This is a genomic window from Litchfieldella anticariensis FP35 = DSM 16096, from assembly GCF_000409775.1.
GTDB lineage: Bacteria > Pseudomonadota > Gammaproteobacteria > Pseudomonadales > Halomonadaceae > Litchfieldella > Litchfieldella anticariensis.
Map to the genome: position 1 here is coordinate 215885 of NZ_KE332392.1, position 114432 is coordinate 330316.

A 114432-nucleotide genomic window follows, 5' to 3' on the forward strand; every position below is an offset into this window, starting at 1 on the left:
GGGTCACCGAAGGGCCCACATGGAGGGTTCTGGCATTCGACCATGGGGATCGTCTGCCTGGTACTCATGAGCGGTGCTGTCGCACTGCTGATGTGGCGAAGTCATACGTCGCTCACCAATAGTTGGTGGCTGCTGCTGCCATTGGTATTGTGTGTCGGCATGCATCTATTGATGCACCGTGGGCATGGCCATCGCAAGGAGGATTGAGGCTCATGCAACGGTAGGATCGATGCCGTGCAGCTCAATGTTTTGCCAAGTTCGGGGGAGACGCGGTGGGCTTGAGACCTAACACCCGAGCCTCTTGGCGCCGCCGTCGATATAGGTCCCAGCCGGTGGCGGCGACCAGCAGCAGGAAGCCGACCAGTTCGATCAGAATGTGGTAGTCGACGAACAAGGTATATAGCAGGATGCCCGTGGCAATGACGCCCACCACGGTCGGGCCAAGGCTTCGGTGGCGGCGCATGCCGGCGGTGATCGCTGCCAGCGTAAGCAGCACGAAAAGCGCAATGGCAGTGGCCCAGGCACCTTCGTTCAGGCTCAAGCCGAGACCCAGCAAGGGCAGCAGCGCCACCACGGCCAAGGTGCCATAGCAGGTCAGCAGAGCCATGAGCAAGGCGGCCATACCCGCCAGGCTACGACGATGGATAGCTGCCAGCCAGCGTCGCGGGTCGAGGTGTCGCAACCAGCGCTTTAGCGGTGGTGGTGCTACCGGGCTGCGGCGCATGCTGAGTTCGATGGAGTGAGCGCCGAAGCTAGCGGCAATTTCCTGGGTTTGCGCGCTGGGGCTGTGGGCGAAATAGTCGAGTGTGCGCAGTATCCGGATGTCCTCGAATCCAGCGTCATGGAACAGCGTTAGCAGATCCTCTTTTACCGTGGCGCCGACCACGCATTCGACCCATAGGCGTGGGTCGTCATGGCAGTCCACCGAGACTGGGCGATGGATGACCACATCGGCGAGTTGCAGCCGTCCCTTAGGGCGCAGTACCCGGAACATCTCGGCCACCGCACGGCGCTTGTCCGGCACCAGGTTCAAGGCGCCGTTGCTAGTGATGCTGTCCACGCTGGCGTCGGCCAGCGGCAAGCGCTCCGCTGAAGCCTGGATAACACTGATGTTGTCGATGCTGTGCTCATCGATGCTGGCCTTTAACTTGCGGGCCATGGCATGTGTCAGATCCAGGGCAATCACATGCCCCTTAGGGCCGACTAGCCGACTGGCGATCAGGCTATCGATGCCGGCGCCGGACCCGATATCCAGGACCCTGTCGCCCTGCTGTATCGCTTCGGCACGAAAGGGATAGCCGACCCCGGCGAAGGATTCCACGAGCGACTTGGGAAGGTCGTCGATACGTTCCGGCGGATAGCCCAGCAAGCGACACGCCGAACCACCGACGGGAAAGTGGAAGGGCGAGGTGGGCGAGTCGGCCACGGCGGTGTACATTCCTTGGACCGCCGCGAAGATCTGCTGCCGGGAATAGCCGAGTATGGCGACCATGCACGTCTCCTCGTCGGTCAGTTCGTGGAATTCGTTTCGTCGGTGTCGAATCGGTCGAGCAGATCCTTGACCCGCCGACGTAAACGCTGCGGGGCTTGCACACTGACGGATTTCTCGACCTTGGCCCGCAAGCGCTTTTCGAACTCCGCACGGGAGAAGCAGTCACGGCAGCGCTCGAGGTGGCGCTCGATATCGGCCCTATGCTGGCTGCTCACTTCTCGATCGAGGTAATCGAAAAGCTGCTCGATGACTTCCTCGCAGGTCAGTTCTCTTCTGGTCATGATGGCTTTCCCTCCGTGCCACGGCAGTCGACCGTGAAGCCGGCTTCCCTGGCCTGCTTCCAGAGCACCTTCTGCAGCATCGCTCGGCCCCGGCTCAAGCGGGAACGTACCGTACCCAGCGGTATCCCGAGCAATTCGGCCACTTCACCGTACGTACAGCCCTGCACCTCCACGAACACAACGATCACTCGATACGGATCCGGCAGGGCATCCAGTGCCTGCTGCAAGTCATCTTGCAGGAGTTCGTTGAGAAAACGGTCTTCGGTGCTGCCCCACCACAACAGAAACGGTTGGTGAAGTTGCTGGAATAGCGAGAAATGGGTCGCATCGAGATCGTCCGGCTCGCAGTTATCAGGGTCGTCTGCCAGCTTCGGCCTACATTGCCGACGGCGCCATTCGTTGATGAACGTATTGTTCAGGATATGGAACAGCCAGCCCTCGAAGCGCTCGGGATCGCGCAGTTCGTCCAACTTTGTCCAGGCCTTGCCGATCGACTCGGCAACGATGTCCTCGGCATCGTCGGGGTGGCGTGTCAGGCGCAGTGCCGTGCCGTAGAGGCGATCCATCAGGCGTTCGATCTCATGCTCGAACCACTGACGCCGGCGTTGCCGGGATAGGCCATCGCCCGAAGAAGAAGATGCAGACATCGTCGCCCTCGAATCGCCTGGCTGAGGATCCCGGTCTGTGCCGGGTGAAGACAGCCTATGGTTCCTGAAAGAAACCAACGCTTCCTTATTGAGCATGGGTCATCCCCGTGTGGTGGGCAATTCGGGACATGTAGACGTCCTGGCCCGAAGAAGCCGCCCTCCATCGCCAGGACGCAGCCGGGAGCGAAATGGTTCCCGGTGCGCCCGCGAAAAAATCGGGAACATTTGTGACTCGCCGCGCGTCCTGGCGGCACACGGTTCCGGTACACCGTGAAAAACCACGAACAAGCAGAGAAGGAGGACAGACCCATGGCTATTGCAGCACGTGAACAGGATTCGGCGCTGGACCGTTTGGACCTCGAGCGTCAGGTCAAGGAGATGTATCGGCAGGTCGCGGAGCAGCCGAGAGGAGAATTTCATTTCGAGATGGGGCGTGGCCTGGCCGAGCGGCTAGGGTATTCGCCCAAGGACCTGGACCGGATTCCCGCCGAGGCGATCGACTCTTTCGCCGGAGTGGGGAATTTCTTCGACCTGGCGGCCATTGTCCCAGGCGAAGTGGTGTTGGACCTGGGCAGTGGCTCAGGAATGGATACTTTCCTCGCCGCGCTCAAGGTGGGCCCCGAAGGACATGTTTTGGGCTTGGACATGACCGAAGCCCAACGCCTCAAGGCCCAGCGCCTGGCCAGGGAGTCGGGATTCGAGACGGCCGAGTTCCATGCCGGCTACATCGAAGAGTTGCCTTTCAAGGATGCCAGCGTCGATGTGGTGATCAGCAACGGCGTGATCAATCTCTCGGCAGACAAGCCGCGTGTCTTCCACGAGGTGGCTCGGGTGTTGCGCGCCGGTGGGAGGCTAGCAATCGCCGATATCGTCACCGAATCACCCTTGCCCGAGCAGGTAAAGTGCAATGCTACCCTGTGGGCGGCCTGCATCGGTGGTGCCATCCAGCAGGACGACTATCGCGCGGCGATCGAAAGCGCGGGGTTGCGTGTCCAGACCGTTCGCGAACACCCGGAATACCGCTTCCTGACCGAGTCGGCCCAAGGGGCCAGCCGCACCTACGGCGTCAAGAGCATTTCCCTGCTGGCGATTAAGTCTTAGACCCCCAACGATCCAGGTCACTGAAAGGAGCATGAACGACAACGGCGGCCCCTGTCAGGGCCGCCGTCGTATTTGAGGATCATAGCGCTTGAATCAGGAAGGTGTGCCGAGTGCTTCCGCTTCGCCAATGGAGCCGGGCATGGCATGCACCGCGCCGTTCTGGGTGCTTAGTGCCAGGAAGTGAATGTGGCGTTCGTACTCGGCTAGTACGTCACTGATCACCTGGCCACGGGTGTAGCCGTTGAGATCCTGACCGAGTCCGCCCTCGGTGAGATAGACATCCAAGCGCAAGTAGTAATCGTCGTTCATCGGCAAGAAGCTCGGTGCACGCATGCGATGCGGGCGCACCTGGTAAACGAAGTTCTGGGCATTGTCGAACTCCACCTGCAGCGTCAGGCGTGGCAGCGGCTCGCCTTCGACCTGCTCCTCGCTGACGTTGGCCGTCTGGCCACGGCTTTCGAGTTCCTCGGCGAACTGGGTCAGGGCCGGACGAATCGAGTGCTCAATGACGGCGGCAGCCCCGGCACGGCTGGAGGTATCCAGTGCGCGGTCGAGGCGTTCGCGCCAGTCGCCACCCGGTGCGGTGCCAGTGATCCGGCGACGGGCGTTGGCCTTATCGTCTTCCATACGCAAGGCACGATAGGTGCCGGCCATGATAGCGAAGATCACCACTGAGAACGGCAGTGCAGTGATGACCACCGCACTTTGCAAGGCGGATAGGCCGCCGGCCATCAGCAGCGCGATGGTGACCAAGCCGATCACTGCCGACCAGAAGATACGCAGCCTGATCGGTGCGTCATGATTGACGTCGGAAAGGATCGAAGTGAAGTTGGCCAGTACCAGCGCGCCAGAATCCGCCGACGTCACGAAGAACACGATACCCAGGATGGTAACCACGCCTGCAGTGGCGATGGCCCAGGGGTAGTGTTCGAGCAGGGTGTACATGGTGGTCTGGGGCGTGTTCAGGGCCTGTTGACCGAGTTCGATGACACCCTGGTTGGCGACCAGTTCGATGCCGCTGTTACCGAACACCGACATCCAGATCATCATGAAAGCCAACGGGATGCCCAAGGCACCAGCGACGAATTCGCGGATGGTACGGCCACGTGAAATACGTGCCAGGAACAGGCCGACGAACGGGGTCCAGGCGATCCACCAGCCCCAGAAGAAGATGGTCCACCACCCCTTCCATTCATTGGCTTCGGCGCCGGCATAGGCATAGGTGTCGAAGCTCTTGGCGATGAAGCCCGAGAAATAGTCGCCGATGTTATTGACCGCCATGTCGAGCAGCTTCAGGGTCTGGCCCTGGAACAGCACGAACAGCAGCAATGCCACAGCCAGCAGCATGTTGAATTCCGACAGGCGACGAATGCCTTTGTCGACACCACTGACCACCGAGATGGTGGCGATTACCATGACCAGAGCGATAAGGATGATCTGGACCGACAAGCTCTCAGGCACGTCGAACATGTAGTTCAGCCCGTAGTTGAGCTGCATGACCCCGATGCCCAAGCTGGTGGCGATACCGAACACGGTGGAGACAACCGCGGTGATGTCCACGGTGTGCCCGATCGGGCCGTAGATGCGCTTACCCAGCAGTGGATAGAGTGCACTGCGGATCGACAGTGGCAGGCGATGGCGATAGCTGAAGTAGGCCAGTGCCATACCCATCAGCACATAGAGCCCCCAGCCGGACAGCCCCCAGTGAAAGAACGTTTGAACCACTGCAGCGCGCATTGCTGCCTGGCTTTCCGGCACGAGGTCCGGCGGTGCCAGATAGTGAGAGAGTGGCTCGGCGACACTGAAAAATAGCAGGTCGATGCCGATACCTGCGGCGAACAGCATCGCCGACCATGAGAGCAAGGAGAACTCTGGCCGTGAATGATCCGGGCCGAGGCGGATACTACCGAAACGTGACATGCCAATGGCGATGACGAAGACCAGGTATGCCACCACCGCCAGCATGTAATACCAGCCAAAGGTTTCGCTGACCCAAGCCAGGGCGGCATCGAAGAAGGCGCCGGCCTGCTCGGTGAAGGTCATGGTGATTACGAGAAAAACGAGAATGCCGGCAACCGAGCCGTGGAATACGGCAGGATTGAGTCGATCTCGTCTTGTAGGCACAGCATTGTCATGCGCCATGGGGTTGACTCCCTTGTGTTGTTGATATTCGTTTCGCGCCTCGGGGCGGTGCGACATATCGGGCTGCCCGCATGAGACGGGGAGCGCCGAGAAGTGAGGGCGTCCTGAGTGTCACTCGTTAGTTGCTGTTATTTTGATTGAATGAGCAATCAAAATAACGTCAACGGCAACCCTTGCCTAGGCCCTGGTGAAGGGATGTCGCAATAAGACACGAAACACGGATTCGATACCTGGGGTATCTTGATGACGGTGGCATCATACTGGTCAGGCTTGCCTGGGAGCGGCATTGCCATGGAGTGTATTGTCACCGTATAAGTAATTTTTATTAATTAATCGTTCAAGTAAAATACGCACTTCTTGATCGAAGTTCAACTGTGGCTTGCCAACGAACCGTCGAGGCATGAAAAAGCCCGGCTTCCAGAGCCGGGCAAACAGGGTGCGACAGGGACGAGCTCGGCAGCGTATTTCACTGCCGAAGCCAACTATCAGGCGTCGTCGTCATGCTGGCTGGGGCCATGCTTGTCATGCGGCATTCCATGGTGGCCCACGCGAGGATGGCCGTGGTGCGGCCGCATGGTGTCGCGAAGCTCGGCCATCTGCTCGTCGCTGAGGATCTCGGACAGGGCGGCGCGGTGCTCGTCACGCAGCTCCAGCCAAGCGGCGCGCTTGTCTTCACGGTTGTCGAATTCCTGTTCGTGGAGTTCGCGAGCGTCGACCAACATCGCTTCACGGGCGTCATGCAGTGCCTGCCGTTCGGCTTCATCGAGCCCCCAATTATCAACCAAAGCATCCAAGCGTTCCTGCATCGCCTGACGACGTTCGGCATGGCGCTCCTCGTGCATCTCGCGCTTGGCGGTGTGCAGGGCCTGTTGCTGCTCTTCGCTAAGGATATCGTTCATTCGTTCGCGATGCTGTTCGCGCAACTGGTGCTGGGCTTCACGATGCTCGACATGGGCCTCTTCCAGAGCGGTGCGAGTGGCGTCATCGAGACCCGCACGATCATAGAGTGCCTGGCGTTGTTCCTGATGGCGTTCACTCCATGGATGACGCGGGCCTTCGTCGGGGGCGGCAATGGCGGCAAGGGTCAGTGGTGCGATAGCAACCGCCAGCAGGGCCGGCATCAGCAATTTGCGTGTACTCAGTCGGATCATGGCAAGACGCTCCTTGTGGTCTCTGTGTCGAGGCTTGCAGTCTCGCCAAGTCTTGTGCATCGAGGATGCATAGAGCGTGCAACCACTAGGTAAACGTGTGCACGTTCCCTGCACGTTCGAGTTCACTCCTCCGGCTGGTACTTGTAGCCCACGCCGTAGACCGAGCGGATGATCTCTCGCTCAGGCCAAACATCGCTGATCTTTCTGCGCAGTTTCTTGATATGGCTGTCGACGGTGCGCTCGGAGACGATGCGGTGATCGCGATACATATGATCCATCAACTGGTCGCGCGAGAAAATGCGCCCTGGTGCACTCATCATCACCTTGAGGAGTTGGAATTCCACAGCCGTTAGCCCTAGGTCGTGGCCGTCGGCCAGCGCTCGCCAACCGTCCTCATCTAGCACCAGGGGAGCCCCGGCATCAGGAACACTCTCACCGTTGAGGGCACGGCTGCGGCGTAACACCGTCTTGACCCGGGCGACGACTTCACGGGGGCTGAATGGTTTGCAGATGTAGTCATCGGCCCCCAGTTCCAGACCCAACAGACGGTCTACCTCCTCGACCCGTGCAGTGAGCATGATCACCGGCAGTCGTGGCCAACGCTCGCGAATCAGACGGCAGAGTGTCAGGCCATCGGTACCGGGCAGCATCAAGTCGAGTAGCACCAGCTCGGGACGTTGCTCGTCCAACCAGGGCATGACGTCGTCGCCATGCTCCAGATGGTGGGATCGAAAGCCGCTGCCGGTCAGATAATCGGCCACCAGTCGGGCTATCTTGGGCTCGTCCTCGACGATCAGGATGATGCCATCGGTATCGTTGCCGCTCATGCCATATTCTCCCTGGCCAATGGAAACTCGAGTGTCCAGCATAACCCGCCCAGCGACGAGTGTGACGGTCGCATACGCCCGCTATGGGCCTTGACCAGTGCAGTGGCAATGGAAAGCCCCAAGCCGCTGCCGCCGCTTCTGCGATTGCGTGAGCCTTCGACTCGGTATAGTCGTTCAGTGAGATGAGGGAGTCCTCTGCTGGGAACGCCGGGCGCGCTGTCCTCCCAGATGATTCGAACATGCTGGTTATCGAGTTCAAGACGGACCTTCAGATAGCCTGGAGCATCGGTGTAGGCGCAGGTATTGTCGAGCAGGATATTCCATAGCTGGCGTAGGCGCTGGGTATCGCCGCGTATCGGTGCCGATGGCGGGATATCCATCTCCAATGCGATATCGCTGTCGCGCAACCAACCTTTGGCATCATCCAGTCGCCCGCGCAGCGACTCGGCCAGGTTCAGCGGGGCCAGCGACACTTCCAGGGCGCCAGCATCGCTCTGTGCCAGCAGCCGCAGGTCGGCGACCAAGCGTTCAAGCTGGCCGACCTCTTGAGATAGCGAATGCAAGTTATCTTCGTTCATGGGGCGAATGCCATCTTGCATGGCTTCGATCTCACCACGTAGCACCGCCAATGGCGTGCGCAGTTCGTGTGCGATATCCGATACCCAGCGTTGGCGTGCCTCGCGATTGGCTTCCAGGGTCGCGGCCAGCACATTGAAATCGTAGGACAACCGCGACAGTTCATCCTGTCCATGCTCGGCCAGGCGAATGCTGTAATCACCTTCGGTAAGGCGTCGGGTGGCCAATGCCATACTCTGGGTACGACGGCCCAACCACCAGGACAGTCCGCCGGCGAGCAGCAACGATGCCAGTGCTAGCGAGCCGACGATGATGGAGAGGTTGCGCTGTTGACGGGCCAGGAAGATACGATCCATACGTGCCATCAACTGTTGAGGGGGGCGGTAGCCCAAGGCACCGACCTGCTGGCCGTTACTGATGATGGGTAGCCAATTCAACTCAGGCGGCTCCTGGCCATCCTCGGGCAGTATCGGTGGTGGCAGCCCGATCACCGGCAGGCCATCGGCATCGTGCAGCACAAAGTCGCTGGGGTCGCCGAGACGACGATCGATGCCTTCGGGGGGAGGCCCCTCTCCTGGCCACAGTTGTTGGCGTACCAGCCGATGCCACTCCCGCCTTGATTCACGCAACCACTGCCAGTCGCCGCGCCGCTGCCATTCCTCGCCGAGCCCCTCGGCCAGCGTCTTGGCGCGGTTGATCTGAGTCGTTTCAAGATAGTCGATGAAACCCTGGTCGAGACTACGCGACACCCCCAGGAACACCAATCCCGAGATCACGACATTAACCACCAGAATGATCAGGAACAGCTTGATGCCCAAGCGGGATATGGCCAGGTGAGACAAGTGCTTCATGGTGTCTCCATGGTAAGGGAAATATCGCTAGCCGGGACAGGCGCAGAGACTCCTGCACAGCTTCCTCCTTGGGGATGCAGGCATTGGTCATGAAACGTGCAAGAACGGTGCAACTCAGAGGTCGGAGAAACACGGGCAAGTGCAGTCAGTTTTCAGTCAGAACCTAAGGACAGCTTTCGCCGATTAACAACTCAGTAGTCAACAGTTTCTGCTCACGAGACGCCAGACCAAGAATCATCTTGGCGGCGAGACGTCCCTTTTCCACGCTGTCCTGGCGCACCGTGGTCAGGCGGGGGGCACGGTACTGGCCTTCGGCAATGCCGTCGAAACCCGTCAGACGGAGATCCCCGGGGACACGCAGTCCTCGCTGCTCGGCCAGGGTGAGGGCAGTCAAGGCAATACGATCAGACATGCACAACAGCAAGTCAGGTCGTTCGTCGTCGGGCAGGTCGAGAATCTCCTCGATGACTGGGGCACATACCTCATGGGTATTCTCTTCGACATTCCATATCGGCACCTGGGCGGGGTCAATGCCGTGCTCCTCGAAGGCTCGATAAAAGCCAGCCAGTCGTGAGCGGGTGATGGAACGCTCGGCCGGCAACAGTTCATATTTTTCGGTGATGGGCCCGTTACACGGTTGTTTGGTAAGACGCAGGCTGATCACCGCCGGACGTTGGGGTGGGGTCTTGAGGGCATGGCAGGCAATGGCATAACTAGCCGGTTCATTGTCGATATGCACCGTAGGGTAGCCTTCGGGAGTGAAGTCCACCGCCACCAAAGGACGCTGGGCAGGCAGGTCGGCGAGCAACATCATGTTCGGTGGCATCAGACCGTAGGCAATGAAACCGTCGGCCATACTCGAAGAACCGGGTGCCTGAGAGATGTGCTGTCGGCCCGACAGCAACAGCAAGGTATGGCCGTGGACGTCGAGTACTTCGGCGATGCCGGAAAGCAGCTCGCTGGCCACTGCATCATTCAAGCTGTAGGTCAGGCTTTCGGCGAGCACCACGGCAATGATTCGCGAACGCCCGGTGCGCAGACTGCGAGCCTTGGCGTCGGGGCCGGTATAACCCAGACGCCTGGCTTCGCTGAGAATACGCTCGCGCAGTTTGGGCGAGAGCTGGTCAGGCCGATTGAAGGCGTTGGAGATGCTGGCGGTGGATACACCAAGCTCGGCAGCCAGATCCTTGAGCGTGATGCGGCGTGGCGGTGGGGTCACGTTCGTTTCCATGCTAAGCAATCCAGCATCAAGCATACCGCTCCGGCTGCCGGGGCGATAGGGCGATTTACCAACCGCGACGGCCGAGACGCTTGAGTTCCGAATCCAGTTGCCGAACTGCACTGGCAGCATCGATGTCGCCAGAGAGGACTTGGTGGGTGCGGTTGAAGAAGGCGTTGGAGACCCGCGCATAGGCGTCTCCGGTAACCGAAGCGGGGCGCGGCACGCCATTAGCCAGGGTTTCGTAGAGGCCTCTCATGGAGGGGTTGCTGGCTAGCACTTCCTCGTCTTGGTAGAGCGATTCAATGGTCGGGTTCATGCCCATAACGATGGCATGTGCCTTCTGCTGCGGCTTGGCAGTCATGTAGGCGACCAGGTCGGCGGCCAGTTCAGGATGCTCGGAATAGCGCGACACGGCAAAGTTCCAGCCGCCCAGGGTCGAGCGCGATTCGCCGTCGGGGCCGTGCGGCAGTGTCGCCATGCCGACCTTGCCACGCACCGAGCTGCCTTCACTCTGGGCCAACGACCAGACATAGGGCCAGTTACGCAGGAACAGGGCATTGCCGGACTGGAAGACGCCACGGGTCTCTTCCTCGGTGTGGTTGAGAGTGCCTTCCGGCGAGATGTCGCCGATCCACGAGGCGGCAAGCTCCAAGGCGGCGATGGCCTTGGGATTGTCGATGGTGACTTCCCCCTCGGCATCGACGAGGGTGCCGCCGCCATGACTTGCCACCCATTCCAAGGCATTGCAGGTCAGGCCTTCATAGGCACGACCTTGGAATATATAACCCCAGAAGTCGTTGTTGCCTGCTGCGCGTTCAGCGGCCTGGATCTCGCGGGCAACCTCGGTCAGCTGCTGCCAGGTTTCGGGCACCTCATGGCCGTACTTCTCGAGTAGGTCCTTACGGTAATAAAGCAATCCGGCATCAGTGTACCAGGGCATGGCCACCAGACGTCCGTCGATGGTGTTGTTGTCGACCAATGCTGGGAAGAAACCGTCGGTGGCATCCTCGGGTAGGTAGTCGCCCAGATCCACCAAGTGGTCGTCGAGCAGGCCGGGCCAGACGATATCGATCATCAGCACATCGACGTCGCTGGATTGACTGCTGAGCAGTTGCTGATAGAGCGACAGCTTCTCGGTGGTGGCGTTGGGGGTGGAGATGACGTTGACCTGATGGCCGGTCTGTTCGGCCCATTGTCGGGCGAGCACCGGGCAGTAGTCGGCTGCATCACCGGATCCGCAGGCGATGGAGATTTCTTCAGCCTGAACCCCATGGACCATGAGCACCGAGCTAGTTAGAAGAAACGTGCTGGCGCCACCCTTGAGCAGACGGCGAGTGGCCGATAAGGAGCGAGTCGATACAAGAGGCATTGGCGAATTCCCTCTATTGTGATTGTTGGAGAGCTGGGTGCTTTTAGGCGGCCTGGCTTTGCTTGGCGAGCGCTAGGGCCTTGTCGTTGCCATCGAACAGATGAACGTGTTCGAGCTCCGGCACCAGGGCTACGCGCTGGCCGACCTTCCAGCGACTCGGTGCCTCACTGCGGTGGATCAACAGGGTGTCGCCTGCCTTGGGCTCGAGATAGACGTATACCTCGTTGCCCAGATACTCGACGTTGACGATCTCGAAGCTATTATTGCCCTCCGCTTCGGCCAGGCGCAGATGCTCGGGACGCACACCCAGGGTCAAACCGGCGCCAGGACGTTGATCGTCACCGCTTTGGGGCAGGGCCAATTCACCGAGGCCCGGCGCGCGCACCTGGCAGCCGCTGGCTGAGCCTTCCATCAACTCAGCCGGCATGAAATTCATGGTCGGTGAGCCGATGAAACCGGCAACGAATTTGGTCGCAGGCTGCTGATAGAGCGTATGAGGGCTGCCGACTTGCTCGACGCGACCGTCGCGCAGCACCACGATCTTGTCGGCCAGTGTCATGGCCTCGACCTGGTCGTGGGTGACATAGACCATGGTGGAGCCCAGGCGATGGTGCAGGCGGGCGATCTCGTTGCGCATTTGTACACGCAGTGAGGCGTCAAGGTTGGAAAGGGGCTCGTCGAACAGCAGGATACGTGGTTCACGGGCCATGGCGCGGCCCATGGCGACACGTTGACGCTGGCCACCGGAGAGTTCCTTGGGCTTGCGATGCAACAGTTCCTCTAGCTGCAGGATACGCGCCGTTGCCATCACCCGTTCATCGATGGTTTCCTTGGCGGTCTTGGCCAGTTTGAGGCCGAAGGCCATGTTCTCGTAGACCGTCATGTGCGGGTAGAGAGCATAGGACTGGAACACCATGCCCACGCCGCGTTCACGCGGTGGCAGGTCATTGACCACCTGCTCGCCGATCCTGAGTTCTCCGCCGCTGATCGATTCCAGGCCGGCGATCAAGCGCAGCAGGGTCGACTTGCCGCAGCCCGAGGGCCCAACGAAGACTACGAATTCGCCTTCGCCGACGCTGAGGTCGACATCTTTGATGATATGGGTGCTGCCGAATACCTTGTTAATCTTTTCCAGGGTCACGCTTGCCATCTTGCGACTCCTTGCCGGCCTTTCCAGGCCGGCCTCGTTGTGTGTTGTGTCATCGCCCGAGCTGGAAGTAGGCGGCTTGATAAGGTGGCAGTGTCAGTGTTCCGTCAACGAGTTCGGTCTGGAATCCGTGTCCGTCGAGCGGCTGACCATGCTCCGGTAGCCGGGTGCGCCGGGTCTCACTGCCGAGGTTGAATATGCACAGCAGACGCTCGCCATGGCCCTCGCGAATGAAGCCGAGCAACTCCTCGCCGACATCGACCAGGGTCAGATCGCCGTCGAACAAAGCGGGATGGGTTTGGCGGAAGGCCAGCAGGCGACGAGTGGTGTTGAGCATGGAGGCAGCGTCGTCCTGCTGGGCCTCGACCGCCAGTGACAGATGGCGTTTCTCCACCGGCAGCCAGGGCGCTACGCTGGAGAAGCCTCCATGCTCATCACGGGTCCAAGGCATAGGCGTACGGCAGCCATCGCGGCCCTTGAACTCCGGCCACAGTACCTTGCCGTAGGGATCCTGAATGCGCTCATAGGGAACATTGGCTTCGGGTAGGCCCAGTTCCTCCCCCTGATAGAGACACACGCTGCCACGCAGTGACAGCAACAGGGCCAGTGCTACCTTGGGGTAGGCGATCGGGTCCTCGTCCACGCCCCAGCGGGTGGCGCTTCTGACCACGTCATGGTTGGACAGTGCCCAGCATGGCCAGGCATCGCCGGCCAGGCGTTGGAAACGCTCTAGCACCTCGCGGATATAGCTGGGCGAGTGCGGCTCGTTGAGCAGGTCGAAGGTGTAGGCCATGTGCAGCTTGTCGCCACCGGCGGTGTACTCGGCCATACGTTCGAGCGGGTTGTCGTCGCCGATCTCGCCCACCGTGGTGGTGCCGGGGAATTCGTCCATCAGTGCGCGCAGGTGCTGGAGGAAGTCGAGGTTCTCCGGGCGGCTCAAATCATAGATATGACGCTGCCAGGTATAGGGATTGGCATCCGGCGCACCGAGTGTCTTGGCTTCGCCCTTGGGAACTGGTGGATTGTCGCGCAACTCCTGATCATGGAAGTAGAAGTTGACGGTATCCAGGCGGAAGCCATCGACACCCAGTTCCAGCCAGAAGCGCATGTTGTCGAGCTGCGCGGCCCTTACCTGAGGATTGTGGAAGTTGAGGTCCGGTTGGCTGGTCAGGAAGTTATGCAAGTAGTACTGACGGCGCCGCGAGTCGAAGGTCCATGCCGAGCCGCCGAAGATCGACAGCCAGTTGTTGGGCGGTGTGCCATCGGGCTTGGGGTCGGCCCACACGTACCAGTCGGCCTTGGAGTTGTAGCGATCGGTGCGGCTTTCCTGGAACCAGGGATGCTGGTCCGAGGTGTGACTGATCACTTGGTCGATGATCACCTTCAGCCCTAAAGCATGGGCACGGTCAAGCAGCGTCTTGAAGTCCTCAAGGGTACCGAACATCGGATCGACGTCACGGTAGTTGCTGATGTCGTAGCCGAAGTCGAGCATCGGTGAGGTGAAGAACGGCGATAGCCAGATGCCATCCACGCCCAAGCTAGCGACGTAGTCCAGCTTCTCGGTGACCCCGGGCAGGTCGCCGATGCCATCGTTGTTAGCGTCCATGAAGCTGCGTGGATAGATCTGATAGATGATGCCGCCGCGCCACCAGAAGGTACTGTCTTGCATTGAAAGGATCCTTGAGTCAATTAAACGCTACCGGAGTCTCGGTGTCGGGGCTTGTCAGGAGGTTGTCAGCCCTTGACCGCACCAGCGGTAAGGCCGGAAACGATGCGCCGCTGGAAGATCATCACCAGCACCACCAACGGCACGGTGACAGTGACAGAAGCGGCCATGATCGGCCCCCAGGGCAACTCGTGCTGGCTGCCACCGGAGATCAGGGCGATGGCCACCGGCACGGTGCGTTGGCTGTCAGTGAGGGTGAAGGTCAGGGCGAACAGGAATTCGTTCCAGGCGGCGATGAAGGCCAGCAGCCCGGTGGTGGCCATTGCCGGCCACATCAGCGGCAGGAACACCTTGGTGATGGTCACCCAAGGGGTGGCGCCATCCATGATCGCCGCCTCCTCGAGTTCCATGGGCAGCTGGCGCATGAAGGTGGTCAGCACCCACACCGTGAAGGGCAGGGTGAAGATGGTGTAGCTGAGGATCAGGCCACCAGGATTGTTGTACAGGTTCAGCGAACGGATCACTTCGAACAGGCCGGAGAGTACCGCTACCTGGGGAAACATCGATACGCCGAGGATCACCAGCATGACCGTGGTGCGGCCACGGAAGCGTACCCGGCCCAGGGCGTAGGAGGCGGTGATGCCAAGCAACAGGGCGATGAACACTACGCTCAGCGAGACCACGATGGAATTGACGATGGCACGCACGAAGCTCTTCTGGGTGAAGATCTGCACGTAGTTGGTGAAGTCCAGCGACGACAGCCAGAAGTCGACGCGGAACAACTCGCTCGAAGGTTTCAGCGAAGTGATCACGGCGTAATAGAAGGGGAAGATGGCATAGACCATCACCACCGCGATCAAGGCATAGAGACCGACACGCTTGGCAAGCTTGATGAGCTGATACTGGTTCATTGGTCGACTCCCAGTTGACGGCGACCCAGATAGAGGTAGATCACGGTGGCCAGGGCGATGATCAGGAATAGCATGGTGGAAGCGGCGCTGCCGTAGCCCACGTCCTGGAACTCGACCAGTTGCTGGCGGGCATAGATCGACATGGTCATGGTGCTGGTGGAGTTGGATGTCAGCACATAGATCACGTCGAATACGCGTAATGCATCGAGCAGGCGGAAGATCACTGCCACCAGCAAGGCTGGGGTGATCAACGGCAGGGTAACGCGGAAGAACACCTTGACCGGGTGAATGCCATCGACCTCGGCGGCTTCGTAGCAGTCCTTGGGCAGCATTTGCAGCGCCGCCAATACCAACAGGGCGACGAAGGGGATGGTCTTCCATACGTCGACCATTATCACTGCCCACATGGAGTAGGTGGCGCTGGCGGTCCAGGGAATGGGCGAGTCGATGATGCCCAGCGCCATCAGCAGGTGGTTGATGATCCCGAACTGGTCGTTGAGCATCCAGGCCCACATCTTGGCCGAAACGATGGTGGGAATGGCCCAGGGAATCAGCACCGCCGCGCGTACCAGCATGCGTCCCTTGAACTCGGCATTGAGCAACAGGGCGACGATGATGCCGAATACCACCTCTAGCGATACCGAGACGACGCTGAAGAACAGCGTATTCCACACTGAGCGCCACCACACCGGATCGGTGAGCAGGCCGTACCAGGCGCCGTCGTCATAGACCAGATAGTTCTCGAAACCGATGAACAGCGCGCCTGTGGTATCCGATAGCGAAGCATCGGTGAAACTGAAGTAGAACGTCCGTAACAGGGGCCAGCCAGCCACCAGGGCCAGGGCGAACAGCATCGGGGCGAGAAATGTCCAGGCGGCACGGACACGCTGACGACGAACCTTGGTACCGCGGTAGCCTGCCTGACGGGGGCGCACCTCTTGGGGTGCGCCTTCAGTTGCTGGGATCGACATGGAAGCCTCCTGGGTTACCAACGACGACGCTTGATCCGTGATAGCTCGCTATTCAGCGCGGCGACAGCCTCGGCTCCGCTCTGGTTGCCAGAGAGCACGTTATGGACGGCGTTGAAGAAGCTGTTGCTGACACGGCCATAGTTGTCGCCGGTGGGGGCGGAAGGGCGTGCCACGGCATTGGTGAAAGTGTCATAGAGAGTGCCGAAGAAGGGCACGGCCTCGAGTACTTCCTGATCCTGATACAGGCTTTCCAGGGTGGGATTGTAGGAGGCTTCGATGGCACGGCGCTTCTGTTCCTCTTCCGAGGTCAAGAAGGCCACCAGGTCGGCGGCGAGATCAGGATTTTCGCTGTACTTGGAGACGGCAAGGTTCCAGCCGCCGAGGGTGGCAGCGCTTTCCCCCTCGCTACCATGTGGCAGCTTGACCACCCCCACCTTGCCACTTACCTCGCTGTCTTCGCTTTGCGCCAGCGACCAGGCATAGGGCCAGTTGCGCATGAATACCGCATTGCCGGATTGGAAAATACCGCGGGCTTCTTCCTCGGTATAGTTGAGTACGCCTTCCGGGGCGATCTTGCCGATCCAGGAGGCAGCCAAGTCAAGGGCCTCGACAGCCTGCTCGTTGTCGATAGTGATCTCGCCTTCGGTGTCGACGATGCTGCCGCCTCCGTGACTTGCTACCCACTCCAGGGCATTACAGGTCAGCCCTTCGTAGGCGCGGCCCTGGAAGACATAGCCCCACATCTTGTCATTGCCGTTCTCACGCTCGGCTGCCTGGATCTCGCGTGCGATGGTGGTCATTTCTTCCCAGGTCTGGGGAACGTCATGGCCATATTTTTCGAGCAGATCCTGGCGGTAATAGAGAACCCCTGCATCGGTGAACCACGGCATGGCCACCAGGCGACCATCGATGGTGTTGTTGGCAACGATGGCCTCGAAGTGGCCGGCAGCGGCATCTGCGCCAAGAGTCTCGCTCAGGTCGAGCAAGTGATTGGCCAAAAGTCCTGGCCATACGACATCGATCTGCATCACATCGATGTCGCTGGATTGGGCGGATAGGATCTGCTGATAGAGCGACAGTCGCTCGGTCGAGGAGTTGGGGGTGGAGACGACATCGACGCGGTGGCCGGTCTGTTCTTCCCAGGCTCGTACACCTTCCTGGCATAGCTTCAGTTCGGCCCCCACGGCACCGCAGGAGATGGTCAGTTCAGCGGCTTGGGCCTGGCCGATGGTGGCGATAGCGGTGCTGGCCAGAGCGATAGAGGGGATCAGTTTCTTGAGCATGGAGTGGCTTCCTCGTCGGCTTGTTGTTATCGGCGGCGGTAAGTGCTGCACAAAATGCATTCTTAAACGATTAAGATCGTGAATACACAGTTAGCCGCTTGATGGGGCTGACTTCAACCTAGACTTTAGGATAATGGCTACGGGCTACGGGCTACGGGCTACGGGCTACGGCAGTGGCAATCGCAAACGAATCGCGCAGCAAGCTGCGCTCCCACGAAGAAGGAGCTGCCACAAGGCTGCTACAGGGAAAGAAAGAATAGGATCAGTGGCGGAGAAAGCAACGAGAGGATGAAGCCGCTGACCACCGCCACCGGAACACAAGCTACGCCGCCGTGCTGCTGGATCACCGGCAACGTGAAGTCCATGGAGGTGGCACCGCCGTAGCCAATGGCCAATGGTGTGGCGCGATGGATCGTTAGTGGGATCAGCAGGAAGGCCAGCAGTTCTCGGGCCAGGTCATTGAAGAAGGCCACCCCCCCGAGCACGGGGCCGAGTTGGTCCCCGATCAGGATCCCCGATAACGAATACCAGCCGAAGCCGGCAGCCATCGCCAGGCCTTGGTTCCAAGAGAGCGACAGGAGCGGAGCGGCTAGCAATCCTGCCAGTAGTGAGCTGATCGCTACCGTGATGGCGATCGCCAGTCCGTGGTGATTGAGCAGGATCTGCTTGAGCGGCATGCCGGAGTTGCGAAGTTGGCAGCCGATCAAGGCCAACAGGGCATACAACACGATTTCAGCCAGTGTCTCGGCGCCAGCATGCCATTCGTTCATGGCCAGCCAGCCGAGCGCTACGCCGACAATCACTCCGAGAGCCACGACGCCGAGTAGCGTCAACGAGCCCAGCATGGCAGCGAGCTTGCTGGTTGGCGCCCCTTCCACTACCGGCGAGGTTCCGGCGCGCAGTGCGCTGCGTCGCGCCAGCCACCATAAGGCCAACAAGTTGCAGGCGGCAGTGATGGCGAACAGCAATGCCGCCTGCCCCCCCATACGTGAGAGTTGCCGGCCGAGATCATCGAGGGCGGCCAGGCTGATCCCCATCAGCAGCAGAATGAGGTAAATCGACCCATTGACCGAACGATTGACAAGATTCATCAGTGAAGCGCGACGTACCGGCACCAGATAGCCGAGAATCAGTGGCAGTAGAACGATCAGGATTCCAGTCAGCATCGTGGCTCCAGTGGCGGGTGGACCGTCATGGCCGCCTCGTGTGGCCACGGTTGCCGACGATAAGCGAAAAACGATATGAGAGGAAATGCTTTTCCCTGATAGGGCATCAGCCAAGCTAATGGCCGACAGGGGTTATTCCGGTAGTGTGAGCTCTGTCAATGTCAGGCGGCTCTTGCGCTTTCCATCGCGACGGTAGTCGAAGGCCAGTAACAGGCCGGGTAGTTCGGGATGAAAGCTGAAGACCAATTGGCGTTCGGGGTGTTCGGGATCCCAGGCCTCGACGGTCACGGCATCGAATTCACCGGCCGGCAATGTCAGTTCGCCACGCTCGACAATGCGATAGCGCAGCACTTCCTCGCGCCCTTTATGATCCTGGTAGCGTAGCTCGCACGGTGACTGGTCCGTATTGCACAGGGCTTGTACCGCTTGGCGCGATAGATCGAATAGTGCTGCCTGGCGGTCGGGAAGATCAGCAAGGTCATCGTGTCCCAACCGATACTTGTCGCCGATACCTAGCAATGAGTAGCCACTGTGGTAGGCAGTGGCACGAATGCCGTCATCGTTGATCCGGAAGCGGCTGCTCTCATTGCCGCGGGCCATGGAGATGGCCGCGTTCATATCACTCTGCCAGTGTGGTCCGTGACGCGACAGCCGATGGTTGATGCGAGCATTGGGCCAGCCGTCGACTTCCAGGCGATAGCTGGCGGCGAAAGGGCGAGGGGCGGTCGGCTCACGGGCCATGGCAGTGCTCACTAGCATTGAGGTGATCGTGATACCTAGCAGGAAGGTTCGCAGCACAGGAAGCATGGACGTCTCCACCGTATCGAGACAAACACTCCCGCTGTGATGGAGTGTCACGGCCAAAGGTTCCCCCGTGCACATTCATTGCGCGATCGATAGGCTCGGCTACGCTATGGCTTACCATCCTTGGACGCATTGGTTGCGGCGATTGTGCTGCATCAGGCGCGTCCCTACGCAAGGGAGTGTTTTCTCATGGCCAAAATCCTGTTGATTGCCGGCGACTTTGTCGAGGACTACGAAATCATGGTGCCTTTCCAGGCCCTGCAAGCGATGGGGCACGAGGTTGATGCCGTGTGTCCAGAGAAGCGTGAGGGAGACACCATCAAGACGGCTATCCATGATTTCGAAGGGGATCAAACCTATACCGAGAAACCAGGACATCGTTTCACTCTGAACGCGACATTCTCCGAGATCGATGCGGCCGATTACGAGGCTCTGGTGATCCCCGGCGGCCGGTCTCCGGAATATCTACGCCTCAACGAGAGAGTACTGGAACTGGTGGCATACTTCGTCGAGCATGAGAAGCCGGTGGCAGCGATCTGTCATGCCGCCCAGTTGCTGGCGGCAGCGGTATCGTTGGAGGGGCACCGGGTATCGGCCTATCCGGCTTGTGCCCCGGAAGTCCGCCTGGCCGGGGGCGATTATGCTGATATTGCGGTTGACCAGGCCGTGACATCGGGGCGTTTGGTCACGGCTCCGGCTTGGCCGGCGCATCCAGAGTGGTTGAAGCAGTTCAACGCCTTGTTGCAATAATCGAGAGAACGATAATTGGCGAGTCACTGTGTCTCGCGTTGGAGGCGTTTCAAGCCCTCGCTGAGCTCGACTGAGTAAGAGGGCTCAGTCGACTCGAGGCGGCATAGGGGCGGTGGAAGCCGAGTCAGGGTATGTTGCACTCGTTCACGAGCCCGGTCGGCTTCGGCGAGGGCGGCCTCATCGATCTGGCCCTGCTTGACCAGCAGGGTCAGGAGCGACTCGCCCTCGTTCACTGTTTCGTCTCGCAAGGAAATCAGATCGCCACAGTAATAGCCTTGACTGTCGAGGCGCCGGTAGATCTGTTTACGCCCCGGCAGATTGATTTTGCCCGGCGAGTGTTTCACGCGTGGCTTGCCGGCATATTCCACCAGCTTGTAGGAGAGATCGATTACCGGCGCATCCTGCGACACGCCCAATGCCGTGCCGACACCGAAGGCGTCGATAGGTGCTCCCGTATCCACCAGTTCAGCGATGCTGTACTCATCGAGACCGCTGCTGGCAACGATCTTCACCTCCTGGTGACCGGCGTCGTCGAGCAGTCGGCGAGAATCGCGAGCCAAGGCACCGAGGTCGCCGGAATCGAGACGAACGGCGCCAACCTTGAGACCTGCCTCCTCGGCCATCAAGTCGATGACCTTGCGGACACCCGCCACGGTGTCATGAGTGTCCACCAGCAATGTGGTGCCCGGAAACTGGCGGGCAAACTCACGAAAGGCCTCTTGCTCGTTATCGTGAGCCAACACATAACTGTGCGCCATGGTGCCGCGTAGTGGCAGGTCATGAATCAGCCCACCCAACACATTGCTGGTACCCGCCAGCCCCGCGGTACGGTAGGCGCGGACACCGCGTATGGCGGCATCCATTCCATGCATGCGGCGCATACCGAAATCGATGATCGGTCGTCCTTTCGCCATCATTACCAAGCGTACCGCTTTGGAAGCCAGCACGGTTTCGAGCTGAACCTGGTTGAGCACCAGGCTCTCCAGCAGTTGGGCCTCGGCGATGGGGGCTTCTACTTCCATCAGCGGTTCGTTGGGAAATACCGGGGTACCTTCAGGTAGCGCCCAGATATCGCCCGTAAAGCGAAAGCCCTCGAGCCAGGCGAGGAAGCGGTCGTCGAACATCCCGACGTCAGCTAGGCGCTGCAGGCTCGAGGGCGAGAAATGCAGCTGCGTGACCAGTTCCGCGACATATTGCTGACCGCAGGCGAGCATGAAGTTGCGCTGGCCCGGCAATTTGCGGAAATAGAGGCTGAACACGCCACGCTCATGCATACCCTCCCGCCAATAGGCCTGCAGCATGGTGAGCTCATAGAGATCGGTGAGTAATGCCAGATCGTCGTCGGTGACGTTGGCCGGGGAAGTGTACTTCATGCTACGACCTCGCAGCCCGCTTGGCGCAGTTCGTCTACACACACCTGACGCTGATCGGGAGCCACCGCTTCGGTGAGCTCGGTCAACAGTTGGGTTGTGAAACCTGCCTTGAGGGCATCCAGTGTCGTGGCCCGAACGCAGACATCCATTGCCAGGCCGCAGACGACGACCCGGGAAACTCCCCGGCGCTGCAGGAAGCCGGCCAGGCCAGTGTCATCGAAAGCCGAGTAGGCGTCGCGGTCGAAGGCCGTTCCTTTGCTCACCTTGACGGTGTCTTCAGGGAATTGCAGTTCGGGAAGGAACGCCGCGCCGGGGGTGTCTTGCACGCAATGTACCGGCCAAGGGCCACCTTGGCTGTCAAAACTGCAATGATCGATGGGGTGCCAGTCACGCGAAGCAACGATCAGTGCGCCGGCGTCTCGGGCGGCATGGATCTCGGCATTGATACCCGGCACCAAGGCGCTGCCGCCGGCTACGGCCAGTGCTCCCCCTTCGCAGAAGTCGTTCTGCATGTCGACGATCAACAAGGCATCGTCGGGGCGATATGCTACCTGTGGTTGCGTCATCGCTAGCCTCCTCCTCCTTGGATCATCCAAAGTGGCGATGCTTCTCTGTCAGCGTAACGTGTCATCGCCAAGCTTTGTAGGGCTTGGCCGTTGTTGACATTAGTAGCCGGCTTTGGGATCGACAGTGGTCACCGGATCTCCAGCTTCCCAGGCGCGGATGGTCTCAGCCACCTGATCGGCAGCTTCTTCGAGGGGAGTGGGGGCAGCCATGTGTGGCGTGATTCGTACCCGTGGGTGAGTCCACAGCGGGCTATCGGCTGCCAGTGGCTCTTCGGGGAAGGCGTCGAGCAGGGCGCCTCGCAACCGGCCTTCCTCTTTTTCGGACCCCAGTGCTTCCAGCAGAGCGGCTTCGTCGACCAGGGGACCGCGTCCGGGGTTGATCAGGGTTGCGCCGTCAGGCAGGGCGGCGAGAGTGTCGGCATTGACGATATGTCGTGTCGACGTTGTGTCAGGCAGGAGAGTCACCAGGGTTCGCACTTGGCCCAATAATTCGTTGAGCCCGGGGTCGCCATGATGGCAGGTCACGCCTTCGACCCGCTTGGGGGAACGGCTCCAGCCGTGCACGGGAAAGCCGTCCTTCGCCAATGCTTGGGCAACATGGGTGCCGATGGCGCCGAGTCCTAGAATGCCGACACCCCAGTCGCGTTTGGCGACGATTGGAATTTCCCGCCATTGCGCGTCGGCCTCCTGACGTAGATAGCGGTCGAAATCGCGCTGGAAGTGCAACACACCATAGCGCACGTAGTCGGCCATGTAGTCACCCATACCGGCGTCACGCAGCTTGACGATGGGAACGTCCTTGGGTAGCCCAGGGTTATTGAGTAGGGCATCGACTCCGGCACCGAGATTGACGATACCCTTGATGTTGGCGTGGCGCTCCAGCAGTGTTGCCGGCGGTTTCCATACCGCTAGATAGTCGATGTTTTCAGCGTCCTGGTCGCTGGTGAACACCTCTGCCTTTGGCAGTCGGTTGCTCAGCGCTTCACGCCAGAGGTGAGCGTCATCGATATGAACCAGAATACGCATCCTTCCTCTCCTGTCGGTTCAATATACGATCTGCATCATGGGTGGCGGTGCGTCTTCAAGCAAGGTTGCCAGGCATTGCAAGCCTTCTGCCAGGCGAGCAATGTCCTGCTCGGCTCCCAGGCTCAGGCGAACCCGTTTCGGTGGTGGTGACTGATCAACCATGAAGGGTTGTGCCGTGGTGATCGCCAGTCCCTCCTGTTCAGCCTGCTGCTGAAGCTCCTCGGCACGCCATAATGGTGGCAGCGAGACCCAGACGTGCAAACTACTAGGGCGTGATGACAAGGGATGATCGCTCAGCAGGCGAGCGGCCAAGCGTTGACGTTCGGCAAGCAGTTCGCGCTGCTCCTGAGCCAGAGCCTCGACCATCCCGTTGGCTAGCCATAGGTCGGCGATCTCGAATATGAGGGGCGTGGCCATCCAACTCGTAGCGCGTAGACGAGGCAACGTATGGTGAAGCTGCGAACGGGGTACGCTCAAGTAGCCAGCCCGCAACCCCGGCATCGTGGCCTTGGTTAGACTGGTGACGTGGAAGGTTTGGCGTGGCAGGTGAGCGGCCAGTGGCATTAGTCCGGGGGGCTCGAGAAGTGCATGCACATCATCTTCTATCAGCCATACGTCATGATGGCTGAGCACTTCAGCCACGGCACGACGGCGTCGCGCGCCCATGGTGGCACCGGTTGGATTCAATTGGGTCGGGGTCAAGCAAACGGCGCGGGGCCGGAAGCGTTGGCAAGCGACTTCCAGGGCGTCGGGTATCACGCCTTCTTCGTCGATGGCCACACCGCGCAATTGGAATCCCAAGGTACGCGATAACGCGATCAGGCCATGATCGGTCAGAGCTTCAGTAAGCACGATGTCGCCATGTTGGACCACAGTGGCGATCGCTAGCATCAGGCCATGGGCTGCGCCATTGCATAGCACGCGGTCGTCCACATCGCCGGGCACGCCCAAGCGCCTGTTCAGCCAGTCATTGGCACGTTCGCGCTGGTGGACCAGGCCGGCAATCGGACGGCAGGCGCTGACCACCTCTGGGTTGGCATGTTCGCTAAGCTCGGCCAAGGCTTCGCGAAAATGCAGGTGATAACGTGGAGGACAAACCGGGTGAGCGATCGATAGATCGATCAGCGGTGTTTCGCGACGCGGCTCCGGGCCACGCAGGTATTCCGACTCACGACCGTCGTCGAAGGCGTTGACCCAAGTACCGCTGCCGACCCGGGCCTGGACCAGACCCATTTTTTCCGCTTCGGTATAGGCCCGTGAGACGGTTTGCACGCTTACCCCCAGTGTCTCGGCCAGTTGCCGATGGGGAGGGAGGCGAGTGCCCGGGATCAGGTCGCCCTGGCGTATCGCTTCGGAAAGCGCCCGGGCAATGGCCAAATACTTGGGACCGTGGGTGGGAAGATAAGGGGTCAGGTCAATTGTCATGATTCAATAAAGCCTTTGACGGCGGGCTTGGCAGAAATGCTAGTATCAGCATTAGGAGATTGACTAGCAATTGTCATGCTTTTAATTATGCCAAATCATGACAATGATAACGCCAAATTTTCAACAGGCGTCCGGCACAGTTTCTAGCAACCAATTGGCACTCAAGCAGTACTCTACCGTCGGCGACGCCGACGGTTTTTCAGATTCAGGACACTGGGTCTGAAAGCAAGGGCTCGGCGTTCTCAAGCGGTTGAGAAGGGCCGGTTTTGGCGATTTTCATTATGGCGAGTGGCCCATGATCGAGGTTTCCCTGCCTTTCACTCGTGAGGAATATGCACAGCGCCTATGGAAGGTGCGTGCAGAGATGGCCAACCGAGGCATCGATGTGCTGATCATCAGCGACCCATCCAACATGGCCTGGCTGACGGGTTATGACGGTTGGTCTTTCTATGTACACCAGTGCGTGTTGCTGGGCCTGGAAGGTGAGCCAGTGTGGTACGGCCGTCGCCAGGACAGCAACGGTGCCTTGCGTACCTGCTGGATGGATCCGGAGAACATCACCCACTATCCGGATTACTACGTGCAGAATCCGGACATGCACCCCATGGATTACCTGGCCCAGTCCATCATGCCTGACCGAGGTTGGCATGACGGGGTAGTGGGCATGGAGATGGACAACTATTATTTTTCGGCCAAGGCCTATCAGAGCCTGCTGCGGGAACTCCCGCATGCCCGTTTCCAGGATGCCAACGCCTTGGTCAACTGGTGCCGTGCGATCAAATCGCCACGCGAGATCGAGTACATGCGCATCGCTGCCAAGATCGTCGAGGGCATGCATGCGCGGATTCTGGAAGTCATCGAACCGGGGCTGGCCAAGAGCAAGCTGGTGTCGGAAATCTATCGGGTGGGCATCGAAGGGTGGACATCACCGGAGGGTATCGTCTACGGCGGCGACTATCCAGCCATCGTGCCGCTTTTGCCCACCGGCAAGGATGCAGCGGCGCCTCACCTGACATGGGATGACACCCCATTCCGCGAGGGCGAAGGGACCTTCTTCGAGATTGCCGGTTGTTTCAAACGTTACCATGCCCCGTTGTCGCGTACCGTATTCCTCGGCAAACCACCAACGGACTTCGTGCGTGGTGAGTCTGCATTGCTCGAAGGGATCGAGAATGGCTTGGAGGTTGCCAAACCTGGCAATCGTTGTGCCGATATCGCCATGGCATTGGGTGCGGCCATGGACAAGTATGGCTTTGACCGCGGCGGTGCACGCTGCGGCTATCCGATCGGTATCAGCTATCCCCCTGACTGGGGCGAGCGAACCATGAGTTTGCGTCCTTCCGACGAAACGATCCTCGAGCCGGGAATGACGTTCCACTTCATGCCCGGTATGTGGATGGACGACTGGGGGCTGGAGATCACCGAGTCTATCCTGATCACCGAAACCGGTGCCGAAACGTTGGCCGATTTCCCGCGCCAGCTGTTCGTGAAGTGACGCGCAAGCTGTTTTAGGTAACGTTCAGGCTATTTATGCAGTGGCGCTCTGGTTTTTCACCAAGCGAGCCAGGCGCCCGAGGAGAACGATATATGAGCAAGCGACCCAGCCCGATTTCCGCTACCGTCGACTTCGAAGCCGACGGCGTTCAGCACGGTTTTCTCAAGCTGCCGATCTCCAACGATGAGTCAGCCTGGGGCGCGGTGATGATTCCCATCACCGTGGTCGTCAACGGAACCGGTCCTACCGCCTTGCTGACGGGGGGCAATCACGGTGACGAGTATGAGGGCATTACCGCTCTCGTGAAGCTTGCCAACACGCTTGATGCCAAGGATGTGCAGGGGCGGGTGATCATCGTGCCGATGATGAACGCACCGGCGGCGATGGCAGGTAGGCGCACCTCACCCATGGACGGTGGTAATCTCAATCGCAGCTTTCCCGGTGACCCGGATGGCACGGTGACCGAGCAGATTGCCGACTACTTCACCCGCTATCTGGTGCCGAAGTGTGACGTGGTACTGGATCTGCACTCCGGTGGGCGCACGCTGGACATTGTGCCGTTCGCCGCTTCGCACGCGCTGGACAACAAGGATCAACAACGTCAAGCGTTGGAGGGCGCCATCGCCTTTGGTGCGCCCACGGCAATGATGATGTTCGAGCTCGATGCTGCCAAGCTGTTCGACACGGCGGTAGAGAGTCAAGGCAAGATCTTCGTGGCCACTGAACTAGGCGGCGGCGGCACCACCACACCGGAACGTCTGGCCATTGCCGAGCGCGGCGTGAAGAATTTCCTGATTCACTACTGTTTGATTGATGGCAAGCTCGAATCGCCCAGCGAGCCGCAGGTCTACGTCGATATGCCGGATGCCAGTTGTTATGTGCAAAGTGAACATACCGGTTTACTGGAATTGACGCTGGCGTTGGGAGAGTCGGTAGAGAAGGGCCAAGTGATTGCCCGTGTCTACGACATGACGCGTACTGGTAGCGCCCCGGTGGAATATCGCGCCAATCGCAGCGGTCTGCTGGTGGCGCGGCGTTTCCCGGCTCAAGTCAATATGGGCGACACGATTGCGGTGATTGCCGAAGTTGTCGACTCCTTAGGTTAGGCTTTGTCTGAAAACTGCCTGCGCTCGCCCATACGGCGTTAAAAATCAGCTCAAAGACCTCATTTACAACCACGTAAACTCCGTTTTTTCGCTGATTTTTGCCTTGTCTGGCCATCGCTCGGCGACTTTTCAGACAAGCCTTAGGGAAACATATGAAGCTCGATCGCTACGATCTGAAGATCCTCGAGATCCTGGCCACGGACGGCCGCATCACCAAGTCCCGATTGGCCGACACCATCAATCTCTCTGTCAGCCCCTGCTGGGAACGGGTGCGCCGCCTGGAAAAGGCGGGGATCATCGAAGGCTATAGCGCCCGTATCAATCCGCGGGTGCTGGTCAAGCGCACGCCGGTATGGGTGCAGATCGAACTGAAACAGCACAATGCGGAGAGCTTCCAACGTTTCGAAGCCATGGTGCATGACACTCCCGAGGTTACCGAATGCGTGGCGGTGGGCGGCGGGGTCGACTACCTGATCAAGGTCGAGGCCGACACCATCGATGCCTATCAACGGCTAATGGACGCTTGGCTGATGTCGGATATCGGCATCGAGCGCTATTTCACCTATATCGTGACCAAGACGGTCAAACGAGAATCCCCGCCGATTCAATTGGATAGCCAATGAATCAGGCATTCCTGCCAGAATGATCCCTTCCTCAAGGCCCTTTTCAAGGGTGGCGTCAAGTCGTTGTCCTACTTACATGTCGCAAGAATCTGGCATAAGCTGAATTCGTGCCTTGTGCACGGAAGGCGATGTCGCCAGTCAATCTAACGTGAGTATGTGCAGGCGATCGCCTAGAGGGAGCTTATGTCCTATTTCACGATTGCAGGGGTACAGATGTATGCCTTGCACCACGGTGACAATACTGAGGCCATGCGTCACCGCATCGATTTGCTGATGTCCCGCTTTCCTCAGGTGCAGATGGTGTTGTTCAGTGAGTTGGTAGCCAATGGTGCTTCCACCCACCATGCCCAACCAATGCCCTGTGTCATGGAAGAGATGTTCTGCCAGCTTGCCGAGAAGTATCGTATCTGGCTGATTCCTGGCTCGATGTTCGAGCAAGTCGACGACAAGATCTATAACACGCTGAGCGTGATCAATCCCCGTGGCCAGGTGGTCTGCCGTTACCGCAAGATGTTTCCGTTCCGTCCTTATGAGGCAGGAGTGGAGGGGGGCAGCGAGTTCGTGACCTTCGATGTGCCCAATATCGGTCGTTTCGGTGTCTCGATCTGTTATGACATGTGGTTCCCCGAGACGACTCGCACCCTGGCGGCAATGGGGGCAGAGGTGATTCTGCACCCGACCATGACCGATACCATCGATCGCGATATCGAACTGTCGATCGCACGCACCAACGCCGCCATCAACCAGTGCTACTTCTTCGATATCAACGGCGCCGGTGCCATGGGCAACGGCCGCTCCATCGTGGTGGGCCCATCCGGTGATGTCATTCATCAGGCGGGTATCGGCGAGGAAATCATTCCCGTCGAGATCGACCTCAATCGGGTTCGCCGGGAACGCGAGAGCGGTCTGCGTGGATTGGGACAGCCACTCAAGAGCTTCCGTGATCGGGAGGTGGACTTCTCGCTGTATCGCAGCGAAACCGGTTCCACCCCATTCCTCGATTCCCTGGGGCCGCTGGCCAAACCGGCCAGAGCCGATATCGAAGAATACTGATGCCTTCAGGGTTTCTTGCTTCAGGATGACGCAGTTGAACGAACGAGGAGTCTAACCATGGCCGTCAACCACTTCATCGCTCGACTGCGTCACTTCCTATCCCTGTGGATCGCACCCCGCGACAACCATCGCTCATCGAAGGACGTCAAGGGGCGATCCACTTCAACCGTCGAGTTCGAGATGGAAAGCACAACGACAGGAGCGATGACGATGAACAAGATCACGAGCATCTCCGACGTACGGCGCTATTTCCACAGCAACAAGGAGCCGATCTATTTCATCTCGGCCACCAACTTCAACCTGTTGGGGATCGGTGACTGGGTGGGGAACTTCCGGCACATCAACTACATCGATTGCTTCGATGGACGGCAGAAGAATGTCTTCGTACCCAAGGAGAAGTTTCCACGGGATTTCGAGAGTATCGAGGACATCAACAACTATCTACTCGAGCACAAGGAAGTCATCGACTATCTAAAGTCGCGTGGCGGTAATGGTACCGCTACCTTCCTGATGTTCGACGAACACACCGAAGAGATCTGTCAGCAATTGGGGCTGAAAGTGGCGTTCCCGCCAGCGGCGCTGCGCTCGCGCATGGACAACAAGATCGAGACGGTGCGCATCGGCAACAAGGCCGGCGTGCCCAGCGTGCCCAATGTGCTGGCCAAGGTGGGCAGCTACCAGGAGCTACTGGACGTCAGCAAAGAACTGGGCAATGACCTGGTGGTACAGACCGCTTTCGGCGACTCGGGGCATACCACCTTTTTCATCGCCAACGAGGACGACTACTACAAACATGCCGAAGAGATCGAGGCCGAGCCCGAGGTCAAGATCATGAAGCGCATCAACTGCCGTGGCTCGGCGATCGAGGCCTGTGCCACCCGCTGCGGTACCGTGGTTGGCCCGCTGATGACCGAGTTGGTGGGCTTCAAGTCGCTGACACCCTACAAGGGCGGTTGGTGCGGCAATGAGATGTTCGCCGGGGCCTTCACCCAGGAAGTGCGCGACAAGGCCCGGGAGTACACCTTCAAGTTCGGCGAGGCGCTGCGCGAGGAGGGCTACCGCGGCTACTTCGAGCTCGACTTCCTGATCGATATGGACACCCATGAGGTTTACCTGGGTGAGCTCAATCCCCGCGTCACCGGCGCCAGCTCGCTGACCAATGTGGCAGCTTTCGCCCACTCCGACATCCCGCTATTCCTGTTCCACTTGCTGGAATTCTCCGACCAGGATTTCGATATCGACATCCAAGAGATCAACGATCGCTGGGCACATCCCGACAGCATCGACAGTTGGAGCCAACTGGTGATCAAGCACACCGAGGAATCAGTGGACCTGTTGACTCGCGCGCCTCAGTCCGGTGTATGGAAGATAGCCGAGGATGACAGCATCGCCTATGACCACTTCAACTATCACCCACATGCTGCGGAGAGCGAACAGGAAGCGTTCTTCCTGCGTATCAGCGGTGTCGGCGATTTCCGTTATGAGGGCGCGGATCTAGGTATCCTGATCACACGCGGCCGGCTGATGGATGATGACTTCCAACTCACGCCACGAGCCAAGGCTTGGATCGAGGGCATCCGCGGTCAGTTCGACGGCCAGGTGCTTCAGGATCCGGTGGTCGAGGAGGTGGCCGTCAACCATGCCATCGGTGGCGGCAATTTCAAGATCCTTTGAACGGAGTAGAGACCCGCGGCTGCCGGCCAAGCCGGCGGTAGCGGGAGAATGATATGGACAAGAAGCTCGTATTTCGGACCGTGCATGAAGCCGAAGCAGGCGAGAAGTGGCGTACGCTCTTCGACCTGCATTGGCCGGCGTACGAGCGCTGGTACCTGTCGGAGAGCGAGCGTGAACGCCCCGGCTACCTGGCGTGCTATAACGCATTGAGCCAGCATATGCCGGAACTGGTGCCGACCTACGAACGGCTATGTGAACTGGCCGGCGGTGGTGATCTGGCGGCACGCATGCTCAGTCTTTACCGCCCGCCGGCCTATATCACCGGTTGCTCTCAGGCGGCATTGACCAGGCATGATGCCAATGTGCTGGTACGCAACTACGACTATCCACCGGAATTGTGCGAGGGCACTATTCTTTACAGCCGCTGGAACGAGCGGCGGGTCATTGCCATGTCCGACTGCCTGTGGGGCGTGCTGGACGGCATCAATGACAGGGGGCTTGCCGTCTCGCTGGCCTTTGGTGGGCGCAAGGTGGTTGGCGATGGCTTCGGGGCGCCGATCATTCTGCGCTATATCCTCGAGTTCTGCGATTCGACTCCCGAAGCCGCCGAAGTGCTGGCGCGAGTGCCTACCCACATGGCGTACAACATCACCGTGCTCGATGCCCAAGGACGCTACGTCACGGCGATGATCGCACCGGATCGCCCGGCTTCCATCAAGCGGGTGCAGGTGGCCACCAATCATCAGAAGAAGATTGAATGGTACGCCCATGCTCTGGCGTCGGAGACGCTGATCCGCGAGCGACAGCTATCGATCCTGGTGGACGATGAAGCCACTACCGAGTCACGTCTCATTTCGGCCTTCTCTACCCCGCCGCTGTATCGCAGTGATTATCAGCGGGGCCTGGGTACCGTCTACACCGCTGTCTATCGCCCCTCCCTGGGGCAGGCCGAGTTTCGCTGGCCGCGGACTTGTCTGGAGCTATCCTTCGAGTACTTCCAGGAGACGGCATTGAATATCCACTATGCCAGCCCTGCAGCGAATGTGGGCTGATCGATCAAGGAGGATGGGAACGCAGCAGTACGCCTTTGGCTGCCTGAATGAGGCAGGTGAGATGATAACGAACAAGGCTTAGCCAGGTGGGTATCATGAGCGAGATGACGGGTACGGAAACGCCATATACGGCGCTGGGGTTTTATCACAAGATTTCACAGCTCCGCGCAGATACGTGGAACGCCTTGACGCGCGATCTGGCGCGACTGGCCAAGTTGGGCAAGGAGGATAGCCAGGCGAGGCACCTGATCAAGGCCGTGGACGTCAAGCTAACGCGCCTGGAGATCATCGAGGACTACCATGCCTTCCCCTCCAAGGAGGACTTCCGTCATCTGTGGACGCTGTTCGACCGTGAGGAGTATTCACTGCTCGAGAAGGTCGTCAAACGCCTGGTACGGGCGCTGATCAGCGAATCCTACCGGCGCCGCCATGTCGATCTCAGTGAGACCGACGCCGACGCCGAAGACCTCGAGACCATGGACGCCCTGGCTCAGTTGCGGCGTGGCCATCCTGCCTCCAACAGTGCGGCGCAACCCTATTTCGAACTGCTGATCGTCGATGCCATGTCGCAGCAGGAAGAGGAGGTGGTGCGCGAGGCATTTCATAACCTGCGTCGTCCGGAGGACAAGTTCGTCTATGACGTGGTCACGGTGAGAAGCTTCGAGGATGCGCTGATCGCGATCCTGGTCAACCCCAACATCCAGGCTTGTTTGATCCGCTACGAATTCCCTTACAAGTCGAAATACAACCTGAGCGCCTTGCGCAATTACCTGGAAGGGCTGTCGGAAGTCGAGCTCGAGAACAAGTCCGAGGCCGAGCGCAGCATCCTGCTGAGTTCGATGATTCACGAAATCCGCCCGGAGATCGACCAGTTCCTGGTCACCAGCGGCGACGTCGAAGCCACTGCCAGTCAGGATATCCGGCACTTCAACCGCATCTTCTACCGCGAGACCGATTACATCGAGCAGCACCACACCATCCTGCGTGCCATCGACAATCGCTACCGCACACCTTTCTTCGATGCCCTGCGCGAATACAGCCGCAAGCCCACGGGGGTGTTCCATGCCATGCCGATTTCTCGCGGCAAGTCGGTCACCCGCTCTCACTGGGCTGGGCATATGATCGATTTCTATGGCATTAACATCTTTCTCGCCGAGACCTCGGCGACGTCCGGCGGGCTGGATTCGCTGCTGCAGCCATACGGCCCGATCAAAAAGGCACAGGAATATGCCGCGAGAGCTTTTGGTGCTCGGCAGAGCTTCTTCGTCACCAACGGCACTTCCACCGCCAACAAGATCGTGGTCCAGGCACTGGTCAAGCCACACGATATCGTGCTGGTCGACCGCGACTGCCACAAGTCGCACCACTATGGCATGGTGCTGGCCGGGGCCCACGTTGCCTATCTCGACTCCTACCCGCTCAACGATTACTCCATGTACGGGGCGGTGCCGCTCAAGGAGATCAAGAAGACATTGCTCGAGTTCAAGCGCAGCGGTCAGCTCGACAAGGTCAAGATGCTGTTGTTGACCAATTGCACCTTCGACGGCGTGGTCTACAATGTGCGCCGAGTGATGGAGGAGTGCCTGGCGATCAAGCCCGACCTGGTGTTCCTGTGGGACGAGGCGTGGTTTGCTTTCGCTACCTTCAACCCGACCTATCGGCCGCGTACTGCCATGCATGCCGCGCGTACCCTGCGCGATAGGTATCGCAGCGAGGCCTACCGCGAGGAGTACGCCGCCTGGAAGGCCGAGTTCGACAGCCTTGATCCGGACGACGATGCCACTTGGCTGGACCGGCGGCTGATGCCCGATCCGGATGTCGTGCGCGTGCGCACCTATGCCACCCACTCCACCCATAAGACCCTGACGTCCTTGCGTCAGGGCTCGATGATCCATGTCTACGACCAGGACTTTCGCCAGAAGGTCGAGGCCCCCTTCCACGAAGCCTACATGACACATACCTCGACCTCGCCCAACTATCAGATCGTCGCTTCGCTGGACGTGGGGCGCATGCAGGCCGAGATGGAGGGCTTCGAGCTGGTGCACGCCCAGGTAGAGGCCGCACTGTCGCTACGTGAGCAGCTGTATACCAACCCTCTGCTGCAGAAGTACTTCCAGGTGCTCAAGAACAGCGACATGGTACCGCTGGAGTATCGGCAGTCGGGAGTGGAAACTTACTACGATGCCGTCAGTGGCTGGAACAAGATGGAAGAAGCCTGGGCACAGGACGAATTTGTCGTCGACCCCACTCGTATCACACTGGCGATTGGCAAGACCGGCACCGATGGTGATGCCTTCAAGAACGAATACTTGATGAACAAGTTCGGTATCCAGATCAACAAGACCTCGCGCAACACCGTGCTGTTCATGACCAACATCGGCACCTCTCGGGGGGCCATCGCCTACCTACTCGACGTACTGATGAAGATCGCCAAGGAGTTCGACCGCCGTTGGGAAGACAGTAGTCGTCCCGAGCGCAAGATCATCGAGCATCGAGTTAAGTCATTGACCGAGGAATTGCCACCGCTACCGGATTTCAGCCGCTTCCACGATGCTTTCCGTCCCAAACCGGGCGGCAGCACACCGGAAGGGGATATCCGCCGTGCCTACTTCCTCAGTTACGATGACGAGAACACCGAGTATCTGCGTTTCGACAACGGAGAGCTGCAGCGTCAGATGCGTGCCGGTCGCGACGTGGTCTCGGCGAGTTTCGTGATCCCCTATCCACCTGGCTTCCCGGTGTTGGTTCCCGGGCAGGTGATCAGCGAGGGAATCCTGCATTTCCTGCAGGCGCTGGACGTCACGGAAATCCACGGCTACCGCCCCGAGTTGGGTTTGTTGGTGTTCACTGAGGAGGCGTTGGAGACACCTGGCGACACCGATTGAACAACCACTTGGAATAACGCCCACGCCGGCCTGGCGTGGGTGTTTGTCGTTGGCCAGAAAATTCTGCACGTCGCCGACGCGAGACAAAAAAAACCGCAATTTGTAGGCGGTGGAACAAAAACTCTCTTCCCCTGATGGGGCCTACCCTATACACATCAGGTAGCCACAGGCTGCCTGACCCAATTTTCATTGCCGGAATGTCTGGTTGGCAGTGACCGGTGCGTCAGGGGGAGGTGTTCTATGACTATGTCCGACAAGCTAAGCGATCCGCGTCTGTTTCGTCAGCATGCGTATATAGACGGCAAGTGGACCCACGGTAGCGGCGGTCGTGATGAAGCCGTGACCAATCCGGCCACTGGCGAGGTATTGGGCCATATTCCCTGGCTGGAAGCCGATCAGGTTCGCAGTGCCGTGGATGCCGCTGAGAAGGCGTTCTCCCATTGGCGGGCGCTGCGTGCCGACGAGCGCTGTGAACGCCTGTTGGCTTGGTACGACCTGCTGCAAGCCAATCGCGAGGACCTGGCCATCCTCATGACGCTGGAGCAGGGCAAGCCGCTGCCGGATTCTCGTGGTGAGGTGGAATATGGTGCCAGCTTCATCCGCTGGTTCGCCGAAGAGGGCAAGCGTACCCGCGGTGAGACCATTCCCAGCCACATTCCCAACGCGGCACTTGGCACCATCAAGGAGCCGGTGGGTGTCGCCGTGCTGATCACTCCGTGGAACTTCCCACTGGCGATGATCACCCGCAAAGCCGCTGCGGCCATGGCGGCCGGTTGCCCGGTAGTGGTCAAGCCGGCCAGTGAGACGCCGTTCTCGGCGTTGGCATTGGCCGAACTGGCCGAGCGTGCTGGAATTCCAGCCGGTGTTTTTAACGTGGTACTCGGAGAGGCGGCGGAAATCTCAAAGACCCTGTGTTCCGATGAGCGGGTCATGGCGCTTTCCTTTACCGGTTCCACGCGGGTTGGTCGGCTGTTGCTCGAACAGTGTGCCAATACCGTCAAGCGGGTATCACTGGAGTTGGGCGGTAACGCGCCCTTCATCGTCGGCCCGGACGTGGATCCCAAGGAAGCGGCCTATGCCGCGGTGGCGGCCAAGTTCCAGACCGTTGGTCAGGACTGCCTGGCGGCCGACCGTATCCTGGTCCACGAGTCGATTCATGATGAATTCGTCGCACATTTCGCCGAGCGCATGGCGGCGCTGACCGTGGGTAATGGGATGGAGAGTGAAGTCGATCTGGGGCCGTTGATTCATAGCCAGGCTGTGGACAAGGCCTCCAAGATTGTCGATGACGCCATCTCCAAGGGGGCGACGCTGGTAGCTGGCGATCAGTCCCAGGCACCAGGCCCCAACTTTTTCATGCCGGTATTGCTCACCGGAGTGACGCCGAAGATGAAAGTGTGGAGCGAGGAGACCTTCGCGCCGGTTGCTGGCATCACCGCCTACAGCGATGACGATCAGGTCATCGAGATGGCCAACGATACCGAGTACGGTCTGGCGGCGTATGTCTATACCCACGACATTCGCCGGATCTGGAAGCTGTTGCGCGCACTGGAGTACGGCATGGTGTCGGTCAACTCGGTGAAGATGACCGGCCCGCCCATTCCTTTCGGCGGCGTCAAGCAGTCCGGCTTGGGGCGTGAAGGTGGCTCCAGCGGTATCGATGAATATCTCGAGACGAAGTATTACTGTCTGGGCAGCTTGGGCTCTGTATCCGGGAGCTGAGCTCCCACCAAGCTCCAGCATGTAGAAGAACGCTAAACAGATTCGGGAACAACCTCCCCGGTGCAAGGGCCGGGGACTTTCAGGAGAACGATATGAACTTGCACCAGGAACTGATCGAACGTGACCGCAAGGTCACTTTCCATGCCTCTACTCATTTACGCGATTTCGCGCACGGCGATGTACCGGGTCGCGTCATCACCGGTGGCAAGGGCATCAATATCGTCGACAAGGACGGCCGCGAATTCATCGACGGCTTCGCTGGTCTGTACTGCGTCAATATCGGCTATGGCCGTACCGAAGTGGCTGAGGCCATCTACAAGCAGGCGCTGGAACTGTCTTACTACCACACCTATGTGGGGCATTCCAACGAGCCGCAGATCGAGCTGTCCGAGAAGATTCTCAAGCTCTATGGCCCTGGCATGTCCAAGGTCTACTACGGCATGTCCGGCAGTGATGCCAACGAGACTCAGCTCAAGATCGTGCGTTACTACAACAACGTGCTGGGGCGTCCGCAGAAGAAAAAGGTCATCTCGCGGATGCGCGGTTATCACGGTTCGGGAATCGCCTCCGGCTCGTTGACTGGTCTCAAGGCGTTTCACGACCATTTCGATCTGCCGATCGAAACCATTCGCCATACCAAGGCACCGTACTACTACCATCGCGGCGCTGAGCAGGAGGGGATGGGCGAGCGAGAGTTTTCCGCGTACTGCGCCCAGAAACTCGAAGAGATGATCCTGGCCGAGGGTCCGGATACTGTCGCCGCTTTCATCGGGGAGCCGGTGCTGGGTACTGGGGGTATCGTGCCACCCCCCGAAGGCTATTGGGACGAGATCCAAGCGGTACTGGCCAAGTACGACGTGCTGCTGATCGCCGATGAAGTGGTATGTGGCTTCGGGCGCATCGGTACCGACTTTGGCAGTCATCATTACGGTATCAAGCCCGATCTGATCACCGTGGCCAAGGGGTTGACCAGTGCTTACCAGCCATTGTCCGGGGTGATCGTCGGCGATCGGGTGTGGCAGGTGCTGGAGCAGGGTACCGGTGAGTACGGCCCTATCGGTCATGGCTGGACCTACTCCGGTCATGCCTTGGGCTGTGCCGCGGGCCTTGCCAACCTGGAGATCATCGAGCGCGAAGGGCTGACCCGGAACGCTGCCGAAACCGGTGCCTATCTGCAACAGAAGATGCAGACCGCTTTCGGTGACCACCCCATCGTCGGTCAGGCACGTGGCGTGGGTATGCTGGCAGCGCTGGAATTCTCACCCAACCCGGCGGCTCGCACCCAATTCGATCCTGCGCTCAAGGTCGGGCCGCGCATCGCCGCAGCGGCTTTGGACGAGAACCTGATCGCCCGCGCCATGCCGCAGGGAGATATCCTCGGTTTCGCGCCGCCGCTGGTTGCGACCCGCGGAGAGATCGACGAGATCGTGGCACGCACCAAGCGGGCGGTGGACCGCATCACTGACGAACTGGCCAACGCCGGCGACCTCAAGGACTGACTTGCGACTGCTATGCTTATCGCCGCAGGGTAAACCCCTGCGGCGATGTCGTATGGAGAACTTCCTATGCTCGAACCCACGCACGGCGTGACGCTGGCGTCGATCTACGCAGCGCGCAAGCGCATTGCCGGCCAAGTGGCACGTACACCACTGATTCGCTCACAGATGCTGTCCGAGCGCTTTTCCGCGGAGGTGTTTCTCAAGCTGGAAACCTGCCAACCCACCGGCGCCTTCAAACTGCGCGGTGCCACCAACATGATCGCGGCGCTGATCGAGCAGCATGGTCATGATGCCTTGGCCAAAGGAGTGACCACCGCTTCGACCGGCAACCATGGCCGGGCGGTGGCTTACGCCGCTGCCCGTTTGGGAGTACCAGCGACGATCTGCCTGTCACAACTGGTGCCAGCCAACAAGGTGGCTGCCATCGAGGCGCTGGGAGCCACAGTCCGGCGCGTCGGTCGCAGCCAGGATGAGGCTTTCGAAGAGGTGGCACGGCTGGTGGATGAAGAGGGCATGACACTGATACCGCCCTTCGATGATCCGCTGATCGCGGCTGGGCAGGGCAGCATTGGTCTGGAACTTCTGGAAGATCAGCCGGCACTCGATCGCGTCCTGATCGGGCTTTCTGGTGGTGGTCTCCTAGGCGGTATCGGCGCCGCGCTCAAGGGCATTCGCCCCAGTATCCAGGTGACCGGTATCAGCTTGTCACAAGGCGCCGCCATGTGGGAAAGCCTACAAGCAGGCCACCCGGTCGAGGTCGAGGAAGTCGAGAGTCTGGGCGACTCCCTGGGTGGTGGTATCGGGCTCGACAATCACTGCACCTTCGCCTTGGTAAGAGAGGTGATGGACGATCACTACCAGGTTTCGGAAGCGGCAATTGCCAATGCCATGGTCGATATCCTCGAGCACGAGAAACTTCTCGTCGAAGGTGCTGCCGCAGTAGGACTGGCGGCCCTCGTCGAACATGGTCTCGATATTCGCGGCCAGAAAGTCGCCCTGATCCTGTCGGGCAATGGGGTGTCCCTGGAGACATTCGACCAGGCACGGCGTCTGGCGGAACGCTAGTTGCCGGTACTTTTTTCGTGGGAGCGCAGCTTGCTGCGCGATGATTTCTAGCTACTGCGCTCCCCTACGGACGAAACCGATTCTTAAGGGGGTTTAGATGCAGCTCTATCAACGCGATGCAATCGAAGCAGCGGTGAAGCTCGACCAGGAAGCCCTTTCTACCGTGGAAGAGGGCTTTGCCGCTCTCGGCCGTGGCGATGTAATACAACCGCCGATCCTGTCCATGGCCATGGAGGAGTTCAACAGCGAGGTCGACGTCAAGACCGCGCATATTCATGGGTGGGAACGTTTCGCGATCAAGGTCAGCACGGGCTCTTTCGACAATCCCAAACGCGGGCTACCGAGCCTCAATGGCCTGATGATGGCATTCTCGGCCAAGACCGGCCTGGTGGATGCGGTGCTCTTCGATGAAGGCTATCTGACCGCAGTGCGTACGGCACTGGCCGGGGCCATCGCCGCCAAGCATCTATCGCGTGAGAGTAGCCGTCGGGTCGCAGTGCTGGGGGCTGGCGAGCAGGCCAGACTGCAGGTTGAAGCCCTCAAGCTAGTGCGCGACATCAAGAGTGTCGATGTGTGGGCACGGCGGCGTGAGGAAGCTGAGCGCTATGCCGAGGAAATGCGTGGCCAAGGTTTCGAGGTCGAGGTGCACGACGATATCAAGTCGGCCTGCGCCCAAGCTGATATCGTCGTTACCACGACTCCGGCACGGGAGCCGATACTCCAAGCGTCCGATCTGCCCGAAGGCGTGCATGTCACTGCCATGGGGTCGGATAGTCCCGACAAGCGTGAGCTCGATGAAGAAGTGTTGATCCGTGCTGATGCCTTCGTGTGCGACACGCGTCCACAAAGTGAGAACAACGGGGAACTCAAGGTCTTTGCCGATAAGGAGCCGCCGTTCAAGGTGTATGAATTGGGCAAAGTGATTGCCGAAGGGCAAAAATTGCGCGTATCGGATGCCTCCATTACCGTCTGCGACCTGACGGGAACCGGGGTGCAGGACACAGCGATCGCCAATTTTGCGCTGTCCCGGCTAGCCGATACTTGAGAGGGGAAGTGCGACCTTTGGTCCCGGCCGAGCCCTGGCCAGGTTGAGCCAGGGCCACCCCTGGGGCAAGCTATCCGCAATGACTCATGGGAAGGGAGTGATTGGCATGGCAATGGTTCTGGCTTTCGATGTCTACGGCACCCTGATCGATACCCATGGTGTGGTCACCGAACTCGAATCGGTGCTGGGCGACAAGGCGATGGCCTTTTCCCAGCGCTGGCGAGACAAGCAGTTGGAATATGCTTTTCGTCGCAGTCTGATGGGCTCGTACGTGGATTTCGCCCAATGCACCCGGGAAGCCTTGGAATTCACCGATCGTGCCTTGGGAGCCGCTCTTTCCGATACTCACAAGGACCACCTGATGGCAGCCTATGCCCGGTTGCCAGCCTTTCCCGAAGCTGCCGACGCTCTGGCGAGATTGCACGAAGCCGGGGTGCGCTGTGTGGCCTTTTCCAATGGCACTCGCGAGGCGGTGGAAACGTTGCTCATTCATGCCGGCCTCCGCGAGCGTTTCGACGACATCGTCAGTGTCGACGAGGTCAAACGCTTCAAGCCCGACCCCGCGGTCTATTCCCATCTGCGTAGTCGACTCGAATCCAGCGCCGACGATACCTGGCTGATTTCCAGCAACCCCTTCGATGTGATCGGCGCCAAGCATGCCGGCCTGCACGCCGCCTGGGTGAGACGCACCGCTGAAGCTCCCTTCGACCCTTGGGGTGGCGAGCCCGACCTCACCATCACCGATCTGGAGACCCTGGCCGAGCGGTTGATTGGTGCAAGGCGATGACGCTTTGCATTGTACGGCCGGTGTGGCTTTGGATGCCCTCTAAAGAGGGCATCTTTCATGCTGGACACTCAGGCGGCTCCGGTGTGGCCGAGAAGCCCAGATGGGTGAACCAGGCCGTGGCATTGACGCCGGCATTGTCGCCATCGCTCATCAGTGCCAGGCCATTGATACTGTTCGGGCGAGAATCGAACAAGGCCTGGAAGTCGTCACGCACATTCCTGACTTCGGCCATCCAGCGGCCGACATTTTCTTCACCGCCTTGCAAGGCCAGCAGATGAGCGTGTGAGGTGAAGGCATTGGGCCAATCGCTTCCCACCGCCTGGGAGGAAGACCAGACATAGTTCACCGATTGCACCTGCCAAGGCAGTAGACCGGTTTTGTAGGCTACATAGACCCTGGCGGGATAGTCGTCCCCTGACTTGGTGGTCTCGTCCAGGTCCGCATGAATATTCGACACCTGCCAGCACCAATGTAGATACGGCGTCTCGTCGAGATCGATCTCGCGCTCGAGGTATTTGGCCGAGGCCTGTCCTCGGGCACGAGCCTGGAGCACGGTCCTGCCATCTCGCTCCACCAGCCGATAGTCGGTCTCGCCTTCGAAAGAACGCGTTGGCCAATGGGCGATGTCCTGGGGGGAGAAGCGTATCTCACCAGCCAAGGAAGGTATGCTTGTTGCCAGGGATAATCCGCACACGACCATGCATCCTGTGACTCTCGATCTCATGAATTTCCCTCTTTGCCGATGGCAATGGTAGTAGAGTCGAGATGCGGCAAAGATCCTTACTCCGGTGAAACTCAATTAAATGATCGTGTGTAAGGAATCGTCATCCTGGTGGACTAAGTGCCTGGATTTTCTGGAAAGGGAACCGGTTCGATGACACTCGACCACTCATTGCTGTTCTGGGGCTTTCTGCTGGTCTACGGCGGCCTCATGTATTGGCTATCGCCGCGCAGTCACAGCGCGGCGTCATTTTATCGTGGGGCGGATGCCCGGGGGAACCCGGTGGGGCAGTGGTCGCTGACCGCCAGTATCTTCATTAGTTGGATCTTCGCGAAGTCAGTCACCAACGCCGCCAACCTGGGCGAGGCCTACGGCGTGGTAGGCGGGCTTGCCTATGCCACCTATTGGCTGTCGATACCGCTGGCCGGCTATGTGATCTATCTTATCCGCACCCAGACCGGGGCCGAGAGCCTGACCCACTTCCTGACGTCGCGCTTCGGGCGCCTGGCGGCACTGAGCTTCGGTGTGGCGATCCTGATTCGCCTTTACAACGAGGTGTGGAGTAATACCGCCGTGGTCGGCGGTTATTTCGGCATGCCCGGGGAACCTGGTTACTATCTGGCCGCCTTGCTGTTCACCGCTTTTACCTTGGCCTACAGCCTCAAGGGTGGACTGCGCAGCTCGATCTTCACCGACATGATCCAAGCGGTGTTGTTCGTGTTCTTCGTCGGTGCGGTGCTGTTCTTGGTCATGCCCGGCTCGGGCCCCGACCGGTTGCTCACCACTGGCAGCTTCACTCTTGGCGGCGGGATGGATCTGCTGCTGGTGGCTGGGTTGCAGATATTCAGTTATCCCTTCCATGACCCGGTGCTCACCGATCGTGGTTTCGTCAACCGCGAGAAAACCATGCTCAAGAGCTTCGCCGTCGCTGGTTTGCTGGGTTTCGTTGCGGTATTCGCCTTCAGCCTGCTGGGAGTACATGCCCAGTTGCAGGGCATCGAGGGCATGGGCAATACGCCGGCGGCGGTGGGACAGGCACTGGGGCTCGCGGCCTTGGCGGCGATGACCATCATCATGATGACTTCGGCAGGCTCGACCCTGGATTCTACCTTTACCTCCTTCGCCAAGTCGCTGGCAGTCGACCTACCGCGCCTGGCCGGTCGTCTGCGAGAGCTTCCCAGCATGCGTGTCGGAGCCGTGGTCATGGTGGTCTTCGCCATTCTCGGCAACCTGCCGATGTTCGCCGGCACCGATATCCTCAAGGCCACCACCGTCAGTGGCACTATGGTCATGGGATTGGCACCGGTATTTCTGTTCTATCGCCTGACCCGCTGGTCGCCGTGGAGTTTTCACTTGAGCTTCTGGAGCGGTGTAGGGTTGGGTATCCTGCTCGCCGCTGGTCTGATTCCCGAGGCCTGGCGGATCGGTGATGGCCCCTATGGCCTGCTACTGGGCGTCAATGCCTGGGGGCTGCTGCTGTGCACTGCTGGATTCTTCCTGCCGTTGGTGTTGCGCCTGATACGCTCCCCGCGACTTGGAGAAGCACGCTGATGAGTGCCGGTCGTCATTGTCCCCTGGCTTATCGCTATCGACCCGAGCAAGTGACGGCTGTCGTCGAGCCTTGCGATGCTGACGTGTTCTACGTGATTGGCGGGCTGTACGGCAACCCGCTGGCGTTGGAGACCATCGAAGCAATGGCCGAGGAGGAACGTGCCGCAGGGCGTCGCGTCGAGCTGATCTTCAATGGCGACTTTCACTGGTTCGATGCTGAATGGGGAGCCTTTCGGGCGATCAATGACCGCGTGATGCGCCACACGGCAGTATTGGGCAATGTGGAATTCGAGTTGGCCGAAGCGCATCCAGGAGCGGGATGTGGCTGTGCCTATCTCGATCATGTGGACGACGGCGTGGTGGAGCGCTCGAACCGTATCATGGCGCGGTTGCAGGGAGTCGCGGCCGATTGTCATGAGCAAGTCGCCGAGTTGAGAAAGCTACCGCGCTATCGCTGCTTCGAGCTGGCCGGGCAACGCGTGGCGATAGTGCATGGTGATCCCGACTCACTGGCCGGTTGGGGGATGGCCCTGGAGGCGCTGTGCGATCATGGCCATCGCGCTACACTGGAGCGCTGGTTCGAGCAAATGGGGGTGAGCGTGATCGCTGGCACCCATACCTGCTTACCCGCACTTTGGTGTTCAGATGAGCGAGTGATCATCAATAACGGCAGTGCCGGAATGGGCAACCTGCGTGGCGACGCGCGTGGGCTGATCAGCCGAATTGCGGTCGACAGCTACCATCCCGACGCCCTGGTGAGGAGTCGAGCCGGAGCATTGACGGTTGAACTGCTTCCGGTGGCATTCGATATCGGGGCCTGGCAGGCATTGTTTTCACGTTGGTGGCCGGACGGAAGCGACGCAGCGCTGTCATATGGTGAGCGAATTCATGGCGGGACTCGACTCGATATCGAGCAGGTGCATATCGTGCTCTGAATTTCCCAATGAAGTGGCATAGTGAACTCAGAAAGAAACTGCGGAATCGTGATTCCGAGGACAACATACGCTTGCAGTTCTCCGCTCAGTACAACTTCTAAGGCAGAGCAACGAAAGCGCCACTGATGTCAGTGGCGCTTTTAATAAATTGTCCAAACCCATAGCTTTCATTGATTCTAGCTTGGGCGTTTTTTTCTCTTTCGATGCAGAGCCCAAACGAGCCTCAACAGGATCGGTAACAGCGTAATGCTGCTGATTAAAAGCAGCAAAGCCGTCAAGCCTCTGGAATCGGCAGTAATGAGTATTTCGCCGAATGTGACGATCAAGTAGGCGGTTGGCAGCACACCCGCGAAGGTAGCAACCAAGAAACGCCAGAAGGCAAGCGGTGTGAGGCCTGCCGCGTAGCTGACAGCATCGAACGAAATAAAGGGCACCAGTCGCGATGCGAAAACAACGACCATCAATCCTGTTTGTGAGCGATCCTTTTTTAGCCAATGCAGTATGGGACGTATACGAGGCCAGTGCTGAATCGCCTCAAAGCCGAGCTTGCGCGCAATGCAGAAGGCGAGCAGAGCGCCGGCTTCGGCACCAATGACCACATATGCGGTCCCCCACATAGGGCCGTAGAGGGCGCCCGCTACCATAGCGATCGGACCACTAGGTATGGGACTCATGACAATGGCCATTACCATCATGGCGATAATAGCTAATGGCCCCCAGATACCCAATTGATCTACCCATTCTCGCAGAGCTCGTTTGTTAGTAAGTGTCGATAAGGCACCGGTTTCCGTCAGAATCCAATAGAAAACCATTAAGCCAATCAGCACAGCGATTCCCAGTGCGATCCTGGACTTTATGCCAGGTTTGTTTGTCATAGCCATCCCAAGTCACGTGTCGATAGCCAACTCACTGGCGCAGGACATGTTCCACGAATCCCGACATCAACATCATCGGTCGTTATTAGTCCTCAAGAGGCACCTATTGCTTACACTAGTAGGCATGCCAAATGCGAGCACTGACAGCGTTCTATTGGTGGGCGGGCATTCTTCGGCCTGCTGACAACGGGGCAATTCTGCAGAAATCCGTTTCGAGCAATGTCGATTGACTCCCAAGCGAGGTAGCTACACTAGTGGGTTACGAGCTCACAGTTCCAGGACGACGCTGCTTGTGCTGGCGAGGAGAGGCAACTCATGGCGGAACGCTACGAGGTGGTTGTCATCGGTGGTGGCGCGGTTGGTGAGAACGTCGCCGGGCGTGTGGCTGCTGGTGGCTTGCGGACGGTGTTGGTGGAGAAGGAACTGGTTGGGGGTGAATGCTCCTACTGGGCGTGCATGCCTAGTAAGGCGCTACTCCGCCCGGGTGAGGCCATTATGGCCGCGCGTCGCACGCCTGGGGCTCGGGCGGCGCTCTCTGGCGACATCGACGTGGACGAGGCATTGCGACGCCGTGACGCCTTGGCCAGTCACTGGGACGATAGTGGGCAGGTCGAGTGGCTGGAGTCCGCTGGTGTCGACTTCGTGCGGGGCAGGGCGCGTCTGGTCGATGAGCGCAAGGTAAACGTCATTGAGCCCGATGGCTCCATGCGTGAGCTCGAGGCTGCCCGAGCGGTAGTAGTGGCAACAGGCAGCGTTGCTGCGATGCCACCGATCAAGGGGCTTGCCGAGGCCGCGCCTTGGGACAGTCGCAAAGCTACGACGGCGCGCTCGGTCCCCGAGAGCTTGATTGTCATGGGAGGAGGAGCGGTTGGTGCCGAGATGGCTCAGGCTTGGCGCACCTTGGGTAGCCACAAGGTTAGCCTGATTGAGTCACAAGACCGGTTACTGCCAGGCGAAGCGGCTGTGGTCGGGGCAGCGTTGGCGCAATCTTTCACTGATATGGGCATCGAGGTGCGCACAGGCACCCGTGTCGTCTCCGTCGAAAGGCGTGACGGCTCGATCTTTGCCGAGCTCGACGACGGCGAAGTGTTATCTGCACAGGAGCTGATCGTTGCCGTCGGTCGCAAGCCGGCCACGGAGGATCTGGGCCTCGAGAGCATCGGGCTTCAGGCCGGCGAGTATCTTCGTGTCGATGACCGATTGTGCGTCGTCGATGTGCCAGCGGGCTGGCTCTATGCAGTCGGTGACGTCAATGGGCGCAATCTCTTCACTCACATGGGCAAGTATCAGGCCCGCATGGCGGCGGATGTCATCCTTGGCAAGAAAGCCTTGGCATGGGCGGACGCTACGGCCAATACTCGTGTCATCTTTACCGACCCCCAAGTGGCGGCAGTGGGCCTGACGGCCGAGTCAGCCCGCAACAAGGGGTTAAAAGTTCGGTCCGTGGAGCATCCCTTCGGAGCCGTTGCCGGCGCCGCTGCGCTTGGGGAAGGGATCGAGGGGCATTGCGAACTCGTCATCGACGAGGACAGAGGTATCATCGTCGGTGCAACGTTTATCGGGCCCGGGGCGGGAGAACTTCTCCATGCAGCGACCATCGCCATCGTCGGCGAAGTGCCGCTGGAACGCCTCTGGCATGCAGTGCCTGCCTTCCCCACGGTGAGCGAGGTGTGGCTGCGTATGATGGAAAAGTATGGTCTGTAGTGGGCAAACCTTGATCTAACCCCCGCCTATGCTGCTGCCGCAGTATCACAAGGGATGACGATAGCCAATGTCCTTTTACGAGAATCGCGTTCTGCCGCATCTCCCCCCACCTATCGTGTGGTAACAAGGTGGTCGATCGTCAGTGGGCGCCCATGAGATGACGAGATTTCATCCCGCACAGCAGGACAGTTGCGTGACATCCTTGGTGAAAGTCTGGGCGCACAACTTGAGCCCCTCGACCATGGTCAGGTAGGGGAACAGCTCATTGGCGATATCGTGGACGGTCATCCGTGCGCGCAGCGCCATTACCGCCGTTTGAATGAGCTCGCCGGCCTCACCGGCGACTGCCTGCACGCCGAGCAGGCGTCCTGACTCGCTCTCAGCCACCATCTTGATGAAACCGCTGGTGTCGAAATTGACCAGTGCCCGTGGCACGTTATCCAATGTCAGGGTGCGGCTCACGACGCCGATACCGCGGGTCTTGACCTCGGCTTCCGTCAATCCAACGGTGGCCACTTGCGGGTCGCTGAAAATGACTGCCGGCATGGCGTCAAGATCCAGCCTCTCATCCCCGCCGGTCATATTGATTGCTGCCCGGCTACCGCCGGCGGCGGCAACGTAGACGTACTGTGGCTGGTCGGAGCAGTCGCCTGAGGCATAGATATCGGGAACGCTCGTTTGCAGGCGATCATCGACGACTATGGCGCCCTGTACCGTTTTCACCCTGATGGTTTCCAAGCTCAAGGCCTCGGTATTGGGGGTGCGACCGGTGGCAACCAGCAACTGGTCGGCGTGGATCTCCCCGGCACTGGTGGTGAGCACGAACTCATCGTTGGCATACGCGACCCGGCCGGCCTGGGTTTCGTTAAACACCTCGATCCCTTCAGCGCGGAAGGCGGCCTCGATGGCCTTGCCGATAGCTGGGTCTTCCCGGGAGAACAGGTGGCGGCGAGCGAGGACCGTTACTTGGCTGCCGAGCCGGGCGAAGGCCTGGGCCAGCTCCACAGCCACCGCCGAGGCGCCGATCACTGCCAGGCGCTCGGGAATGGTGTTGCTGGCCAGTGCGGTGGTGGAGGTCCAGTAGGGTGTCTCGGCGAGCCCCGGTATGGGCGGGATGGCAGGGCGAGCACCGGTGCCGATAAAGGCCCGGTCGAAGATGACACTTTGCTCGCTGCCGTCATCGGTACGCACGTTCAGGGTATGGGCATCGACGAAATGCGCCTCGCCATGCAGCACGGTGATGGCTGGATTGTCGGCCAGAATAGTTTCGTATTTGCCATGCCGTAGCGCTTCGACTCGTGCCTGCTGCTGGGCCAACAGCTGCTCCCGGTCGATTACCGGCGCGGTGGCGGTGATGCCTTGATCGAACGGACTCTCCCGACGTTGATGGGCGATGCGCGCGGCGCGGATCAGAATCTTGGAAGGTACACAGCCGACATTCACGCAGGTACCGCCGATGGTGCCACGCTCGACCAGGGTGACCCGGGCCCCACGCTCGACGGCTTTCAGGGCGGTTGCCATGGCGGCACCGCCGCTTCCGATCACGGCAATGTGCAAAATCTTGGTTTCACTCATGATCGTTATTCCTTACGGGATCTATCGCTGCGACACGTCCTCAAGGTCCTTGTGCGATACAAGGCGTAGAGAGTCAGGCCGATAAAGGCGGCCAGGGTAGGGAGCAGCACGTAGTCGAGATAGCCCGTCAGCGCCGCCAGACCTACCGTGCCAAGCAGGATGACCAGGATTGGGGTGAAACAGCACAGCGCGACCAGCACCGTGCCAATCACGCTGATACGAAGCAGCGTCTTGGGGTTTTTCATGGCGATTCTCTCACTGAGGACCAGATTCGCAGGACCTTGCGCTGTGTTTGGTATCCCGGTGCTATGTCTTTCTCGGTAATCTCTCGACTCCGGTGGTTGTTGTTATGGCTCTTGATGGGTCGCTATTCACGGAGGTTCCTTACATCCCTTCTCTTCGGCTGGCCTTGGCTTGAATTGTGGAACGATTGGTTCTAAATTTTTCGTATGACACGTGGACGCCCTATCGCATTCAATCCGGATCAGGCCGTGAGCGCTGCCATGCAGGTCTTCTGGGCCAGAGGCTACGATTCGGCTTCGACCCGAGACCTGCTGGAGGCGATGCAGCTCTCGCGTAGCAGCCTGTATCAGGCATTCGGCAGCAAGGAACAATTGTTCCTCGAGGCCCTGCGCCGCTATCGGGAAAATCTGATCGGCCGGCTTCACCGGCAACTCGAGGCCTCTCCCTCGGCGCTGACCTTCGTGGAAGGACTGTTTCGCGATACGGCTCAGGATGCCGGCAGCGAACGCGCCGCGATCGGGTGTCTGATCTTCAATTCCGCCAGCGAGCTCGGTCAGCGCGGCGATTTGCCGTCTCGTGAGGCCGGCGAGAGTGTCAGGGCGATCACCGAACTTTTCCGCCAAGCGGTGGTACGCGCCCAGTCCGAGGGCGATATCGATCCGCATCGCGATGCACGGTCGTTGGCCACCTACCTTACCGTGGGGATGGCAGGACTGCGGACGCTGCTCAAGAGCGGGGCCGATGCCGATGAAGCCACTCATGTGGTGGAGCTGATACTCGACACCCTACGCTGACTATTACCTCTTGTTGGTGTTTTTTTGCCATATATGGACTATTCGTTCCATATATGATCCGGCACCAACCGGTGCTTCATCAGGCAAGGAGGAATGACTTATGGCAGCCGAATACCAAATGAAACTCGCTCCCCAGACCCTCGACAATGCCGATGTCAAGGCAAAACCGTTACTCGAGAAGGCCCATGCCAAGCTTGGTTTCGTACCCAAGATGTACGAGGGCATGGCCAAGGCTCCCGGGGTGCTGGACACCTACCTGCATGGCTATGAGCTGTTCCGCGAGGAGTCCGGCTTTGCACCGCCCGAGCAGGAAGCCATATTACTGACCATCAGCCGACTCAACGGCTGCAAGTACTGCATGGCTGCCCACAGCATGTTGGGGGAAAAGATGTCGCAGGTGCCTGCCGATGTGCTGGAGGCCCTCCGTAACGACCAGCCCATTCCCGATGAGCGCTTGGCGGCCCTGAGCGCGTTCACCAGAGTGATGTTCGAGACGCGGGGCATGCCCACCCAGCGTGACGTCGATGCCTTCCTGGCGGCCGGCTTCGAGGAGCAGCACGTGCTTCAGATCGTGCTGGCGCTGGCCGTGAAGACGTTGAGCAACTACTCCAACCACATCAATCATCCTGAGCTGGACGAAGCCTTCGCCGGCCATGTCTGGCAAGGATGACTATCACTGACTTACTCCGCTAACGGTTCCGCAAGCCGCCATCCAGCCGCAGTTTGCGGGACCGTGTGCTATAGGGGGTGCAGACTGATGTCCATCCGCGCATCGTGAAACCAGATCAGCCGGCAGAAAGCGGTCATGATCGGTGAGTCGTGTAAGGAACGACGCGGTATAGCGACCAACCTACCGGAAGGTTGCTGCCGTGAGGTGCCGCATGTCGCCCCTGAGTGCTTTAAAGATTTCCTTACCCTTGGCGGCATTGTTGTTGCCACTGTCCTCGACACTGGCCAGCCCGCCGCTCGTTGATCCGCCTGCGGTACCCATCGCGTACTCTTTGGAGGAGTTTCGCTCGGCGGTACGTTCCGGCGGCCCGGGTAAGGATGGGATTCCCGCCATCGACAACCCTCGCTTCCAGAGCGCCGAGCAGGCCGATGGTTTCCTCGATGACGAGGACATCGTGATCGGTATCTATCGTCATGGCGAGGCCCGTGCCTATCCACAGCGCATCCTGGTCTGGCACGAGATCGTCAATGACGAATTTGCCGGTGAACCGGTCAGCATCACCTACTGCCCGTTGACTGGCACGGCGCTGGGCTTCGAGCGTGGCGATACCGAGTTGGGGGTATCGGGTAAGTTGGTCAACAGCAACCTGGTGATGTACGACCGGGCTACCGATAGCGAATGGCCACAGATCCTCGGTGTAGCCATCGATGGCCCCTTGAGCGGTAAAGGGCTCGAGGAGTTCCGGGTGTTCTGGACCACTTGGGGGCAGTGGAAGGCGCGTCATCCCGATACTGAGGTGCTTACCGACCAGACCGGCTATGTGCGCAATTATCGGCGTGACCCGTATGGCAGTTATCGCCCCTTGCGAGGCTATTACCATCCCGATAGTCGCCGGCTATTTCCGGTCATGACCGACGACGAACGCTATCCACCCAAGTCGATGGTCCTAGGAGTGCGGACCGCGGATGGGGCTATCGCCATCGACAAGGATGCCTTGCGCGAGGAGGAAGTGGTCGACGTCTCCCTGAATGGCAGTCAGTACACCGTGGTGCATGATCCGGACCTGGATACCGGTTGGGTGTTCCACAATCCCGATGATATCGAAATCGAGGCGTCGAATCTGACCTTCAATGCCGAAGGTGTCAGTGGCTCGGGGCTCGAGAATCTGGAGGCAGTCAATGCCTTCGAGGCCATGTGGTTTGCTTGGGCGGCGTTCTATCCGGAAACTGCGGTATATGAAGGAGGGGAGGCGCTATGAAAGCCATGTTGGCGCTATCGGCCATCTTGCTTGGGCGCCCCGGCTCGCGAGCCGTCATTGGCTTGGTTGCGGTCGGCTATGCGCTGCTGTATCTGTGGTTGACCGGCGATATCGCCGGGGGCGGCAGCGGCGCGCATGTCAGTTTCCCCGCCTGGGAACGCGTGTTCGAATGGCGCGCCCCGTTCCAGTTCGAGCCAGTCGGCCTGCTCGCTTTGGGGCCGCTGATGTGGACCTTCAGTCCGGTGAATGCCTTCCTGGCACTGGCCGTGGGGGCTCTGGTGGGCCTGAACGTGACGGCCGGGTGGTTGGCTTGGCGAATGCCACAAACTTGCCGGGTACGGAGCGCTGGTGTCGGTCTGTTCGCGGCAGTTCCAGCGTTGCTCGCCGGCGGTGCCTGCTGCGCACCGCTCGTCTTGATATGGCTCGGGCTGCCGATTGCCGGGGCCGTTGCCAGTATCGCCCCGCTCTTGATTCCCGTTGCCATCGCCTTGCTGTTGGCGGGCTTATGGGGATTGGCAAGATCGCGAGTTTGATTCAGCACTTGCCGCCTAGCGGCGAATGTCTTGGCATTCGACATGGAGACTTGTCATGCGAGGCCATGTTGTCAATGCTGAGAGTCCCCACATCAAGGATAGGAGTGGTAATCATGTTCAAAAGCGGATTGATGATTGCTGCCATGGTGGCTGGGCTGTCAAGCACCGCCATGGCCGAGGGGCCGGATAAGGGTATCGAGCGCGTGACCAGTCCCTTAGGTGTCGAAGAAGTTGATCAGCGACTACGGGGCGCGCTGGAGGAGCGTGGTCTGACGCTGGTGGCCGTGGTCGATCATACCGCCAATGCTCGTTCGGTCGATCTCGAACTGCCCGCGACGCGGACATTCATTTTCGGCAACCCCAAAGTGGGAACGCCGTTCATGCAATGCCAGGGCAGTGTGGCCTTGGATCTCCCACAGAAAATGGTATTGCGCGAGGCGGACGGGGCCATTTACCTCGAGTGGAATTCACCTCGCTATCTTGCCGAACGCCATGGTCTCGAAGCCTGTGGGCTTCCCTTGGAAAAGGTGGCGGCCGTGCTGAACGAGCTCGCGAGGGAAGCCGCTGGTGAAGGCAACCAATAGCCCTTGAGCGATTACTCCTGGCGAGAACTTCCCCCCTCATCTGGAATCTCGCTCACGAGCATCTCGAATCTGGGGCCCACTTCATGCAGCAAGGCAAATTGCTTGTTGCATTCCGTGCATGCATCACACATGGCGAGATGTAGCTTCAGTGACAGTTTTTCTTGAAAACTCAGTGGGGCATCCAGACGTTTGGACATCAACCGAGTGGCTTCTTTGCACATCATCATCTTGAACATCATTTCTCCTCCGACAGCCAGCCACGTTCGATGCAGGCGCGCAAGCGAAGCCTCGCCCGATGCAGGATGACCCAGCAATTATTCTCTTTGATACCCGTTTCCTTGCAAATGTCCTCGGTGGATAGCCCCATCAATTCCCGCAGCGAAAATACACGTGCGATATTGTCCGGAAGGGCGATCATGCAGGTATCGAATACTTGCCAAAAGCGTTCATTGAGGAAAGCCGCTTCGGGATCGCCCCAACTGGAAGGCCTAGCGTCTTCCTGCCATCTTCCATTTTGCTGAAACAGCCTGTCGATAGCCTCTTCATCCAGCTCGTTCTCGAGTGGCTGCCATCTGCCATTGCGTCGTTGGGCGCGTAAGGCGTCGAGTATCTTGTACTTGAGAATGCCAAAGACCCAGGTTTCGTAACCCGAGCGGCCGGAGAAGGTATCGTCCTTTTCAATAGCGGCGGCAAGCGCCTCCTGAACGGCATCCTCGGCTTGGGCGGGGTCACGGAGCTGCAAGCGGGCAAATGATACCAATCGTGGCCTGACCGCTGTGAGCCGCTGCATTCTATCGTTTTTTTCTTCGCTCTCTGATATCGACATCTCATGACTTCCATCGGGACTCACTAAGTCATGATGGACAACTAATGTTAAAGGTCAAGTGGTTTACTGATATTTGTCGCTCTTAAGGTTCATTCCTTACATCTGGCGCTGGGAATGTAGTGCTATGGTTGGGTTGGTTTTGCATATATGAAAAGTCGAGAAATGTGTGTAATGAGTGTGCAATGTTGGCTACTAAAAAACAAAGGGAAGTGAAATGGTGGCCATGTATGGCTTTTGTGGAGAGGCAGTATTCAGAAAGGACTGGGGTTGATATGACTAAGAATTGAAGGGGAATTGCCATGAACCGCTCGAATTTCGTGATCAGTTTATCTCTCGCATTGATGCTCGGTCTAGGTGGAGTGAGCCACTCGCTCGCAATGGCAACGCCAGAGCTATCACATAATGGTGTTTCAAACCTCCGCTTGGTTCCCACATCATACGTGGACCGCTACACTCTTAATGTTGATTCTCCGACGAATATTAAAATAACTAGTGCGAGTTGGGGGTCGATAGGTGTCAATATGATAATAAAGGCGCGTTTGTTGGATCATGATGATAATGTGGTCAGCTCTGCCAGGCAGCATGGTGGGGACTTTGTGATTACCGAAACCCTGGAGCCCGGCCGCTATGTTCTTGAGGTGGAAGGTCAGGAGTTGAGTGATAGAGTGCAAACCAATAACCGATATAGCGTCAGGACCATAACGTTTTGATGGTATAGAGTCGTCTTGATAAAGAGCCGTCAAGCATAGCCGTTTGGCGGCTCTTTGCATGACAGCACCCATCTCTCGACATCTTCCGGGCGATCGACATCCCATACTTCGGCAGGACAGACAATGTCCCAGTCCAGTTCCTGTGCACGTTGACGAGTCTGGGACATGACATGTTCGGTTCCCCAATCGATATTCTCGAAAAGACGAATGTTGGAATGGTGTGTACCGACCAGGGCATAGCCACCATCTTGTGCTGGAAGAAATACGCCATCGGCGTTTTGCAGGGCCCCCCAGCAGTGTGACAACAGGGCAGGTGACAGCACCGGGCAATCGCTGCCAATGACGAGGCCCGGTCCCGGCATGGAAAGAAGGGCGTGGTGAATGCGTAACCCCAGGTCTCCTTCAGGCTGAGGTAGTAACGCGATGCCATGATGCTCTGCCAGCTCCAGGAATAATGGGTGCGCATGGTCCAAGGCCGTCCATAGCACGATGCGTTCCGCCGAGGTGGCCTTGAGCGCAACCACCAAGGTCTGGCGCAGTAGCTGTTCGTGCAGTTGAGCGGCGTCTTGCTCACCGAGGTAAGGAATCAAACGTGTCTTGACCCGCCCCAGCAATGGCGCTTTGGCCAGGATGGCGAGAGGAAAATCGTCAGGTGCCTGGAGGTCATCGAACCTTCTATCGAGCATGCCGGTACTCCTTGACCAGTTGACGGCTATCGGCGCCGCGCCAGTAGCGGTAGCGCAAACGCCACATCAGCCATATGGTGGACCATAGGCCGTGACCCTCCCAGCGACGGGCGGAACTGACTACGCGTGAGTGTAGGCAGGCCGGGCGTGACAAGCGTTTCAGACGCTTTGAAATTTCGATGTCTTCCATCAAGGGTTGTTCGGGAAAGCCTCCCACTGCCTCGAAGGCACGACGCGTCATGAACAGTGTCTGATCGCCCGTGGCGATGCCGCTGAGTCGCGAGCGGACGTTCATGGCCAGGGCGATCACCTTGAGCATACGGTGATCTCCTTGGAGCCGGATATCGAATCTCCCCCATTCACGGTTACCGGCGAGTGCCTGCCGAATTTCATCAAGCGCTCCATGGGGGAGGCGAGTATCGGCATGCAGGAATAGCAGGATGTCACCTTGGCTGGCCTGTGCTCCTACGTTCATCTGCAGCGCGCGGCCGGGAGCACTGGACAGAGCATGGGAAGCCAAAGGAGCGGCAAGCGCCAAGGTATCGTCGCCGCTTCCTCCATCAACGACGACGACTTCCATGTCGTCTTCTCCGAGCGCATGCAACTCGCCAAGCTGGGCTTCGATGCTTTCGGCTTCATTCAAGGTTGGAATGATGATGCTGATGAAAGAAGAGCTACCCATATCGAGTCCCTGCGAAATTTCATTTAGTCGTGCCAATGTAGAAAAGCTTACAGCGAATAGCCTATGCGTAGTGAGTGCCGCATGTGTAGCGGTTGCTGCGAGGTTTTCGACTTCTTGAAGTAAGGAAAGCCTGGTCAGCAAGACAAAGAAACACCATGGATAATTTGCTAAAGATGATTGCTTAGGCTCCAGAATAGGGAAAAGGTGGAGAAGATGATAGACATTTTGGTGATGTATCCGAACAGGGATGGGATGACGTTCGATGAGGGCTACTACTTGAACCATCATATTCCCTTGGCCATGCGTTTGCTTGATGACTATGGGTTGAAGTTCATTCGAGTGGCCAAGGGTGCCGAGCACGATTCCCCCTTTTATCTTGTGACGTACATGGGGTTTGAGACCAAGGAGGTGTTTAATAAAGCGATCGATGAAGTCGGGAGTGAAATATTCGAAGATATTTCCAAGTTCACCAATGTTGAACCTTTGATCCAGGTGGGAGAGCCGGTGGTGAATGATCGTATGCCGTAGCTAATGTACAGGAGTGGCGAACATGAACTCGCTACTGCATCATATAGGATATGGCCTTGGCTGTTGGTTGACATGCCCGAGACCGCAATATGACACTTTGCCTAACTATCAACCCGATAGTTTATTAAGATGCCTGCGCCCAGGAGATGTACTTTTGGTCGAGGGTACATCAAGGATCAGCACGGCAATCAAGTATCTGACCCAGTCTTCCTGGTCGCATGCCGCACTTTATATCGGCAATTCAAGGTCAGGTGACTCTCAAGGTGAGCGCAGCGGTGAATTCATCGAAGCGGATGTCGTGGAAGGGATCAGGATCGTCGATTTTGACGAATTCAGAGGCTATAACCTGCGTATCTGTCGCCCGGTAGGGTTGCGCAAGGAAGATATCGAAGCAGTAGTCGAATTCGCGTGTCAGCGTATCGGCTATCAATATGACTTGCGTAATATCTTCGATTTGGCTCGCTATCTTCTGCCCATTCCTCCCGTGCCGAGTCGTTGGCGGCGACGCATGCTGGGGCTGGGCAGCGGCGAACCGACACGAGCGATATGCTCGACATTGATTGCTCAGGCTTTTCAGTCCATCAACTACCCCATCCTTCCCGATCACATGTGGCAAGACGATGAGTCGCTTTGCCAGGGGTGCAGAAGAAAGATTCTGAAAAAACGACATCATACGCTGTTCACACCAAGGGATTTCGATTTTTCCCCATATTTTCTGGTTATCAAGCCCTTATTGGAAACCGGGTTCACTCCTTATGCCTTGGCTTGGGAGGCAGAGATCCTGAGCGGGGAAATCGAGGAATGATATTCAATAAATAAATATTTATATTCCTAAGTGTAATTAAAAGAAAGAAACTTGTGTGTAAGACATCCATCATCGCTTTCTACCAAAGAGTGACGCGCAACGGCGAGGCGTCTTCCTGATAACCCTCATCTCTGACAATAACGATGGAGTGAAAGCCATGAAATTCAAGAAACGCTTCCCCTTCTCTTGTACCAGCAAGACGGCGTGTACCTTGGCGGGGGCTTTGTTGGCCATATCGATGGGTGGGGTTGCGCTACAGTCTGTGGCAGCCAGTGGTGAAACCAATCCTTGCGCCGGGGGCAACCCTTGCGCCGTGATGCAGACTTGTGGAGCCAACCCCTGTGCTGAGAAGAATCCATGTGCCGGGGCCAACCCCTGTGCCGAGAAGAATCCGTGCGCTATCAAACAAAAATGTGGCGCTTGTAGTCCTTGTGGCACTAATCCCTGCGCTGAGAAGAATCCGTGTGCCGGGGCCAACCCCTGTGCTGGGAAGAATCCGTGTGCGGCGAGCGGCTGTGGTGCCTGCAATCCTTGCGAAGCGAGCAGCAAGAACCCCTGTGCCGTCAAGCGACCCGATGGCTACTCCCCACGCTATAGCGAGTCGGAGGGAAATGCTGAAGCCTTGATCGCTCAAGGTAAGGATCTGTTCCAGGATACAAGTCTGAGCACCAACGGTATGTCCTGCTCCAGTTGCCATGGGGCCGACGGCAACCAGGGCTATCAAGCCACTTTCGGCCAGGCGTATCCCCATCAGGTGGCCATGGGGCAGAACATGTATGGCATGGAACAAGTACACGCCGACGAGATGGTCCAGATCTGCATGCTCACTCCGATGGCAGCGGATACCCTGGCCTGGGATTCGGATGAGTTGGCAGCACTCTCTGCCTACGTTGTGGAGTTGCAGCGGCGTGAAGCGGGAGAATCTCATAGCCTATAACACGCACCCTTTGACGATTGCCATAATAGCGGGCATGGGGGAGCCCATGTCCGCAGGGGCGTGTGCCGTGGATTTCTTGGCAGGAGATACCTATGTCTTCATTCGAAGCGTTTGCCATCGGTGAGCCTGTTTCGACCCCGAGTCTGGAGGGTTATTCCCGGGAGCAATTGCAAGCCATGGCAAAGGCTGCACGGGAGGCTCTTGACTGCCAGCGAGTGTTGAAAAAAGTCGGTCTCAACCTGGTCGGCGAGATTCTCAAGGGGCAGGGCAAGTTCGTACAGTTCAATCATTATCCCGACGGGGATGTCTACGACCGCGAGACCGGTGGTCAGTATTATTACCATGCTCACCGCGAAGGTGAACATGGGCACTTCCATCTGTTCAATCGGCCATCCAGAGACAACCAGCCGGGCAAGGTCAAGACACCTACCCATCTGATCGCGATCTCCATGGATGCCTGGGGACTGCCGATCGGATTGTTCACCACCAACCGTTGGGTGACAGGTGAGAAATGGCGCCGCGCCGACAAGACGCTGGCGTTGGCCGATGCTTTCGAGATCGACCATGCCTGGCCATCCTGGCCGGTCAATCGCTGGATCACGGCCATGTTGCATTGCTATCGCCCTTATCTGGAAGTGTTGCTGGCGCATCGGGATCGTGAGATCGAACGCCTACGGGCATCGCAAGACGATGTGTTCGAGAATCGAGACCTGGAAGTGATCGGTCAACTGCCGATCGACTTGCCGAACTGGTCGAAGCAGTTGGAAGAGACCTTGTCCCAAAGGGCGGCATGAACGTTCGTTTGCATTGGCAGTCATGTTAGGGCTTTGCTGATCTGCAGTCTGCAAGGTATCGGGGCGTATGCAGGGGGCGCTAAGGCAGTGCCCCCGTATACGCTTGGCGGCAGGCCTGCATTGGCGTTGGAAGCGCGTGGTGCAGGCAAATCGTAAAACCCCAAATCTTATCTATCTTTATGAGATATATAACGATGAATAGGGCCTGATGGCGACAGGAAAGTATCGCTATCGTGGCTGTGCCGAAGCATCGATCCGGCACTGCGCGGGTCATACCTACAGGGAGGAGAGAATGACGTCTCCTTGGCTCGCATCGCACAGAACGAAGGCCATTGTCGTGGGGAGCGCATCATGGGCACGTCCGATACCGGTATCCGGGGCAAGATCTTGGCCGTCTGCAGTTTGCTGTGCCTGGTATTGGGAGTGGTGCTGGCGTGGCAATCCTGGGCGCAGGATGACGAGCGACGCCGTGCGCTGGTGATGACGGTCGACGGCGCGATCGGCCCCGCGATCAGTGATTATTTCCAGCGGGGGCTGCGCGAAGCCGATGAGCGTAATGCCGAGATCGTCATCGTGCAGATGGATACGCCAGGCGGACTGGATGCCTCCATGCGCGACATGATCAGTGCCATGCTGGGATCTCCCGTGCCCGTGGCCATCTATGTCTCGCCCAGCGGTTCGCGTGCAGCCAGTGCCGGCACTTACCTCATGTATGGCAGCCATGTCGCGGCGATGGCGCCCGCCACGCATCTCGGCTCGGCGACACCGGTACAGATAGGCGGTGGCGGTGGGTCACCCTTTGGGGGTGGTGATGAAGAACCTGATGGCGGCGGGAGTGACGAGGGGTCTGGCGAGGAAACTTCCCAGGGCGAGGGGAACAATGGCGGTAACGAACAGGCTGGTGATGAGCAGGCTGCCGACGAAGAGCAGGCCAAACCCAAGGCGTCACCCCGGCGTGGTGAAACCGCTATGGAGCGCAAAGTGCTCGAGGATGCGGTTTCCTATATCCGCAGCCTGGCCGAACGTCATGGTCGCAATGCCGATTGGGCCGAAGCGGCGGTGCGTGAAGCGGTCAACCTGACGGCCAACGAAGCGTTGGAGCGCAATGTCATCGACGTGATGGCGCGTGATATCGACGATCTGCTGACCCAGATCGATGGCCGTGAAGTGGTGATGGAGAGTGGCGAGCGCACGCTGAAGACTCAGGATTTGGCAATCGTGCGCTTCGATCCCGACTGGCGTACCAAGCTGCTGGCGGTGATCACCAATCCCAACGTGGCCTATTTCCTGATGATCATCGGCTTCTATGGCCTGATTTTCGAGCTTTCCAGCCCGGGTAGCCTGGTGCCCGGCACTATCGGCATCATCTGCCTGTTGCTGGCGCTATTCGCCTTTCAAGTGTTGCCGATCAACTTTGCCGGGCTGGCACTGATCGTGGCTGGTCTGGGATTGATCGTGGGGGAGGCGCTGATGCCCAGCTTCGGTATCTTGGGGATCGGCGGCATCATTGCATTCGTCATTGGCTCGGTGATTCTCATGGACGCGGAAAATCTCAGAATTTCCATCCCGCTGATCGGGGGGATCGCCCTGCTGGCGGCGATACTCATGTTGTGGACCATGACTCGCTTCATGGGCCTGCGCAAACGCAAGCCGCGAACCGGTCAGGAAGAGCTGATCGGCGCGCGAGCCGTGGCCGTCAGCGATTTCCAGGGCGACGGACGCGTCAGGCTGCATGGTGAACTATGGAGGGCGCATGCCGCCATGGAAGTCCGCAAGGGCGACGAACTGACAGTGGTCGGTATCGATGGACTGACAGTCGAGGTCGCGCCCGTGGACGAGGCATCACGATCCAGCGAGTCACCGTAGTCGCCGAGCAGTCAATCTCAAGCCAAGGCAAGGAGTTGTGAGCCATGATGATTTCCTATCTCGTGCCACTGGTACTGGTGATAATGTTTCTGGCGGCTTCGATCCGTATCCTGCCGGAGTACAAGCGTGGCGTCGTGTTCTTCCTCGGGCGTTTCCAGGCCGTCAAGGGGCCGGGTTTGTTCATCATCATTCCCGGAATCCAGAAGATGGAAGTGGTCGATCTGCGCGTGATCACCATGGACGTTCCCGAACAGGATGTGATTTCTCAGGACAACGTGACCGTGAAGGTGAATGCGGTGCTGTATTTCCGGGTGGTCGATCCGGAAAAAGCCATCATCCAGGTCGAGCATTTCGTCAACGCCACCAGCCAACTGGCGCAGACGACACTGCGTTCGGTACTCGGCAAGCATGATCTCGATGAAATGCTTTCCGAGCGCGATAAGCTCAACGACGATATCCAGGAGATCATCGATGCCTCGGCGGAAGGCTGGGGGATCAAGGTTGCCAACGTCGAAATCAAGCATGTCGACCTCGACGAGAGCATGATCCGTGCCATTGCCCGCCAGGCTGAGGCGGAGCGTGAGCGGCGTGCCAAGGTGATTCATGCCGAAGGTGAGCTGCAGGCCTCGAAGAAGCTGGTCGAGGCCGCCAATATCATGTCAGAGAATTCAGCCGCCTTGCAGTTGCGCTACCTGCAGACCATGAGCGACATGAGTAACAAGAACGCCTCGACCATCGTTGTGCCGCTGCCCATCGACCTCATGGAGGCCTTCCGGCACATGGGGCCGGCAAGGGGAACGAGCGACAAGGGTTCCTCTCAGGAGTGAGTAGTCGCATCCTTTCCCACCGTCAGCAGGGAGTACTGATGACTGCTGGCGGTGCGTTGATCATTTCCCCCGATGCCCTGCTGATCAAGCTGATCGCTCTGCCCGATACCCAGATCCTGTTCTGGCGAGGGCTGCTCACTGCGCTTGGCTTCGTGATCATTGTGTTCGTGCGCAACGGTCGTGGTTTCACGATGGCCTATCGGCGTTGCGGCTGGACTGGCATCGGCGTAGCGGTCCTGTTCTCTTTCTCGACCTTCGGCTTCGTGCTTGGCAATCAATACACCAAAGGCGGCAACGTGCTGATGATTCTGGCCGGGGCACCGTTGATTGCAGCACTTCTGTCACGAATATTCCTGCACGAACGGCAGCCGCTGCGCACCTGGATCGCCATCGGCTTATGCATGCTGGGCACCTCGCTGATCGTGATCGACGACGCCGGCACAGGTTCCTGGCTGGGCAACGGCTTCGCGCTGCTGGCGGCTGTGGCCCTGGCTGCCAACTTCACCCTCTGCCGTACCCGGCCGGGAGTCGACATGAGCCCGATGCTGACGCTGTCGGGAGTGCTGGTGGCGTCGATGGCCGCCTTGGTCGGTGGCGCAATCGACGGCCTGGCCTGGCCGCCGGTGGAGAGTGCCTTCCTGCTGATACTGCTGTGCCTGGGCCTGCTGCCACTAGGGTTCACATTGATCCAGCGTGGCCCCTTGTATCTGCCCGCCACCGACGTGGGACTGCTGATGCTGATGGAAGTCGTGGTTGGCACGCTGTGGGTATGGTGGATCCTTGGCGAACGGCCGGCCCCCATCGCTATGCTCGGTGGAGCTCTCGTACTTGGCACCCTCTTCGCCAAGGGATTGATCGAGCGTCGTCGAGAGCGGCGACTGAGACTCGAGGGTGCGGGTGAAAGGCTTTCCTGATAGAATTCGTTGCTCGTGATAAGACCGTGGTGCGACGAAAGTCGAAAGCGGCATTTGTCCTCAGACGAGCAACGGGATTCGACCTACCGTGATTGGTGACACTGCATACCATGCGCCCCTGACTAGGTGCACTCCGCCCTAGCGCATACCTTCCTTTCTTCGTGGTAATGGTTCCAAGACCTCTCGCCAGGTCTTCATGGAAGCGTCACCACCTGGCATCAAGCTGATGTCATCGCGCAAACCGGGTTACTCAAACAGTTTAATGCTTGGCTGGCAGTGCTGCCCTCGCATAGAGAGGCATCGCTGAACGAGTCTCGCACCCTGTTGCCGTTTTATCCCTGGCGCCTTCGGGCATGACATGGACCTTCGACTGGACCGCAGAATGATACGATCCATCAAGCAAGACTGGTTTTCCAATATCAAGGGTGACACCCTCTCCGGCATCGTCGTAGCACTAGCATTGATTCCCGAAGCTATTGCCTTCTCGATCATCGCTGGCGTCGATCCCAAAGTTGGCCTTTACGCTTCTTTCTGTATCGCCGTCATCATCGCTTTCACCGGCGGGCGACCGGGCATGATCTCGGCAGCCACCGGCGCCATGGCGTTGCTGATGGTGACCCTGGTGCGCGACCATGGTCTGGAGTACCTGCTGGCGGCAACGCTGTTGACGGGGGTGCTGCAAATCGTTGCCGGCTACCTCAGGCTGGCCGACCTGATGCGCTTCGTATCGCGCTCGGTGGTTACCGGTTTCGTCAATGCTCTGGCGATCCTGATCTTCATGGCCCAGTTACCCGAGCTGACTGGTGTGACGTGGCATGTGTATGCCATGACCGCTGCCGGATTGGCCATCATTTACCTGTTCCCCTATTTGCCGGTGATCGGCAAGAGCGTACCGTCGCCGCTGGTGTGTATCGTGGTGCTGACCGTCGTCTACATGGTGTCGGGTATGGAGATCCGCACCGTGGGTGACATGGGGGAACTGCCCGATACGCTGCCGGTATTCCTGTGGCCGGACGTGCCGCTCAATCTCGAGACACTGATGATCATCCTGCCCTACTCGGTAATGCTGACCGTGGTGGGGCTACTGGAGTCGATGATGACCGCCACCATCGTCGACGACCTGACCGATACGCGCAGCGATAAGAACCGTGAATGCAAGGGGCAGGGCATCGCCAATATCGGCGCCGGTCTGCTGGGCGGCATGGCGGGATGCGCGATGATCGGTCAGTCGGTGATCAACATCAAATCCGGTGGCCGCACGCGTCTTTCCACCCTGGTTGCCGGCGTGGTGCTGCTATTGATGGTGGTATTTCTCTCCGACTGGGTGTCGCAGATTCCCATGGCGGCTCTGGTAGCGGTGATGATCATGGTCTCCATCGGCACCTTCAGTTGGAGCTCGATACGTGACCTCAAGAAGCATCCGCTCTCCACCAACATCGTCATGGTGGCTACGGTGATCGTGGTGGTGGCGACGCACAATTTGGCGATCGGTGTGTTCGTCGGGGTGCTGCTGGCGGCGATGTTCTTCGCCAACAAGGTGGGCAACATCCTCTATATCGGCTCGCGCGAGATCGAGGAAGGTCGGGGCCGCGAGTATCAGGTGGTGGGGCAGGTGTTCTTCACTTCCTCCACACGCTTCATGGAAGCCTTCGACTTCAAGGAAAGCGTCGAGAAGGTGATCATCGACCTGTCGCGGGCACACTTCTGGGATATCACTGCCGTCGAAGCCCTGGATCGGGTGGTGATCAAGTTTCGTCGCGAAGGCACAGAGGTGGAGATCATCGGACTCAACGAGGCCAGCGCGACCATCGTCGACCGCTTCGCTGTTCACGACAAGCCCGATGCCGTCGAGAAGCTGATGGGTGGCCACTGAGCCTGATAGTGGGCATAGTGATTCAAGGTACTCAGCACCGGCACAATGTTGTAAAACAGAACATTGGTACTGGTGCCGGTCTCAAAGAAAATAAATGCCAGCAAGGAAAATGATGATGACCGATCAAGTGATGGCCGCCATCGATGGTTCGCAGTTCTCGACGGCGGTATGCGACTACGCCGCCTGGGCCAGCTTGGCGCTCGGTGCGCCACTGACCTTCTTGCACGTGGTCGACAACCATCCGCAGACAGCCGAAGCCGATCTATCCGGCAACATCGGCTTGGGGTCGCGTGAGCATCTGCTGGAAGAACTGGCATCGCTGGACGAAAAACGCGCCAAGCTGGCCCAGGAGCAGGGCCGGTTGATGCTGGATGCCGCCAAGTCGCGTGCCATCGAGGATGGCATCAGCGAACCGGGGATCCGACAGCGCAACGGAGAACTGGTAGAAACGCTCAGCGAACTGGAAAACGACATTCGCCTGCTGGTGATCGGCAAGCGTGGCGAGATGGCGCATCAGGCCAGCGAACACCTGGGTTCCAATCTGGAGCGGGTGGTACGCAGCCTGCATCGACCGATCCTGGTGGTGCCTGAGACCTTCGAGCGGCCTCAGCGGGTGCTGATCGCCTTCGATGGCAGCAAGACCACGCGCAAGGGCGTGGAGATGATCGCCAGCAGCCCGCTGTTCAAAGGTATTGCCGTGCATGTGGTGACGGTCGGGGCCGAGGTGGCGGATATGCGCTCCCAACTCGACTGGGCACTGAAGACGCTGAGCGATGCCGGTTTCGAAGCGCATGGCGAGATTCGTGCCGGTGAAGTCGAGGAGAGCCTGCGTACCTATCAGCAGGAGCATGACATCGATCTGCTGGTGATGGGGGCCTACGGCCATACTCGAATTCGTCATCTGCTGGTCGGTAGCACCACCACGGCCATGTTGCGCAGGGCCAGCACTCCGGTATTACTTCTACGCTGAACAACTTCTGCGCTGAACAATGTATCGACTGTTCAGATATTGAGTCACTCGCAAATGGAGACAAGGAACTCACATGACCATCATTCGACATGATGCCCAGGCGCGCATGAGCCGCGCCGTGATTCACAATGGAGTGGCCTACCTGTGTGGTCAGGTGGCGGGGCCTGAGGCTCGATACGGTGATATCACCGCCCAGACCGAAAGCATGCTGGCGCGAGTGGATGCCCTGCTCAAGGAAATCGGCTCCGATCGCGAGCGTCTGCTGTCGGCAACGATCTACTTAAAGGATGGCGATGACTTCGCCGCCATGAATGCGGTATGGGATGCCTGGGTCCCGGAGGGTCACGCTCCCGCGCGGACTTGTGTCTGTGCGCCGATGCCCGCCGATGAGTTGAGAGTCGAGATTACCGTCACGGCGATGGTGCCTGCCTAGCCCGCTTTTTCCTCATCGACGGAAAGTCGACGCGGCTGGTGGCGCAGAAATGCCGCCAGTCGCTCATCCTCGCACTCTCCTACCTGACAGAGTTGGCTGGCAAGCTCAGCGTACTGACGCAGGATAGGGTCGATCAAGCGCATGCGAGTCGCATCGCCTTTGGCTTCTTCGGCTTCGTTGGCCAACCACTCGAACAATCTTCCTAGTCGCGCAACGTTGGGGTCACCGCGGCCAGTATTGCCGCGCAAGGCGTCAATGGCCAAACAGCGTAGAACGCTACGTTTGTTGGGATCCAGACTTTCCTTGTCGAGCAGGGCTTCGGCCTGATGCACGAAGCGTTCCATGAGTTGTGCCGTTTCCGCGGCACGTAACTGACGATGTTGGGCTTCGAGGCTCGAGGCCAATACCTTGTGCTGAGTGCGTAGGCCACTGATCAGTGCAGCCATCATGATCAACAGGCTCATGACGGCTGCCAGGGCAAGCGCGAAGAGACCTAGTGGTGCCAGATGTTCGGGGTTGAGTGGCCAACCGAGATCGCTGGCGGCAATTCCCAGAGCGCCCATAGCGAGCGTGACGACAACGATTAACATGATAACGGTTGTGGATGGCATCCCTGAACTCCTGGTGCTTCTGATGAAAAACGTGGCTGAACGGGTAACGGGTTATCGGCAAGACGATGGGATATCTGAAGCCTGAGGGTCGAGAATAACGTCATTATTCCTCGCCGGGGTCTTCATCCCCACTATCCTTGCCTGCTTCGCTATCTCCATTTCCTTCGCTATCGATGATGTGGTCGAACTGCTTGGTAAAGAATGGCTGCAAGGCGATTTCGTCCACGGGATACTGATCCTCTAGCCGTACGACCAGTTCATCACCGTTGGCAGCCCGGAGGGTGATCTGCTCAAGGTATTCCTTTCCTTCTAGCGTCAGTGTACCGAGCCAGGTTTCCATGGGCGGGGCCAGTGGAGTCAATTGAACCTGCCACTGCTCGGGTTCCCCTTCCAGGGTGATGTGATAGTAATTGGAAAGTGCTGGCCAATTGCCGCCAATCAGGTCGACCAGTTGCTGGGCGAAGGCAAATCGCTCGGTCAGCAACATGAAGTCAGTTCTTTGTTCCTCATCCTCAACGTTCTCGGCAGGCGTAGGCACGATATCGACATGGAACACCAACGTCGTGTCCACGGGAGTCTGCAGCTGCCAGATCACTTGCCGGTCGCGCTGATAGAGGAAATGTCCTTCGCTGTAGAGGCGTGTTTCCTGGTCGGCCAGCCAACTGCGTTGTTCGAACTGACCTTGAATGGTGGCAGGCTCGGCTAGGCGGGCTTGTAGCGCTTCGAGGTCGAAAGCCAGAACGGGCGTGGCGATATTCAATAGCAGCGCTGCGGTGATGAGCTTATGCAAAATCACTGTGTTTCGAAACAAGCTGATGTCATCCAGAGGTGGAAGCGTTCATCCTAACCTTAGCGGGGAGCTTTTCTCATGCCCATATGAATTTGGGCAAGGAAAGAGTAGGACGAGTATGGATGAGAAGGTCTTCGGTAAATGATGTTACGGCCAACGTCCAATTCGGGGTTTGCCATAACCAGGCATGTGCATCTCCTCGTGGAGCCAACCGCTGCAAGCGAGTGGCAAACACACTGCTGGGTGCCTCCCCCTGGAGAGAGGAGAGCTTATACAACGCTTCGTGCAGAGTCCATGCCCGGTAGAAAGCGGCTTGGGAATCGCTTGCGAGGAGGATAGAGCGTCGGACCTCATGTTCTGGCAGTAAATCGATGAGTGCTGCCAGGCGCCTGGCATGCCGAGTACGGGTATGCTCCAGATCAATTCCAATAGGCAGGGGAGCAAGACCGGCGATGACTCTGCCATCACGATGGCTCAGGCTTGCCTGCCAAGGTGAGGGAAGCGCCGGGTGCTTCGGCGGGCCGCTTCCTCGAGGTGACCAGCCATCCAAAGGGCAGTCGAACCCATGTTGCGCCGCGAGCCGGGAGAGCAACTCCCGACCCAACTGCGATAGGTAAGCCCCGCTGCTACCAGCGGGGGCTTGTGCCAAGTGCAAGTCGAGGCGGGCTGCCATCTCGGTCAATGCAGGGTAACGACATCGCCACGCAAGGCGACTCCCGCCATCAGAGCACCGGCATGACATTCGTACTCGGTGCGTGACGTCATGGGATGGCGTTTGTAGAAACTTTCGATGTTGATGACCGCATTGCCGCCTTCGGCCTTGACGCGGTCCTGAAGGCTGATCAGGGCTGAGAGCATGACCCATCGACAGGCTTCTTCGTCGGTCTTGTTGAAGGCGTTGGTCTTCTTGTTGGTGACGAAATTGCCGTGTTCAGCCACGACTTCTCCATGAGGGGTATCGGCAAAGAAGAAACGGATATTTGGATCGAGTCTCTCCCTGGCAGCAGGAGTATTCATCGCTTCTTCAATGGAAAGCATGTGTGTGGTATCGCGTGCGTAGCTAGCCGTGGTCAGCAGTAGGGCGCCAAGCAGCATACCGAATGAAAGCAATCCCCTGATCATTTAGCGTTCCTTCTTCTTACTTGATTTTATGGTGTCGCTGGTACGGCACCGTGAGCGGCACATGATAGTGCCATCATGGCCAGCGGCGGAAAATCAACGAAGTGTTGATGCCGCCAAAGGCAAAGTTATTGCTCATCACGTACTCGCAGTCGATGCGTCGTGCTTTGCCGCATAGGTAGTCGAGATCCGCGCAAGCGTCATCGGGCCGGTCGAGGTTGGCAGTGGCATGGAACCATCCTTCGCGCATCATCTCGATGGCGACCCAAGCCTCCAGTGCGCCGCAGGCCCCCAGTGTATGGCCGGTGAAGCTCTTGAAGGCACTGATCGGCAGCTTGGAACCGAATACGGCATGCGTGGCATGACTTTCGGCGATATCGCCACGATCGGTGGCGGTACCGTGCGCACTGACGTAGCCGATCTGCTCCGGCTTTAGTCCAGCGTCATCGAGTGACTGGCGAATGGCCCGTTCCATCATGTTGGCGTCTGGTTGGGTGACGTGGCGACCATCGCTGTTGGTGCCGAACCCAACCAACTCGGCGTAGATGGTGGCTCCGCGAGCCTTGGCGTGCTCGAGCTCTTCGAGAATCAGGGTGCCGGCACCTTCACCGATTACCAGGCCATCGCGCTCGGCATCGAAAGGACGCGGCGAGGTATGCGGGGCGTCGTTGCGGGTGCTGGTGGCGAACAGCGTATCGAAAACGGCGGCCTCGGAGGCCGATAGCTCCTCGCAACCGCCGGCGATCATTGCTGTCTGACGGCCGAATCGAATCGCTTCGTAGGCGTAGCCGATGCCTTGGCTACCCGATGTGCAGGCACTCGAAGTGGTGTGGATGCGTCCACGCACGCCGAGGAACACACCAATGTTGACCGGTGCGGTGTGAGCCATCATGCGGATATAGGAATTGGCATTGAGCCCATCCGTCGACTTGTTGATCAGCATGTTGCCGAAGTCAGCCACCGCGTCGGGCTCTCCCGCCGATGCGCCGTAAGCGATTCCCATCTGGCCGCTACCCAAGAGCGGAGAGTCGAGCAGCCCCGCATCCTCCAGCGCCAGCTCGCTGGCACGGGTGGCCATTTGCGCTCCCCGCCCCATGCTGCGTAGCGCACGACGGTGATAGTGATCGGGCAGCATGAAGTCGCTGACGGGAGCGCCAAGGCGTGTGTTGAGGCCTTCGTAGCTTTTCCAGTCATCCATGTGGCGAATACCACTTTCCAAGCGTTCGAGACGAGCACGTATGTTTGCCCAGTCATTGCCGATTGGTGAAAAGCCCGCTATACCGGTGACCACCACCCGGCGACCGAGTCCATCCTTGCGTAGCATGTCGCCTGGCATCAGCACATTCCTCCATTCACAGCGAAAACCTGCCGGGTGATATATCCGGCATCGCACGAGCACAGGAAGCCTACCGTGGCGGCGACTTCCTCGCTGGTGCCGGTGCGGCGCATGGGGATTAGCTTGAGGGCTTCCTCGGTGACCAGGTCGTCGGTCATGTCGGTGTCGATCAATCCTGGGGCGACGCAGTTGACCGTGATTCGGCGCTTGGCCAACTCTACCGCCAGGGCTTTCACCGCACCGATCAGGCCGGCCTTGGCGGCGCTGTAGTTGACCTGGCCGCGGTTGCCCATCAACCCCGACACCGAGGACATCACTACGATGCGACCCGGTGCGCGCCGGCGAATCATCGGCATGACCAAGGGCTTGACCACGTTGTAGAAGCCATCGAGGTTGGTGTGGATGACGCTGTCCCAGTCTTCGTCGGAAAGCGCGGGAAAGGCGCCATCGGCGGTGATACCGGCGTTGCAGACCACCCCATAGTAGGCGCCATGTGCATCGATATCGGTTTCGATGGCATGTCGTGCCGCTTCGCGGTCAGCGACATCAAAGCAGATTACGCGGGCGCCGCGCCCTAGGGCGCGGATGTCGTGGGCGACCGCTTCGGCGGCCTCCTTGCGGTGACGGCAGTGCAGCACAATATCGAAGCCATCCCGTGCCAGGCGCAGGGCAATGGCACGACCGATGCCGCGGCTCGAACCGGTGACTAGAATGGTATCGGTCATGGGTTGCTCCCTTGTTGAATGTCCTCCAGCGCTTGTCGCGATTCGGGCTGAAAGACGTTGAGCGTGGTGGTGGCGAGTTGTTGACCGTCGCTGTCCAGCAGGCGCCCGCGAAAGGCCCCAAGGCCGTTGTCGGCACGGAAATCGAGTTCGACTTCGATGCGAATCGGTTGCCCGAAGGCGAACTTCGGTGTCTGGCATTGATAGCGTCGGGTGCCGAGCAGAAAGCCGATTTGCGGCGTCCCCCCTTGGTTTACGGCCTGCACGCCGGCCCAGGCGGCAACGGCCTGGGCGAGCCATTCGAGTCCCACCCAGCCAGGTATGCCCTCGGTGGTAGCAAAGAGGTCGTCGCGGCTTGGGATGACTTCGGCATGCAGGTACTCATCTCCCACATCGAGCAGAGTGTCGAGCAGGCACATGCCATGACGATGAGGCACGTAGGGGGCAATGTCGCAGGGCAGGTCGAGCCTTTGTGATGTCGGGAAATCAGTCATGAAAACGTTCCAACAGCAAAGCGATATTGTTGCCTCCGAAAGCGAAGGCGTTGCTGAGTGCACGTGTGCCGTCATGTTTCGTAGCCGAGGCGTAGGCCAGTAGTGGTAGCTCTGCGTCGGGCTGGTCGTCATAGACGTGTGGCGGCAACCGCCCGGTATCCAGGGCCAGCCAGCAGAAGGCGGCTTCCAACGCCCCGCAGGCACCCAACGTATGGCCGGTCAGGGCCTTGGTCGAACTGCATGGCAGTGTGTCGCCGAAAACATGAGCGACGGCTAGGGCTTCCATGCTGTCGTTCTGGCGGGTTGCAGTACCGTGCAGGTTGAGATAATCGATGGCCGAGGCTGGCAGCCGGGCCATGTCCAGCGCTGCCTGTATGGCCGCGATGGCTCCCTGGCCGTCGGGGCGTGGCGCGGAGATATGATGGGCATCGCTAGTCTCGCCATAACCGCTGAGCTGGATACCGCCCGTTTCGGCGGTGACCAGGAACAAAGCCGCTGCTTCCCCCAGGTTGATGCCATCGCGGTTGGCCGAGAAGGGCTGGCAAGGGGTATCGCTGAGCGCTTCGAGCGAGGCGAAGCCATTGACGGTCAGGCCGCAGAGACTGTCTGCACCACCGGCGATCACCGCATCAAAGGCGCCGCTCGCCAGTGAACGCTTGGCACTGGCCAGGGCTCGGGCGCTCGATGTGCAAGCAGTAGACAGTGTGTAGGCAGGCCCCTCGAGACCAAGCCGTTCAGCGACGAAACATGCTGGAGAGCCTATTTCATGGCGTTGGTAGCGAAAGTCTAGTGGCCAGTCACCTTCCCGTTGGCGTTTGGCCAAAGCCATTTCGGTTTCACCTATGCCTGAGGTGCTGGTACCGAGGATCACCCCGATGCGTGCTTGTGGGTGCCGCTGGCGGTAGGCGTCAAGTGTCGGCTCGAGCCGCTCCAACGCCGCGGCTAGCAACTGATTGTTTCGGGAGCGATGCACCACTGGCAAGCTGCTGATATCGGGCAAGGGGGAAGTTACCCGTCCCAGCGGCAGTGGACGCCCAGGAGTAAAGGCGTCGTCATACACCAGACCGCGATGCCCGTTGAACAAGGCCTTGGAGATCGTTCCCAGGTCGTCGCCCAGGGGACAGACCAGTGCCGGAGGCAAGAGACGGCAGGGTTGTTCCTGTATGGGGGTCAATCGGCTGGGCATGAGGCTGCTGTCCGGTTGGCGTCGTCGTCAAGTGGTGCGATATACAAGCGATAATCACCCTCGAAGTCATCGATGATACGGCATTCGGCATTGCCCATGATGTGAGCGATGGTTCGACTCCGGTAGCGGATGGTACGCTCCTCGCGATCTTCCACCAATGACCAGTCGGTCCTGTCAAAGGCTCGAGTCAATGCTGACGATGGCCACAGGCTCCAGGCCAAGCGACTGGCTAGCCACTCGGCCGAAAACGGTGGGTCGAACGATGTGTCGGGAAGGAAACGGGCACCATGGTCGTCATGCACCAAGGTCAACAGGCGCTGGCCTTGTGGGCTCAGCATGGCCAAGCGTAGCGAACCATCATCGTGGCGCAAGACACCGATCAGTTCATGACGCTGGCCCTGATGGTCGAACGTCAGGCGTTGCATCCGCGTACCCATCTCGGGCAGTGCCGCCAGCTCAGGAGGCGGGGCGTTGGCTGGTTGCCCGGCACAGCCGATAAGCTGTGCAAAGATGGCCGTCAGCAACGCATGGCGAAGAAAGGGACGTCGCACCTATCGAACCTCGCTGATGGCAGAGGAGGCATCGTCGGTGCACGCCTCAGCCAGACTGTTCAGCCGCCGGCGGCTGGCGGCAACGAAGGGGTTACTCTCATCCCAGGCATAGCCTGCCAGCACCGAACTGATCATTGAGCGGATGCGTGGCGTCTGTTGCGCGTTGAAGATGATGCGCGGCAGACGACCGTCGTACCAAGCCTCGACGAATTCGCGGAAGGTGGCCACGCCGCGCCGCAGCGGCTGTTCGAACTGGCTATCCCAATCGATTCTTTCGCCGGAGAGCTGACGCTCGACCAGGGGCGCGGCGCGCAGCGCCGAGTCCAGGGCGATGGTCACGCCCGAGGAAAATACCGGGTCGAGGAATTCACCGGCATTGCCCAGAAGGGCGAAGCCTGGGCCGTGTAGTCGAGTGACATCGGCGGAATAGCCTTCCAGGCGGCCGATGTCGCGAATGGACTCGGCATTGGTCAGCAGTTCGGCAAACCGAGGTTCGGCACGGATCAAGTGCCATAGACGTTCGTTATCGTCGGCGCCGGCAGATTCCAGCGCCGCTCTATCGCCGACCACGCCGAGCGAGGCGCGCCCCTGCCGGAAAGGGATCAGCCAGAACCAGATGCCAGGATGCTCGGGGTGCAGGCCGATCAGGATCTTTTCACGATCATGATGTGGGCAGACAATGCGATCCTCGATATGGGTGAACAGCGCACAGCGCGGCTCCAAGACCGAGGGCCGGGCGAGACCGGTGAGACGTGCCAGGACGCGACCATAGCCACTGGCATCCAGTATGAAGCGGGCACTGAGCGAGCGTCGCTCATCTGTCGTGTCAACCAGCGTGAGGCATGGCCGGTCGTCGTCGGCGATGAAGGCCTCGACGCGGGTATCGAATTCGACCTCGGCACCGGCCTGGCGTGCTCCCTCTATCAGTCGCAGGTCGAAATCGGCGCGTTCGACCTGCCAAGTGGTGTCGGGGCCAGGGCTGAACTTGTCACGGAAATCGATGGCGGTGTCCTGGCCTCGCCAGCTAAAGGCAGCGCCGTTCTTGGGCTGAAAGTCGCCGGCCTGTGCGGCATCGAGCAGGCCGCAGTCCTCAAGATGTACCATGCATTGCGGCAGCAGACTCTCACCGATGGAAAAGCGCGGAAAGCGGCTACGTTCGATGACCCGGACATGCAGGCCACGCCGGGCGAGCCAAGCGGCCGCGGCGGCGCCGGCAGGGCCTGCGCCGATGATGGCGACATCGGTAGTGTCATTCGATTCCATGCGATCATGTCTCCTGTTGGCCATCACGACTGTGTTCGTGCTCGGCAGTGAGCCGACTGGTATCCGCTCTGGCGAAGGGCACCAAGACCCAGGTCGCGGCAAGTCCGATAAGGCAGGTCAGGCCCAGATAGTGCAACGCCGGCGTAGCGCTGAAGGCCAGCAGGCCGAAGGCCAACAGGCTCGATGCGCAGGACAGGCTGATCGCCAGCCAGGCTGCCGGACTATCGGGGTGCTCGGTACTGAAGATCCCGGCATCGAGCCCTATGCCTAATACCAGCAACAGCCCCAGCAGATGAAACAGCGTCAGGCCAACGCCCAGCGCGCTGAACAATGCCAGCGTCGCGACCACTGCTCCCAATGGTGGCAACAATACGCGCCAGGCTCGGCGGCGATAGCGCCAGCCGAACAGCAGTGCCAGCCCCATCGCAGCGGCCGTCAGCCATAGGGCGATCTGATCGCGCAACTGCGCCAAATGGTCGGAAAGCGTTGCCACCCGGTCGTGGTAATGGATATACGACGCTGCGGCGAGTCGGGTGAGCGCATGCCGGGCCATCTCATCGGCATCGCCTAGAATGACCAGGGCCGCAAGTTCGGGATTCGCGGCCTTGGATGCGGACACTTCGCCAAGCCATAGCATGTTATCGGCACGCCCTGCCGACATCTTTAACCATGCCTCGAGGGTCAGCAACGGCACTGTACGCAGTGGTGCTTGGGCAGCTTCCAGCAGTTTCGGGGGAAGCCCGGCGTTGGCGATCCATTCCGGCAGGGCGGTGGCATAAACCTGGCGTACTCGCTCCAGGTTGGCTTTCTGGGTGGCCGGGGAGGGTACCGCCTGGGCGAGATGTCGGTAGTGTGCCAGGTGTCCTTGTGCCCGCAGTTTCGCCAAGGGAGCTTCCAGAGATTCCAGTCGTTCCAGCAGTGTGGCTTCCTGTTCGGCGGTGACGACCAGGTAACGACTACCAGCGGGGCGTTCCAGCAGGGTCTGCACGCGTTGCTGCTCGGCGATCAGTGTGGCGGGTGAAGGGTTGAGCTGACGCAGGTCGTCATTGGCTGTCAGGCGAGTGACGATCAATGTCACGGCAAACATGCCGAGCAAGGCCAGCAGGCTCCAACGATAGGGAGCCCGAGGCGGCAGGCGCAGTCGATTCAACTGGGCAGCGATGCGTGTCGTCGCGATGTGAGGGCGTGGGGAGAACCACGGTAGCCACAGGCGCACGGTCAACCAGGCGCCGATCAATCCCAACGCGGTGAAAGTGGCCATCTGGCGCAACCCTGGCAGGGGTGTTGCGAGCTGGGCGAGATAGGCCGCCAGGCTGGATACCAGGCCCAGCAACAGTCCGGGCCAGAGCCGTGTCAGTGCTTGCTCGGGAGCCAGTTGGCGAGCGCATTGCAGATGCAGAGCGTAGTCGACGGCGATGCCGATCAGGCTGGCGCCGAACGCCAGTGTTAGCAGGTTGAGCGTGCCGAATAGCCACCAGGTCAATGGTAGTGCAAACACCACACCGCAAACGACCGGCAGCAATAGGCTGGCCAGAATCGCACCACGTCTGAATGTGCCCCATAGCAGCAAGCCGATACCCAGCAGCGATCCCAGGCCGATGGTGGAAATTTCCCGTTTTGCCTGATTCGCCCCAGCGGCAGCGTGGAACACCAGGCCGCTGCGCAATAGCTCAGCGTCGGGATGCGCGTCACGAAAGCTCGACAGCGCAGCGGTAAGGCGTCGTTGCAGGTCCATGTCGTAGGGGCTGGTGGACAGTTGGCTGCTGACGACGAACCAGTACCCGTCTCGGTCACTAATGGCTGGCTGGCCATCGATCAAGCGGATGGGGCTGTCGAAGCGCTGTTCCAGCCACGCATCGAGCAGGCCGAAAGGATCGCGTCGGGGATCGGCATCGCTGCCGGGGGTGAACAGTCGCGTCAGGCCTCGCTGTACCCAGGCTTCGTTATCGGCGCTGGCCAGCGGCTCGGCCAGCAGGCGATAGCGATAGGGAGCCAAGGCGGTGTCGGGACGTTGGAACATATCGTCGTCAAAGCCGAGGACGCTTGCGGAATCCCGCAGGCGAGCCTTGAGGTCGGCGATGAGCTCGGCTGGGGAATCGCCGCGGATCAGCAGCACGAAGCGATCCTCGAAGGCTTGGGTCAAGCGCTGTTCGGCTTGTTCGAGCAACGCCGTCTGGTGGGGTTCGGGGAGTAGTGCGGTGATGCGAGTATCCAGCGGCGTTCCCTGGCTCAGCAAGCCGGCCAGCAGGATGGTGCAACCCAGCAGTAGCCCGGCCCAGCACCAGGCGGCGAGCCGCTCGACTCGAGTCGGACGTTGCGTATCGCTCACGGCGCGGGATCACCGTCGTCGAGGTTTTCGCAAGCGGCCGGGGTCAGGGTCAGATTGAGCCGGTCTCCGTCGGCGAACTCGAGCTCGACCTGCTCCACTTGTTGGTGGCCGCTCACGAGTAGTTGCGTGAGCCGTTCGCCGACAGCCACATCCTTGGGCACCAGCCTGGCTCGCCAGTCTTTCAGCTCACCGCTGAGTTCGATCGTGAAGTGGCGTTCCAATGCCTGCCAGTCTCCCGAGAGAAGGCCGCTGAAGACCGGGGCGATGACCTGGAAGCCAAGCGGAAGATCGTCATTGTCTTCACTCAAGACCACGCGATCCTGCACTGGCGCGGTGGTCTGCCAGACGAGGCCATCTTCGCGCTGCCGGAAATGGCCACGACTGTCCAACTGCGTCTCAAGGTCGGCCAACCAACGGGATTGTTCGAAGCGACCGCATGATGGGGCATGAGTGGCCAGGCGCTCAGCGAGCTTGTCATCATCGGGGATCGCCCACACGACAGGGCTGGCGATCAGGCTCAGGGCGGTACACATCGTCCATGGAAGATGACGCATCACGGGTTGGCCTCCTGCCAGGCGAGCAGCCGTTCGACCAGCGCCGGCGGTGACACCAAGCGCATTTCATGGTCGTCCAGCCCCACCGCGACCTGCACGCTCCAGGCCCGGGTCAGGCGCTTGCGCGTCTCGGCATCGCGAATGGTGTAGTCGATCTTGAGACGGTGTTCCCACTCACTCACTCGCGCTTCGATGGCGATCCGTTGGGCGAATATCGCCGGAGCGGCATAGCGCAGGCGCAGGTCGATTACCGGCCAGGCGAACCCCGAATCCTGCATCTGTGGATAGTTGTAATCGATGGCATCGAGCAGTTCGCAGCGGGCGATTTCCAAGTAGCGCACATAGTGACCGTGCCAGGCCACCTGCATCATGTCGACGTCATGGAAGGGGATCGTCAGCTCGGTTTCGCAGCGTGGTAGCGGGCGGTCGTCAGGCGTCATACAGGCTCCAGCGACGTTGGCGAATCAGGCCACAGAGGGCGCGTAGTTCAGGCTCCAGGGCACGATCTTCCTCCAGGGTCGGAAACGTCGACCGGCATGCATCGAGAAAGCCAGCCAGGCGCTCGGGAAGTGGAGCGGCATCGACCAACTGGCTGCGCAGCTCGACGGCCTGGCAGGTGGCGTGCAGGGTGGCGGCGGCGACCTGTTCGACGAGGGTCAGGACGCGCAGGGCATCGCGAGCGGCGATGGTGCCCATGCTGACCTTGTCCTGATTGTGGCACTCGGTGGAACGCGAGAAGACACTGGCTGGCATGGTCAGCTTGAGGGCCTCGGCGGTCCACGCCGAGGCGCCGATCTGTACTGCCTTGTAGCCGTGGTTGAGGCTGGCCCGCTGCGGCGTGGCACCACTCAGGTTGCTGGGCAGGCCATGGTTGAAGCGAGTATCGACCAATAGCGCCAACTGGCGATCGAGCAGATCGGCGAGGTTGGCACAAGCTTGCTTGAGACTATCCATGACAAAGGCGACATGGCCACCGTAAAAGTGGCCGCCATGCATGACCTTACCGTGCTCGGCGTCGATCAGCGGGTTGTCGTTGGCGCTGTTGAGCTCAGTCTCCAGAAACTGGCGCCACCAGGGCAGGGCATCTTCTACCACACCGATCACGTGTGGGGCGCAGCGTGTCGAGTAACGGTCCTGCAGGCGGGGCGAGTTGCGTGGTGTATCAGGGGCATGCAGGTCGTCGCGCAGACGCTCGGCCACGCGGTTTTGTCCAGGGTGTGGTTTGGCGGCGAACAGATCGGCGTCGAAATGATAGGGGTTGCCGTCCAGTGCGTAGACCGACAACGCGGTGATGCGCGTGGCTAGCCGTGCCAGATAGGTTGTCCGGGCGAAGGCGAACACGCCGAGTGCGGTCATCACCGCCGTGCCATTCATCAGTGCCAGGCCTTCCTTGGGCTTCAGGCGATAGGGCGAAAGGCCGCGCTCGGCGAAGACCTCCGAGGTGGGGCGGCGTTGGCCGCGGTCGAACACTTCGCGCTCACCGCACAATACAGCGGCTAGATAAGACAGCGGCGTCAGGTCGCCGCTGGCGCCTACCGAGCCTTCCTCGGGGATGACCGGCACGACATCATGTTCGAGTAGCCAGGCCAGACGCTCAAGAAGCTCGACGCTAACTCCCGAGACGCCGCGGCACAGCGATACCAGACGCACCATGACCACGGCCCGTGCGGCTTCCACCGACAGCACCTCGCCCAGGCCGCAGCCGTGGAAGGTATACAACTGGCGTGGCAGCTGTTCCAGATCGGAGGCCGGCACTTCGCGGGTGCAAGAATCACCATAGCCGGTGGTGACGCCGTAGACCACACCGTCTTCTTCGAGCAGGCGTTCGAGAAATGCATTGCCACGAGCGATGCGCTCACGAAAGTCGGATGCTGTCGACAGGACGATGTGACGACGGCCTTCGGCGACCGCCAGTACGTCCTCGAGGGTGACAGTCGAGCCATCCAGCGTGAGAGGTGCGCTGGTAATGGAGCCAGCGAGCGGGTCATGGAGTGTCGTCATGAAGGTATCCCATATCGTTCGTCCAGAACGGATAGAAGTTGAACCATTGCAGTGGGTGACGCCGAACGCGCTTGGCCAGGTGATCGGCATGGCGCTGCATGGCGTCGGCGATCCATGCTTCGCGCTGGCGGCGTGGCAAGTCTCGGGTATCGTCGATGGCCTCGAAGTCGATCCGGAACCTGTCGTTCTCGCGTACGCAGGAAAGGGTGTACAGTGGACAGCGCAGCAACGTGGCAAGCCAGAATGGGCCTTCGGGGAATCTGGCCTGGCCGCCGAGGAAATCAAGACACCGCGTCCGTCCCCCCGACAGGGAAAGCCGGTCGGCAGCGATGACTACGTACCCGCCAGCTTGTATGCGTTCGTCCAGGGCTTGGGCGGTGGCCGGTGTGATCTCGCTGACCTCGAGAACGTGGGGACGAGGCCGTCCCGTGACACGCTCCAACAATGCATTGAACTTGCGTGCATTACGGGTATGCATCATGACTGTCAGTTCGAGTCCGGGGTGCCGCTCGGCCAAGGCATTGACCACGTCGAGATTACCGTGATGAGCAACCAGGATCAGGCCTCCCCGGCCGCCATCGATGGCGGCACTGAAATGCTCGATGCCCGTGCCGCTCAGGCGTTCGTCGGCGATATCCCCGCTCCAGGCCGCGACCTTGTCCATCAATGCATCACCGAAGGCCAGGAAGTGGCGATAGCTGTGCCACCAACGGGCGAGCGGCCGATAGCTGAGATGAGGATAGAGGCGTTGCAGATAGGATTGGGAGGCGCACCGCGCCGTGCCATGCGCCAAGAAATACCACAGCATGACCGGCCATAACGCGAGCCGGAAAGGCCAGCGCCCCAGGGAGCGCTGTATGGCCACCATTAGGGTCATGCCGGCCGTGGTGCCGCGCTCGCCGATCTGTGCCCAATGGTGATTCATGGGCCTACCCCTGCAGATTGTCTGCGCCAACGTCGAGCCAGCAGGCGGGGCAAGCGCCGCAGCATGCCGAAGAACAAGCGGGTGTGCATGATGGAGATCTGGCGGTTATCGCGCCACAGGGCGAAATGGCTCACGCCATCGCGTGGATAGCGCACACATACGGGGAGGTGAGCCAGGGTACCGCCAGTCCAGTACCAGCGCACCAGCACTTCGGTGTCGAAGGTCATGCGATCGCCGCACCGATGCTTTTCCAGCAGGCGGTTGAGTGCGTCGACCGGATAGAGCCTGACGCCGCACATGGAGTCGCGGATCTCCAGGGACAGGGTGTTGATCCATACCCAGACATGCGTCGCATAACGGCCGTAGAAGCGTACTCGCGGAACGCTGGCGTCATAGCGTGGGTAACCGACCACCAGCGTATCGGGGGCCGTGTCCAGTGCCGCGAAGAAGGCGGGCAGGTCTTCGCTGGCATGCTGGCCGTCGGCATCCACCTGAAGGGCATGGGTATAACCGAGACGCTGGGCTTCTTGGAGCCCGAGGCGCACCGCAGCTCCCTTGCCCTGATTGATGGCCAGGCGCAGCAGGTGGTGTCCATTCGCTGCCAAGCGGTCGAGTTCGGCCGCGCACTCGGCGTCACAGCCGTCGTCCACCAGTAGCAGCGGTACCCCCAAGGTAGCAAGCTCGTCGCATACCGGGCCGATCGTAGTGGGGTGGTTATAGACCGGAATCAGGACGCAGGGACGCGGCTCAACCATGACGTTCTCCCTGGCGGGATTGCAGACGAACTCGTCCTGCGCAGTGCCGTCCCTCATGCGAGTCGATGACGAAGGCGATGCCATCGTCGCGGCGTGTCAACTGTAGCGTGAAGCGTGACCCAGGGCGCAGTACGCGTTGGAACTTCAAACGCTCGATACCTTGGAATTCGCCTGGTTCGCCGAAGTACTTACCGGCGAGTTCGATAGCCCACTGCACCATCACTACCCCGGGCACCAACGGATACTCGTCGAAGTGGCCCTCGAGAAAGATCAGGCGCTCCGGCACTTCCAGAGTCAAGAGGCAGGAGCAAGGGTCGGAGCGGCGCTCTCCTAGCCAACGTGGTGCCTTGGTGTCATCGAGATCGGCGAACAGTCGGTTGACCAGACTGCGGTCGAGCTTGCCTTGGGCATTGCTCGGCAGGGTATCGACGAAGCGCCAGTAGCGGGGAATGGCGACTCGTTCCAGATGGTGTGACAGATGCGCTCGTAGACGCTGTATCAGATCATGACGAGCGTCGTGCTGGTGAGGAATGAACTCGTCATGTAGAGCAATCACTACGCCCAGGCGCCCGTCGCTTCGACCAAGATCAATGCACCGAGCCTCATCAACTTCCGGTGTGGTGGTCAGGGTGTGCTCGATATGATCCAACGAGATGCGCTTGCCGGCGATCTTTACCAGGCGATCCGCACGGCCCAACAGTTGGAAGCCGTCGGCTGCCGGGGCGACCCGGTCGGGTTGTTGCCACCACCTCTTAGGGTCTTCCAGAAATGGCGAGCTCAAAGCCAGGCGTTCGTCCACGAATGACAGTTGCACGCCGGGTAGGGCTTGCCAGGCGGTGTCCTGTGTTTGTCGACGCTGGGCGATTCCTCCGGTTTCGGTACTGCCATAGATCTCGATCACCGCAGCATGTAACAGGTGTTCGGCGCGCTGGGCATGCTCTGTCGCCAAGGGAGCACCGGAGGAGAACACGCGAACGGGGCGGGGCGACTCCCTCCAGGGCAGGTGCTCCGGTAGGCGGGACAACTGGGCTGGTGAACTTACTATCACCGGGGCGAGACCAGCATCACTGGCTTCGAGGAGGCGCGCAGCAAGCACTTCGGGGTAACGACACTCGTCGCCGCAGAAGGGAACGCTGGAGCATAACGGATGCAACACGCCGGTGAGCAGCCCATAGATGTGCTGGTGACTGACCTGTGAGATGACACAATTGTCGGCCAATGGCCATAGCTTGGCATGGGCAGCCAATTCCGCATCGAGTTGGTCGAAACGCTTGCTCAGGCGTACTGGGTCACCGGTGGAACCGGAGGTGTACAGAACGACTGCCGTGGACGTGGTGGCGAGTGCCTTGGGGTAGGGAAGCGTGGCAGCCTCATGGTGGCTGGTGCTGTGGTTGCCAGGGATCTCGGGCAGCGTGCCGTCGACCTCGGTGGCAAGTCGTGCCAGAGTTTCAGGACGATCGTCGGCCGGCAGCACCGCGACACGGCCGCTTTCCCACAGCGCAACCAATGCGGCGCAGAAATCCTTGGGATGTCGTTGGCAAAGTAGCCAGTGACCAGCGGGTTGATTGGCCAGCCAATGGCGCCAGGCATCGATGCGCTGAGGTAGTGAGACCGGGTCGACCCAGTGATGAGGAAGCGAGCGGTGATTCGCGCTCGCTCTACGCCAGGGCAGTCGGGTTAACGGGACGAATGTCACGACAGGCTCCTCCTCAGGCGGTGACGCAACAGCCATTCACCGGCAAACATCAAGGCAATCAGGCCGTAGCTGACGACGCCGTTGTACAGCGACCAGGTCGCCAAGTCGGCATATAACGCTGTCCAGGAGGCGATGGCGCCGTTGAAGACAAAGAAACCACACCATGCCCAGGTGACCCGGCGGGTATAGCGTACTCCCGATGGTGGTAAATCGGGCTCGCGCAGGCGTGCCAGGCGTTCGATAACCGGCATGCCCCCACACAGGCTGGACACAAAGACGATCAGCATGATGGCGTTGACGGCGACGGGATAGGCGCGCATACCGAGTTCGGCATGCCCTAAGCCGCCCAGCGCCAGCAATAGTACCGCCACCACAGTGGCCAGATAGCGAGCCTGGGGTATCCGCCAGGCGAGCAATATGGCGCCGATCAATAGTAGCGGCCAGCTACCCAGGTGGTCATGCAGGACGAAGACCAGCACCGGCCAGGCTAGCGCCATGCCGACGCCTAGCCACTTGATCGCTTGTTGAGGCATGTCTCAGCGTTGCATCAGGCGTTCAACGGCATCGACCACGTCATCGATGGTACGTACAGATTTGAAGTCGTCGGGGTTGATGCGTCGACCGGTGAATTGCTTGAGTTCGACCACCAGGTCCACGGCGTCGATGCTATCGATATCGAGGTCTTCGTAGAGTCTTGCTTCGGGCTTGATATCGTCGGCGGAGAGGTCGAACAGCTCGACGAGGGTCTTGCTCACGTGAGAGAAGATATCAGCACGATTGGCAGTAGCAATATCAGTCGACACGGCGGGTCTCCACGAGTGACTGCAAGGTGTTCAGGCTGGCGAAATGGCGGTGTGTTTCCTCGGCTTCGGCGTCAAGCTTGATGCCGTAGCGCTTTTGCAGTGCCAGCCCAAGTTCGAGGGCATCGATGGAGTCGAGGCCCAGCCCATCACCGAACAATGGGGCATCAGGTTCTATATCCCCGGGAGTAATGTCCTCGAGCTCCAGTGTATCGATGATCAGGCGTTTGAGTTCAAGCGTCAGGTCGTGCGTCTCGTTCATGATAAAAGTGTTCCAGTTCCCTGTTGAAGTGATCGCTAAGCCAACGTGTCAGTTGTCTCGCGAGCTGCCCGGTTGGTTGTTGATTATCTTGATTTACGGGTAAGTCATCGAGTACGCGTAGATCCATTTGGACCTTGCGCTCGGGTATACGATACCAGGGCTCCCCCTTGGTCAGCGTGGTTGGCGAGCAACGTATCAGTACCGGGGTGATATCAGTGGCCGTGCGTAAAGCGATATTGGCGCCTCCGCGACGAAACTTGATAGGGCGATGCGGGGAGGTTCGGGTGCCCTCGGGAAAGAGAACCAAGGAATTGCCTCGCTCGAGACTTGCCTTGGCGGCACTGAGTACGGTTTCGGGGTCATTGTTGGTGATATAGCCGGCAGCACGGATCGGTCCCCGCGTAAACGGATTGCTAGCCAGCCGCCCTTTGACGATGCAGTCGGCTTGGGGCATGTGCGCGAGCAGAAATATCACGTCGATCAGTGAGGGATGGTTAGCCAGTACCAGCAGGCTGGGACGCTGCAGCCGTTCCACCTGCTCGAAACGGTAATCCAGCACTCCGAGTATTCGCATCATGCCAATGAAACAGCGAAAACAGCGCTGAATCAGCCGGCGTGCCACGCATTGACGACGCTCGATATCGTGGATCGTGATGAATAGCAAGGGGGTAGCCAGAACGCCGATACACAGGCCGCCGAGGCCGAATGTCGTGAAGGCGAGCGCTGTCCCCATACCGCGGCGCCATTGGTCAAACGTCATCCCGCCTCCAATTGCCAGCGCCGATAGCCATCGAGATGAGGTATCTCGGAGTTCAGCCAGGCGATCACATCGAGTGGTGTGGGGTAGGCGGGGTGTGGAATGTCACTTGCCACCAACTTCTTTCCTGCCCCCCAGGAAAGGCGCAGTCCAACAGCACAAGGTCCCTCGGGAGACTGAGTGTGGCCACGATAGGCGGAAGGTACTGAGCCCTCCGAGAACACGACGACGACTGCCGCATGGCCTTCCATGAGATACCCTTGTGCCTCGCAAAGCAGTGCATCGAGTTCATGGCCGCAGGCGCCCAGTGCCTGCATGGGACGGTAGTGCCTGGCGGCGATGGAGTGTACACCTAGCACGGCGTTGTGAACTGACATCGAGAAACGAGCTGGTGATACCGGGTCGCCTTGGGCAAGAGCTTCCAGCATGTTCAGCGTGTGTGTGGCATCGCCATGGCGAGAGGCGTGGATCAGCGGGTAGTTCGCATCGGGGTCCAGAGCGCTCAATATCTCGCAGGTCGCACGCCCGGCGCCATCGAGACGGCGACGCAACATCGCCGGCAACTTGCTGGGACTCGGAGACGCCGAAATATCATATCGGCTATCTCCAGCGCAGCTCATCGAGTTGGCACTCCAGGCTCGCCAGTCCTCAAGATGTAGGGCTGCACTCATATCGCCATTCTTGGTTGAGGGAAGGCCGGCAATATTAACTTGGCTAAGTTAGTGCCTCAAGTTGTAGTGAAGTTATACAACGTTTTTCGTGCCAAGAGGCAATGGTTGGTTTGGTGCCTGATTCATGATTACTGGAATGTCACTCATGGGGCTAAAGACTCAGATTGGATTGCCGATAGTGTGAAGCGATCTAAGGAAGCACTGAACAGCGCTTCCCTAACATCGGGCACCTTTGGAGGATGAATTGGTGTCTGAGTTCAAGCGCAGCTTGCTGTAGCTGGAAACACCAATCTTGAGAGATGGGGCGACTCTGCTATCGTGGAGTCGCCGAATATATATTTGTATTGTCCGTATGTTTGATTCAGAGGTGGGAGAAAGCTCGCTTTCTGTAGTATCTCTCTAGGCCATTACTGCAATTGAGTGTAATGCACTATTTCTTTTAGCTTGCAGGAAAACGCGTCGCTTGCAGGCTGTCCTTGATCTTCTTGAGGTGGGTGAGGAAATCCTCGCCCCGCCGCAGCGTCACGCCAGTGGCCAGTACGTCGATCAGTGCCAAGTGGATCATGCGTGAGGTCATCGGCATGTAGACGTCAGTGTCCTCGGGGGTGATGACTTCGAGGGTTTCGGTGCATTCGGCCGCCAATGGTGAGCCCGGGGCAGTGATACCGAGCACTATCGCACCATTGTCACGCGCCAGGCGGGCGATCTCGACGAGTTCGCGTGTACGGCCGGTATAAGAGATGATCACCACCACATCGCCGGTATGGCAAGACGCCGCTACCATACGCTGCATCAGAACATCTTCGTAAGCCATGACCGGTAGGTTGAAACGAAAGAACTTGTGCTGGGCGTCTTGGGCCACCGGGCCTGAAGCGCCCAAACCGAAGAAGTGAATCTGCTTGGCTTGGATCAGATAATCGACAGCGCGTTCGATGCGCTTGGCATCCAGGGCCCGGCGAGCATCGTCGAGAGCGGCAATGGTGGCGCCGAAGATCTTATCCCCATAACCCGCAGCATCGTCATCGCGCTCGACGCTACGGCTCACGTAGGGAGTGCCGCCCGCTAGACTTTGTGCCAATTTTATCTTGAAGTCCGGATAGCCCTTGGCCTCGAAATTGCGACAAAAGCGATTCACCGTGGGTTCACTGACCGAGGCGGCTTGGGCCAGGGTGGCAATACTCATGCCAGTGGCGGCGGCTGGGTCCTGAAGAATGACATCGGCTACCTTTCGTTCCGAGCGGTTGAGTTCCTCGAGGCGTGAGCGAATGCGATCGATCAGGTCGTGACTGGCCATGGTGAGAGAGGCACTCCGTGACTGGGTAACGTAAGGTTCAACGCCGCTGATAGGCGGTGGCTGTGCCACAATGACGGGGCATCGCCCCGTGAGTCGAGTATGGTGATGTGGTGATTTAACTACATCTGACTCTATCCTAGCGTGAGGTAGGTGGTAGGGCCAAGTATGCTGAAGGGTAGCGTCTATTTTGTTGTAAAGTTACATATAAAAATTGCTTTTTTCCGTTCGTGTGGCATATTTTGTCAGTAAGTTAACCAGATTCTTAGGGAGCGTGGCATGACCCACGAAACTGGACCGCAACGCACGTCCAACTCCGAGGTCGATCTGGCGCTGTTCGGCGCTTTGGGTGACCTGGCATTGCGCAAGCTCTATCCGGCGTTGTATCAGCTAGACCGGGAAGGTCTTTTGCCGAACACCAGCCGGGTGCTGGGTCTGGCGCGCCAGGAGTATGATACCGCCGCTTTCCAGGCCCGCGTCGCCGAGGCGTTGACGCAGCGAGTCAAGGCCAATGAGCTGGACAAGGAAAGCCTCAAGCGCTTCCTGGCCCGTCTCGACTATGCCCAGGTCGATTTCAATCAGGCCGAAGGCTACGAGACCATACGCGGCTGGCGGGAGGGTTCTCCACGTCCAATGGTCGTCTATCTCGCGGTGCCGGCCAGCATTTACGGAGCCATCTGTCGCAACTTGCATGCCAGCGGTAGTCTGGATGACGAGACTCGTGTCGTGGTGGAAAAGCCGATCGGCTATGACTTGGAGTCTTCAAAGGAAATCAATGATGCCATCGGTGAGGTGTTCCCCGAGTCGCGTGTTTACCGTATCGATCACTATCTAGGTAAGGAGACCGTCCAGAACCTGATTGCGCTGCGCTTTGCCAATCCACTGTTCGGTACTCAATGGAACCAGAACCATATCTCTCATGTGGAGATTACCGTTGCCGAGCAAGTGGGGATCGAAGGTCGTTGGGGGTATTTCGACAAGGCGGGGCAGTTGCGGGACATGGTGCAGAATCACTTGCTGCAGTTGTTGTGCCTGATCGCCATGGACCCACCGGCCAATCTCGATGCCGACGCCATTCGCGACGAGAAGGTCAAGGTATTGAAAGCGCTGAAGCCCTTTACCGGCGAATCGTTGGGACGTGACGTGGTGCGTGGCCAGTACACGGCGGGCACTAGTGGTGGTCAGAGCGTTCCCGGTTATCTCGAAGAGGAGGGGGCGAATACCGACAGCCAGACCGAAACCTTCGTGGCCATGAAGACCGAGGTGGCCAATTGGCGTTGGGCCGGCGTTCCCATCTACCTACGCACCGGCAAGCGTATGCCGGAGAAGTTGTCGCAGATCGTCATCCATTTCCGTCAACAGCCACACTATATCTTCGATCCGGACCAACGCAGTCTGGCGGCCAATAAGCTGATCATCCGCCTCCAGCCGGAAGAGGGAATCGCCTTGCACGTGCTGACCAAGGACAGTGGATTGGACAAGGGCATGCGACTGCGTCCAGGGCCGTTGCACCTGGATTTCAACAGTGCTTTTCCCAAGTCACGGATCCCTGATGCCTACGAGCGTCTACTGCTCGAGGTCATGAAAGGGCAGCAATATCTGTTCGTGCGCCGCGATGAAGTGGAATACGCCTGGCATTGGTGCGACCAATTGATTGCCGCTTGGGAAACCCACGATCTTCCGCCGCGTCGTTATCCGGCGGGATCTTGGGGGCCAGTGGCATCGATCGCCATGATCACTCAGGACGGGCGTAGCTGGTATGAGGACTACTGACATGAATGCTTCCCGCGAACGATTGGCTCGACAGTTGGCCGAAGCGGTGGCGGAGGCCTTGAGAGTCGATCTGACCCATCAGGAGCGTGCCTTGCTGGTAGTATCCGGCGGTTCGACTCCGGTGCCTTTTTTTCATGCCCTGGCAGCCATTGAGCTGCCATGGGAGCGTATTGACGTGACACTTGCCGACGAACGCTGGGTCGCCGAAACAGCGGATGACAGCAATGCACGTCTAATACGTGAACACTTGCTGAGCGGGGCGGCGAAAGCAGCCAATTTCGTACCGCTGACCACCGCCGATGCCACTCCGGAACAGGGCGTTGACACGGTTGCTACACGTGTCGAGCAACTGGCTTGGCCGGCCAGCGTAGTGGTTCTGGGGATGGGAGGCGACGGTCATACGGCCTCACTATTCCCCGATAGTCGGGAGCTTGGGCTGGCGTTGTCCACAGATGAAAGCGTCGTGGCCGTACGTACTCCCAGCCAGCCTCAGGCGCGTATTACGCTGAGTGCTTCCCGACTGCACCAGACTCGGCGTCACATGCTGCACCTCAATGGTGAAGACAAGCGGGCCGTGTTGGCGACCGCCATGGCTGGTGATGACGTCCGCGAGTTGCCGATTCGTGCCTTTCTGGCTTGTCCATTGGCGATCTATTGGGCGCCCTGATTCCTCTTTTGGAGCAAGAACATGACGATTGAAAAGCAGTTGCCATCCACTCGTACCACAGAACTCGACAGCATCTGCCTCAAGGCCGAAATCATTCCGGTAATCACCATCGAGCGTCTAGAGGATGCCGTGCCGATCGGCCGCGCTTTGGTCGAGGGCGGTTTGCCGGTGCTCGAGATCACTTTGCGTACCGCTTGTGCGTTGGAGGCCATCAAACGTATACGTGAAGCCTTGCCAGGGGCTAGCATTGGTGTGGGCACCGTATTGACGCCTGCTCAGTATCGCCAGGCCGAACAGGTCGGCGCCGACTTCGTGGTCACTCCTGGAACCACCGAAGCCTTGTATCGCTATGGGGTGAGCAGTCCCGTGCCCATGTTGCCCGGGGTATCGACGGTGTCCGAACTGATGACCGGTTGGCAGTACGGTTACCGCCGCTTCAAGTTCTTCCCTGCCGAAGCCAGTGGTGGCGCCAAGGCGCTCAAGGCTTTCGGAGCGCCGATTCCCGAGGCCCGCTTCTGCCCCACAGGCGGAATCACGGTGGACAATGCCGACGACTACCTGTCACTGCCCAATGTGATGTGTGTGGGGGGGTCCTGGCTGACGCCCAAGTCGCTGATCGAAGCTGAGGACTGGGCCGGTATCCGTGAGCTGGCTAGGCAGGCAGCGGAGCGCTTCCATCACTGAGCTACACCCGATCTCTCTCGACAGCCTGTGCTGTTGTTCGACCCGCCGATCTGAAGTGACCCCCAATAGTTGGACGGGTTGATTCAGGTAGTGGCGGTCCCCAAGGCCTGGATCCTGTATTCCACAGGGCTCAGGCCTTTTAGGTTGGCCTTGATGCGGTCATGGTTGTAATAGCGTATGTAGGCCCGGAGTTCCCTGATGAACCTCTCTACACCAGTAAATTTCTGGCCATGGAAGAACTCACTCTTCAAGAGGCCGAAGAAGTTCTCGATGACGGCATTGTCCAGGCAGTTCCCGCTACGAGACATGCTGACCTCGGCTCCTCTAGCGGTCAACGCCGCGTGATAGGCAGGCATCTGATACTGCCAGCCCTGATCAGAATGAAGAACCAGCCCTTCGGCATCTTTGACCTGCTGCAAGGCTTTACCCAGCATGGCCATGACCATCGGCAGCCGAGGGGTACGGGCAATAGAGAATGCCACGATTTCTCGGTTATAGAGGTCCATGACCGGTGACAGGAAGACCTTTTCCCCTCGAATGTTGAACTCTGTAATATCTGTTACCCACTTCTGATGCGGACGGTCTGCTCGGAAATGGCGCTGTAGACGGTTGGCGGCGAGACCACCTTCGTCACCTCGGAAGGACCGGTAACGCTTGGGTCGCACTGTTGATTTTAGTCCTGCCTGTATCATCAACTTCTGGACGGTCTTGTGATTGAGATGACAGCCTTCCCTCCGAAGGGCCAGCGTCATGCGGCGATAGCCGTAGCGCCCCTTGTGGGCATGGAAGATACGATGGATAAGCTGTCTTTCGGACACATAAGCATCTGGGCGCTGAAGCACTTTTCGCCAGTAGTAATAGACGCTACGCGCAAGGCCAGCTGCACGCAGCAAGTAAGCAAGCGCATGGCTTTGCCTTAGCTCATTGATGATCAACGTTTTTTCTCTTCGGTTGATCGTTTTGACTGAGCCAAGGCTTTCAGCTTTTTTAGATAGGCGTTCTCTGCTCGCAGATAGGCCAACTCCTCCGCCATTTCTTCTGGCGACATCTGGTCAGGTGCCTTGGTACCAGAGGATGGCGGTTTCTTCTTTTTCACACGAGGTCTCCCACGGCGGTCAGACAAGCCGTCAACCCCATGAGAGGCATACTGGCGCCGCCATTCTCTAATGGTAGTACGCGCTGGGATGTTGAAGTAAGCACTGGCCTCACGAAGAGAGCCGCCTTCTTCGAGAAAACGCACGACTTTCAGCTTGAAGGCCAGATCATAGACCTGGGGGCGTGTACGGCGAGCCAATCCTGCCTCACCATGTTGGCGATAGACCTCTACCCATGACCTGACAACACCTCTATCCAGCCCGAACTGTATCGCTGTGCGTCTGCTTCCTCCCGCCGGACTCTCGTGGTGCAGGACCACTTGTAACTTGAACTCACTGGAATACCTCGCCATGCAAAACCCCCTACAGTTGGAGCGGTGTCCAACTTTCGGGGGTCAGTTCAGATCGGCGGGTCTTTTTTGCACCATGTGTTATTCAGACACAGTGTTCACAGCGCGATGGCGGTGCACCAGCCACTTGCCGAGTGTTGGCGGGCTCTTCCGGCCCGGGTAAAGGTGCGCTAGTGGAGGGTGCTAAAGCTCGGAGTGGCCATCGACGGATATACTACGTTGGCTATCTGTATTAGTGATCCATGAACATGGCCTGGTACTTGCTTGAGGTATGTCGAGGCCGACGGAAGGGAATTCCTGTAAACGGTTGGCCGGCATCCTCGAGACAGGGTGACGCTGACTGCCATCCCGTCGTTACGGATGCTACACCTGTACGTCGCGAAACGGACATGGAGGCACCGACCATGAACGACCTGAGATCATTGACGCTCCTGCCCCAGGAACAGCTCGTCCTGGCGAGTCATCTCGAAATCCGGGCCTTGCAGCGCTATCGCCGATTGGCGAGTCATTTGCGTCCACGTCATCCCGGTATCAGTCGATTAATGGCGACATTGGGTCTGGAGTGTGCGAACCATCTCGTATCTCTGCGCGAGGCGGCAGAGCGCCTGGGTTTGGGGGCTTGTATCGATGGCGAAAAGGATGCGCCCACTCGCATGTCGCGTCGCTGGCGCCCAACATCCGACGATGATCCCGCTGAAAATGTGGTCCAGGAAGCACTGGAAGCTGCCATCGACAGTCGTCGGTTGGCTCACCGGTTGCTGGAAACCAACGCGACTCCCGAGTTGGAAGTATCCTTGCTGGCCTTTGACAAGCACAAGCAAGCCGAGTGTCGGTTGCTGGAAGAATGCCTTGCCGAGGATGGGAATCGCTTGGAGTCGAAGGCAGTGCAGGCAGGCTGACAAGAGGGCGCCGGCCGTTTCGGCCGGTGCCTAATGTCTGCACTACTTGAGTTGTTCGAGATCCTCGCGGGTAGGCAGAGCTGCATAAGCCCCGGGACGAGTCACGGCGTGTGCACCACAATGGCAGGCCACATCCACGAAGCGCCGCAAGCGTGCCTCATCCTGATGCCAGTCGTCTTCGATACCGGTTTCGGCGAGCATTGCCAGCAGGCCGCCAATGAAGGCATCACCTCCGGCCGTGGTGTCTACCGCCTGGACTTGGGGCGGAGTGACGCGAAAGGTCGTAATGGCGCTGCGTACTTCCACATCGGTGGCGCCATCTGTGACCACGATCAAGCGAACTCCGGCAGCCAGGCGCTCACTCAGCCAGCCATCGGCGGTATGCTCACCACGCAGGAAGTCGAGTTCCTCCCGAGATAGCTTGATCAATTGAGCGCGGTCCAGCAGGCGAGTCACCGTGCCGATCTCGGCATATTTCTCGCTCCACAGGTTGTGGCGCAGGTTGGCATCGACACTGACCAGACAGCCCGCTCGCGCCGCCATGTCGGCGATGGTCAGGGTGGTCTCGGCGATGGTGTCTTCGGTCAAGCTGTTGGTACACAGGTGGAGAATCACCGGCTCGCTGAAGACGCCGGGCGGCAGGTGCTCCAGTCGATACAGCAGGTCTGCCGCAGGAGGCCGATAGAAATCGAAGGTGCGTTCACCCAAGGCATCGCGGGAGACGAAAGCGAGTGCGGTGCGCGCGGCGCTGGTGCGCACCACGCCAGAGGTGTCGACGCCGTGGGCCTTGAGCTCCGCAGCCAGGAAATCACCAAAATGATCTTCACCTAACATGCCGAGGAAGCGGCTAGGCACGCCCAGTCGGGCGCAGGCCACCGCGACATTGGCTGGAGCACCGCCTGCATAGGGGGTGAAGGTTTCGGGGCCTTGGGTATCTTGTTCCCCTAGGCGGCTGGAGAGCATATCGACCAGGGCTTCCCCGAAAGCAATGACCGGGGTCATAGGTGTTTCTCCTTCTTGGGTTGAGGCTTGTGCTTGCCTTTGCTCTTCTCGGCCCCTGTCGAGTTCCCTTGGTTCTTGTTGAAGTGTTGTCGCACCAAGGCCAATAGCCCCTGGGTAGACGCGTCGAAGTCCTGACTGTGTTCATCGATGCGCTCACTGATCTCGCCAGCAATACGCTTGCCGAGTTGCACGCCCCATTGGTCGAAGGAGTTGATGTTCCAGATGATGCCCTGCACGAATACCTTATGTTCGTAAAGAGCGATCAACGCGCCGAGATTGCGCGGGTTCAACTCATCGAGCAGCAGGGTGCTGGAGGGCCGGTTGCCCGGGCAGCTATACGGGTCGAGCTGGCTGCCTTTCTGACTTCCCTCCATGAAAGCGTTGGCCTGAGCCAGCATGTTGGTCAGCAGTGCAAAATGGTGATCCTCGAAGCCTGGTTCAGGCTTTAGCGAGGCGATGAAGTCAATGGGCACATAGCGGGTGCCTTGGTGAAGGAGTTGGAAGAACGCGTGCTGGCCATTGGAGCCTGTCTGCCCCCAGACGATGGGGCCGGTCTTGTAGTTGATCGGATGGCCGAAGATGTCCACCGACTTGCCGTTGGACTCCATGTCGAGCTGCTGGAGAAAGGACGGTAACTGATGTAGCGCCTGGTCATAGGGCACGATGGCCTGGGTCTCGGCGCCGTGGAAGTTGATGTACCAGATACCGATCAGTGCCATCAGGACCGGCATGTTCTCACTGAAGGGGGCCTTGATGAAGTGTTGATCCATCTCATAGGCGCCCTCGAGCAGTTCCATGAAGCCATCGAAACCGACCGATAGAGCGATGGGCAGACCGATCGACGACCACATCGAGTAGCGTCCACCGACCCATGCCCAGAATTCGAAGACATTCTCTTCTCGAATACCAAACTCCATGGCGGCCTTGCGGTTGGTAGAGGCGGCGATGAAGTGAGCGCCTACATCAGCATTCTCGCCCGCGTTGTCGAGGAACCAGCGCCGTGCGGTCTTGGCGTTGAGCAGCGTTTCCTGGGTCGAGAATGTCTTGGTGGAGACGATGAACAGTGTGGTCGCCGGGTCGAGGCGATTCAGTACCTTCTGAATGTGAGTGCCATCGACGTTGGAGACGAAGTGGAAACTCAGTTCCGGGTGTCGGTACTTGAGCAGGGCACGACAGGCCATGTTGGGGCCCAGGTCGGAGCCGCCGATACCGATATTGACCACGTCCTTGATACGTTCTCCGCTGTAGCCCTTCCACTCGCCACTGCGAACTGCCTCAGAGAAGCGCTGGATCTGTTCGCGGGTGCGCTGGATCTCCGGCATCACATCCTTGCCATCGACCATGAGGGGGCCTTTGTCCAGGTTGCGCAAGGCGGTATGTAGCACTGGGCGGTCTTCAGTAACGTTGATGATGTCGCCGGAAAACATTTGTGCACGTCGCTGGACCAATGCCGAGTGGTTGGCCAATTCCAGTAACTTGGCAAGTACGGCATCCGAGACATGATGCTTGGAGTAATCGAGGAAAAGGCCACCGACACGCAGACTCATCTTGTCGAAGCGTTGTGGGTCGGCAGTGAAATAGTCGCGAATCCGGTCGTTGGCGGTTTCCTGGTATAGCTTTTCGAGAGCCTGCCAGGTCACGCTGCGAGTGAGTTGGAACATGCCGTGATCCTTTTGTTGTCGATAATGACTATTTGTCTATGACGATTTGGGATATTGGGCGACTGATAAATAGATGAATCGTGTCACTTCTGCAGTCGCACGTTATGCAAGCCACTTGGCAGTCCTGGCGAGTGCATTCAGGCCACCCGCTGGCTGCGAGCTTCCTCCAACAAGGCGAACCAAGTGGGGCGGTCCAGCTCGAGGCAGGCACCGTTCAGCAAGTCATCGATGCGCTGCTCCCTGAGGGTGCCGATCACCGGTACCGGGTGGCCGGGCAAGCCGCGAAGCCAAGCCAGAGCCAAACCAGCGGAACTGGTGTTGAAGTCTCCGGCCAGCCGTTCCAGCGATGCTCCGAGCACATCCTCGAAAACCGTGCCTCCCCCCAGTGGCGACCAAGCCATGGGTCGCATGCCATCCGCTAGTAGAGCGTCGAAGAGGCCATCGAAGAGTGGTTCGGGATGCGCCAGGGATAGCTGTAGTTGATGGCTCACCAACGGATGACGCATGGCGGCTTGTAATCGTCGCCACTGCTCGGGGAGGAAGTTGGAAACACCTATGGCGCCGACCTTGCCAGCGTCGATAGCCGCATCCAAGGCCTCTGCAGTCGCCGCAGCATCCATCAATGGGTCCGGGCGGTGGAGCAGGAAGTGATCGAGGTGCTCTACACCCAGGCGAGCGAGAGAAGCATCGATGGCGGCGGTGAGGTAGCTTGGTGAGCTATCGTAATGTTTGACGCCATACGCAGAGGTGTCGAGAGAGGGCGTTACGATACCGGCCTTGGTGACGATGCGGACGCGAGACGCCAACGCGGGTCGGGCACGCAGAGCATCACCGAACAGGGTTTCGCCTCGATGGTTGCCATAGATATCGGCGTGATCGAACCAGTTGAGCCCTTGGTCGAGACGTGCTTCGATCCAGTCCGCCAATGTTTCCGGGGCGTGCAGGGTGTCTCGTTCGTGCAGGTGCATCATTCCCAGCAGGAAGGGCACGTCGATCCGCGAGTCGTCGTTCATGGCGCATCCTCACATGTGATAGTCGTGGCCAGTAGGTGTTGGGCGCCGGGGACCAGCCACACCGGGTCCAGGCGTGTACAAGCGGCCTCGACACATAGAAAGCGTCGTCCGACTTCTGTTGGAGTGTCGGTAGGAAGGTCATCTCCGGGATGCCAGACCACCGTAGAGTCGCTGCCTTGCTTGGCGATACGAAGGCGGCGACGATTGTCATCGAGCACCACTTCTCGATTGGACTCATAGATTCGGTCCAGCGGTCCACGGATGCCTAGTTCGCCTTGTTGGACATGTTCGGCGAACCCCTGCAGTTTATCCAGGTAGCGTGCCCCGGCGAGCCCTTCGACACGGCAGCGATGTGCGTCGGTGACGGCAAAATAGCTGTGCAAGGCGCCGCTCATCTTTACTGGGGTTTCGCCCCGGTGTTCTGTCACTAGCTCGACATGCAAACGTTTGGCATTGGCTTGGATCACCGCTCGCGGCACAAGTTGCTTATGAAGTTGGTCGATGGGCGATAGATGTAGCTCGATGCCTTCTTCGTGCTCGTCGGCGGCATCGAGGTGCCACTCGGCCTTGCGCGCTGGGCCATGCATCGGACCGGATCGGTCCGGGGATTCGTCGGCAGTGTTTTCGTCGGCGAACCACGGCCAGCATAGCGGGATACCGCCGCGAATGGCGCCGGGAGAGGGCTGCGGTGTGGATGTGACCCATAACCACCCGGCATCCAGGGCTGGTGTTCCACTTCCAGTGGCATGTGTGGAACCGGGCGTGTACGGCAAATAGTGAAGCACCTGTGCCCCTTGCAGCGACACGGCCAGTTCGCCCCATTGCTCTCGAGCCAGCCATAGCGTGCGCCCGGCCCATTCGGCTTGACGCTGGCCTTGGGTATCGTCCAGCAGTGCGCGCAGCGACGATGGGATCATGCCACCTCCTCGTTATGCAGTGCTTCGGCGGCCCCCAACAACCCTGCCCAAGGAGCGGTGACCACCCATGTAGGAATGCCGGCATTGTAGGCGCTCATACGCCCCTTGTCGGCAAACGCGTCGCGAAAGCGGCTGCGAGGCAACCAGTCGAGCAACCGTGGCAGGATGCCACCGCACAGGTAGACGCCGCCACGGGCCCCCATGGTCAGGGCAGCATCGCCGCACACGTCACCAAGAATCTTGAGGAAGCGCAGCACGGTATCCACGGCGACGGCATCGCCTTCGTTGGCTGCGGTCGTTACCTCTGCCGGGGTGGCATAACGGGGATTGGCCCCTTTGAGCGAGGCATGGGCGCAATACAAGTCCAATAGCCCTTGGCCACAGAGGATACGTTCCACGGAGACTCGCCCATAACGCGAGCGGAAGTAACGCAGCAGGTTCTGCTCACGTTCGTCGATGGGGGCAAAAGTCACATGGCCGCCCTCGGTGGGCAGAGGGACCCAGGCATGCTGGCCCGGGAAGATACCGGCCACGCCCAGGCCAGTGCCGGGACCTATCACTAGCCGAGCGCAGCCGTCTGCAGCCTGGCCCTCGCCAACAGGTACCAGGTCCTGTGCGGCGACATGCGGCACACCCAATGCTTGAGCGGTAAAGTCATTAATGACCTTGAACAGAGTCAGATCCAGCTTGGTCTGTACGTCGCGTTTGGAAAACACCCACGCGTTGTTGGTCATGCGAACCTGGTCGTCATGGACTGGGCAGGCGAAGGCCAGACATGCCTCGCGGGGGGCGTTCTTGCCGCCGTGCCCCACTCGGGCCAGGTAGTCGCGCACAGCGTCAACCAGCGTCGGGTAGTCGGCGCAGGATAGGCTCAGAATGTCATGTGGCTCAAAGGTATCCGGTGTCACCAGTGCAAAGCGCGCATTGGTTCCACCGATATCACCTATCAGGGCTGGTCGCGTCATCAGTGGCCCATCTGGTTGGTCGTTGAGTTCATGTGAGCTCCGTCGTTGTTAGAGAGCCGGTTAGGCATCCAGTTCGTGGATGAAACCCTCCTGGCGCGTCAGGTCATCGGCCTCGAAGCCCCCGAAGACGCCAGCGCCTTCCTCGGCACCTGCCGCCAGGTGACGGAAGCCGCCGAATAGCTCGCGTCCTAGCCCATAATGGTAATGATCCAGATTCGCCTCGGCGACCTCGCGACCATTCCACTCGTGGGATTCCACTAGCACCTTCAATTCGCCTTTGTCGGCATCCAGGTGAATCACGTCACCATCACGCAGCTTGGCCAGCGGGCCTCCATCGACGGCTTCCGGAGTGACGTGTATGGCGGCTGGTACCTTGCCGGAGGCACCTGACATGCGGCCATCGGTCACCAGTGCCACCTTGTAGCCGCGGTCCTGAAGCACTCCGAGATAGGGGGTGAGCTTGTGCAGTTCAGGCATACCATTGGCCTTGGGTCCCTGGAAGCGCACGACTACCACCACGTCACGATCGAGTTCGCCGGCTTCGAAGGCAGCCTTGAGCTGGTTCTGGTCATCGAACAACCGAACCGGGGCTTCCACGATGCGATGTTCGGCTTTGACTGCCGAAACCTTGATCACGCCACGACCAAGATTACCGTCAAGTACCGTCAGTCCGCCGGTCGGCGAGAAGGGTTCGGCGACCGAGCGCAATACGTCGGTGTCGTGGCTTTCCGTCGGCCCTTCACGCCACACCAGCTTGCCATCCTCGAGGAAAGGTTCCTGGGTGTAGGCATGCATGTCGGTACCGAACACGGTCGGAATATCGCCATGGATCAAGCCGGCTTCTAGTAGTTCCCGGATCAGGAAGCTCATGCCGCCAGCGGCCTGGAAGTGGTTTACATCGGCTTGGCCGTTGGGGTAGATGCGGGTCATGCTCGGTACCACAGCAGACAGTTCGGTGAAGTCATCCCAGGTGATGGTCAATCCCGATGCGGCAGCCATGGCCACTAGGTGCAGGGTGTGGTTGGTAGAGCCGCCCGATGCCAACAAGCCGACCATGGCGTTGACAATGGCCTTCTCGTCGACCTGCTTGAAGAAGGGACGATACTCGCCGCCCGGTTCGCTGTTGCGGATGGCTTGTTCAGCGGCGTAGCGGGTAAGGGCATCGCGCAGGGGGGTGCCGGGATTGACGAAGGAGGCGCCGGGCAGGTGTAGCCCCATGATCTCCATCATCATTTGGTTGGAGTTGGCGGTACCGTAGAAGGTGCATGTGCCGGGGCTGTGATAGGACTGCGACTCAGCCTCGAGCAGATCGTCGCGACTGGCCTTGCCTTCGGCATAGAGTTGCCGGATGCGAGCTTTCTCCTTGTTAGGTAGGCCACTGGGCATGGGGCCGCCGGGGACGAAGATCGCCGGCAAGTGGCCAAAGCGGGCAGCCCCGATGAACAGCCCGGGAACGATCTTGTCACAAATACCAAGGTAGAGCGCAGCATCGAACATATTGTGAGACAACGCCACGGCAGTGGCCATGGCGATCACATCGCGGGAAAAGAGCGACAGTTCCATGCCGGGCTGGCCTTGAGTCACACCATCGCACATGGCAGGAACGCCGCCGGCAAACTGGGCGGTGGATCCCATGGCACGTGCCGCTTCTTTTATGAGCTCAGGATAGGGGCCAAGTGGTTGGTGCGCCGAGAGCATGTCGTTGTAAGACGATACGATTCCCAGGTTGGCGCTGTTCATCAGTTTCAAGCGCCCTTTGTCGGTTTCACCACAGGCGGCAAAGCCGTGTGCCAGGTTGCCACACGAGAGATCGCCGCGGTGGACTCCTCGACGATACTGGTCTTGCATGCGCTGTTCATAGAGTGCGCGACGCTCGTGCGAGCGTGTGCGGATACGCCGGGTGACCCGGTCTACCGTAGCGTGCAGAGGAGGGGGCTGGGTGGCCATATGCTACCTCGCTTGGCGGTGATGGATGGTGATGTTGGTAAATTTAGCAAAAAAATACCTTGAATGTCGCCTTTCTTTGCGCCAAATTAGCATTCATACGTAGGATTATTTCACTCGGGTTTGTTCCAACAAGCACTTTGCAAGCTTCGTGGTACCTACCCGACTCAAATACAGCACAGTAAGTACGAGGATGCCGCCATGACGTTACGTGTCGCTATCAATGGCTTCGGCCGTATCGGTCGCAATGCACTGCGCGCCCTTTACGAAAATGGCTATCGCGATCGAATCCAGGTGGTCGCCATCAACGACTTGGGTGATCCGTCGCTCAATGCCCATTTGCTCAAGCATGACAGCGTACATGGTCACTTTCCTCATAAGGTGGCGCATGATGAGGAAAACCTTAGCGTCGATGGCGAACGGATTCGCATTCTCTCTGAGCGTGATCCGGCCAGCTTGCCGTGGAAATCGCTCGAGATCGACCTGGTCATGGAGTGTACGGGACTGTTCACCAAGCGCACTGACGCCGCCAAGCATATCGAAGCGGGAGCAAATCGCGTGTTGATCTCGGCACCGAGCCCGGATGCCGATGCCACGGTGGTATACGGCGTCAACGAGCACGTGCTGACTGCCGAGCATCGCGTGGTCTCCAATGCTTCCTGCACCACCAATTGCCTGGCTCCAGTCGCCAAGGCACTGAATGATACCGTCGGTATCGAAAATGGCCTGATGACGACGGTACATGCTTACACCAATGACCAGAACTTGTCCGATGTCTATCACAAGGATCCGTACCGCGCGCGCAGCGCGACCCAGTCGATGATCCCGACCAAGACCGGTGCCGCCGCCGCGGTCGGCTTGGTGCTACCCGAGTTGAACGGCAAGTTCGATGGCTTGGCAGTACGCGTGCCGGTGATCAACGTATCGCTGGTAGACCTGGTTTTCACCGCCAGTCGTGACACTACCAAGGAAGAAATCAATGCCATCGTCGCCAAGGCGGCCGAGGCCTCGCCAGTGCTGGCTGTCAATGCTCAGCCACTGGTGTCCATCGATTTCAATCACGATGCCAACTCTTCCACTTTTGACGCCAATCACACTCGCGTCAATGGTCGCCTGGTCAAGGTCATGGCTTGGTACGACAACGAGTGGGGATTTTCCAACCGCATGCTGGATACCGCACTGGCGATGCAGGCCGCTGGCTGATCGTGAAGCGGGTGTGCCGGATGCCTCGTGCATCGGTACAGCCCGGCCCTGTACGGACATCATGCCGCTGCGACTTCTTCGCGCACTCACGGCTCCGCTCGGAATGTCGCATGGCATGATGTCCTACCTATCAACAGTCGCGTCTCTAGGGTGCCTGATGGCACCCCTTTTTGTGCCTGTTCGAGCGCCCGGATAGCCTGGAAGAGCACGCCTGCGTTGTTTGGCGCTGGGATGCCAGTCAGTCGAAAGCCTGTCTAACACCATGTTGCATCTCGTCTTTCTCGTGCGGCATACCTTGCTCACTACCCGACTCGTGACTTTTTTCAGTGCGTTTCTTGGTGTGGTGTTGTCAAGGAGCGCAGCGAATTCCCCTGCGCGGAATGAACAAGCTGCTAAGCTGCTGGTAAAGGATCACTTCGGTATCATCTGTATGCGGTGGCTGGCGGCCCTGTGCCATGCACGATAGTGTAGATGGAGTTCATACCCTGCTGGGATCACGCTTGCGCGATGCTCGTCGAGGTCGCGAAGGGCGTATTGTGGGTGTCGATCAGACAAGACCAACACCGGCATTGTTAATGGTGTGGGAGACAGGGCGGGGCGTTGAGCGTGTCAACCTGAGTAGCGAGGAACTTAGGGCGCTAGTGACATCCAGTCTGGGGGATCAGTTTCGAGGTCTTGAGAATCATCAGTCACGAAAAGGGTGCAAAGACGCCCGTGCTGACGACTCGCTCGGTATGACGGGATCCGCCAGGCCGCGTTGAACCAATATCGATGTCATGCTGCCCGTACCGGAGGTCGTCATAGCGGCGGTCAAGGGAACACCATGAACATGAACATGAATACACGGGTGGTGGAGAACCTGGGGTTGCTGCGTCGCTTTGAGCGGCTCAGTGAACAATTGCCGGGAATACTTTTCCAGTATCGGCTCTCGCCGGAAGGCTTGTTCGGCTTCCCTCTGGTCAGCGCCAGGATGCAGCCGATGTTCGGAATCGCTGCGGAAGAGGTGATGCGTGATCCGTGGCAAATGTTGTCCCGGGTCCATCCTGAAGATGTCAATGCCTTATGGCGTAGTATCCAGCGTAGCGCCTTGAAACTCGAGGAGTGGCGTCACGAGTTTCGCTATTGTCACCCTCAAGGCGATATCCGTTGGATTCGTTGCCATGCCACGCCGCAACGTGAGAGAGATGGCGGTGTGCTATGGCACGGATTCTGTGAGGACATCACGTCGCATAAGCACTCGCAACTGGCATTGATGGAGAGTGAGCGTCGATATCGCTTCATCGTCGAGAATGCTTCCGATCTCATCATTCTGATGGATGCCGATGGTATCTGTCAGTTCGCTTCGCCGGCCGTGACCGAGGTATTGGGTTATGTGCAAGGGGGGTTGGAGGGGCGAGCGTTGATTACGTTATTGCCGCCGGATGATGCTCCCCGTGTGCAGCGCCTTTTGCATGAGGCAGCGTGTCGGGGAGAAACGCTACGTTTCGAGGTGCGGGTTCGCCATGCCAGGGGGCACTACGTATGGCTGGAAACTAGCTGCTCTCCTTATCTCAGCCCACTCAATGGGCGCTACGAATGGTTACTGGCGGTGGCACGCGACATCACCGATCGCAAGCGTCGCGATATGCGACTGCACGAGCTTTCAACTACCGACAGCCTGACCGGGGCTCTCAATCGCGCAGCCTTCATGGGGTGTCTGGAAAGCTCGCTCGAGTCGGCTGACCACACCAATACTCGGGTTTCCGTAGTGCTGTTCGATATCGATCACTTCAAAGCCACCAACGATTCTTGGGGGCATGCGGCGGGCGATCTGGTATTGGCCTGCTTGGGAGAGGTGTGTCGAACGACCCTGAGAGCCAATGACATCTTCGGTCGCATTGGTGGCGAAGAGTTCGCTCTGATCTTGAATGGGCAATCCTTACAGGAAGCGTTGGTGCTTGCCGAGCGCTTGCGTTGCAAGTTCGAGCAGGTGCGTGTCGAGTTTCACGGTCAGTGGCTCAACTTCACTGTCAGTTTTGGTATCGCCGAACGTCACCGGGACGAGTCCATGAAGGCCTTGTTGCACCGTGCCGACATGGGGCTCTATGCGGCTAAGCGTCTGGGGCGCAATCGCGTACAACAAGCATCGCACTGATCCGGGGCCTGCTCTCCACCCTTGGCAGCGATGTGTCGGACATGCTTTGCTCTTGGAGTTAAGGTCGCCGAGAGGGAAGCATGTCCGAGACACGTGCAAGCGTTACACGAGAAGGCTTGTCGCTGCAGACCGTATCTACCATCGAGGCATTGCCTGCCGAGGCCTGGAATGCCTTGGTTGGCGATGCTTACCCGTTCCTGCGTCATGAGTTCCTGCATGCACTGGAGGCCAGCGGTGCCGCCAGTGCTCGAAGTGGCTGGGTACCACGGCATCTTGGATTGTGGCAGGCTGGCAATCTTGTGGGGGTAATGCCGTGTTATCACAAGTATCACTCCTTTGGTGAATACGTCTTCGACTGGGCCTGGGCAGATGCTTGGAAACGCGCCGGTGGCCACTACTATCCCAAGGCACTGACGGCAATTCCCTTTACTCCGGCGCCGGGGCCGCGTCTGGGATTAGCAAAAGGAATCGACCCTTTCGACGCGCGGGAATTGCTGGCCAATGCTTGGGAAGGCAGTGAGCTGTCGAGCTGGCACCTGTTGTTTGCCGAGGACGATGATGTCGATGCGTGGCAAGCAGTGCGCCCGTCATTGTTGGAACGGCACAGCGTCCAGTTCCAGTGGCAGGATGCCGACTACGGTGATTTCGATGGCTTTCTTGCCGTACTGACCTCGAAGCGTCGCAAAGAGATTCGGCGCGAGCGAAGAATAGTCGCCGATCAGGGAATCCATCTACGTCGCCTGGTAGGGAGTGACATAGACCACGAAGCGTTGACGCATTTCTATCGTTGTTACCAAATCACCTATCTCGAACGTGGCCAGCAAGGCTACTTGAACCTGGCATTTTTCGAGCGCTTGCTTGCGACCATGCCTGATGCTCTGGTGCTGATCCAGGCTCGCTTGGGAAGCCGGCCGGTGGCGGCGGCATTATGTCTGCAGGGAGGCGATACCTTGTACGGGCGTTATTGGGGCAGTGAGGTGGAAGCCGACTGTCTGCATTTCGAAGCCTGCTATTACCAGGGCATCGAACATTGCCTGGCCCAAGGGTTGACCCACTTCGATCCTGGTACCCAAGGCGAGCATAAACTGATGCGCGGCTTTGCGCCGCGGCTCCTACGCTCACTTCACCATCTTGCCGATCCCCATCTGTACCAGGCCGTATCACGTTTCTGCACCGAGGAGCAGCGCTATATCACGGCATATCGAAAGCACCTCGATGAGTCACTCCCTTTCAAACGAACCTGAAGCGGGATATCGCGCGCTTGGGCTCTGCGCATCGCGGACGATAATGGCATAATGCTTGGCATTGAGTTTCCCGACAGGACGCCAGGATGTTGAAGCGGCTCGCTATTGTGCTGATCGCCTTGTTTGTGTTGTTGCAGTATCGCCTGTGGTTCGGCGAGGGTGGATTACGAGAGTTGGCGCAGATCCGAGCTCGTGCCGATGCGCTGGAGGAAGAGAATCGACCATTGCGGGCGCGTAACCAACGCTTGGCGGCTGAGGTCATGGACTTGAAGACCGGCCTGGACGCCATTGAAGAGCGTGCTCGCAGCGATATTGGCATGGTGCGCGAGGATGAGCAGTTTTTCTGGGTGCCAGGGGTGGTGGCTGAGGCATCGATCGTCGGGCAGCAGGCTCTGAATCTCAACCCACAGCCCAAAACTGGCGAGGAGCCTCGTCCATGAGCCGCTTGTGGTGGGTGGTTCCAGCTGCAGGGCAGGGTAGGCGCATGGGCGCCGAGCGCCCCAAGCAGTACTTGCAGATCGATGGACGACCGGTATTGGCGCATACGCTGGAGCGTTTGCATCGAGCCATACCCCAGGCGGGGTTGTGCCTGTGTCTGGATAGTGATGATCGCTGGTTCGACTCTGCTTGGGTGCCCTTCGATGATTGGCGCCGGGTGAAGGGGGGTACCGAACGAGTGGATTCGGTAGCCAACGCCTTGGCGATACTTGCCGGGGAGGCGGCCGATGACGATCTGATACTGGTGCATGACGTGGCGCGCCCCTGCGTCTGGATCGAGGATCTTTGGCGTTTGGTCGAGGTGTTGAACGGGGAGCCGGCCGGGGCGCTGTTGGCAGCGCCGGTCGCCGACACCGTAAAACGCGATGATGGCCATGCGCATGTGCGAACGACTGTGTCCCGTGAGGGATTATGGCAGGCACTGACACCTCAGGGATTTCGTTATCGTTTGTTGTGTCGTGCTTTTGATGTGGCCCGAGAACGTGGCCTAGCGGTCACGGACGAAGCATCGGCAGTGGAAGCCTTGGGTGTCTCGCCAAGGTTGGTAGCGGCTCGGCGCGACAACCTCAAGATCACTCATCCCGAGGATTTGGCGCTAGCGGCGCATATCCTTGCTACCCAGGCTGCCTTGGAACTGTCATCGATACCCCCTGTTTCCCATCATCGGCAAGAGAGCTGACATGACCCTGAGAATAGGCCATGGCTTCGATGTGCATCGTTTCGGTACTGGCGACTACCTGATGATCGGTGGGGTCAGAATACCCTTCGCTCATGGTTTCGTGGCTCACTCCGATGGCGATGTGTTGTTACATGCGATCAGCGATGCGTTGCTGGGGGCCTGTGCCCTGGGCGACATCGGCCAACACTTTCCCGATACCGATCCTGCCTGGGCGGGAGCCGACAGTCGTGAGCTGTTGCGTCAGGTCGTCGAACTGATAATCGCGCGTGGTTATCGCGTCGGCAATCTTGATGCCACCCTGATCGCCCAACTGCCTAAGATGTCGCCATATATCGAGACGATGATTACCCATATCGCCGAGGACCTGCAGGTTTCCCGGACAGCGGTCAATGTCAAGGCAACCACGACCGAAGGTTTGGGCTTTACCGGGCGTGGCGAAGGAGTGGCGGCGGAAGCTGTGGTACTGCTGCAGGCGGGAGAGGGCCATGGCAACTGAGTCGGTGACGGCGATGCCGATCTCTTGGCCGCCGGCCTGGCCCCGGGCACTGGATGAAGTGGTGGGAGAGTCTCCTCTTCATGGCAATTATCGTGCGATTCCCGAGGATTTTCAGGTCGAAGAAGTTCTGGGGTTTGCACCGGAAGGTGAAGGTGAGCATCTCTGGTTGTGGGTGGAGAAGCGAGACCTGACCACCTTGGAATTGGTCAAGCGGTTGGCTCGAATCTGTGGCGTCGCAGTGCGCGACATTGGCTACTCCGGTATGAAGGATCGGGTTGCCATCACTCGGCAGTGGCTATCGGTTCACTTGCCGGGGCGAGAGGCGCCGGTGGACCTGAGTGAGCAGCTAGCGGATGTGCCAGTGACACTGCTTGAGCAGGTGCGTCATCCACGCAAGCTCAAGCGTGGGGTGCATCGCGCCAATCGTTTCAGGTTGCGGCTCACGGGCGAGGTGGTTCGTGATCCCGGCGTGGAACGGCGTTGGCAGTGGCTGTGCGACCATGGAGTACCCAATTACTTCGGCCCCCAGCGCTTTGGCCCTGGAGGGCGCAATCTGATCAAGGCTAGGACCGTGTTGGAACGCGGCTGGCGCAAGCGTGATGACCGCGAGGGTATGCTGCTTTCCACCGCGCGTAGCTATCTGTTCAATATGTTGTTGGCCCGTCGCATCACGGAGGGGAACTGGGCGGCGGCGCTGCCTGGCGAAGTGCTGATACTCGATGGTACGGCCAGTCAGTTCGTGGCTGATACCATTGACGATGAGTTACAGGGTCGACTGGAGTGTCTGGACGTACATCCCAGTGGTGTTCTGTGGGGAGAGGGCCGTCTGGTCAGCCGGGCACAAGCGGCCGCTTGTGAAAATGCGCTATGTACCGAGGAACCCATATTATGCGAGGGGTTGCAGAGGGCCGGAGTGCGTATGTCGCGACGCCCCTTGCGGGTGCGGCTGCATGCGCCATTGCTCGAGCACGACGAAACAGCCCTGACACTGAGCTTCGAACTGCCCCGTGGGGCCTTTGCCACGTCGGTGGTGCGTGAACTGATGATGCATTCCAGCCTGTGAAGGGCATCTCGGTTCACGATGTTCGAGTGGTACATGGACTCATCAGGGAGAGACGATGAGAAAACTTTTGCTGTCCAATGACGACGGTGTACACGCACCGGGATTGCGGGCGCTCTATGAGGCGTTAAGCCCTCACGCGCGTATACGGGTAGTGGCTCCGGATCGCGACAAGAGTGGGGCCAGCAATTCACTTACCCTGTCACGCCCCTTGGCGTTGAGTGACCTCGAGAATGGCTTTTACAGCGTTGATGGTACTCCGGCCGATTGCGTATATCTGGGGGTTAACGGCGTCTGGGACGAGAAGCCGGACCTGGTGATCTCGGGAATCAACCATGGCGGCAACTTGGGGGACGATGTGCTGTATTCCGGCACTGTCGCCGCTGCCATGGAAGGGCGTAATCTTGGCATGCCGGCAATCGCCATGTCGTTGGTGGGAACACGCCATTTCGACTCCGCCGGCCGGGTTGCTGCGAGCCTGATCGGTGCTGCTGACCAATTGTCGTTACCACCGCGCAGTCTGCTCAATGTCAATGTGCCGGACTTACCATGGGAGTCGATCCGTGGGTTTCGGGTCACACGACTGGGCTATCGTGGCCCGGCAGCTCAGCCGCTGAAGGTTCGTGATCCACGTGGTCGCGAACGCTACTGGATAGCGGGGGTCGGTGAAAATGCCGATGATGGTCCGGATACCGATTTCGCCGCCATACAGGCGGGATTCGTCTCGATCACGCCGTTGCAGACCGATCTGACTCGGCATGCGGCATTGGATGACGTTCAGGGCTGGTTGGATGCACTCACATGAATTGCGCGGTGTCGGTATGACATCGCAACGTACTCGTGATCGTTTGGTTGCCCGCTTGCGGGCAGGAGGCATCGAGGATATCCGGGTCCTGGAGATCATTCGACATGAACCGCGTCACCTGTTCCTGGATGAGGCCCTGGCCCATCGCGCCTATGAAGATACCTCCTTGCCCATTGGTCATGGCCAGACCCTGTCACAGCCTTGGATCGTGGCACGCATGACCGAACTGGTGATCGCTGAATCGCCTGATCATGTTCTGGAAATTGGTACCGGCTCCGGATATCAGACGCTGATTCTCGCGCGACTGGTACCGCAATTGTGGTCGATAGAACGGATTACCGCCTTGTACCAACGCGCCAGTGAACGTCTGCGCCGCCTTAGGGTCTCCAATGTGCGGTTGCGTCTTGCGGACGGTGGTCACGGCTGGCCTGAAGCGGCACCCTTCGATGCCATTTTGCTGACGGCCTGTGCTCGCGAGCTCCCCGAGGAGTTGCTGGCCCAGCTCGCCGACGGTGGAAGGCTGATCGCGCCATTGGAAGAGGCTGATGGCAGTCAATGGTTAACCCAAGTTCGTCGCAAGGGCGACGACTTCGATTATCAACGCTTGGAGCCGGTGCGCTTCGTCCCGTTGTTGCAAGGAGTTATTCGTTGAAGCGTTCGTATTCGATTTTCCTGAAGGGAGCCGGCATGGGAGCGGCCGACGCGGTTCCCGGGGTCTCGGGAGGGACCATTGCCTTCATCACTGGCATCTACGAGGAATTGATCGACACCATCAAGCAATTCGGTCCCTCCGCCTTTACTGCCTGGCGCCGTAGTGGTTGGGTCGGGCTTGCTGCCCATCTCAACCTGGCCTTTATCGTGCCATTGCTTGCAGGTATTGCTGCCAGCCTGGTCAGTATGGCGCATTTGGTGACTTACCTGATGGCCGAGCATGGATTGTTGCTGGATGCTTTCTTCTTTGGTTTGGTGGCGGCCTCGGCGTTGGTCATCACCCGCAAGTTGCCAGACTGGCGGCTATGGCATGCGATCCCATTGGTTGGGGGGCTGCTGTTGGCCAGCGCTCTGCCCGGGCTGATGCCTCATATGGCGTCGTTAGGGTCGGAGTCGTTATTGCTGGTCGCTGGGGGAGCCATCGCCATCAGCGCCATGATGTTGCCTGGGGTATCGGGAAGCTTCCTGCTGCTGACCATGGGGCTGTACGGCACAGTGATGGAGGGCATCAAAGGTTTCGATTTGGCCTTGATCGCACAGTTCGGTTTGGGCTGTGCTCTTGGGCTGTTCTTCTTCTCGCGGTTATTGTCCTGGATGTTGCATCACTTCCATACTGCAACGTTGCAACTGTTGGTCGGCTTCATCCTGGGATCCCTGCCAACCTTGTGGCCATGGCGTGAACTGGTCAGGTATCAGTTGGGAGCGGATGGGCGGATGATCCCGCTGGATTATCGTTATCTATCACCTGGTGATTATGCGTTGCTGACCGGAGAATCCGCGCAGCTCTTTGGTGTGCTGGCATTGATGCTGGCTGGTTTGATATTGGTGCTGGTGGTCGGCAGAGAGCCCCGTCCATCCAAGGCACACCCTCACAAGGAGGAAGGCTCCGATGCGTAAGGCCCTGTTGATTTCTGCCATGGCGTTGAGCATGGCAGGTTGTGCTACCCAGTCGGAGGGGCCCTCGCAGGTCCAGGTGCGCGACCTGTCGATGAGCCGCGAGCGAGCACAGGCGAGTACTTATACAGTTGAAGCCGGCGATACTCTGTATGGGATTGCCTGGCGGCATGACATGGATTTTCGTGATCTGGCACGTCTCAACAATATTGGTCCTCCTTACCGGCTGCAACCGGGGCAGGAATTGCGTCTCGACGCCAGCGGCAGTGCCGGAGGAGGTGCTTCCGCATCAGCTCTGGCCGAGAGTGGTGCCCAGGCCAGTGGTGCTCAGACCACTGGTGCCGTTCAGGCGAGTGGCGCTACCGATATCAATACCGAGAGTGGCAATCTCGACTGGCTGTCACCGGATCAGGAGGCCATCGAGCGCAATCGCCGCCTGACGGCTCGTTCCCTGGATGAGTCGGGTACCAGCGAAGCGGCACTGGGGGCCGCGGCGGCAGCTGGTGGACAAGCGCCGTCACAAAGCGAGGTCACCAACGCTCCTGGCCCGATTTACAATTACGGCAGTCCTGGTGCCGACGGTCGTCTGAGCGAACGCGATCGCGCCGAGAGTGAGGCGCTTGCCGCAAGCCGTCAGGCTGCAGAACCCTCGCCCGAGCCGAACACCGGGGGGGCCAATACACAGCCCACGCAACCGGCAAGCTCTGACACACAGTCGTCATCGGTGACACGCGATACTCAGCCACAGCAACAGCCACAGCCACAGCAACAACAGCCGCCGCAGCAGCAACCGGATGCCGGAGCCGCCGTGGCTGGCGAGTCCAATTCGTCGACAGGGGGGAATGATGGCCGGACGTATACGCCGGTGGAGGACATACCTTGGCAGTGGCCTGCCGATGGAACGCTGTTGGCGAGTTTCGGAGAGGGCTCGAGTATCACCGCCGGCATTGATATTGGCGGGCAAAAGGGGCAACCTGTCAAAGCGGCTGGACCAGGAATCGTGGTATACGCGGGAAGTGGTGTGCGAGGTTACGGTAACCTGATCTTGCTGAAGCATAACGATCAGTTCCTCAGTGCCTATGCACACAACGAGAGCTTGAGAGTCAAGGAGAATGACGTGGTCGAAGCCGGTGAGGTGATTGCCACCATGGGTGACACCGATACCGATGGTGTTAAGCTTCACTTCGAGGTACGCCGGGATGGCCAACCTCAGAACCCCTTGGAATACCTGCCGTCGCGTTGAATGATAGGCTTGTAGCGCACAACAACAACCAGCAGCCGTTGCCATGCGAAAGGTAAGTCGATACAGCGTGGCGGTTGTGTATCTGGGTAGCACTGAACGGGGTAGCGACACATGAGCATGCTTGAACGGGACCTTCAGGATGTGGACCTCGAAGCCATCGAGGAAGAGTTGGACGTCGATGACGACGAGGCCAGCGTCAAGGATGACCAGGAATTCGAGAAAGCACTGAGCCGTGAGGAGAATCAGTATCATCACAGTCTCGATGCCACGCAGATCTACTTGAACGAGATCGGCTTCTCACCGCTACTGACCCCCGAGGAGGAGGTGTATTACGGCCGTCTGGCCCAGCAGGGAGATCCGGCTGGTCGGTCAAGAATGATCGAATCCAACCTGCGACTGGTGGTCAAGATCGCGCGACGCTATCTCAATCGCGGCTTGTCATTGCTCGACTTGATCGAGGAGGGCAATCTGGGCCTGATCCGCGCGGTCGAGAAGTTCGATCCCGAGCGGGGCTTCCGTTTCTCGACCTATGCCACGTGGTGGATTCGCCAGACCATCGAGCGCGCGCTGATGAATCAGACGCGAACCATCCGCTTGCCCATTCATGTGGTCAAGGAACTCAACATTTACCTGCGAGCAGCGCGCGAGTTGACCCAGAAGCTCGACCACGAAGCCACGCCCGAGGAGATTGCCGATTTTCTCGACAAGCCGGTGACTACGGTCAAAAAGATGATGGGGCTCAATGAACGAGTGTCGTCGGTGGACTACCCGATGGGTGGCGAAAGTGACAAGCCACTGATCGAGACGCTTGCCGACGACAATGATCTGGGACCCGAGTCGTCGCTGGTGGATGTCGATGTCAAGCAGCACGTCAACGATTGGCTGGCCGAACTGACTGACAAGCAGATGGAAGTCGTGGTACGTCGCTTTGGTCTGCGTGGGCATGAGGCCGCTACGTTGGAAGAGGTTGGCGAGGAGATCGGGTTGACTCGTGAACGAGTGCGACAGATTCAGGTAGAGGCCCTGAAGAAGCTGCGTCGGGTGCTGGAGAAGCAGGGCTTGTCGCTGGATGCCATCTTCGAGTAACCCGTTACTTCTCTTTATCCCAGTGATCATGACATCTCCCCAGCCATTGGCGGGGAGATGTCATGTGTGTGGCCGAGGGTGTACTCGTTCCTTGTGCGACGTACTGGCTCATTGACAGCGTATAGCTCCCCCGCAGAAGCAAGGCACATGTCGGTCATCGATCCCTCACCGCGTATTGTGCACCAGCCCATTACATACCTGTATCTACAGCTGCCAGGAAATATCGAATCCTACTCATAGTCATATGAATGAATCAGCTATCATGTTTCTGTAATTTGTGTTTATCTTCCGTGAATTGACTGATTTTTGGGTGTTTCATTGGTGAAAATGATGCGTAAATGGCAAATAATCATGCCCTTTCGTTTCACTCCAGGAGAGCTCCCATGGCTCGGCCTCTGACTGCCGATATCGACCTCGATGCCCTGCGTCATAACTACTGTTTGGCCCGTGACTTGGCTCCACACAGCCGCACTCTGGCCGTGCTCAAGGCCGATGCCTATGGCCACGGGGCCGTGCCATGCGCCCATGCCCTGAGCGACTTGGCGCCCGCTTTTGCCGTGGCCAGCATCGAGGAGGCATGTGTGCTGCGTGAGGCTGGCATCAAGATCCCCATCGTGTTGCTGGAAGGCATCTTCGAAGCATGTGAACTGGAAGTTGTCGACACCATGGACCTATGGATCGTGGTGCATAGCGACTGGCAACTCGAGGCCCAACTGGCTTATCGGCCACGGCGGCCAATTCCAACCTGGCTCAAGGTCGATTCCGGCATGCATCGTCTAGGTTTCGATCCATATCGGGCCGAGCAGATCTGGGCACGTCTGGCTGCCGCCCCCGAGTATGCCACCGACCTGCATCTGATGAGTCACTTTGCCACCGCTGATGCGTTGGACCCGAGTTATTTTCGCCACCAATTAGGTGTGCTGAACGCGTTGGCGGAGCGCTTGAAAGCCCCCATTTGCTTGGCCAACTCTCCAGCAACTCTGGCTTGGCCCGAGGCCCATGGCGCCTGGAATCGTCCAGGCGTGATGCTTTACGGCAGCAACCCCCTTGTGGGAGACAACGATGCAACCCGCCGCCTGGCACCGGTGATGACGTTGCGCTCGGAAATCATCGCCGTGCGCGATCTGGCACCTGGCGAACCGGTTGGGTATGCAGGACGCTGGAAAGCTCCTCGGCCCTCGCGGATTGGTGTCGTAGCCTGTGGTTACGGAGACGGTTACGACCGTCATGCCGTGGATGGCACGCCGGTGTTGGTCAACGGTCAACGCACCTCGATTGCCGGTAAGGTCTCCATGGACATGCTCACTGTAGACTTGACCGATATTCCCGAGGCCGGGATTGGTAGCCCCGTCGTGCTGTGGGGTAGGGCGGCTGACGGCACGTATCTGTCGGTAGATGATGTGGCGAGTCACTGCGATACCATCAGTTATACCTTGCTGACCGGGGTGCTACCGCGGGTGCCAAGACGGTATCATGGTGGCCCGGTGGGTGTGGCCCGCCAAGCCAACGTCCACGACTGACAACAGGAGACGACCCTCGACGCGAGGGTTTACCCCTTTAGTATGGCCAAGACCGAGTATCCTTCTTCCTTTGCACACCCCCGCTATTGGCCGACCTGGATGGCCATTGGGTTGATGCGCCTGTGTGCCTGGCTGCCGTGGCGGGCGAAGCTGTTGCTGGGCAAGAGCTTGGGCTTGCTGGCCTGGTGTCTGGCCAAGCGCCGTCGACATATCACCGATACCAATTTGCGGCTGTGTTTCCCCGAAAAGAGCGAGGATGAGCGTCGTGCACTGGTGCGTGAGACCTTCATTGCCAATGGTATCGGGGTATTGGAAACCGCCACTGGTTGGTGTCGCGACCCTGAGCATTTACGCCACCGGGTAACATTCAAGGGCCAGGAGCACATGGCGCGAGTCCAAGCCGAAGGCAAGGGGGCTCTGATCATCGGCGTGCACTTTTCCACGTTGGATCTGGGGGGGGCCTTGCACTCCCTGTTCTTTCCCGCCGATGTCGTCTATCGACCCCACGACAATCCGTTGTTCGAACGCTTCATGACCCGTGCGCGCAATCGTATCTTCGGTACTGCCATCGACCGTCACGACCTGCGCGGTGTCGTGCGACGGATCAAGTCCGGTCACAATGTGTGGTATTCACCCGATCAAGATTTCGGTCGCGGTGCCAGCGTGTTTGCGCCCTTTTTCGGCGTGGAGGCTGCTTCGATCAAGCTTACCGCCAAGATTGCCCGCATGACCGGCGCCCCGGTCATGCCGCTGATGTTTCACCGCAACCCGGATAACCGCACCTATACCCTGGAATACTTGCCGCCATTGGATGATTTTCCCAGTGGCGATGAGGTAGCGGATGCCGCTCGGGTCAACGCGTTCATCGAAACGGCGATCCGCAAGCGCCCCGAGCAATATCTATGGTTGCATCGGCGCTTCAAGACCCGGCCGAAAGGAGAGGTAAGCCTCTACTGAAAATACAGGCGCTTACTATCGGTAACTTGACGCTCTGGTCAAGGGTGCCGAGTCTGAAAAATGAACCTGCCTTACGGTAAGGAGACCTTCATGCTCGGCAACGCCATGCTATTTCTGATCATCGCTATCATTGCCGGTGTTCTGGGCTTTAGTGGCATAGCAGGTGTGGCTGCAACCATTGCCCAAGTGTTGTTCGTGCTGTTTCTGATTCTGTTCGTTGTGTCGTTGATTCGCGGCCGGCGCTGACCGACACAAGAAAGTCTCGTCTCGAATGCGAACTGACCCCTAACAATTGGGGTCAGTTCACGAGGTCAGTGGGTTTTCCTATCTGCACGAATCCAGGGAGTGCTGAAGGCATCGGCGAGCAGGCTTAATCACAAGACGCCCGGAGCGCAGCTCCCGGAATGTACCTGCTACATGAGGAGAGCGAGCACCGCGTAACGCAGTGATTGAGTCGCGCAGCCATGTATTCAGTACTTCCTCATGCGTCGATACGCTTGTACTTCATCCGATGTGGAGTATCGTCGCCAACCCGCTTGCGGTGATCTTCCTCATACTCGGTGTAGTTGCCTTCGAAGAACACCACTTGAGACTCGCCCTCGAAACCGAGAATGTGGGTAGCGATACGGTCGAGGAACCAACGGTCGTGAGAGATCACTAGGGCACAGCCGGGGAAGGCGAGCAGGGCTTCTTCCAAGGCTCGCAGGGTTTCGACGTCGAGGTCGTTGGACGGTTCATCAAGCAGTAGCACGTTGGCACCCTGTTTCAGGGTCTGAGCCAATTGCAGACGTCCGCGCTCACCGCCGGATAGCTCGGAGAGACGCTTCTGCTGATCGTTGCCCTTGAAGTTGAAGCGGCCCACATAGGCGCGTGACGATACCTCATAGCCGTTGATGTTGAGAATGTCTTGTCCGTCGGACACGGCCTCCCATACGGTCTGCTTGTTATCGAGTGCGTCGCGGAGCTGCTCGACGTAGGCGATATCGACCGTGTCGCCGGTCACCACCTCACCGCCATCCGGTTGCTCCTTGCCTGTGATCAGCTTGAACAGCGTCGACTTACCGGCGCCGTTACCGCCCACTAGACCGACAATGGCCCCCTTGGGTACGCTGAAAGAAAGGTCTTCGTAAAGCAATTGGCCGTTGAAGCCCTTGCTGACCCCATCGAATTCGATGACCTTGTCGCCCAAGCGTGGACCGGGCGGAATGTAGATCTCGTTGGTCTCGTTGCGTTTCTGGAAGTCGCCGGATTGCATCTCCTCGAAGCGATTCAGGCGTGCCTTGCTCTTGGCCTGGCGTCCTTTGGCGTTGCTGCGAACCCACTCCAACTCCTGCTTGATGGCCTTCTGACGTGAGACTTCCTGCTTGGACTCCTGCTCGAGACGCTTTTCCTTGGCTTCTAGCCACTGGGAGTAGTTGCCCTCGAAGGGAATGCCCTGACCGCGATCGAGTTCGAGAATCCAGCCCGCCACGTTATCGAGGAAGTAGCGGTCGTGGGTGATGGCCACCACGGTACCAGGATAGTCGTGGAGGAAGCGCTCCAGCCAAGCCACTGATTCGGCATCCAGATGGTTGGTAGGTTCGTCGAGCAGCAGCATGTCAGGATTGGACAGTAGTAGGCGACATAGTGCCACGCGGCGGCGCTCGCCCCCGGAGAGATTGCCGACTTGAGCGTCCCAAGGCGGCAAGCGCAGAGCTTCGGCAGCGACATCGAGCTTGCGCTCGAGGTTGTGGGCGTCAGCAGCTTCGATCAGGTTTTCCAGGCGTGCTTGTT

112 protein-coding genes (2 of these 112 only partly in view) are annotated in these 114432 nt (G+C 59.1%); 53 read left to right on the top strand and 59 right to left on the bottom strand.

The window, feature by feature from the left end:
• Positions 1–207 carry the 3' portion of a DUF2933 domain-containing protein gene (locus L861_RS24260; RefSeq protein WP_021029216.1) on the top strand. 42 nt of this gene lie to the left of the window's left edge, so 207 of the gene's 249 nt are visible here — the last part of the coding sequence; its start codon lies beyond the left edge, outside the window; it ends in the stop codon at positions 205–207.
• 34 nt (positions 208–241) lie between these two features.
• On the opposite strand, the gene L861_RS16560 is transcribed toward L861_RS24260, so the two are convergent.
• Genes L861_RS16560 through L861_RS16570 form a run of 3 tightly spaced genes read right to left on the bottom strand, consistent with a single transcriptional unit; the run spans position 242 to position 2420 of the window.
• Positions 242–1492, bottom strand: coding sequence for a MerC family mercury resistance protein (locus tag L861_RS16560; RefSeq protein WP_016417787.1), 1251 nt, complete (start codon positions 1490–1492; stop codon positions 242–244).
• 17 nt (positions 1493–1509) lie between these two features.
• The gene (locus L861_RS16565) at positions 1510–1773 is read right to left on the bottom strand and encodes an anti-sigma factor family protein (RefSeq protein WP_016417788.1); all 264 of its coding nucleotides are present in this window, start codon (positions 1771–1773) and stop codon (positions 1510–1512) included.
• On the bottom strand, positions 1770–2420 hold the full coding sequence (locus L861_RS16570; RefSeq protein WP_016417789.1) for an RNA polymerase sigma factor: 651 nt from the start codon (positions 2418–2420) through the stop codon (positions 1770–1772). Before L861_RS16570 ends, L861_RS16565 begins: the two co-directional genes overlap by 4 nt.
• Before the next feature lie 309 nt (positions 2421–2729).
• Between L861_RS16570 and L861_RS16575 the strand changes: the two genes are divergently transcribed.
• Positions 2730–3521, top strand: coding sequence for a methyltransferase domain-containing protein (locus L861_RS16575; RefSeq protein ID WP_016417790.1), 792 nt, complete (start codon positions 2730–2732; stop codon positions 3519–3521).
• Positions 3522–3614: 93 nt separating this feature from the next.
• Here the strand turns inward: L861_RS16575 and betT are convergent, their stop codons facing one another.
• The 13 genes from betT to L861_RS16640 form a co-directional block, all read right to left on the bottom strand.
• A complete protein-coding gene (gene betT / locus L861_RS16580; protein ID WP_016417791.1) occupies positions 3615–5663 on the bottom strand; it encodes a choline BCCT transporter BetT in 2049 nt (682 codons plus the stop codon).
• Positions 5664–6148: 485 nt separating this feature from the next.
• Positions 6149–6814 carry a hypothetical protein gene (locus L861_RS24855; RefSeq protein WP_016417792.1) on the bottom strand — a complete coding sequence of 222 codons (666 nt, stop codon included), beginning with the start codon at positions 6812–6814 and terminating at the stop codon, positions 6149–6151.
• Positions 6815–6936: 122 nt separating this feature from the next.
• A complete protein-coding gene (locus L861_RS16590; protein WP_016417793.1) occupies positions 6937–7641 on the bottom strand; it encodes a response regulator in 705 nt (234 codons plus the stop codon).
• A complete protein-coding gene (locus tag L861_RS16595; protein ID WP_016417794.1) occupies positions 7638–9068 on the bottom strand; it encodes an ATP-binding protein in 1431 nt (476 codons plus the stop codon). The genes L861_RS16590 and L861_RS16595 overlap by 4 nt, the downstream gene beginning before the upstream one ends.
• A gap of 163 nt (positions 9069–9231) precedes the next feature.
• Entirely contained in the window at positions 9232–10299 is a 1068-nt protein-coding gene (locus tag L861_RS16600) for a LacI family DNA-binding transcriptional regulator (protein ID WP_016417795.1), read from the bottom strand.
• Positions 10300–10354: 55 nt separating this feature from the next.
• Complete coding sequence (locus tag L861_RS16605; protein ID WP_016417796.1) at positions 10355–11659, bottom strand: ABC transporter substrate-binding protein; 1305 nt, start codon at positions 11657–11659, stop codon at positions 10355–10357.
• Between the two features lie 43 nt (positions 11660–11702).
• Positions 11703–12809, bottom strand: coding sequence for an ABC transporter ATP-binding protein (locus L861_RS16610; protein ID WP_016417797.1), 1107 nt, complete (start codon positions 12807–12809; stop codon positions 11703–11705).
• A 49-nt stretch (positions 12810–12858) separates the two neighbouring features.
• Positions 12859–14475: an alpha-amylase family glycosyl hydrolase gene (locus tag L861_RS16615; protein ID WP_016417798.1), complete on the bottom strand. Its 1617-nt coding sequence runs from the start codon at positions 14473–14475 to the stop codon at positions 12859–12861.
• A 65-nt stretch (positions 14476–14540) separates the two neighbouring features.
• Positions 14541–15383, bottom strand: coding sequence for a carbohydrate ABC transporter permease (locus tag L861_RS16620; RefSeq protein WP_016417799.1), 843 nt, complete (start codon positions 15381–15383; stop codon positions 14541–14543).
• Positions 15380–16354 (bottom strand): carbohydrate ABC transporter permease, encoded by a 975-nt coding sequence (locus tag L861_RS16625; RefSeq protein WP_016417800.1) that lies wholly within the window; start codon positions 16352–16354, stop codon positions 15380–15382. Before L861_RS16625 ends, L861_RS16620 begins: the two co-directional genes overlap by 4 nt.
• 14 nt (positions 16355–16368) lie before the next feature.
• Positions 16369–17637 carry an ABC transporter substrate-binding protein gene (locus tag L861_RS16630; RefSeq protein WP_016417801.1) on the bottom strand — a complete coding sequence of 423 codons (1269 nt, stop codon included), beginning with the start codon at positions 17635–17637 and terminating at the stop codon, positions 16369–16371.
• Between the two features lie 239 nt (positions 17638–17876).
• Entirely contained in the window at positions 17877–18803 is a 927-nt protein-coding gene (locus L861_RS16635) for a LysO family transporter (protein ID WP_016417802.1), read from the bottom strand.
• 132 nt (positions 18804–18935) lie between these two features.
• Positions 18936–19610 (bottom strand): hypothetical protein, encoded by a 675-nt coding sequence (locus L861_RS16640; protein WP_016417803.1) that lies wholly within the window; start codon positions 19608–19610, stop codon positions 18936–18938.
• A gap of 186 nt (positions 19611–19796) precedes the next feature.
• On the opposite strand from L861_RS16640, the gene L861_RS16645 reads away from it, so the two are divergent.
• The gene (locus L861_RS16645) at positions 19797–20357 is read left to right on the top strand and encodes a DJ-1/PfpI family protein (protein WP_016417804.1); all 561 of its coding nucleotides are present in this window, start codon (positions 19797–19799) and stop codon (positions 20355–20357) included.
• A 23-nt stretch (positions 20358–20380) separates the two neighbouring features.
• Here L861_RS16645 and L861_RS16650 read toward each other — a convergent pair whose 3' ends face one another.
• From L861_RS16650 to ehuR, 4 genes are all read right to left on the bottom strand, one after another.
• On the bottom strand, positions 20381–21730 hold the full coding sequence (locus L861_RS16650) for a nicotinate phosphoribosyltransferase (RefSeq protein ID WP_016417805.1): 1350 nt from the start codon (positions 21728–21730) through the stop codon (positions 20381–20383).
• The gene (locus L861_RS16655) at positions 21727–22296 is read right to left on the bottom strand and encodes a nicotinamidase (RefSeq protein WP_016417806.1); all 570 of its coding nucleotides are present in this window, start codon (positions 22294–22296) and stop codon (positions 21727–21729) included. The genes L861_RS16650 and L861_RS16655 overlap by 4 nt, the downstream gene beginning before the upstream one ends.
• Positions 22297–22395: 99 nt before the next feature.
• Positions 22396–23322, bottom strand: coding sequence for a 2-hydroxyacid dehydrogenase (locus L861_RS16660; RefSeq protein ID WP_016417807.1), 927 nt, complete (start codon positions 23320–23322; stop codon positions 22396–22398).
• 18 nt (positions 23323–23340) lie between these two features.
• On the bottom strand, positions 23341–24747 hold the full coding sequence (gene ehuR, locus L861_RS16665) for a MocR-like ectoine utilization transcription factor EhuR (RefSeq protein WP_016417808.1): 1407 nt from the start codon (positions 24745–24747) through the stop codon (positions 23341–23343).
• Positions 24748–25042: 295 nt separating this feature from the next.
• Between ehuR and doeA the strand changes: the two genes are divergently transcribed.
• The 12 genes from doeA to L861_RS16725 all read left to right on the top strand — a co-directional run bounded on the left by doeA (position 25043) and on the right by L861_RS16725 (position 40753).
• Positions 25043–26242, top strand: coding sequence for an ectoine hydrolase DoeA (gene doeA / locus L861_RS16670; RefSeq protein WP_016417809.1), 1200 nt, complete (start codon positions 25043–25045; stop codon positions 26240–26242).
• A gap of 92 nt (positions 26243–26334) precedes the next feature.
• Entirely contained in the window at positions 26335–27348 is a 1014-nt protein-coding gene (gene doeB / locus L861_RS16675) for a N(2)-acetyl-L-2,4-diaminobutanoate deacetylase DoeB (RefSeq protein WP_016417810.1), read from the top strand.
• 152 nt (positions 27349–27500) lie between these two features.
• The gene (locus tag L861_RS16680; RefSeq protein ID WP_016417811.1) at positions 27501–27971 is read left to right on the top strand and encodes an Lrp/AsnC family transcriptional regulator; all 471 of its coding nucleotides are present in this window, start codon (positions 27501–27503) and stop codon (positions 27969–27971) included.
• A gap of 183 nt (positions 27972–28154) precedes the next feature.
• Positions 28155–29024, top strand: a complete 870-nt coding sequence (locus L861_RS16685; protein WP_016417812.1) for a carbon-nitrogen hydrolase family protein — start codon at positions 28155–28157, stop codon at positions 29022–29024.
• 57 nt (positions 29025–29081) lie between these two features.
• Positions 29082–30698, top strand: coding sequence for a biotin carboxylase (locus tag L861_RS16690; RefSeq protein WP_016417813.1), 1617 nt, complete (start codon positions 29082–29084; stop codon positions 30696–30698).
• Between the two features lie 53 nt (positions 30699–30751).
• Positions 30752–31750: a C45 family autoproteolytic acyltransferase/hydrolase gene (locus tag L861_RS16695; protein ID WP_016417814.1), complete on the top strand. Its 999-nt coding sequence runs from the start codon at positions 30752–30754 to the stop codon at positions 31748–31750.
• A gap of 95 nt (positions 31751–31845) precedes the next feature.
• Complete coding sequence (locus tag L861_RS16700; RefSeq protein WP_016417815.1) at positions 31846–34635, top strand: aminotransferase class I/II-fold pyridoxal phosphate-dependent enzyme; 2790 nt, start codon at positions 31846–31848, stop codon at positions 34633–34635.
• Between the two features lie 240 nt (positions 34636–34875).
• On the top strand, positions 34876–36357 hold the full coding sequence (locus L861_RS16705) for an NAD-dependent succinate-semialdehyde dehydrogenase (protein WP_016417816.1): 1482 nt from the start codon (positions 34876–34878) through the stop codon (positions 36355–36357).
• Between the two features lie 92 nt (positions 36358–36449).
• Entirely contained in the window at positions 36450–37856 is a 1407-nt protein-coding gene (locus tag L861_RS16710; RefSeq protein ID WP_016417817.1) for an aminotransferase, read from the top strand.
• Between the two features lie 66 nt (positions 37857–37922).
• Positions 37923–38921, top strand: a complete 999-nt coding sequence (gene eutB, locus L861_RS16715) for a hydroxyectoine utilization dehydratase EutB (RefSeq protein WP_016417818.1) — start codon at positions 37923–37925, stop codon at positions 38919–38921.
• Between the two features lie 97 nt (positions 38922–39018).
• Positions 39019–39966 (top strand): cyclodeaminase, encoded by a 948-nt coding sequence (locus L861_RS16720; RefSeq protein WP_016417819.1) that lies wholly within the window; start codon positions 39019–39021, stop codon positions 39964–39966.
• 106 nt (positions 39967–40072) lie between these two features.
• Complete coding sequence (locus tag L861_RS16725) at positions 40073–40753, top strand: haloacid dehalogenase type II (protein ID WP_016417820.1); 681 nt, start codon at positions 40073–40075, stop codon at positions 40751–40753.
• A gap of 55 nt (positions 40754–40808) precedes the next feature.
• On the opposite strand, the gene L861_RS16730 is transcribed toward L861_RS16725, so the two are convergent.
• Entirely contained in the window at positions 40809–41453 is a 645-nt protein-coding gene (locus L861_RS16730) for a DUF3047 domain-containing protein (protein ID WP_016417821.1), read from the bottom strand.
• Between the two features lie 174 nt (positions 41454–41627).
• On the opposite strand from L861_RS16730, the gene L861_RS16735 reads away from it, so the two are divergent.
• Together L861_RS16735 and L861_RS16740 are read left to right on the top strand one after the other, a co-directional pair.
• Entirely contained in the window at positions 41628–43025 is a 1398-nt protein-coding gene (locus L861_RS16735) for a sodium:solute symporter family transporter (RefSeq protein WP_016417822.1), read from the top strand.
• A complete protein-coding gene (locus L861_RS16740; protein ID WP_016417823.1) occupies positions 43025–43960 on the top strand; it encodes a metallophosphoesterase family protein in 936 nt (311 codons plus the stop codon). The genes L861_RS16735 and L861_RS16740 overlap by 1 nt, the downstream gene beginning before the upstream one ends.
• A 176-nt stretch (positions 43961–44136) precedes the next feature.
• Here L861_RS16740 and L861_RS16745 read toward each other — a convergent pair whose 3' ends face one another.
• Positions 44137–44835: a TVP38/TMEM64 family protein gene (locus L861_RS16745; RefSeq protein ID WP_027948061.1), complete on the bottom strand. Its 699-nt coding sequence runs from the start codon at positions 44833–44835 to the stop codon at positions 44137–44139.
• 315 nt (positions 44836–45150) lie between these two features.
• On the opposite strand from L861_RS16745, the gene L861_RS16750 reads away from it, so the two are divergent.
• Complete coding sequence (locus tag L861_RS16750) at positions 45151–46539, top strand: dihydrolipoyl dehydrogenase family protein (protein WP_016417825.1); 1389 nt, start codon at positions 45151–45153, stop codon at positions 46537–46539.
• A 168-nt stretch (positions 46540–46707) separates the two neighbouring features.
• Here L861_RS16750 and merA read toward each other — a convergent pair whose 3' ends face one another.
• Entirely contained in the window at positions 46708–48114 is a 1407-nt protein-coding gene (merA, locus tag L861_RS16755) for a mercury(II) reductase (protein WP_016417826.1), read from the bottom strand.
• A 5-nt stretch (positions 48115–48119) separates the two neighbouring features.
• Positions 48120–48359, bottom strand: coding sequence for a mercury resistance system transport protein MerF (merF, locus tag L861_RS16760; RefSeq protein ID WP_016417827.1), 240 nt, complete (start codon positions 48357–48359; stop codon positions 48120–48122).
• A 246-nt stretch (positions 48360–48605) separates the two neighbouring features.
• On the opposite strand from merF, the gene L861_RS16765 reads away from it, so the two are divergent.
• From L861_RS16765 to L861_RS16785, 5 genes are all read left to right on the top strand, one after another.
• Complete coding sequence (locus L861_RS16765) at positions 48606–49151, top strand: TetR/AcrR family transcriptional regulator (protein WP_161629077.1); 546 nt, start codon at positions 48606–48608, stop codon at positions 49149–49151.
• Between the two features lie 100 nt (positions 49152–49251).
• A complete protein-coding gene (locus L861_RS16770) occupies positions 49252–49821 on the top strand; it encodes a carboxymuconolactone decarboxylase family protein (protein ID WP_016417829.1) in 570 nt (189 codons plus the stop codon).
• A 211-nt stretch (positions 49822–50032) separates the two neighbouring features.
• Positions 50033–51079: a DUF3179 domain-containing protein gene (locus L861_RS16775; RefSeq protein ID WP_016417830.1), complete on the top strand. Its 1047-nt coding sequence runs from the start codon at positions 50033–50035 to the stop codon at positions 51077–51079.
• On the top strand, positions 51076–51612 hold the full coding sequence (locus L861_RS16780; RefSeq protein WP_016417831.1) for a hypothetical protein: 537 nt from the start codon (positions 51076–51078) through the stop codon (positions 51610–51612). Before L861_RS16775 ends, L861_RS16780 begins: the two co-directional genes overlap by 4 nt.
• 113 nt (positions 51613–51725) lie before the next feature.
• The gene (locus L861_RS16785) at positions 51726–52196 is read left to right on the top strand and encodes a DUF302 domain-containing protein (RefSeq protein ID WP_016417832.1); all 471 of its coding nucleotides are present in this window, start codon (positions 51726–51728) and stop codon (positions 52194–52196) included.
• A gap of 11 nt (positions 52197–52207) precedes the next feature.
• On the opposite strand, the gene L861_RS16790 is transcribed toward L861_RS16785, so the two are convergent.
• Both L861_RS16790 and L861_RS16795 read right to left on the bottom strand, forming a co-directional pair.
• Positions 52208–52435 (bottom strand): zf-HC2 domain-containing protein, encoded by a 228-nt coding sequence (locus L861_RS16790; RefSeq protein ID WP_236617172.1) that lies wholly within the window; start codon positions 52433–52435, stop codon positions 52208–52210.
• On the bottom strand, positions 52432–52986 hold the full coding sequence (locus L861_RS16795; protein ID WP_236617173.1) for a sigma-70 family RNA polymerase sigma factor: 555 nt from the start codon (positions 52984–52986) through the stop codon (positions 52432–52434). The genes L861_RS16790 and L861_RS16795 overlap by 4 nt, the downstream gene beginning before the upstream one ends.
• 335 nt (positions 52987–53321) lie before the next feature.
• Here L861_RS16795 and L861_RS16800 point away from each other — a divergent pair, with 335 nt between their 5' ends.
• The gene (locus L861_RS16800) at positions 53322–53732 is read left to right on the top strand and encodes a hypothetical protein (RefSeq protein WP_016417835.1); all 411 of its coding nucleotides are present in this window, start codon (positions 53322–53324) and stop codon (positions 53730–53732) included.
• A gap of 29 nt (positions 53733–53761) precedes the next feature.
• Here the strand turns inward: L861_RS16800 and L861_RS16805 are convergent, their stop codons facing one another.
• Entirely contained in the window at positions 53762–54418 is a 657-nt protein-coding gene (locus L861_RS16805) for a TIGR04282 family arsenosugar biosynthesis glycosyltransferase (RefSeq protein ID WP_016417836.1), read from the bottom strand.
• Positions 54408–55100 carry a TIGR04283 family arsenosugar biosynthesis glycosyltransferase gene (locus L861_RS16810; RefSeq protein WP_016417837.1) on the bottom strand — a complete coding sequence of 231 codons (693 nt, stop codon included), beginning with the start codon at positions 55098–55100 and terminating at the stop codon, positions 54408–54410. Before L861_RS16810 ends, L861_RS16805 begins: the two co-directional genes overlap by 11 nt.
• A gap of 213 nt (positions 55101–55313) precedes the next feature.
• On the opposite strand from L861_RS16810, the gene L861_RS16815 reads away from it, so the two are divergent.
• The 10 genes from L861_RS16815 (at position 55314) to L861_RS16865 (ending at position 65047) form a co-directional block, all read left to right on the top strand.
• Positions 55314–55628 (top strand): EthD family reductase, encoded by a 315-nt coding sequence (locus tag L861_RS16815; RefSeq protein ID WP_016417838.1) that lies wholly within the window; start codon positions 55314–55316, stop codon positions 55626–55628.
• 22 nt (positions 55629–55650) lie between these two features.
• Positions 55651–56433 (top strand): YiiX/YebB-like N1pC/P60 family cysteine hydrolase, encoded by a 783-nt coding sequence (locus L861_RS16820; RefSeq protein WP_021029217.1) that lies wholly within the window; start codon positions 55651–55653, stop codon positions 56431–56433.
• A gap of 157 nt (positions 56434–56590) precedes the next feature.
• Positions 56591–57370 (top strand): c-type cytochrome, encoded by a 780-nt coding sequence (locus L861_RS23695; RefSeq protein ID WP_016417840.1) that lies wholly within the window; start codon positions 56591–56593, stop codon positions 57368–57370.
• Between the two features lie 92 nt (positions 57371–57462).
• Entirely contained in the window at positions 57463–58164 is a 702-nt protein-coding gene (locus L861_RS16835) for a DUF6969 family protein (protein ID WP_016417841.1), read from the top strand.
• Between the two features lie 351 nt (positions 58165–58515).
• Positions 58516–60030, top strand: coding sequence for an NfeD family protein (locus L861_RS16840; RefSeq protein ID WP_035568645.1), 1515 nt, complete (start codon positions 58516–58518; stop codon positions 60028–60030).
• A 44-nt stretch (positions 60031–60074) separates the two neighbouring features.
• On the top strand, positions 60075–60857 hold the full coding sequence (locus L861_RS16845; RefSeq protein WP_016417843.1) for a slipin family protein: 783 nt from the start codon (positions 60075–60077) through the stop codon (positions 60855–60857).
• Between the two features lie 38 nt (positions 60858–60895).
• A complete protein-coding gene (locus tag L861_RS16850) occupies positions 60896–61771 on the top strand; it encodes a DMT family transporter (RefSeq protein ID WP_016417844.1) in 876 nt (291 codons plus the stop codon).
• 382 nt (positions 61772–62153) lie between these two features.
• Complete coding sequence (locus tag L861_RS16855) at positions 62154–63644, top strand: SulP family inorganic anion transporter (protein ID WP_016417845.1); 1491 nt, start codon at positions 62154–62156, stop codon at positions 63642–63644.
• Positions 63645–63759: 115 nt separating this feature from the next.
• A complete protein-coding gene (locus tag L861_RS16860; RefSeq protein ID WP_016417846.1) occupies positions 63760–64614 on the top strand; it encodes a universal stress protein in 855 nt (284 codons plus the stop codon).
• 73 nt (positions 64615–64687) lie between these two features.
• Positions 64688–65047: a RidA family protein gene (locus tag L861_RS16865; RefSeq protein ID WP_016417847.1), complete on the top strand. Its 360-nt coding sequence runs from the start codon at positions 64688–64690 to the stop codon at positions 65045–65047.
• On the opposite strand, the gene L861_RS16870 is transcribed toward L861_RS16865, so the two are convergent.
• The 23 genes from L861_RS16870 to L861_RS16975 all read right to left on the bottom strand — a co-directional run bounded on the left by L861_RS16870 (position 65044) and on the right by L861_RS16975 (position 85163).
• Positions 65044–65658, bottom strand: a complete 615-nt coding sequence (locus tag L861_RS16870; RefSeq protein WP_016417848.1) for a hypothetical protein — start codon at positions 65656–65658, stop codon at positions 65044–65046. The genes L861_RS16865 and L861_RS16870 overlap by 4 nt on opposite strands.
• 103 nt (positions 65659–65761) lie before the next feature.
• The gene (locus L861_RS16875; RefSeq protein WP_016417849.1) at positions 65762–66454 is read right to left on the bottom strand and encodes a LolA family protein; all 693 of its coding nucleotides are present in this window, start codon (positions 66452–66454) and stop codon (positions 65762–65764) included.
• A gap of 70 nt (positions 66455–66524) precedes the next feature.
• The gene (locus L861_RS24270; RefSeq protein WP_330217786.1) at positions 66525–67190 is read right to left on the bottom strand and encodes a 4'-phosphopantetheinyl transferase superfamily protein; all 666 of its coding nucleotides are present in this window, start codon (positions 67188–67190) and stop codon (positions 66525–66527) included.
• Complete coding sequence (locus L861_RS16880) at positions 67127–67570, bottom strand: hypothetical protein (protein WP_016417850.1); 444 nt, start codon at positions 67568–67570, stop codon at positions 67127–67129. The genes L861_RS24270 and L861_RS16880 overlap by 64 nt, the downstream gene beginning before the upstream one ends.
• Before the next feature lie 73 nt (positions 67571–67643).
• A complete protein-coding gene (locus tag L861_RS16885; RefSeq protein ID WP_016417851.1) occupies positions 67644–68903 on the bottom strand; it encodes a beta-ketoacyl-ACP synthase in 1260 nt (419 codons plus the stop codon).
• Positions 68903–69628, bottom strand: coding sequence for a 3-oxoacyl-ACP reductase FabG (gene fabG / locus L861_RS16890; RefSeq protein WP_016417852.1), 726 nt, complete (start codon positions 69626–69628; stop codon positions 68903–68905). The genes L861_RS16885 and fabG overlap by 1 nt, the downstream gene beginning before the upstream one ends.
• Positions 69625–70119 carry a hotdog family protein gene (locus tag L861_RS16895; protein ID WP_016417853.1) on the bottom strand — a complete coding sequence of 165 codons (495 nt, stop codon included), beginning with the start codon at positions 70117–70119 and terminating at the stop codon, positions 69625–69627. Before L861_RS16895 ends, fabG begins: the two co-directional genes overlap by 4 nt.
• A complete protein-coding gene (locus tag L861_RS16900) occupies positions 70112–71305 on the bottom strand; it encodes a beta-ketoacyl-ACP synthase (protein ID WP_016417854.1) in 1194 nt (397 codons plus the stop codon). Before L861_RS16900 ends, L861_RS16895 begins: the two co-directional genes overlap by 8 nt.
• Positions 71290–71856, bottom strand: a complete 567-nt coding sequence (locus tag L861_RS16905; protein ID WP_016417855.1) for a DUF3261 domain-containing protein — start codon at positions 71854–71856, stop codon at positions 71290–71292. Before L861_RS16905 ends, L861_RS16900 begins: the two co-directional genes overlap by 16 nt.
• Positions 71857–73119, bottom strand: coding sequence for an NAD(P)/FAD-dependent oxidoreductase (locus tag L861_RS16910; RefSeq protein WP_016417856.1), 1263 nt, complete (start codon positions 73117–73119; stop codon positions 71857–71859).
• A 4-nt stretch (positions 73120–73123) separates the two neighbouring features.
• Positions 73124–75448, bottom strand: a complete 2325-nt coding sequence (locus tag L861_RS16915) for an MMPL family transporter (RefSeq protein WP_016417857.1) — start codon at positions 75446–75448, stop codon at positions 73124–73126.
• A complete protein-coding gene (locus tag L861_RS16920; RefSeq protein ID WP_016417858.1) occupies positions 75445–76002 on the bottom strand; it encodes a LolA family protein in 558 nt (185 codons plus the stop codon). Before L861_RS16920 ends, L861_RS16915 begins: the two co-directional genes overlap by 4 nt.
• Positions 76002–76442, bottom strand: a complete 441-nt coding sequence (locus L861_RS16925; RefSeq protein ID WP_016417859.1) for an acyl-CoA thioesterase — start codon at positions 76440–76442, stop codon at positions 76002–76004. The genes L861_RS16920 and L861_RS16925 overlap by 1 nt, the downstream gene beginning before the upstream one ends.
• On the bottom strand, positions 76432–78003 hold the full coding sequence (locus tag L861_RS16930; protein ID WP_016417860.1) for an HAL/PAL/TAL family ammonia-lyase: 1572 nt from the start codon (positions 78001–78003) through the stop codon (positions 76432–76434). The genes L861_RS16925 and L861_RS16930 overlap by 11 nt, the downstream gene beginning before the upstream one ends.
• Positions 77987–78928 carry a lysophospholipid acyltransferase family protein gene (locus L861_RS16935; RefSeq protein WP_016417861.1) on the bottom strand — a complete coding sequence of 314 codons (942 nt, stop codon included), beginning with the start codon at positions 78926–78928 and terminating at the stop codon, positions 77987–77989. The genes L861_RS16930 and L861_RS16935 overlap by 17 nt, the downstream gene beginning before the upstream one ends.
• A complete protein-coding gene (locus L861_RS16940; RefSeq protein WP_016417862.1) occupies positions 78925–79683 on the bottom strand; it encodes a glycosyltransferase family 2 protein in 759 nt (252 codons plus the stop codon). Before L861_RS16940 ends, L861_RS16935 begins: the two co-directional genes overlap by 4 nt.
• Positions 79676–81379, bottom strand: a complete 1704-nt coding sequence (locus L861_RS16945) for an ApeI family dehydratase (RefSeq protein ID WP_016417863.1) — start codon at positions 81377–81379, stop codon at positions 79676–79678. Before L861_RS16945 ends, L861_RS16940 begins: the two co-directional genes overlap by 8 nt.
• Positions 81376–81912, bottom strand: coding sequence for a COG4648 family protein (locus tag L861_RS16950; protein ID WP_016417864.1), 537 nt, complete (start codon positions 81910–81912; stop codon positions 81376–81378). Before L861_RS16950 ends, L861_RS16945 begins: the two co-directional genes overlap by 4 nt.
• 3 nt (positions 81913–81915) lie before the next feature.
• On the bottom strand, positions 81916–82182 hold the full coding sequence (locus tag L861_RS16955) for an acyl carrier protein (RefSeq protein WP_016417865.1): 267 nt from the start codon (positions 82180–82182) through the stop codon (positions 81916–81918).
• Complete coding sequence (locus tag L861_RS16960; RefSeq protein WP_016417866.1) at positions 82172–82441, bottom strand: phosphopantetheine-binding protein; 270 nt, start codon at positions 82439–82441, stop codon at positions 82172–82174. Before L861_RS16960 ends, L861_RS16955 begins: the two co-directional genes overlap by 11 nt.
• Positions 82413–83201: a lysophospholipid acyltransferase family protein gene (locus L861_RS16965; protein ID WP_016417867.1), complete on the bottom strand. Its 789-nt coding sequence runs from the start codon at positions 83199–83201 to the stop codon at positions 82413–82415. Before L861_RS16965 ends, L861_RS16960 begins: the two co-directional genes overlap by 29 nt.
• Positions 83198–83869, bottom strand: coding sequence for a beta-ketoacyl synthase chain length factor (locus L861_RS16970; protein ID WP_016417868.1), 672 nt, complete (start codon positions 83867–83869; stop codon positions 83198–83200). Before L861_RS16970 ends, L861_RS16965 begins: the two co-directional genes overlap by 4 nt.
• 439 nt (positions 83870–84308) lie before the next feature.
• Positions 84309–85163, bottom strand: coding sequence for a MurR/RpiR family transcriptional regulator (locus tag L861_RS16975; RefSeq protein ID WP_016417869.1), 855 nt, complete (start codon positions 85161–85163; stop codon positions 84309–84311).
• Positions 85164–85439: 276 nt separating this feature from the next.
• Here L861_RS16975 and zwf point away from each other — a divergent pair, with 276 nt between their 5' ends.
• Genes zwf through L861_RS16990 form a run of 3 tightly spaced genes read left to right on the top strand, consistent with a single transcriptional unit; the run spans position 85440 to position 88284 of the window.
• Positions 85440–86933 carry a glucose-6-phosphate dehydrogenase gene (zwf, locus tag L861_RS16980; protein ID WP_016417870.1) on the top strand — a complete coding sequence of 498 codons (1494 nt, stop codon included), beginning with the start codon at positions 85440–85442 and terminating at the stop codon, positions 86931–86933.
• A 1-nt stretch (position 86934) separates the two neighbouring features.
• On the top strand, positions 86935–87600 hold the full coding sequence (gene pgl, locus L861_RS16985) for a 6-phosphogluconolactonase (protein ID WP_016417871.1): 666 nt from the start codon (positions 86935–86937) through the stop codon (positions 87598–87600).
• A gap of 21 nt (positions 87601–87621) precedes the next feature.
• Positions 87622–88284: a bifunctional 4-hydroxy-2-oxoglutarate aldolase/2-dehydro-3-deoxy-phosphogluconate aldolase gene (locus L861_RS16990; protein WP_016417872.1), complete on the top strand. Its 663-nt coding sequence runs from the start codon at positions 87622–87624 to the stop codon at positions 88282–88284.
• Positions 88285–88367: 83 nt separating this feature from the next.
• On the opposite strand, the gene L861_RS24275 is transcribed toward L861_RS16990, so the two are convergent.
• A protein-coding gene (locus L861_RS24275; protein ID WP_371827890.1) for an IS3 family transposase occupies positions 88368–89731 on the bottom strand; the annotation gives its coding sequence in 2 pieces (ribosomal slippage) (positions 88368–89275 and positions 89275–89731; 1365 coding nt in all).
• A 401-nt stretch (positions 89732–90132) separates the two neighbouring features.
• Here L861_RS24275 and L861_RS17005 point away from each other — a divergent pair.
• Positions 90133–90627, top strand: a complete 495-nt coding sequence (locus L861_RS17005) for a hypothetical protein (RefSeq protein WP_016417873.1) — start codon at positions 90133–90135, stop codon at positions 90625–90627.
• Between the two features lie 42 nt (positions 90628–90669).
• On the opposite strand, the gene L861_RS17010 is transcribed toward L861_RS17005, so the two are convergent.
• The 6 genes from L861_RS17010 to edd all read right to left on the bottom strand — a co-directional run bounded on the left by L861_RS17010 (position 90670) and on the right by edd (position 98132).
• Positions 90670–91629: a carbohydrate kinase family protein gene (locus L861_RS17010; protein WP_016417874.1), complete on the bottom strand. Its 960-nt coding sequence runs from the start codon at positions 91627–91629 to the stop codon at positions 90670–90672.
• Positions 91626–93290: a glucose-6-phosphate isomerase gene (gene pgi / locus L861_RS17015; RefSeq protein WP_016417875.1), complete on the bottom strand. Its 1665-nt coding sequence runs from the start codon at positions 93288–93290 to the stop codon at positions 91626–91628. The genes L861_RS17010 and pgi overlap by 4 nt, the downstream gene beginning before the upstream one ends.
• Before the next feature lie 137 nt (positions 93291–93427).
• Positions 93428–94303, bottom strand: coding sequence for an aldo/keto reductase (locus L861_RS17020; protein WP_016417876.1), 876 nt, complete (start codon positions 94301–94303; stop codon positions 93428–93430).
• Positions 94300–95220 carry a D-hexose-6-phosphate mutarotase gene (locus L861_RS17025; protein ID WP_016417877.1) on the bottom strand — a complete coding sequence of 307 codons (921 nt, stop codon included), beginning with the start codon at positions 95218–95220 and terminating at the stop codon, positions 94300–94302. Before L861_RS17025 ends, L861_RS17020 begins: the two co-directional genes overlap by 4 nt.
• A complete protein-coding gene (gene glk, locus L861_RS17030) occupies positions 95217–96185 on the bottom strand; it encodes a glucokinase (RefSeq protein WP_016417878.1) in 969 nt (322 codons plus the stop codon). Before glk ends, L861_RS17025 begins: the two co-directional genes overlap by 4 nt.
• Positions 96186–96245: 60 nt before the next feature.
• Entirely contained in the window at positions 96246–98132 is a 1887-nt protein-coding gene (gene edd, locus L861_RS17035; protein WP_016417879.1) for a phosphogluconate dehydratase, read from the bottom strand.
• A gap of 198 nt (positions 98133–98330) precedes the next feature.
• Between edd and gap the strand changes: the two genes are divergently transcribed.
• The 15 genes from gap to L861_RS24280 all read left to right on the top strand — a co-directional run bounded on the left by gap (position 98331) and on the right by L861_RS24280 (position 112905).
• On the top strand, positions 98331–99332 hold the full coding sequence (gene gap, locus L861_RS17040; protein WP_016417880.1) for a type I glyceraldehyde-3-phosphate dehydrogenase: 1002 nt from the start codon (positions 98331–98333) through the stop codon (positions 99330–99332).
• Positions 99333–100161: 829 nt separating this feature from the next.
• Positions 100162–101466, top strand: coding sequence for a sensor domain-containing diguanylate cyclase (locus L861_RS17045; RefSeq protein WP_161629066.1), 1305 nt, complete (start codon positions 100162–100164; stop codon positions 101464–101466).
• Between the two features lie 80 nt (positions 101467–101546).
• A complete protein-coding gene (locus L861_RS17050; RefSeq protein WP_016417882.1) occupies positions 101547–102710 on the top strand; it encodes a GNAT family N-acetyltransferase in 1164 nt (387 codons plus the stop codon).
• 86 nt (positions 102711–102796) lie between these two features.
• Entirely contained in the window at positions 102797–103150 is a 354-nt protein-coding gene (gene ftsB / locus L861_RS17055; protein WP_016417883.1) for a cell division protein FtsB, read from the top strand.
• Positions 103147–103887: a 2-C-methyl-D-erythritol 4-phosphate cytidylyltransferase gene (ispD, locus tag L861_RS17060; protein WP_016417884.1), complete on the top strand. Its 741-nt coding sequence runs from the start codon at positions 103147–103149 to the stop codon at positions 103885–103887. Before ftsB ends, ispD begins: the two co-directional genes overlap by 4 nt.
• 7 nt (positions 103888–103894) lie before the next feature.
• Positions 103895–104383: a 2-C-methyl-D-erythritol 2,4-cyclodiphosphate synthase gene (gene ispF / locus L861_RS17065; RefSeq protein ID WP_027947876.1), complete on the top strand. Its 489-nt coding sequence runs from the start codon at positions 103895–103897 to the stop codon at positions 104381–104383.
• Positions 104373–105446, top strand: coding sequence for a tRNA pseudouridine(13) synthase TruD (gene truD / locus L861_RS17070; protein WP_016417886.1), 1074 nt, complete (start codon positions 104373–104375; stop codon positions 105444–105446). Before ispF ends, truD begins: the two co-directional genes overlap by 11 nt.
• A gap of 55 nt (positions 105447–105501) precedes the next feature.
• On the top strand, positions 105502–106248 hold the full coding sequence (surE, locus tag L861_RS17075; RefSeq protein ID WP_016417887.1) for a 5'/3'-nucleotidase SurE: 747 nt from the start codon (positions 105502–105504) through the stop codon (positions 106246–106248).
• A gap of 16 nt (positions 106249–106264) precedes the next feature.
• Positions 106265–106900, top strand: a complete 636-nt coding sequence (locus L861_RS17080; RefSeq protein ID WP_236617174.1) for a protein-L-isoaspartate(D-aspartate) O-methyltransferase — start codon at positions 106265–106267, stop codon at positions 106898–106900.
• Positions 106897–107856, top strand: coding sequence for a DUF368 domain-containing protein (locus L861_RS17085; RefSeq protein WP_016417889.1), 960 nt, complete (start codon positions 106897–106899; stop codon positions 107854–107856). The genes L861_RS17080 and L861_RS17085 overlap by 4 nt, the downstream gene beginning before the upstream one ends.
• Positions 107849–109096 (top strand): peptidoglycan DD-metalloendopeptidase family protein, encoded by a 1248-nt coding sequence (locus L861_RS17090; protein ID WP_016417890.1) that lies wholly within the window; start codon positions 107849–107851, stop codon positions 109094–109096. Before L861_RS17085 ends, L861_RS17090 begins: the two co-directional genes overlap by 8 nt.
• Positions 109097–109207: 111 nt before the next feature.
• On the top strand, positions 109208–110182 hold the full coding sequence (rpoS, locus tag L861_RS17095; RefSeq protein ID WP_027947878.1) for an RNA polymerase sigma factor RpoS: 975 nt from the start codon (positions 109208–109210) through the stop codon (positions 110180–110182).
• A 383-nt stretch (positions 110183–110565) separates the two neighbouring features.
• Entirely contained in the window at positions 110566–111702 is a 1137-nt protein-coding gene (gene alr, locus L861_RS17100) for an alanine racemase (protein WP_016417892.1), read from the top strand.
• A 42-nt stretch (positions 111703–111744) separates the two neighbouring features.
• Entirely contained in the window at positions 111745–112659 is a 915-nt protein-coding gene (gene lpxL / locus L861_RS17105) for an LpxL/LpxP family Kdo(2)-lipid IV(A) lauroyl/palmitoleoyl acyltransferase (RefSeq protein WP_016417893.1), read from the top strand.
• 90 nt (positions 112660–112749) lie between these two features.
• Positions 112750–112905, top strand: a complete 156-nt coding sequence (locus L861_RS24280; RefSeq protein WP_016417894.1) for a DUF1328 domain-containing protein — start codon at positions 112750–112752, stop codon at positions 112903–112905.
• Between the two features lie 235 nt (positions 112906–113140).
• Here the strand turns inward: L861_RS24280 and ettA are convergent, their stop codons facing one another.
• Positions 113141–114432: the 3' portion of an energy-dependent translational throttle protein EttA gene (gene ettA / locus L861_RS17115; protein ID WP_016417895.1), read on the bottom strand. It continues 370 nt past the right edge of the window; 1292 of the gene's 1662 nt are visible here — the last part of the coding sequence; its start codon lies beyond the right edge, outside the window — the gene reads right to left on this strand; its stop codon occupies positions 113141–113143.

What these genes read in the sequence shown, in the direction of transcription:
- L861_RS16560 (WP_016417787.1), bottom strand. Translation starts at nt 1,492, where the DNA reads ATGGTCGCCATACTCGGCTATTCCCGGCAGCAGATCTTCGCGGCGGTC.
- L861_RS16565 (WP_016417788.1), bottom strand. Translation starts at nt 1,773, where the DNA reads ATGACCAGAAGAGAACTGACCTGCGAGGAAGTCATCGAGCAGCTTTTC.
- L861_RS16570 (WP_016417789.1), bottom strand. Translation starts at nt 2,420, where the DNA reads ATGTCTGCATCTTCTTCTTCGGGCGATGGCCTATCCCGGCAACGCCGG.
- L861_RS16575 (WP_016417790.1), top strand. Translation starts at nt 2,730, where the DNA reads ATGGCTATTGCAGCACGTGAACAGGATTCGGCGCTGGACCGTTTGGAC.
- betT (WP_016417791.1), bottom strand. Translation starts at nt 5,663, where the DNA reads ATGGCGCATGACAATGCTGTGCCTACAAGACGAGATCGACTCAATCCT.
- L861_RS24855 (WP_016417792.1), bottom strand. Translation starts at nt 6,814, where the DNA reads ATGATCCGACTGAGTACACGCAAATTGCTGATGCCGGCCCTGCTGGCG.
- L861_RS16590 (WP_016417793.1), bottom strand. Translation starts at nt 7,641, where the DNA reads ATGAGCGGCAACGATACCGATGGCATCATCCTGATCGTCGAGGACGAG.
- L861_RS16595 (WP_016417794.1), bottom strand. Translation starts at nt 9,068, where the DNA reads ATGAAGCACTTGTCTCACCTGGCCATATCCCGCTTGGGCATCAAGCTG.
- L861_RS16600 (WP_016417795.1), bottom strand. Translation starts at nt 10,299, where the DNA reads ATGGAAACGAACGTGACCCCACCGCCACGCCGCATCACGCTCAAGGAT.
- L861_RS16605 (WP_016417796.1), bottom strand. Translation starts at nt 11,659, where the DNA reads ATGCCTCTTGTATCGACTCGCTCCTTATCGGCCACTCGCCGTCTGCTC.
- L861_RS16610 (WP_016417797.1), bottom strand. Translation starts at nt 12,809, where the DNA reads ATGGCAAGCGTGACCCTGGAAAAGATTAACAAGGTATTCGGCAGCACC.
- L861_RS16615 (WP_016417798.1), bottom strand. Translation starts at nt 14,475, where the DNA reads ATGCAAGACAGTACCTTCTGGTGGCGCGGCGGCATCATCTATCAGATC.
- L861_RS16620 (WP_016417799.1), bottom strand. Translation starts at nt 15,383, where the DNA reads ATGAACCAGTATCAGCTCATCAAGCTTGCCAAGCGTGTCGGTCTCTAT.
- L861_RS16625 (WP_016417800.1), bottom strand. Translation starts at nt 16,354, where the DNA reads ATGTCGATCCCAGCAACTGAAGGCGCACCCCAAGAGGTGCGCCCCCGT.
- L861_RS16630 (WP_016417801.1), bottom strand. Translation starts at nt 17,637, where the DNA reads ATGCTCAAGAAACTGATCCCCTCTATCGCTCTGGCCAGCACCGCTATC.
- L861_RS16635 (WP_016417802.1), bottom strand. Translation starts at nt 18,803, where the DNA reads ATGCTGACTGGAATCCTGATCGTTCTACTGCCACTGATTCTCGGCTAT.
- L861_RS16640 (WP_016417803.1), bottom strand. Translation starts at nt 19,610, where the DNA reads ATGCTTCCTGTGCTGCGAACCTTCCTGCTAGGTATCACGATCACCTCA.
- L861_RS16645 (WP_016417804.1), top strand. Translation starts at nt 19,797, where the DNA reads ATGGCCAAAATCCTGTTGATTGCCGGCGACTTTGTCGAGGACTACGAA.
- L861_RS16650 (WP_016417805.1), bottom strand. Translation starts at nt 21,730, where the DNA reads ATGAAGTACACTTCCCCGGCCAACGTCACCGACGACGATCTGGCATTA.
- L861_RS16655 (WP_016417806.1), bottom strand. Translation starts at nt 22,296, where the DNA reads ATGACGCAACCACAGGTAGCATATCGCCCCGACGATGCCTTGTTGATC.
- L861_RS16660 (WP_016417807.1), bottom strand. Translation starts at nt 23,322, where the DNA reads ATGCGTATTCTGGTTCATATCGATGACGCTCACCTCTGGCGTGAAGCG.
- ehuR (WP_016417808.1), bottom strand. Translation starts at nt 24,747, where the DNA reads ATGACAATTGACCTGACCCCTTATCTTCCCACCCACGGTCCCAAGTAT.
- doeA (WP_016417809.1), top strand. Translation starts at nt 25,043, where the DNA reads ATGATCGAGGTTTCCCTGCCTTTCACTCGTGAGGAATATGCACAGCGC.
- doeB (WP_016417810.1), top strand. Translation starts at nt 26,335, where the DNA reads ATGAGCAAGCGACCCAGCCCGATTTCCGCTACCGTCGACTTCGAAGCC.
- L861_RS16680 (WP_016417811.1), top strand. Translation starts at nt 27,501, where the DNA reads ATGAAGCTCGATCGCTACGATCTGAAGATCCTCGAGATCCTGGCCACG.
- L861_RS16685 (WP_016417812.1), top strand. Translation starts at nt 28,155, where the DNA reads ATGTCCTATTTCACGATTGCAGGGGTACAGATGTATGCCTTGCACCAC.
- L861_RS16690 (WP_016417813.1), top strand. Translation starts at nt 29,082, where the DNA reads ATGGCCGTCAACCACTTCATCGCTCGACTGCGTCACTTCCTATCCCTG.
- L861_RS16695 (WP_016417814.1), top strand. Translation starts at nt 30,752, where the DNA reads ATGGACAAGAAGCTCGTATTTCGGACCGTGCATGAAGCCGAAGCAGGC.
- L861_RS16700 (WP_016417815.1), top strand. Translation starts at nt 31,846, where the DNA reads ATGAGCGAGATGACGGGTACGGAAACGCCATATACGGCGCTGGGGTTT.
- L861_RS16705 (WP_016417816.1), top strand. Translation starts at nt 34,876, where the DNA reads ATGACTATGTCCGACAAGCTAAGCGATCCGCGTCTGTTTCGTCAGCAT.
- L861_RS16710 (WP_016417817.1), top strand. Translation starts at nt 36,450, where the DNA reads ATGAACTTGCACCAGGAACTGATCGAACGTGACCGCAAGGTCACTTTC.
- eutB (WP_016417818.1), top strand. Translation starts at nt 37,923, where the DNA reads ATGCTCGAACCCACGCACGGCGTGACGCTGGCGTCGATCTACGCAGCG.
- L861_RS16720 (WP_016417819.1), top strand. Translation starts at nt 39,019, where the DNA reads ATGCAGCTCTATCAACGCGATGCAATCGAAGCAGCGGTGAAGCTCGAC.
- L861_RS16725 (WP_016417820.1), top strand. Translation starts at nt 40,073, where the DNA reads ATGGCAATGGTTCTGGCTTTCGATGTCTACGGCACCCTGATCGATACC.
- L861_RS16730 (WP_016417821.1), bottom strand. Translation starts at nt 41,453, where the DNA reads ATGGTCGTGTGCGGATTATCCCTGGCAACAAGCATACCTTCCTTGGCT.
- L861_RS16735 (WP_016417822.1), top strand. Translation starts at nt 41,628, where the DNA reads ATGACACTCGACCACTCATTGCTGTTCTGGGGCTTTCTGCTGGTCTAC.
- L861_RS16740 (WP_016417823.1), top strand. Translation starts at nt 43,025, where the DNA reads ATGAGTGCCGGTCGTCATTGTCCCCTGGCTTATCGCTATCGACCCGAG.
- L861_RS16745 (WP_027948061.1), bottom strand. Translation starts at nt 44,835, where the DNA reads ATGACAAACAAACCTGGCATAAAGTCCAGGATCGCACTGGGAATCGCT.
- L861_RS16750 (WP_016417825.1), top strand. Translation starts at nt 45,151, where the DNA reads ATGGCGGAACGCTACGAGGTGGTTGTCATCGGTGGTGGCGCGGTTGGT.
- merA (WP_016417826.1), bottom strand. Translation starts at nt 48,114, where the DNA reads ATGAGTGAAACCAAGATTTTGCACATTGCCGTGATCGGAAGCGGCGGT.
- merF (WP_016417827.1), bottom strand. Translation starts at nt 48,359, where the DNA reads ATGAAAAACCCCAAGACGCTGCTTCGTATCAGCGTGATTGGCACGGTG.
- L861_RS16770 (WP_016417829.1), top strand. Translation starts at nt 49,252, where the DNA reads ATGGCAGCCGAATACCAAATGAAACTCGCTCCCCAGACCCTCGACAAT.
- L861_RS16775 (WP_016417830.1), top strand. Translation starts at nt 50,033, where the DNA reads ATGTCGCCCCTGAGTGCTTTAAAGATTTCCTTACCCTTGGCGGCATTG.
- L861_RS16780 (WP_016417831.1), top strand. Translation starts at nt 51,076, where the DNA reads ATGAAAGCCATGTTGGCGCTATCGGCCATCTTGCTTGGGCGCCCCGGC.
- L861_RS16785 (WP_016417832.1), top strand. Translation starts at nt 51,726, where the DNA reads ATGTTCAAAAGCGGATTGATGATTGCTGCCATGGTGGCTGGGCTGTCA.
- L861_RS16790 (WP_236617172.1), bottom strand. Translation starts at nt 52,435, where the DNA reads ATGATGTTCAAGATGATGATGTGCAAAGAAGCCACTCGGTTGATGTCC.
- L861_RS16795 (WP_236617173.1), bottom strand. Translation starts at nt 52,986, where the DNA reads ATGCAGCGGCTCACAGCGGTCAGGCCACGATTGGTATCATTTGCCCGC.
- L861_RS16800 (WP_016417835.1), top strand. Translation starts at nt 53,322, where the DNA reads ATGAACCGCTCGAATTTCGTGATCAGTTTATCTCTCGCATTGATGCTC.
- L861_RS16805 (WP_016417836.1), bottom strand. Translation starts at nt 54,418, where the DNA reads ATGCTCGATAGAAGGTTCGATGACCTCCAGGCACCTGACGATTTTCCT.
- L861_RS16810 (WP_016417837.1), bottom strand. Translation starts at nt 55,100, where the DNA reads ATGGGTAGCTCTTCTTTCATCAGCATCATCATTCCAACCTTGAATGAA.
- L861_RS16815 (WP_016417838.1), top strand. Translation starts at nt 55,314, where the DNA reads ATGATAGACATTTTGGTGATGTATCCGAACAGGGATGGGATGACGTTC.
- L861_RS16820 (WP_021029217.1), top strand. Translation starts at nt 55,651, where the DNA reads ATGAACTCGCTACTGCATCATATAGGATATGGCCTTGGCTGTTGGTTG.
- L861_RS23695 (WP_016417840.1), top strand. Translation starts at nt 56,591, where the DNA reads ATGAAATTCAAGAAACGCTTCCCCTTCTCTTGTACCAGCAAGACGGCG.
- L861_RS16835 (WP_016417841.1), top strand. Translation starts at nt 57,463, where the DNA reads ATGTCTTCATTCGAAGCGTTTGCCATCGGTGAGCCTGTTTCGACCCCG.
- L861_RS16840 (WP_035568645.1), top strand. Translation starts at nt 58,516, where the DNA reads ATGGGCACGTCCGATACCGGTATCCGGGGCAAGATCTTGGCCGTCTGC.
- L861_RS16845 (WP_016417843.1), top strand. Translation starts at nt 60,075, where the DNA reads ATGATGATTTCCTATCTCGTGCCACTGGTACTGGTGATAATGTTTCTG.
- L861_RS16850 (WP_016417844.1), top strand. Translation starts at nt 60,896, where the DNA reads ATGACTGCTGGCGGTGCGTTGATCATTTCCCCCGATGCCCTGCTGATC.
- L861_RS16855 (WP_016417845.1), top strand. Translation starts at nt 62,154, where the DNA reads ATGATACGATCCATCAAGCAAGACTGGTTTTCCAATATCAAGGGTGAC.
- L861_RS16860 (WP_016417846.1), top strand. Translation starts at nt 63,760, where the DNA reads ATGACCGATCAAGTGATGGCCGCCATCGATGGTTCGCAGTTCTCGACG.
- L861_RS16865 (WP_016417847.1), top strand. Translation starts at nt 64,688, where the DNA reads ATGACCATCATTCGACATGATGCCCAGGCGCGCATGAGCCGCGCCGTG.
- L861_RS16870 (WP_016417848.1), bottom strand. Translation starts at nt 65,658, where the DNA reads ATGCCATCCACAACCGTTATCATGTTAATCGTTGTCGTCACGCTCGCT.
- L861_RS24270 (WP_330217786.1), bottom strand. Translation starts at nt 67,190, where the DNA reads ATGTCATGCCGGTGCTCTGATGGCGGGAGTCGCCTTGCGTGGCGATGT.
- L861_RS16880 (WP_016417850.1), bottom strand. Translation starts at nt 67,570, where the DNA reads ATGATCAGGGGATTGCTTTCATTCGGTATGCTGCTTGGCGCCCTACTG.
- L861_RS16885 (WP_016417851.1), bottom strand. Translation starts at nt 68,903, where the DNA reads ATGCCAGGCGACATGCTACGCAAGGATGGACTCGGTCGCCGGGTGGTG.
- fabG (WP_016417852.1), bottom strand. Translation starts at nt 69,628, where the DNA reads ATGACCGATACCATTCTAGTCACCGGTTCGAGCCGCGGCATCGGTCGT.
- L861_RS16895 (WP_016417853.1), bottom strand. Translation starts at nt 70,119, where the DNA reads ATGACTGATTTCCCGACATCACAAAGGCTCGACCTGCCCTGCGACATT.
- L861_RS16900 (WP_016417854.1), bottom strand. Translation starts at nt 71,305, where the DNA reads ATGCCCAGCCGATTGACCCCCATACAGGAACAACCCTGCCGTCTCTTG.
- L861_RS16910 (WP_016417856.1), bottom strand. Translation starts at nt 73,119, where the DNA reads ATGGAATCGAATGACACTACCGATGTCGCCATCATCGGCGCAGGCCCT.
- L861_RS16920 (WP_016417858.1), bottom strand. Translation starts at nt 76,002, where the DNA reads ATGCGTCATCTTCCATGGACGATGTGTACCGCCCTGAGCCTGATCGCC.
- L861_RS16925 (WP_016417859.1), bottom strand. Translation starts at nt 76,442, where the DNA reads ATGACGCCTGACGACCGCCCGCTACCACGCTGCGAAACCGAGCTGACG.
- L861_RS16930 (WP_016417860.1), bottom strand. Translation starts at nt 78,003, where the DNA reads ATGACGACACTCCATGACCCGCTCGCTGGCTCCATTACCAGCGCACCT.
- L861_RS16935 (WP_016417861.1), bottom strand. Translation starts at nt 78,928, where the DNA reads ATGAATCACCATTGGGCACAGATCGGCGAGCGCGGCACCACGGCCGGC.
- L861_RS16940 (WP_016417862.1), bottom strand. Translation starts at nt 79,683, where the DNA reads ATGGTTGAGCCGCGTCCCTGCGTCCTGATTCCGGTCTATAACCACCCC.
- L861_RS16950 (WP_016417864.1), bottom strand. Translation starts at nt 81,912, where the DNA reads ATGCCTCAACAAGCGATCAAGTGGCTAGGCGTCGGCATGGCGCTAGCC.
- L861_RS16960 (WP_016417866.1), bottom strand. Translation starts at nt 82,441, where the DNA reads ATGAACGAGACGCACGACCTGACGCTTGAACTCAAACGCCTGATCATC.
- L861_RS16965 (WP_016417867.1), bottom strand. Translation starts at nt 83,201, where the DNA reads ATGACGTTTGACCAATGGCGCCGCGGTATGGGGACAGCGCTCGCCTTC.
- L861_RS16970 (WP_016417868.1), bottom strand. Translation starts at nt 83,869, where the DNA reads ATGAGTGCAGCCCTACATCTTGAGGACTGGCGAGCCTGGAGTGCCAAC.
- L861_RS16975 (WP_016417869.1), bottom strand. Translation starts at nt 85,163, where the DNA reads ATGGCCAGTCACGACCTGATCGATCGCATTCGCTCACGCCTCGAGGAA.
- zwf (WP_016417870.1), top strand. Translation starts at nt 85,440, where the DNA reads ATGACCCACGAAACTGGACCGCAACGCACGTCCAACTCCGAGGTCGAT.
- pgl (WP_016417871.1), top strand. Translation starts at nt 86,935, where the DNA reads ATGAATGCTTCCCGCGAACGATTGGCTCGACAGTTGGCCGAAGCGGTG.
- L861_RS16990 (WP_016417872.1), top strand. Translation starts at nt 87,622, where the DNA reads ATGACGATTGAAAAGCAGTTGCCATCCACTCGTACCACAGAACTCGAC.
- L861_RS17005 (WP_016417873.1), top strand. Translation starts at nt 90,133, where the DNA reads ATGAACGACCTGAGATCATTGACGCTCCTGCCCCAGGAACAGCTCGTC.
- L861_RS17010 (WP_016417874.1), bottom strand. Translation starts at nt 91,629, where the DNA reads ATGACCCCGGTCATTGCTTTCGGGGAAGCCCTGGTCGATATGCTCTCC.
- pgi (WP_016417875.1), bottom strand. Translation starts at nt 93,290, where the DNA reads ATGTTCCAACTCACTCGCAGCGTGACCTGGCAGGCTCTCGAAAAGCTA.
- L861_RS17020 (WP_016417876.1), bottom strand. Translation starts at nt 94,303, where the DNA reads ATGAACGACGACTCGCGGATCGACGTGCCCTTCCTGCTGGGAATGATG.
- L861_RS17025 (WP_016417877.1), bottom strand. Translation starts at nt 95,220, where the DNA reads ATGATCCCATCGTCGCTGCGCGCACTGCTGGACGATACCCAAGGCCAG.
- glk (WP_016417878.1), bottom strand. Translation starts at nt 96,185, where the DNA reads ATGACGCGACCAGCCCTGATAGGTGATATCGGTGGAACCAATGCGCGC.
- edd (WP_016417879.1), bottom strand. Translation starts at nt 98,132, where the DNA reads ATGGCCACCCAGCCCCCTCCTCTGCACGCTACGGTAGACCGGGTCACC.
- gap (WP_016417880.1), top strand. Translation starts at nt 98,331, where the DNA reads ATGACGTTACGTGTCGCTATCAATGGCTTCGGCCGTATCGGTCGCAAT.
- L861_RS17045 (WP_161629066.1), top strand. Translation starts at nt 100,162, where the DNA reads ATGAACATGAATACACGGGTGGTGGAGAACCTGGGGTTGCTGCGTCGC.
- L861_RS17050 (WP_016417882.1), top strand. Translation starts at nt 101,547, where the DNA reads ATGTCCGAGACACGTGCAAGCGTTACACGAGAAGGCTTGTCGCTGCAG.
- ftsB (WP_016417883.1), top strand. Translation starts at nt 102,797, where the DNA reads ATGTTGAAGCGGCTCGCTATTGTGCTGATCGCCTTGTTTGTGTTGTTG.
- ispD (WP_016417884.1), top strand. Translation starts at nt 103,147, where the DNA reads ATGAGCCGCTTGTGGTGGGTGGTTCCAGCTGCAGGGCAGGGTAGGCGC.
- truD (WP_016417886.1), top strand. Translation starts at nt 104,373, where the DNA reads ATGGCAACTGAGTCGGTGACGGCGATGCCGATCTCTTGGCCGCCGGCC.
- surE (WP_016417887.1), top strand. Translation starts at nt 105,502, where the DNA reads ATGAGAAAACTTTTGCTGTCCAATGACGACGGTGTACACGCACCGGGA.
- L861_RS17080 (WP_236617174.1), top strand. Translation starts at nt 106,265, where the DNA reads ATGACATCGCAACGTACTCGTGATCGTTTGGTTGCCCGCTTGCGGGCA.
- L861_RS17090 (WP_016417890.1), top strand. Translation starts at nt 107,849, where the DNA reads ATGCGTAAGGCCCTGTTGATTTCTGCCATGGCGTTGAGCATGGCAGGT.
- rpoS (WP_027947878.1), top strand. Translation starts at nt 109,208, where the DNA reads ATGAGCATGCTTGAACGGGACCTTCAGGATGTGGACCTCGAAGCCATC.
- alr (WP_016417892.1), top strand. Translation starts at nt 110,566, where the DNA reads ATGGCTCGGCCTCTGACTGCCGATATCGACCTCGATGCCCTGCGTCAT.
- lpxL (WP_016417893.1), top strand. Translation starts at nt 111,745, where the DNA reads ATGGCCAAGACCGAGTATCCTTCTTCCTTTGCACACCCCCGCTATTGG.
- L861_RS24280 (WP_016417894.1), top strand. Translation starts at nt 112,750, where the DNA reads ATGCTCGGCAACGCCATGCTATTTCTGATCATCGCTATCATTGCCGGT.